Origin of the sequence: uncultured Tateyamaria sp., assembly GCF_947496075.1 — a bacterium.
In the GTDB taxonomy this organism is placed as follows: Bacteria; Pseudomonadota; Alphaproteobacteria; order Rhodobacterales; family Rhodobacteraceae; genus Tateyamaria.
On sequence record NZ_CANMBJ010000004.1, the window covers coordinates 501,526 to 616,868 of the forward strand.

101 protein-coding genes (2 of these 101 only partly in view) are annotated in these 115,343 nt (G+C 58.7%); 44 read left to right on the plus strand and 57 right to left on the minus strand.

Annotation, left to right across the window (positions count from 1 at the left end):
* A protein-coding gene (locus Q1A51_RS14900) for a response regulator (RefSeq protein ID WP_299600146.1) crosses the window boundary here: on the plus strand, positions 1-1,052 show its final stretch. Its footprint begins 1,129 nt before the window's first position; 1,052 of the gene's 2,181 nt are visible here — the last part of the coding sequence; the start codon falls outside the window, past its left edge; its stop codon occupies positions 1,050-1,052.
* Here the strand turns inward: Q1A51_RS14900 and yaaA are convergent.
* The 3 genes from yaaA to Q1A51_RS14915 form a co-directional block, all read right to left on the minus strand.
* Entirely contained in the window at positions 1,049-1,822 is a 774-nt protein-coding gene (yaaA, locus tag Q1A51_RS14905; protein WP_299600149.1) for a peroxide stress protein YaaA, read from the minus strand. The two genes, Q1A51_RS14900 and yaaA, sit on opposite strands and share 4 nt — an antisense overlap.
* A 30-nt stretch (positions 1,823-1,852) precedes the next feature.
* Positions 1,853-3,895, minus strand: a complete 2,043-nt coding sequence (recQ, locus tag Q1A51_RS14910) for a DNA helicase RecQ (protein WP_299600152.1) — start codon at positions 3,893-3,895, stop codon at positions 1,853-1,855.
* A gap of 79 nt (positions 3,896-3,974) precedes the next feature.
* The gene (locus Q1A51_RS14915) at positions 3,975-4,256 is read right to left on the minus strand and encodes a YggT family protein (protein ID WP_299600155.1); all 282 of its coding nucleotides are present in this window, start codon (positions 4,254-4,256) and stop codon (positions 3,975-3,977) included.
* 125 nt (positions 4,257-4,381) lie between these two features.
* Between Q1A51_RS14915 and Q1A51_RS14920 the strand changes: the two genes are divergently transcribed.
* From Q1A51_RS14920 to Q1A51_RS14970, 11 genes are all read left to right on the plus strand, one after another.
* On the plus strand, positions 4,382-4,948 hold the full coding sequence (locus tag Q1A51_RS14920; RefSeq protein ID WP_299600157.1) for an acyl-CoA thioesterase: 567 nt from the start codon (positions 4,382-4,384) through the stop codon (positions 4,946-4,948).
* Positions 4,949-5,016: 68 nt separating this feature from the next.
* Complete coding sequence (locus Q1A51_RS14925; protein ID WP_299600159.1) at positions 5,017-6,414, plus strand: MFS transporter; 1,398 nt, start codon at positions 5,017-5,019, stop codon at positions 6,412-6,414.
* On the plus strand, positions 6,384-7,304 hold the full coding sequence (gene mepA, locus Q1A51_RS14930) for a penicillin-insensitive murein endopeptidase (RefSeq protein WP_299600162.1): 921 nt from the start codon (positions 6,384-6,386) through the stop codon (positions 7,302-7,304). Before Q1A51_RS14925 ends, mepA begins: the two co-directional genes overlap by 31 nt.
* Positions 7,277-8,110: an esterase-like activity of phytase family protein gene (locus tag Q1A51_RS14935; RefSeq protein WP_299600165.1), complete on the plus strand. Its 834-nt coding sequence runs from the start codon at positions 7,277-7,279 to the stop codon at positions 8,108-8,110. The genes mepA and Q1A51_RS14935 overlap by 28 nt, the downstream gene beginning before the upstream one ends.
* Before the next feature lie 64 nt (positions 8,111-8,174).
* On the plus strand, positions 8,175-8,807 hold the full coding sequence (locus Q1A51_RS14940; RefSeq protein WP_299600167.1) for a queuosine precursor transporter: 633 nt from the start codon (positions 8,175-8,177) through the stop codon (positions 8,805-8,807).
* Between the two features lie 255 nt (positions 8,808-9,062).
* Positions 9,063-9,479, plus strand: coding sequence for an alternative ribosome rescue aminoacyl-tRNA hydrolase ArfB (arfB, locus tag Q1A51_RS14945; protein WP_299600169.1), 417 nt, complete (start codon positions 9,063-9,065; stop codon positions 9,477-9,479).
* A 48-nt stretch (positions 9,480-9,527) separates the two neighbouring features.
* Positions 9,528-9,716, plus strand: a complete 189-nt coding sequence (locus tag Q1A51_RS14950) for a hypothetical protein (RefSeq protein ID WP_299600172.1) — start codon at positions 9,528-9,530, stop codon at positions 9,714-9,716.
* Between the two features lie 350 nt (positions 9,717-10,066).
* A complete protein-coding gene (locus tag Q1A51_RS14955) occupies positions 10,067-11,035 on the plus strand; it encodes a helix-turn-helix domain-containing protein (RefSeq protein WP_299600175.1) in 969 nt (322 codons plus the stop codon).
* Between the two features lie 446 nt (positions 11,036-11,481).
* Positions 11,482-11,820 carry an aminoacyl-tRNA hydrolase gene (pth2, locus tag Q1A51_RS14960; RefSeq protein WP_299600178.1) on the plus strand — a complete coding sequence of 113 codons (339 nt, stop codon included), beginning with the start codon at positions 11,482-11,484 and terminating at the stop codon, positions 11,818-11,820.
* Positions 11,821-12,214: 394 nt separating this feature from the next.
* Positions 12,215-13,114 (plus strand): LysR family transcriptional regulator, encoded by a 900-nt coding sequence (locus Q1A51_RS14965; protein ID WP_299600183.1) that lies wholly within the window; start codon positions 12,215-12,217, stop codon positions 13,112-13,114.
* Positions 13,111-13,854, plus strand: coding sequence for a sulfite exporter TauE/SafE family protein (locus Q1A51_RS14970; protein WP_299600186.1), 744 nt, complete (start codon positions 13,111-13,113; stop codon positions 13,852-13,854). The genes Q1A51_RS14965 and Q1A51_RS14970 overlap by 4 nt, the downstream gene beginning before the upstream one ends.
* 7 nt (positions 13,855-13,861) lie before the next feature.
* Here the strand turns inward: Q1A51_RS14970 and Q1A51_RS14975 are convergent, their stop codons facing one another.
* Genes Q1A51_RS14975 through Q1A51_RS15015 form a run of 9 tightly spaced genes read right to left on the minus strand, consistent with a single transcriptional unit; the run spans position 13,862 to position 20,472 of the window.
* Positions 13,862-14,608 (minus strand): sulfite exporter TauE/SafE family protein, encoded by a 747-nt coding sequence (locus tag Q1A51_RS14975; protein WP_299600188.1) that lies wholly within the window; start codon positions 14,606-14,608, stop codon positions 13,862-13,864.
* 7 nt (positions 14,609-14,615) lie between these two features.
* The gene (locus tag Q1A51_RS14980; protein ID WP_299600191.1) at positions 14,616-15,275 is read right to left on the minus strand and encodes a fumarate hydratase C-terminal domain-containing protein; all 660 of its coding nucleotides are present in this window, start codon (positions 15,273-15,275) and stop codon (positions 14,616-14,618) included.
* A 3-nt stretch (positions 15,276-15,278) separates the two neighbouring features.
* Positions 15,279-15,878: a short chain dehydrogenase gene (locus Q1A51_RS14985; RefSeq protein WP_299600194.1), complete on the minus strand. Its 600-nt coding sequence runs from the start codon at positions 15,876-15,878 to the stop codon at positions 15,279-15,281.
* Positions 15,875-16,831 carry a fumarate hydratase gene (locus tag Q1A51_RS14990; protein WP_299600196.1) on the minus strand — a complete coding sequence of 319 codons (957 nt, stop codon included), beginning with the start codon at positions 16,829-16,831 and terminating at the stop codon, positions 15,875-15,877. Before Q1A51_RS14990 ends, Q1A51_RS14985 begins: the two co-directional genes overlap by 4 nt.
* Before the next feature lie 10 nt (positions 16,832-16,841).
* Positions 16,842-17,324 (minus strand): hypothetical protein, encoded by a 483-nt coding sequence (locus Q1A51_RS14995; protein ID WP_299600198.1) that lies wholly within the window; start codon positions 17,322-17,324, stop codon positions 16,842-16,844.
* Positions 17,321-19,078, minus strand: coding sequence for an FAD-binding protein (locus Q1A51_RS15000; RefSeq protein WP_299600200.1), 1,758 nt, complete (start codon positions 19,076-19,078; stop codon positions 17,321-17,323). Before Q1A51_RS15000 ends, Q1A51_RS14995 begins: the two co-directional genes overlap by 4 nt.
* Position 19,079: 1 nt before the next feature.
* Positions 19,080-19,430: a succinate dehydrogenase gene (locus tag Q1A51_RS15005; RefSeq protein ID WP_299600202.1), complete on the minus strand. Its 351-nt coding sequence runs from the start codon at positions 19,428-19,430 to the stop codon at positions 19,080-19,082.
* Positions 19,427-19,759 carry a succinate dehydrogenase gene (locus tag Q1A51_RS15010; RefSeq protein WP_299600204.1) on the minus strand — a complete coding sequence of 111 codons (333 nt, stop codon included), beginning with the start codon at positions 19,757-19,759 and terminating at the stop codon, positions 19,427-19,429. Before Q1A51_RS15010 ends, Q1A51_RS15005 begins: the two co-directional genes overlap by 4 nt.
* Positions 19,759-20,472, minus strand: a complete 714-nt coding sequence (locus Q1A51_RS15015) for a 2Fe-2S iron-sulfur cluster-binding protein (protein ID WP_299600206.1) — start codon at positions 20,470-20,472, stop codon at positions 19,759-19,761. The genes Q1A51_RS15010 and Q1A51_RS15015 overlap by 1 nt, the downstream gene beginning before the upstream one ends.
* A gap of 129 nt (positions 20,473-20,601) precedes the next feature.
* Here Q1A51_RS15015 and Q1A51_RS15020 point away from each other — a divergent pair, with 129 nt between their 5' ends.
* Positions 20,602-21,438 (plus strand): nitroreductase family protein, encoded by an 837-nt coding sequence (locus tag Q1A51_RS15020; protein WP_299600209.1) that lies wholly within the window; start codon positions 20,602-20,604, stop codon positions 21,436-21,438.
* A 4-nt stretch (positions 21,439-21,442) separates the two neighbouring features.
* Here Q1A51_RS15020 and Q1A51_RS15025 read toward each other — a convergent pair whose 3' ends face one another.
* The 9 genes from Q1A51_RS15025 to Q1A51_RS15065 all read right to left on the minus strand — a co-directional run bounded on the left by Q1A51_RS15025 (position 21,443) and on the right by Q1A51_RS15065 (position 33,124).
* Positions 21,443-22,477, minus strand: coding sequence for a zinc-binding dehydrogenase (locus Q1A51_RS15025; RefSeq protein WP_299600211.1), 1,035 nt, complete (start codon positions 22,475-22,477; stop codon positions 21,443-21,445).
* A gap of 75 nt (positions 22,478-22,552) precedes the next feature.
* Positions 22,553-23,647, minus strand: coding sequence for a glycine oxidase maturase GoxB (gene goxB / locus Q1A51_RS15030; protein ID WP_299600214.1), 1,095 nt, complete (start codon positions 23,645-23,647; stop codon positions 22,553-22,555).
* Complete coding sequence (goxA, locus tag Q1A51_RS15035) at positions 23,644-25,671, minus strand: CTQ-dependent glycine oxidase GoxA (protein WP_299600217.1); 2,028 nt, start codon at positions 25,669-25,671, stop codon at positions 23,644-23,646. Before goxA ends, goxB begins: the two co-directional genes overlap by 4 nt.
* Before the next feature lie 146 nt (positions 25,672-25,817).
* The gene (locus tag Q1A51_RS15040; protein ID WP_299600220.1) at positions 25,818-28,847 is read right to left on the minus strand and encodes a hypothetical protein; all 3,030 of its coding nucleotides are present in this window, start codon (positions 28,845-28,847) and stop codon (positions 25,818-25,820) included.
* A gap of 277 nt (positions 28,848-29,124) precedes the next feature.
* A complete protein-coding gene (locus Q1A51_RS15045) occupies positions 29,125-29,445 on the minus strand; it encodes a cupin domain-containing protein (protein WP_299600222.1) in 321 nt (106 codons plus the stop codon).
* On the minus strand, positions 29,442-30,185 hold the full coding sequence (locus Q1A51_RS15050) for a 3-oxoacyl-ACP reductase family protein (RefSeq protein ID WP_299600224.1): 744 nt from the start codon (positions 30,183-30,185) through the stop codon (positions 29,442-29,444). The genes Q1A51_RS15045 and Q1A51_RS15050 overlap by 4 nt, the downstream gene beginning before the upstream one ends.
* A gap of 67 nt (positions 30,186-30,252) precedes the next feature.
* The gene (locus Q1A51_RS15055) at positions 30,253-31,563 is read right to left on the minus strand and encodes a TRAP transporter large permease (RefSeq protein ID WP_299600226.1); all 1,311 of its coding nucleotides are present in this window, start codon (positions 31,561-31,563) and stop codon (positions 30,253-30,255) included.
* Positions 31,560-32,054, minus strand: a complete 495-nt coding sequence (locus Q1A51_RS15060; RefSeq protein WP_299600229.1) for a TRAP transporter small permease subunit — start codon at positions 32,052-32,054, stop codon at positions 31,560-31,562. Before Q1A51_RS15060 ends, Q1A51_RS15055 begins: the two co-directional genes overlap by 4 nt.
* A gap of 86 nt (positions 32,055-32,140) precedes the next feature.
* Entirely contained in the window at positions 32,141-33,124 is a 984-nt protein-coding gene (locus tag Q1A51_RS15065) for a TRAP transporter substrate-binding protein (protein ID WP_299600231.1), read from the minus strand.
* A gap of 378 nt (positions 33,125-33,502) precedes the next feature.
* On the opposite strand from Q1A51_RS15065, the gene Q1A51_RS15070 reads away from it, so the two are divergent.
* Positions 33,503-34,183, plus strand: a complete 681-nt coding sequence (locus Q1A51_RS15070) for a GntR family transcriptional regulator (protein WP_299211633.1) — start codon at positions 33,503-33,505, stop codon at positions 34,181-34,183.
* Positions 34,184-34,765: 582 nt separating this feature from the next.
* On the opposite strand, the gene Q1A51_RS15075 is transcribed toward Q1A51_RS15070, so the two are convergent.
* Both Q1A51_RS15075 and Q1A51_RS15080 read right to left on the minus strand, forming a co-directional pair.
* The gene (locus tag Q1A51_RS15075; RefSeq protein ID WP_299600235.1) at positions 34,766-36,199 is read right to left on the minus strand and encodes a c-type cytochrome; all 1,434 of its coding nucleotides are present in this window, start codon (positions 36,197-36,199) and stop codon (positions 34,766-34,768) included.
* Positions 36,200-36,347: 148 nt separating this feature from the next.
* The gene (locus Q1A51_RS15080) at positions 36,348-37,244 is read right to left on the minus strand and encodes a LysR family transcriptional regulator (RefSeq protein ID WP_299600237.1); all 897 of its coding nucleotides are present in this window, start codon (positions 37,242-37,244) and stop codon (positions 36,348-36,350) included.
* Between the two features lie 123 nt (positions 37,245-37,367).
* On the opposite strand from Q1A51_RS15080, the gene Q1A51_RS15085 reads away from it, so the two are divergent.
* Together Q1A51_RS15085 and Q1A51_RS15090 are read left to right on the plus strand one after the other, a co-directional pair.
* Positions 37,368-38,108, plus strand: coding sequence for an SDR family oxidoreductase (locus tag Q1A51_RS15085; RefSeq protein ID WP_299203673.1), 741 nt, complete (start codon positions 37,368-37,370; stop codon positions 38,106-38,108).
* A 40-nt stretch (positions 38,109-38,148) separates the two neighbouring features.
* Entirely contained in the window at positions 38,149-39,069 is a 921-nt protein-coding gene (locus Q1A51_RS15090; RefSeq protein WP_299600239.1) for an SDR family oxidoreductase, read from the plus strand.
* A 79-nt stretch (positions 39,070-39,148) separates the two neighbouring features.
* Here the strand turns inward: Q1A51_RS15090 and map are convergent, their stop codons facing one another.
* The 4 genes from map to Q1A51_RS15110 all read right to left on the minus strand — a co-directional run bounded on the left by map (position 39,149) and on the right by Q1A51_RS15110 (position 41,567).
* Positions 39,149-39,928, minus strand: coding sequence for a type I methionyl aminopeptidase (map, locus tag Q1A51_RS15095; RefSeq protein WP_299203678.1), 780 nt, complete (start codon positions 39,926-39,928; stop codon positions 39,149-39,151).
* Between the two features lies 1 nt (position 39,929).
* The gene (locus tag Q1A51_RS15100) at positions 39,930-40,136 is read right to left on the minus strand and encodes a ParD-like family protein (protein WP_299600243.1); all 207 of its coding nucleotides are present in this window, start codon (positions 40,134-40,136) and stop codon (positions 39,930-39,932) included.
* A gap of 140 nt (positions 40,137-40,276) precedes the next feature.
* On the minus strand, positions 40,277-41,119 hold the full coding sequence (locus tag Q1A51_RS15105; protein ID WP_299600246.1) for an ergot alkaloid biosynthesis protein: 843 nt from the start codon (positions 41,117-41,119) through the stop codon (positions 40,277-40,279).
* Positions 41,112-41,567, minus strand: coding sequence for a nuclear transport factor 2 family protein (locus Q1A51_RS15110; RefSeq protein ID WP_299600249.1), 456 nt, complete (start codon positions 41,565-41,567; stop codon positions 41,112-41,114). Before Q1A51_RS15110 ends, Q1A51_RS15105 begins: the two co-directional genes overlap by 8 nt.
* Positions 41,568-41,586: 19 nt before the next feature.
* Here Q1A51_RS15110 and Q1A51_RS15115 point away from each other — a divergent pair, with 19 nt between their 5' ends.
* Positions 41,587-42,255: a TetR/AcrR family transcriptional regulator gene (locus Q1A51_RS15115; RefSeq protein WP_299600252.1), complete on the plus strand. Its 669-nt coding sequence runs from the start codon at positions 41,587-41,589 to the stop codon at positions 42,253-42,255.
* Here the strand turns inward: Q1A51_RS15115 and Q1A51_RS15120 are convergent.
* On the minus strand, positions 42,249-43,208 hold the full coding sequence (locus Q1A51_RS15120; protein ID WP_299600255.1) for an AraC family transcriptional regulator: 960 nt from the start codon (positions 43,206-43,208) through the stop codon (positions 42,249-42,251). The two genes, Q1A51_RS15115 and Q1A51_RS15120, sit on opposite strands and share 7 nt — an antisense overlap.
* Positions 43,209-43,274: 66 nt before the next feature.
* On the opposite strand from Q1A51_RS15120, the gene Q1A51_RS15125 reads away from it, so the two are divergent.
* Together Q1A51_RS15125 and Q1A51_RS15130 are read left to right on the plus strand one after the other, a co-directional pair.
* On the plus strand, positions 43,275-44,048 hold the full coding sequence (locus Q1A51_RS15125) for an SDR family oxidoreductase (protein WP_299600258.1): 774 nt from the start codon (positions 43,275-43,277) through the stop codon (positions 44,046-44,048).
* A 16-nt stretch (positions 44,049-44,064) separates the two neighbouring features.
* Positions 44,065-44,913 (plus strand): NAD(P)H-binding protein, encoded by an 849-nt coding sequence (locus Q1A51_RS15130; RefSeq protein WP_299600260.1) that lies wholly within the window; start codon positions 44,065-44,067, stop codon positions 44,911-44,913.
* Between the two features lie 390 nt (positions 44,914-45,303).
* Here Q1A51_RS15130 and Q1A51_RS15135 read toward each other — a convergent pair whose 3' ends face one another.
* Positions 45,304-46,272 (minus strand): alpha/beta fold hydrolase, encoded by a 969-nt coding sequence (locus Q1A51_RS15135; RefSeq protein ID WP_299600262.1) that lies wholly within the window; start codon positions 46,270-46,272, stop codon positions 45,304-45,306.
* Between the two features lie 184 nt (positions 46,273-46,456).
* On the opposite strand from Q1A51_RS15135, the gene Q1A51_RS15140 reads away from it, so the two are divergent.
* Positions 46,457-47,236, plus strand: coding sequence for a helix-turn-helix domain-containing protein (locus tag Q1A51_RS15140; protein WP_299600264.1), 780 nt, complete (start codon positions 46,457-46,459; stop codon positions 47,234-47,236).
* Positions 47,237-47,431: 195 nt separating this feature from the next.
* On the opposite strand, the gene Q1A51_RS15145 is transcribed toward Q1A51_RS15140, so the two are convergent.
* Positions 47,432-47,686 carry a hypothetical protein gene (locus Q1A51_RS15145; RefSeq protein WP_299600267.1) on the minus strand — a complete coding sequence of 85 codons (255 nt, stop codon included), beginning with the start codon at positions 47,684-47,686 and terminating at the stop codon, positions 47,432-47,434.
* 34 nt (positions 47,687-47,720) lie between these two features.
* Here Q1A51_RS15145 and Q1A51_RS15150 point away from each other — a divergent pair, with 34 nt between their 5' ends.
* A complete protein-coding gene (locus Q1A51_RS15150; protein WP_299600270.1) occupies positions 47,721-47,927 on the plus strand; it encodes a hypothetical protein in 207 nt (68 codons plus the stop codon).
* A gap of 24 nt (positions 47,928-47,951) precedes the next feature.
* On the opposite strand, the gene Q1A51_RS15155 is transcribed toward Q1A51_RS15150, so the two are convergent.
* Positions 47,952-48,923: a GlxA family transcriptional regulator gene (locus Q1A51_RS15155; protein WP_299600273.1), complete on the minus strand. Its 972-nt coding sequence runs from the start codon at positions 48,921-48,923 to the stop codon at positions 47,952-47,954.
* Positions 48,924-49,173: 250 nt separating this feature from the next.
* On the opposite strand from Q1A51_RS15155, the gene Q1A51_RS15160 reads away from it, so the two are divergent.
* On the plus strand, positions 49,174-50,004 hold the full coding sequence (locus Q1A51_RS15160; protein WP_366141803.1) for an alpha/beta hydrolase: 831 nt from the start codon (positions 49,174-49,176) through the stop codon (positions 50,002-50,004).
* A 326-nt stretch (positions 50,005-50,330) separates the two neighbouring features.
* On the opposite strand, the gene Q1A51_RS15165 is transcribed toward Q1A51_RS15160, so the two are convergent.
* From Q1A51_RS15165 to Q1A51_RS15175, 3 genes are all read right to left on the minus strand, one after another.
* On the minus strand, positions 50,331-50,507 hold the full coding sequence (locus tag Q1A51_RS15165) for a hypothetical protein (RefSeq protein WP_299600278.1): 177 nt from the start codon (positions 50,505-50,507) through the stop codon (positions 50,331-50,333).
* 364 nt (positions 50,508-50,871) lie between these two features.
* Positions 50,872-51,951 carry a sn-glycerol-3-phosphate ABC transporter ATP-binding protein UgpC gene (gene ugpC, locus Q1A51_RS15170; protein WP_299600281.1) on the minus strand — a complete coding sequence of 360 codons (1,080 nt, stop codon included), beginning with the start codon at positions 51,949-51,951 and terminating at the stop codon, positions 50,872-50,874.
* Positions 51,938-52,978, minus strand: coding sequence for a substrate-binding domain-containing protein (locus tag Q1A51_RS15175; RefSeq protein WP_299600284.1), 1,041 nt, complete (start codon positions 52,976-52,978; stop codon positions 51,938-51,940). The genes ugpC and Q1A51_RS15175 overlap by 14 nt, the downstream gene beginning before the upstream one ends.
* A 142-nt stretch (positions 52,979-53,120) precedes the next feature.
* Between Q1A51_RS15175 and Q1A51_RS15180 the strand changes: the two genes are divergently transcribed.
* The 4 genes from Q1A51_RS15180 to malG all read left to right on the plus strand — a co-directional run bounded on the left by Q1A51_RS15180 (position 53,121) and on the right by malG (position 58,455).
* A complete protein-coding gene (locus Q1A51_RS15180) occupies positions 53,121-54,740 on the plus strand; it encodes an alpha-glucosidase family protein (RefSeq protein WP_299600286.1) in 1,620 nt (539 codons plus the stop codon).
* A gap of 22 nt (positions 54,741-54,762) precedes the next feature.
* The gene (gene malE, locus Q1A51_RS15185; RefSeq protein WP_299600288.1) at positions 54,763-55,920 is read left to right on the plus strand and encodes a maltose/maltodextrin ABC transporter substrate-binding protein MalE; all 1,158 of its coding nucleotides are present in this window, start codon (positions 54,763-54,765) and stop codon (positions 55,918-55,920) included.
* A 35-nt stretch (positions 55,921-55,955) separates the two neighbouring features.
* Complete coding sequence (gene malF / locus Q1A51_RS15190; RefSeq protein WP_299600290.1) at positions 55,956-57,482, plus strand: maltose ABC transporter permease MalF; 1,527 nt, start codon at positions 55,956-55,958, stop codon at positions 57,480-57,482.
* An 82-nt stretch (positions 57,483-57,564) separates the two neighbouring features.
* Positions 57,565-58,455 (plus strand): maltose ABC transporter permease MalG, encoded by an 891-nt coding sequence (gene malG / locus Q1A51_RS15195; RefSeq protein WP_299202616.1) that lies wholly within the window; start codon positions 57,565-57,567, stop codon positions 58,453-58,455.
* Between the two features lie 662 nt (positions 58,456-59,117).
* Here the strand turns inward: malG and Q1A51_RS15200 are convergent.
* From Q1A51_RS15200 to Q1A51_RS15230, 7 genes are all read right to left on the minus strand, one after another.
* The gene (locus tag Q1A51_RS15200; protein ID WP_299600292.1) at positions 59,118-60,032 is read right to left on the minus strand and encodes a metal ABC transporter permease; all 915 of its coding nucleotides are present in this window, start codon (positions 60,030-60,032) and stop codon (positions 59,118-59,120) included.
* A complete protein-coding gene (locus Q1A51_RS15205) occupies positions 60,029-61,231 on the minus strand; it encodes a metal ABC transporter permease (protein ID WP_299600295.1) in 1,203 nt (400 codons plus the stop codon). The genes Q1A51_RS15200 and Q1A51_RS15205 overlap by 4 nt, the downstream gene beginning before the upstream one ends.
* A gap of 3 nt (positions 61,232-61,234) precedes the next feature.
* Positions 61,235-62,032 (minus strand): metal ABC transporter ATP-binding protein, encoded by a 798-nt coding sequence (locus tag Q1A51_RS15210; protein WP_299600297.1) that lies wholly within the window; start codon positions 62,030-62,032, stop codon positions 61,235-61,237.
* Positions 62,029-63,003 (minus strand): zinc ABC transporter substrate-binding protein, encoded by a 975-nt coding sequence (locus Q1A51_RS15215; protein WP_299600299.1) that lies wholly within the window; start codon positions 63,001-63,003, stop codon positions 62,029-62,031. Before Q1A51_RS15215 ends, Q1A51_RS15210 begins: the two co-directional genes overlap by 4 nt.
* A gap of 82 nt (positions 63,004-63,085) precedes the next feature.
* The gene (locus Q1A51_RS15220; protein ID WP_299600302.1) at positions 63,086-64,030 is read right to left on the minus strand and encodes a HAMP domain-containing sensor histidine kinase; all 945 of its coding nucleotides are present in this window, start codon (positions 64,028-64,030) and stop codon (positions 63,086-63,088) included.
* The gene (locus Q1A51_RS15225; protein WP_299600305.1) at positions 64,015-64,701 is read right to left on the minus strand and encodes a response regulator transcription factor; all 687 of its coding nucleotides are present in this window, start codon (positions 64,699-64,701) and stop codon (positions 64,015-64,017) included. The genes Q1A51_RS15220 and Q1A51_RS15225 overlap by 16 nt, the downstream gene beginning before the upstream one ends.
* On the minus strand, positions 64,698-66,191 hold the full coding sequence (locus Q1A51_RS15230) for a DUF4173 domain-containing protein (RefSeq protein WP_299600307.1): 1,494 nt from the start codon (positions 66,189-66,191) through the stop codon (positions 64,698-64,700). The genes Q1A51_RS15225 and Q1A51_RS15230 overlap by 4 nt, the downstream gene beginning before the upstream one ends.
* A 163-nt stretch (positions 66,192-66,354) precedes the next feature.
* On the opposite strand from Q1A51_RS15230, the gene deoC reads away from it, so the two are divergent.
* Positions 66,355-67,353, plus strand: a complete 999-nt coding sequence (gene deoC / locus Q1A51_RS15235) for a deoxyribose-phosphate aldolase (RefSeq protein WP_299600310.1) — start codon at positions 66,355-66,357, stop codon at positions 67,351-67,353.
* Positions 67,354-67,425: 72 nt separating this feature from the next.
* Entirely contained in the window at positions 67,426-69,768 is a 2,343-nt protein-coding gene (locus Q1A51_RS15240) for an aldehyde dehydrogenase family protein (RefSeq protein WP_299601123.1), read from the plus strand.
* Positions 69,769-69,857: 89 nt separating this feature from the next.
* On the opposite strand, the gene Q1A51_RS15245 is transcribed toward Q1A51_RS15240, so the two are convergent.
* The 7 genes from Q1A51_RS15245 to Q1A51_RS15275 form a co-directional block, all read right to left on the minus strand.
* Entirely contained in the window at positions 69,858-71,174 is a 1,317-nt protein-coding gene (locus Q1A51_RS15245; RefSeq protein ID WP_299601126.1) for a pitrilysin family protein, read from the minus strand.
* Positions 71,174-72,523: a pitrilysin family protein gene (locus Q1A51_RS15250; RefSeq protein WP_299600313.1), complete on the minus strand. Its 1,350-nt coding sequence runs from the start codon at positions 72,521-72,523 to the stop codon at positions 71,174-71,176. Before Q1A51_RS15250 ends, Q1A51_RS15245 begins: the two co-directional genes overlap by 1 nt.
* 95 nt (positions 72,524-72,618) lie before the next feature.
* A complete protein-coding gene (locus tag Q1A51_RS15255; protein ID WP_299202647.1) occupies positions 72,619-73,140 on the minus strand; it encodes a DUF3035 domain-containing protein in 522 nt (173 codons plus the stop codon).
* Positions 73,141-73,189: 49 nt separating this feature from the next.
* The gene (lspA, locus tag Q1A51_RS15260; protein ID WP_299600317.1) at positions 73,190-73,666 is read right to left on the minus strand and encodes a signal peptidase II; all 477 of its coding nucleotides are present in this window, start codon (positions 73,664-73,666) and stop codon (positions 73,190-73,192) included.
* A gap of 7 nt (positions 73,667-73,673) precedes the next feature.
* Entirely contained in the window at positions 73,674-75,257 is a 1,584-nt protein-coding gene (gene purH, locus Q1A51_RS15265) for a bifunctional phosphoribosylaminoimidazolecarboxamide formyltransferase/IMP cyclohydrolase (protein WP_299600320.1), read from the minus strand.
* A 15-nt stretch (positions 75,258-75,272) separates the two neighbouring features.
* Positions 75,273-77,018: a heparinase II/III family protein gene (locus tag Q1A51_RS15270; RefSeq protein WP_299600322.1), complete on the minus strand. Its 1,746-nt coding sequence runs from the start codon at positions 77,016-77,018 to the stop codon at positions 75,273-75,275.
* Positions 77,019-77,091: 73 nt separating this feature from the next.
* On the minus strand, positions 77,092-78,378 hold the full coding sequence (locus Q1A51_RS15275) for an RsmB/NOP family class I SAM-dependent RNA methyltransferase (RefSeq protein WP_299600324.1): 1,287 nt from the start codon (positions 78,376-78,378) through the stop codon (positions 77,092-77,094).
* Between the two features lie 86 nt (positions 78,379-78,464).
* Between Q1A51_RS15275 and Q1A51_RS24350 the strand changes: the two genes are divergently transcribed.
* Positions 78,465-78,776, plus strand: a complete 312-nt coding sequence (locus Q1A51_RS24350; protein WP_366141816.1) for a DUF1674 domain-containing protein — start codon at positions 78,465-78,467, stop codon at positions 78,774-78,776.
* 6 nt (positions 78,777-78,782) lie between these two features.
* Here the strand turns inward: Q1A51_RS24350 and Q1A51_RS15285 are convergent, their stop codons facing one another.
* Both Q1A51_RS15285 and dapB read right to left on the minus strand, forming a co-directional pair.
* Positions 78,783-79,136 (minus strand): dihydrodipicolinate reductase, encoded by a 354-nt coding sequence (locus Q1A51_RS15285; protein ID WP_299600326.1) that lies wholly within the window; start codon positions 79,134-79,136, stop codon positions 78,783-78,785.
* Positions 79,137-79,237: 101 nt separating this feature from the next.
* Positions 79,238-80,053 carry a 4-hydroxy-tetrahydrodipicolinate reductase gene (gene dapB, locus Q1A51_RS15290; RefSeq protein ID WP_299600328.1) on the minus strand — a complete coding sequence of 272 codons (816 nt, stop codon included), beginning with the start codon at positions 80,051-80,053 and terminating at the stop codon, positions 79,238-79,240.
* Positions 80,054-80,141: 88 nt separating this feature from the next.
* Between dapB and rbfA the strand changes: the two genes are divergently transcribed.
* The 7 genes from rbfA to rpsO all read left to right on the plus strand — a co-directional run bounded on the left by rbfA (position 80,142) and on the right by rpsO (position 84,978).
* Positions 80,142-80,537, plus strand: a complete 396-nt coding sequence (gene rbfA / locus Q1A51_RS15295) for a 30S ribosome-binding factor RbfA (RefSeq protein ID WP_299202668.1) — start codon at positions 80,142-80,144, stop codon at positions 80,535-80,537.
* Positions 80,534-81,271: a phosphodiester glycosidase family protein gene (locus tag Q1A51_RS15300; RefSeq protein WP_299600330.1), complete on the plus strand. Its 738-nt coding sequence runs from the start codon at positions 80,534-80,536 to the stop codon at positions 81,269-81,271. The genes rbfA and Q1A51_RS15300 overlap by 4 nt, the downstream gene beginning before the upstream one ends.
* A gap of 54 nt (positions 81,272-81,325) precedes the next feature.
* Complete coding sequence (truB, locus tag Q1A51_RS15305; protein ID WP_299600332.1) at positions 81,326-82,231, plus strand: tRNA pseudouridine(55) synthase TruB; 906 nt, start codon at positions 81,326-81,328, stop codon at positions 82,229-82,231.
* Positions 82,232-82,404: 173 nt separating this feature from the next.
* The gene (locus tag Q1A51_RS15310; RefSeq protein WP_299600334.1) at positions 82,405-82,908 is read left to right on the plus strand and encodes a hypothetical protein; all 504 of its coding nucleotides are present in this window, start codon (positions 82,405-82,407) and stop codon (positions 82,906-82,908) included.
* Between the two features lie 54 nt (positions 82,909-82,962).
* Positions 82,963-83,487, plus strand: a complete 525-nt coding sequence (locus Q1A51_RS15315; RefSeq protein ID WP_299600336.1) for a DUF1643 domain-containing protein — start codon at positions 82,963-82,965, stop codon at positions 83,485-83,487.
* Between the two features lie 91 nt (positions 83,488-83,578).
* On the plus strand, positions 83,579-84,532 hold the full coding sequence (locus Q1A51_RS15320; RefSeq protein WP_299600338.1) for a calcium-binding protein: 954 nt from the start codon (positions 83,579-83,581) through the stop codon (positions 84,530-84,532).
* 176 nt (positions 84,533-84,708) lie between these two features.
* A complete protein-coding gene (gene rpsO / locus Q1A51_RS15325) occupies positions 84,709-84,978 on the plus strand; it encodes a 30S ribosomal protein S15 (RefSeq protein ID WP_299202688.1) in 270 nt (89 codons plus the stop codon).
* Positions 84,979-85,148: 170 nt separating this feature from the next.
* Here the strand turns inward: rpsO and Q1A51_RS15330 are convergent, their stop codons facing one another.
* Entirely contained in the window at positions 85,149-85,571 is a 423-nt protein-coding gene (locus tag Q1A51_RS15330; protein ID WP_299600340.1) for a hypothetical protein, read from the minus strand.
* A 153-nt stretch (positions 85,572-85,724) separates the two neighbouring features.
* On the opposite strand from Q1A51_RS15330, the gene Q1A51_RS15335 reads away from it, so the two are divergent.
* Positions 85,725-86,246: a hypothetical protein gene (locus Q1A51_RS15335; RefSeq protein WP_299600342.1), complete on the plus strand. Its 522-nt coding sequence runs from the start codon at positions 85,725-85,727 to the stop codon at positions 86,244-86,246.
* Between the two features lie 171 nt (positions 86,247-86,417).
* A complete protein-coding gene (pnp, locus tag Q1A51_RS15340; RefSeq protein WP_299600345.1) occupies positions 86,418-88,553 on the plus strand; it encodes a polyribonucleotide nucleotidyltransferase in 2,136 nt (711 codons plus the stop codon).
* 464 nt (positions 88,554-89,017) lie between these two features.
* Here the strand turns inward: pnp and Q1A51_RS15345 are convergent, their stop codons facing one another.
* Entirely contained in the window at positions 89,018-89,764 is a 747-nt protein-coding gene (locus Q1A51_RS15345) for an FkbM family methyltransferase (protein ID WP_299600348.1), read from the minus strand.
* Between the two features lie 131 nt (positions 89,765-89,895).
* On the opposite strand from Q1A51_RS15345, the gene Q1A51_RS15350 reads away from it, so the two are divergent.
* The 3 genes from Q1A51_RS15350 to Q1A51_RS15360 are packed head-to-tail and all read left to right on the plus strand — an operon-like array spanning position 89,896 to position 92,623.
* Entirely contained in the window at positions 89,896-91,014 is a 1,119-nt protein-coding gene (locus Q1A51_RS15350) for a rhamnan synthesis F family protein (protein ID WP_299600350.1), read from the plus strand.
* A complete protein-coding gene (locus Q1A51_RS15355; RefSeq protein ID WP_299600353.1) occupies positions 91,011-91,790 on the plus strand; it encodes a hypothetical protein in 780 nt (259 codons plus the stop codon). Before Q1A51_RS15350 ends, Q1A51_RS15355 begins: the two co-directional genes overlap by 4 nt.
* Positions 91,787-92,623 carry a glycosyltransferase family 2 protein gene (locus Q1A51_RS15360; RefSeq protein WP_299202713.1) on the plus strand — a complete coding sequence of 279 codons (837 nt, stop codon included), beginning with the start codon at positions 91,787-91,789 and terminating at the stop codon, positions 92,621-92,623. Before Q1A51_RS15355 ends, Q1A51_RS15360 begins: the two co-directional genes overlap by 4 nt.
* 21 nt (positions 92,624-92,644) lie before the next feature.
* Here Q1A51_RS15360 and Q1A51_RS15365 read toward each other — a convergent pair whose 3' ends face one another.
* Complete coding sequence (locus tag Q1A51_RS15365; protein WP_299600357.1) at positions 92,645-93,295, minus strand: peroxiredoxin; 651 nt, start codon at positions 93,293-93,295, stop codon at positions 92,645-92,647.
* A 125-nt stretch (positions 93,296-93,420) separates the two neighbouring features.
* Between Q1A51_RS15365 and Q1A51_RS15370 the strand changes: the two genes are divergently transcribed.
* A complete protein-coding gene (locus Q1A51_RS15370; RefSeq protein ID WP_299600360.1) occupies positions 93,421-94,860 on the plus strand; it encodes an aldehyde dehydrogenase family protein in 1,440 nt (479 codons plus the stop codon).
* A 26-nt stretch (positions 94,861-94,886) separates the two neighbouring features.
* Here the strand turns inward: Q1A51_RS15370 and Q1A51_RS15375 are convergent, their stop codons facing one another.
* Positions 94,887-95,246, minus strand: coding sequence for a GFA family protein (locus Q1A51_RS15375; RefSeq protein WP_299600362.1), 360 nt, complete (start codon positions 95,244-95,246; stop codon positions 94,887-94,889).
* Between the two features lie 69 nt (positions 95,247-95,315).
* On the opposite strand from Q1A51_RS15375, the gene Q1A51_RS15380 reads away from it, so the two are divergent.
* Both Q1A51_RS15380 and Q1A51_RS15385 read left to right on the plus strand, forming a co-directional pair.
* Positions 95,316-96,077 (plus strand): YafY family protein, encoded by a 762-nt coding sequence (locus Q1A51_RS15380; protein WP_299600365.1) that lies wholly within the window; start codon positions 95,316-95,318, stop codon positions 96,075-96,077.
* Between the two features lie 571 nt (positions 96,078-96,648).
* Positions 96,649-98,202, plus strand: a complete 1,554-nt coding sequence (locus Q1A51_RS15385) for a calcium-binding protein (RefSeq protein WP_299600368.1) — start codon at positions 96,649-96,651, stop codon at positions 98,200-98,202.
* 237 nt (positions 98,203-98,439) lie between these two features.
* Here the strand turns inward: Q1A51_RS15385 and Q1A51_RS15390 are convergent, their stop codons facing one another.
* The 3 genes from Q1A51_RS15390 to Q1A51_RS15400 all read right to left on the minus strand — a co-directional run.
* Positions 98,440-101,835, minus strand: a complete 3,396-nt coding sequence (locus Q1A51_RS15390; RefSeq protein ID WP_299600371.1) for a hypothetical protein — start codon at positions 101,833-101,835, stop codon at positions 98,440-98,442.
* 11 nt (positions 101,836-101,846) lie between these two features.
* Positions 101,847-114,032 (minus strand): hypothetical protein, encoded by a 12,186-nt coding sequence (locus tag Q1A51_RS15395; RefSeq protein ID WP_299600374.1) that lies wholly within the window; start codon positions 114,030-114,032, stop codon positions 101,847-101,849.
* A gap of 926 nt (positions 114,033-114,958) precedes the next feature.
* Positions 114,959-115,343 carry the 3' portion of an RluA family pseudouridine synthase gene (locus Q1A51_RS15400; RefSeq protein ID WP_299600377.1) on the minus strand. Its footprint extends 263 nt past the window's final position, so only the last 385 of its 648 coding nucleotides appear in the window; its start codon lies off the right edge, out of view — the gene reads right to left on this strand; it ends in the stop codon at positions 114,959-114,961.

Genomic DNA, 115,343 nt, shown 5'->3' on the forward strand with positions numbered 1-115,343 from the left:
GCATCGGCATTCCAGAGGACAAGATCGATCACATCTTTGGCGAGTTCAATCAAGTCGAAAACGAACGCAATCGCCAGTTCGACGGCACAGGGCTTGGCCTTGCCATATCACAGCGACTTGTGTCGCTGATGGAGGGCGAGGTTTGGGTTAGTAGCGAGGAAGGGATCGGATCGGTCTTTGGTTTCCGCATTCCACTCAAGCTGAGCGAGGCAAAACTGCCAGAACATCCCCCGGTTCCGGAAGGGCTGCGGCGTGTGATGGTCGTTGACGACATTGAGGCCAACCGAACAATCCTTCAACGTCAGCTGGAGCAACTGGGTCTGGGCGTTGTGTGTTGCGCCTCAGGTGAAGAGGCGCTTGAGCAGTTGACCGACATCGACCTGATCCTGACGGACCACAACATGCCTGACATGGACGGGCTTGAGCTGGCCGAGGCCGTGCGTGTGACGGGCGCGAACACGCCAATCCTGTTGCTGAGTTCAAACCCGAGCTTTGCCACCAACGACCCCGGTGCCGAGCATCTGCATGCCATCATGCAGAAACCAGTGCCCCGCGCTGACCTGTTTGCACGGCTTGAAAGCGTTGGCCCCGTAATTGGTGCGAATGGCACCTCTCCCAAGCCGGTCGAAACGCGACGGATGATTGTGTTGGCAGCCGAGGACAACAAGACCAATCAGCTCGTCTTTGGCAAAATGGTCAAGGATGCGGATATCGATCTGCATTTTGCGAACAATGGGATCGAAGCAGTCGAGATGTTCGAAAAGATTTCACCAGACCTGATCTTCATGGACATCTCGATGCCCAAGATGGACGGCAAGGAAGCAACCGAAACGATCCGCGCGAAGGAGAAGGAGATCGGGGGCCACGTGCCCATCGTTGCGCTCACCGCGCATGCCATGGATGGTGACGACAAGGGGATTCTGGAGGCCGGTCTGGATCATTACCTGACCAAGCCCCTTCGCAAACCCGAAATCCACGGCATGTTGCACGACATGTGCCCCGACGGCGTCACCCCGCCCTTTGGCGAAGTGCCTAAAGAAGGTGCCGCTTAGTTTTTGGGATAGGGTCGGACAAACACCGGTTTGGCATCCGTAGACAGGTCCGGTTTGTATTCGTAGCCATCCGTATTGAAACTGCGCATCCCGTCCAGATCCGTGATTCTGTTCTGGATAATGTGCCGTGCCATGGCGCCCCGCGCGCGCTTGGCAAAGAAGCTGACGATCTTTGGTCCTTGCCCCTTGTCCTCCATGAACGCGGGCGTGATCAGCTGCAGCTTCAGCGCCTTTTCGGGCACGGCGCCAAAATACTCCTGGCTTGCGCAGTTCACGAGCATATCAGCGCCCGTCTGTTCGGCCTGCGAGTTCAGCGCCTTTGCCAGATCGGTCCGCCAGTAGTCGTATAGCGAGGCACCCCGGCGAGTCTTTAGCCGGCTGCCCATCTCCAAGCGGTAAGGCTGGATCGCATCCAATGGACGCAATAATCCATAAAGCCCCGAAAGAATGCGCAGATGGTCTTGGGCATAGGTCGTGTCATCCGCTGACAGTGACGCCGCATCCAGCCCCTGATACGTGTCCCCAGCAAAGGCGAGCATTGCGGGGCGGGTCGTTTCAGCACCCGGATCGTCGGCAAAGGCTTGAAACCGGTCGCGGTTCAAGCGGGCCAGATCATCACTCAGGTCCATCAGAGACTTGAGTTTGCCCAATGTCAGATTGCGTGCCGTCCGCGCCAAACGCACCGCGTCGTCCTGCATGGCTGGGGCCGTCGTCTGCACGTCCCGCTCTGCCCAATCCAGCCGTTTGGCCGGAGAAATCACCACCAGCATCTCTGCCCCCTCATCTTTATTCTCGCTGATCTAGCCCGCGGCCCGCAGCACGTCCAGAAACGCGGGACCAAAACGTTCCGCCTTGCGATCACCCAGCAAGCGCTCCAACCCGGCATCATCATCTGGACGCAGCTGCGCCACCTTGGCCAACTGAGAGGCCGAACAGCTCAGCGGTTTGTCCGTGCCATCCCTGCCACGCGCCAATTCCGCCTGCACCGCCAGCAATTGGTCATAGATCGTGCCGGCGGTATGCCCCGCCAGTTTGCGGCGCGACGGGTGCACGGCCTCGGCCCCTCCATTGATCACTTCAAGGAAGGCAGATCCAAACTTCTCCAGCTTCTTGGCCCCGACCCCGTTGACCTGCGCCATCTTGTCCAGGTCCGCGGGACGCCGTTCGGCCATTTCAATCAAGGTACGGTCGGGAAAGATAACGTAGGCGGGCACTTTGGCCGCCTCAGCGAGTGCGCGGCGCTTGGCCTTGAGCGCTGACAAGAGCGGCACGTCTTCCTCGGACACCATCGATTTTACCGCTGGCCGGCGGGCAGCAGCCGCCTTGATCGTGTCCTTGCGCAGGGTGATCTGCGCCTCATTCCGCAGGATTGGCAGGGCCGCATCCGTCATACGCAATGCACCATACCGATCCGGGTCGGGCCGCACCAGATCATGGCCCATCATCTGCCGGAACACCGCCTGCCATTGCGGTTTCGAGTATTCCTTGCCCACGCCATAGGTGGGCAGACTGTCATGGCCGCGCTGCCGGATCTTGTCGGTCTCAATCCCCAACAGGATGTCGATCAGATGCCCAGCGCCAAACCATTCCTCGGTGCGCAACATGGCCGACAATGCCTTGCGCACCGCTATGGTGCCATCGAACACTTCAGCCGGCTGATCGCACAGATCGCATTTGCCACAGGTGACCTCAGCCTCACCAAAATATCCCAAAAGCGTCTTGCGCCGACATTCCAGCGCTTCGGCCAGTCCAAGCAGCGCATTCAGGCGGGCATGGTCCGCCATACGGCGTTCGGGTGGTGCCAGCCCTTCATCGATCTGGCTCCGGCGCAGCTTGATGTCGTCGGGACCAAACAGGGTCAGCGTCTCGGCAGGTGCACCGTCACGGCCTGCGCGCCCGATTTCCTGATAGTACGACTCGATAGATTTCGGCAGATCCGCATGAGCCACCCAACGGATATCGGGCTTGTCCACGCCCATGCCAAAAGCCACGGTGGCCGCAACGATCAATCCATCCTCTTGCTGGAAGCGGCGTTCGGCGATGCGCCGATCTTCCGCCTCCATCCCGCCGTGATAATGGATTGCAGCGTGACCCGCCTCGCGCAGCGCTTGGGCCAGCGTTTCGGTCTTGGCCCGCGTGCCGCAATAAACGATGCCAGACTGCCCTTTGCGGGCGGCGGCGAAATTCAGGATCTGCGCGCGCGGGCCATTCTTGGCCGCAAATGCTAGATGGATGTTGGGCCGGTCAAAGCCGCGCAAGAAGGTACGCGGTTGCACGCCGTCAAACAGCTTCTCAATGATTTCGACCTGCGTTTCGGCGTCCGCCGTTGCGGTGAACGCAGCCAGCGGTACGTCCAAGGCCCGCCGCAATTCGCCAATACGGAGGTAGTCGGGGCGGAAATCGTGCCCCCACTGGCTGACGCAATGGGCCTCGTCCACGGCAATCAGGTTGACGCCGATGCGGCGCAGCATCCCGATGGACGACCCTGCAGCCAGCCGTTCGGGCGCAATATAGAGCAGTTTCAACTCGCGCCGTTCCAGCGCCTCCCACACGGCGTCCGTCTCTTCCGGCGTGTTGCCCGAGGTCAGGGCCCCCGCCTGCACGCCTGCTTCCTGCAATGCGCGCACTTGGTCGCGCATCAGGGCAATGAGAGGTGAGATAACAACCGTTACGCCATCACGGATCAGCGCAGGCAATTGGAAACAAAGAGATTTGCCGCCGCCAGTCGGCATGATGGCCAAAGCGTTTTCGCCCATCGCTACGGCATCGACTATCTCTTCCTGCCCGGGGCGGAAGCCGTCGAACCCAAACACATCCCCTAGCAGCGTGGCAGCGCTGGCCATGTCCGAAACCCTGTCAAATTTTATGTAGTCTGCTCTTTGGATACAGACTCACATTTTAACGGGCCGTGAACAAGGGGGATCAGAAGAAGATGGCCGGCAGGATGATGCTGCGCAGGGCGATCACGATGACAAAGGCCACAAGCGGCGCCAGGTCTAGCGGATGCGTGTCTGGCATGAACCTCCGGATTGGCTGGTAGATCGGCTCAAGCAGCCTGTTCAGCCCCGTCCAGATCTGCCCCACGATGGGCTGGTGCATGTTCAGCACCTGGAAATTGATCAGCCAGCTCATGATGATGTGGACGATCATGATCACATAAATGACGCTTAGAACCAGATCGAGCAGTTGATAGATCACCAGCATGGGCGGTTTCCTTCGTTATTCCAGCCACAGACCTAGGCCGTACGCCCATGTGGCGCAAGGTCACGTGGAACACCCATTGAACTTTCGCTGCAACGCCGCAACTAGGTGGGCAAGGAGTTAAGCTCATGTTTCCATTCGTTCGCCTTGCCAAAGAGATGGTCAAAGCCCGCCGCCAACTGCCGCTGGGATTGACCGACCTGCATGTGACACAGCACCGGGTGTGGCCCTGGGACCTTGATGGCTTCATGGAGCTGAACAATGGCCGTGCCCTGACGCTGTACGATCTGGGCCGCCTTGGCCTTGGCCAGCGTGCAGGCCTGATTGATGTGCTCAGGGCCAATCGCTGGGGACTGACCATGGCCGGGTCATCTGTGCGCTATCGCCGCCGCCTGCATGCCTTCCAGAAATTCGAGGTGCGCAGCCGCGCCGTGTGCTGGGACGACAAGTTCACCTACCTAGAACAATCCATGTGGAAACCGGATGGTGAATGCGCCAGCCATGTCCTGTACCGATCGGCCGTAACGGATAAGAATGGGATCGTACCGCCGCACAAGGTGCTGGAAGCGATGAACCAGGACCCAACCTCTCCCCCCATTCCCGGCTGGATCGCGGCCTGGATCAAGGCCGAGGCACAGCGCCCATGGCCGCCAATGCAGGAAACTGACATCCCAAGCCTGAAGTCTGTCGCCTAAACCTTTTCTTGCCACATGCCCCTTGGCCTGCTTTGGTCGCCGCAACAAAAAGACGAGGGACTTGGGGCATGGCGGAGATTGGGCTGAGAAAGCGCATTTGGGGCTGGATGGCGTTCGATTGGGCGACGCAGCCGTTTTACACGCTTGGGCTGACCTTCGTTTTCGGCCCCTATTTCGCAGCCGTATCTTTCACGTATTTTGAAGCGCAAACCACGGATATTGAGGCCGCCAAGGCTTCAAGCCAAGCACTTTGGTTCTGGGGTCAGACCATTGCCGGCCTGTTCATCGCCTTCACCGCACCCCTGATCGGGGCCTATGCAGACAGCACCGGGCGACGGATGCCGTGGATCTGGATGTTCAGCGCGATTTACGTCGCCATGACAGCGGCGCTCTGGTTCACCTTTCCAGACGCATCCACCCTGTTCCTGATCCTGATCGCTTTCAACATCGCTCTGATCGCGGCCGAATTCATGCTGATCTTCGTCAACGCAATCCTGCCGTCACTTGGGACCAAGGACGAGATCGGGCGCATCTCCGGCAACGGGGCTGCCATCGGTTATTGGGGCGGCGTGCTGTCGCTGTTCATCATGCTGCTGCTTTTGGCCGAGAATGACAGCGGCAAGACACTGATCGGGCGCGATCCGCTGTTTGGTCTTGACCCCGACACCCGCGAGGGCACGCGGTCGGTCGGCCCCTTCATCGCCGCATGGTTCGCTGTTTTCATGATCCCGTTTTTCGGATGGGTGCGCGAGCCACGCCAAGCCAACCGGACAGGCGGCGTGAAAGAGGCCATGGCCGATCTCAAGCAATCGCTGGTCGGTGCCGTCAAACGGCGATCGCTTTTGAACTTCCTTATCTCGTCGATGTTCTACCGCGATGCTTTGAACGCGCTGTATTCGGCGGGCGGCGTCTATGCCACGCTGGTCCTTGGATGGAGCATCATTCAGATCGGCATCTTTGGGATCGTCGGGGCAATCACCGCGGCTGTGGCAACACAAATCGGTGGAATCTTTGATGGCCGGTTCGGCCCCAAACCGGTGATCAAGGCCTGCTGTTTCATCCTGATTGGCGTCACCATCGTCATCGTTGGCATGAACCGGACCAGCCTTTTCGGCATCATTCCGCTGTCCGACGGATCAGCTCTGCCGGACATGGTGTTCTATTTCTGCGGCGCTGCCATCGGCGGTGCAGGCGGCGCAATATATGCCGCATCCCGGTCGATGATGGTGCGGCACACACACCCCGAACGTCCAACCGAAGCCTTTGGCCTGTTTGCTCTGTCGGGCAAGGCCACTGCATTTCTGGCGCCATTCCTGATCGGTCTGTTTTCGACGCTGACAGGCAATGCACAACTGGGTTATGTTCCGGTCATATTGCTGTTTATCCTTGGCCTGTACCTGTTGCGCTACGTGCACCCCGAAGGAGACCACGCCCAATGGTCAAAATCCGACGTTCCCTTACCCTGATCACCGCCTTCCTGCTCTGCGCCTGCACAAGCGGCGCGGGGACTGACATTGACGGCACGCCCACACCGGATGTGGACCCTGCCACGCTGCAAAACATCGCCAAGGGACAGTTTGGTGGCAAGCGTCGCGCCTCGGCGCAGATGGCTGCGCCTTTTGGCGGGTATTCCAGGGGATGTCTGGCAGGTGGCGTGCAACTGGCCGAAACCGGCCCGACATGGCAAGCCATGCGCCTGTCGCGCAACCGGAACTGGGGGCATCCCGAACTGGTGGACTATGTGCAGGACCTAAGCCGCAAGGCCGCTGCTCAACCGGGCTGGTCCGGCCTGTATGTCGGTGACATGAGCCAGCCACGGGGCGGCCCAATGCTGACAGGGCACCGCAGTCACCAGATCGGCCTTGATGCTGACATCTGGATGTTACCAGCTCGGAACCTGACACTGTCCGCTGCCGAGCGTGAAAACATCAGCTCCATCTCGACCCGTCGCGCGTCCGGTGCCTATACGAATTCCAGCTGGACCCGCGCCCATCACGAGATCATCAAGGCCGCCGCCAGCGACGGCCGCACGGCGCGTATCTTTGTCTTCCCCGGCGCCAAGGTGCAGATGTGCAAGGATGAAAAAGGCGATCGGAGCTGGTTGCGCAAGGTCCGTCCCTGGTGGGGACACCACTATCACTTCCATGTCCGCCTCAACTGTCCCGCGGGCACACGTGGCTGCGTAGATCAGGCCGCCCCGCCCCCCGGTGATGGATGTGCTGATGCGCAGCAGTGGGTGAACAATATCTTGAATCCGCCCCCACCCGACCCGAACGCCCCCAAACCCAGACCGCGCCGCGAACTGCGTGTAGGAGACTTGCCGCAACAATGCTCTGGCGTTCTGGCATCGCGCTGATCCTGTCGGCAACAGCTGCGCTTGCCGAACCGCTCACCTTCATCCAACGCTGGCCGCTTGCATCGGACCGGAAGGATTTTGGTGGTCTGTCCGCTATTGAGATGTCAGAATCGAATTCGGCAATCGTTCTATCGGATCGGGGCACGGCCTTTGCGCTGACCCTGGATCGCTCGACCCGCAGCATCACAATTGAACCGGCCAGTCAGCCCTATCCCAACAGCGACAGCGAAGGGTTGGCGCGCGCCGGGGATACGCTGTATTTCAGCTATGAAGGGCCAGCGGCCATTGCTGCACAGGATGGCACGCGGGTCCCCCCTCACCCGGATTTCGCAACATACCATCCGAATGGGTCGCTAGAGGCACTGGCCGCGGATGACGACGGCACGCTCTATACGCTGCCGGAACGGTCGGGTGGCCTGGCGCGCCCGTTCCCGATCTATCGCTTTCGAAACGGCACTTGGGACATCATTGCAACCTTGCCGCGCACGGGGCCATTCCTGCCTGCAGGCGCGGATATCGGACCGGACGGGCGGCTCTATATCCTGGAACGTACGTTTACGCCGCTCGGCTTTCGTAACCGGGTTCGACGCATGGACCCCAACCAACCGGGCATGCCTGCAGAAACGTTGCTGACCACCGGCGCCGGCCGGCATGACAATCTTGAAGGCTTGTCGATCTGGCAGTCAGACAGCGGCGCAACCTGCCTGACCATGGTGTCAGATGACAACTTCATATCGGTTCAGCGCACGGAACTGGTCGAATACGCCCTGACGGAAACCCTTGCGGGCGGCGCCACCTGCGACTAAGAGGCGCCCGTCCGGCATGTTGCCGGGCCAAGTCGCCGCTACCTTGCAAAAACGGGCACCAGATATGACACGCGCACACCTTCCCGGCATCATTGCCATGGCCATGATCGTCGTGGCCTCGAACATCCTTGTTCAATTCCTGTTTGGAAATTGGCTGACCTGGGGAGCATTCACCTACCCGCTGGCCTTCCTTGTGACGGACATCATGAACCGGGTCTATGGCGCGGGCCCGGCCCGCACGGTCGTCTTTGTCGGCTTCATCGTTGGCGTGTTCTGCTCGCTCATCGGCACCCAGATCATGTTGCAGGGTGACGGGTTCACCTACCCCGCCGTGACCTTCCGCATCGCTATTGGCTCTGGCCTCGCCTTCCTGACGGCCCAGTTGCTGGACGTCGGCATCTTTTCCGCCCTGCGCAATGGCACATGGTGGAAAGCGCCGCTGGCCTCGACCATCATCGGCAGTTCGGTCGACACGGCCATTTTCTTTACCCTCGCATTCTCAGCCAGCCTGACATGGCTTGAGCCCGGCAACGATGTATCCTGGGCGGGCGAGGTTCTGCCGCTGCTTGGCGTCGGCCCCGAGGTCCCGCTTTGGGTGTCCCTGGCCGTTGCCGACTGGATGGTGAAGCTGACGCTGGCGCTTATTGCATTGGCACCCTTCCGCTGGGTGACCGCACGCGCCGGCACCGCGACCTAAACCTGTTGACTTTTGCAGGGGCTGTGCCACCATCACTTTGAGTTCAACATTTGAAAGGAGGTGATCCAGTGTCGAGAAAGGTATTGGAGAGAGGTGTCGGAACAGCTTGGGAGGTCTCCTGCTAAGGCAGTCCTTCGCGGTGCAGACCGCCAAGTTGGTCGGTTGATCTAACCGGCACAACCTCCGAAACATTTCGAGAAGGGCCGCCCACCGGGTGGCCCTTTTTCGTGCGCGCCACTCGGTGTATCCAAGGCCATGCTGCGGATTAACGACGACATCGCCATTGAGGATTGGGAACTGAGCGAGCAGTTTGTGCGCGCATCGGGTCCCGGTGGGCAGAATGTGAACAAGGTGGCGACGGCGGTTGAGTTGCGGTTTGAGGCGGCAAGGTCACCTTCCCTTCCCGGCCCGGTCAAGACGCGGCTGCGGCGGCTGGCGGGGCGGCGCTGGACGACCGAGGGGGCGCTGATCATTCAATGTGATGAGACGCGCAGCCAGGCCAGAAATCGGGACATTGCCCGGCAGAGGCTGGTGGATCTGATCCGGAAGGCGCTGGTGGCGCCGAAAAAAAGGATCGCGACGAAGCCGACTTTGGGATCAAAAAAACGCCGGTTGAAGGCCAAGAAAATGCGGGGGGACGTGAAGGCCCTGAGGGGTCGGATCGAGGAGTGATGGGCCCCGGAGAAATCAGGTGTCACATGGTGGGACGGATTTCGGATCATGGAATTTCAATGGGTTATGGAGACGGTTTTACCGTTTGTTAGGGTTTGGAGACAGGATACTCTTCGTTCTGGGAGACTTCTGACCTTCGGCTCAACAACAGAAATGCGCAAAGCGCAGGAAGTGGACTTTGCAAAGTTTGGTCGAATGACCGCTATGAGCCCAGACCTGCCGATTGCTGCCGAATGATCGGCGAACTGCACCTAAGCCAAGATTCACTCACTTGAACTTGCTCCTCAGTTTGACTTGCTTCATGGTGCACTCGAGTAACGGGAGCAATTCGCGATTGCATCGTTCGAACCCGCACCTGAGATGCCTGCATGGTCGGGTAGTCCAACCAGAATTGCACAAGTGCTAGATGTGTTTTGGTCGATTGCAAGAGGCCAAGTAGTCCAAGTAGGTCGGTGAGCGCGCGTTCAATTTGGAGCGCTTGGATTGATCCCCGGAGTCAGCAAATGAGTTTGCCATACTACAGGATTAAGCCCACTGAACACTCTTTCATAGCCGCAATTGAGCAATGGCGCGCATCGCGACGTGATATGTACGACATTGCCGCTCTCAACGGCGATTTTGGCCGGAGTTTTTTCCAGACCACCGCTTTTAGATCCGACAACATCGTTTTCTCCAAAACACGTTCTCGCAACCTTTTTCTGAGCCGACATCGGCGCCAATTGGACAGCGATGTGTCCGGGTTTGTCCGAATAAAATTTACGACGGGCAACCAGCTCTTAAACAGCAATTCCGGGGAGTTTGAAAACTCAGCTCGAAGAGCACTTACGGTTGTTGACTACTCTCGGCCCATCGACATGTTCATTAGAGACGTACAGGAACTTGGCGTGTACTTGCCCCACTCAGCCATTGATTTTCAGCCGGGTCAAATGAACGCTCAGACTAACTTCTGTTTGGATAGCGCTGCAGGGCGCATCTTGAGTTCCACAATGGCGACGACCTACTCTCAGCTTCACCAAGCTACCATCGAAGACGCCAGCAGTATCGCTTCAGGTTTTGCCGGATTGGTGCGCGGCCTGCTGGAAGGTGGGGCGATGTCACAAAACGAAAGCAAGATGCAGCAGGCCAGAGCTCGATCTATGCGTGATTTCTTGGAGCGAAATCTGCGCGACCCTGATCTCAGCGCCGCCACTCTACAGAAAGCTTTTGGTGCGTCTCGCGCGACTGTCTTTAGGGATTTTTCCGGGTATGGCGGTATCGCCCGCTACATTCTAAACAGACGACTAGAGCGTGCGCTCAGCGATCTCGCCGAGGCAGCTCCGAAGCGCGGAGAAGTAACACGGACTGCGGAACACTGGGGATTTCTTTGCGCCAGTCAGTTTAGTCGCGCATTCCGCAGTCGTTTTGGGTTTGCACCAGGCACTGCCATAGGAACCCTGTTCAATCCTCCCTATGCTGGACAGACCTCAATCGGCGGAGACAAGAGTCAAATGGCTCTCGGGATCCAAGGTGATCCAGGCCGCCTTGAGAAATGGCTCTCGCAATATGGATCTCGGTAGTTTTGTTAGTTTACCGATTTCATTGCCTGGGAAGCGGTGCGCCGGCTACACGGTTTTAGGTTGATTCCAGGGCGGCAACTCGTTGATGTTAGTTTGTTTGTGTCCGTCAGAAATGGCTTTCAGAACACCAGACAGATAGTCATGCGGTTCGACGGCTACCAGTATTGCAACCACCACCCTGAGCAACCGATGGATTTTCGGTCGAGAAAGTTCTCGTAGCGAATCCGGGATAAGCAGGAATTCTGACCGCAAGTGATGAAGCGGAACTCCACGGAAATACCGCGAAGGTCAATTTCGTCCGCACAACCGTCATCGAGGCTGAGAAAGGGCTACCTCCGCAAGTTCGGTTTGAGCCCTCAGTGGAATTGAAAGTCTAATAATGAACTATCAACTCCAAAGCGGTCAATCGAGTTGTCGCGCCTCTGGAATGCGGGCACTGTGTTTCAATGAAACAGGTTATTGTCGTGAACGATGCGCTGAGACTGCCTAAAGGCAAGCTCGCGGTACAGGTTGCGCATGAATCAGTATCGGCTTTTCTTGCTGCAGCAGAAAGTATGCGGGAAGATTGGCTTGAATGCGGAATGCCAAAAATTGTGCTTAAATGCGCTTCGAAACTGGAGTTGGAGAAATTGCATTCCGAAGCGCAAACCAAGTCATTGCCTGCCTGCCTCATTCGAGATGTTGGTAAGACGCTTCTTGCACAGGGTACAATCACTTGCTTGGGTATTGGCCCGGCGACGGATGCTGAAATTGACACTCTGACTGGTGACATGGCCCTTCTTTGATCCTGTCAAACCTTCGTCGGAAAGACAGGTTGTAAGGCACTTGCATGTGTCCGCTTTGTCCCGCACTGCGGACCTTGAGCCTGACCAACGCAAGCCCGTGGGGTGGTGTCGCACCGCTCATTTGGTAGCGCTTTTGGGTCGCCAAGCACATTCCACAGAAATTCTGTTCGGGGCAGCAGCCGAAACACCAGCCCGCCGGGACGGGCTTGTGTTGGACCGGCGCCTTCGGCTTGATTCCGGTCTGGTCTGTGATCTGAATGCACGGGCTTTCGTCCCGCAGATCTAACGTATGGGCCATTCCAGCGGTGTCCGCTTCGGGCTGCAGTTTGATCTTTCGGCTTTGCGACGCTAGCCATGGAGTTTGAAAGACTGACTTTCAGGCGGTGCGGGTGACATGACCATTCGATTGCTGCGCACCCTTGTTGCGGTCGCGGACAACAAGACGTTTAGCGCTGCGGCAGACGCCGTTCACGTCACCCATGCCGCTGTCAGTCAGCAAATGCGCGCGTTGGAGGCCGAGCTGGGCCTTGCCCTGTTCAACCGTTCAACGCGGACACCCGAGCTGACCCCCGTTGCGCATGAAGTTGTGGCAAAGGCGCGCAAGCTGATTTCTGATTATGACACCCTTGTTCCGTCCGTGCTGGCCGATGGTGGGTTGAGCGGTGTGCTGAAACTGGGCGCCCTTGGCACGACGCTGACAGGGCTGACGCCGCAGGCCATGGCCATATTCAAAGGCCGGTTTCCACGGGTGGGCCTGCACATCCGCCCCGGGCTGACGGGTACATTGCTGGCCGATATTGAACGCGGCCATCTGGATGCCGCGATCATCACCAAACCTCACCTCATGCCCGTGGGCATCGTGTTTCGCCCGTTGACTGAAGAGCCGATGCAATTGATCGCTGCCATGGAAGAGCAGGAAGATGACCCCATGCGGTTGCTTGCGACCAAACCATACATCCGCTTCAACCGGAATGCGGTGCTGGGGGTCTTGATTGACAATTGGATCAGGTCGAAGCGTATCCGCGTGACCGAGGCAATGGAATTGGATACGCCCGAAGCCATTGTCAGCATGGTGCATGCCAACCTGGGTGTGTCGATTGTGCCCGATCTTGCCGTGAAACCGTTGGAGAATGTACCCGTGAAGCGATTGAGCCTTGGTGCCGACGCACCGACCCGGGTGCTTGGGTTGGCCTTCCCGGAAGATCAGATCAAGATGCGGGCCGTTGATGAGATTTTCGATGCCCTGGCCGGGGCTATCGCGGCTGTGCGACCGCAGGGCACAGATACCGTATGACCGCGGACATGATCCTGTTTCTTGCGCTGGGGGCTGCGGCGGGTGGTTTCATCAACGGCTTGTCCGGCACTGGCACCGCATTGTTTGCACTGGGTTTTTACCTGGTTGTTTTGCCACCCACGACGTCTGTTGCCATCGTGGCGTTGATGTCCGTGCTGGTGGGTCTTCAAGGTCTGTGGATTGTGCGTGCGTCCATCTTTGCCCGTCCGGACCGTTTGGCCCGTTTCATCCTGCCCGGGCTTGCGGGTGTGCCGCTTGGCCTGCTGTTGTTGGATGTCATTGACACCGGGACGCTGCGCATCGGGATTGCCGTGTTTCTGATTGTCTACGGCGGATATTTTGGTTTTCGCGCGGCGCTGCCGTCATTTTCACGCAGGACCCCCATCATTGACGTGATTGTTGGTTTTCTGGGCGGTGTCCTTGGCGGTACGGCTGGTGTGTCGGGTGCTTTGCCTGCCATGTGGCTGTCTGTGCGCCCGTGGACCAAATCCGAGACGCGCGCTGTCATGCAGCCGTTGAACATGGTCATTCTGAGCACGACGGTCACGTTGCTTTTCTTCAAGGGGGCGTATGATCAGGCTGCGGTGAATGCGCTGATGATCACAATTCCCTGCGGGTTGGTCGCTGCACAGGTTGGGATCATGGTGTTTCGCCGGCTGAGCGATATCGGCTTTCGTCGCTTGCTGATCCTGTTGACCCTTGCGATGGGGGCAGGTCTGCTTTTGAGCGAATTGACGTAGGCGTGTGTCAGCCCAAGAGCGCGCCCAAAACCAGATTTGCACCCAACACCGAAAACGCTGCCAGGAAGAGTGTCCTGAATTGTTCCGGGTTCGTCCGGTGCCTCAAGCGCTCGCCTGCTGAAAAACCGATAAGCGCCGGGATCAGCAAGAAAGTGGAGACTGCCAGATCCGGGGCCGAACTGTGTCCTACGGCAACAAACATGATAAAGATCGAGACGCTGCCTGCCGAGATCAGAAAGCCAAGTGCCTGTACAAAGGCGTCGCGGTCGAGCCGGAGGCCGGTCAGATACATGACCAAGGGCGGGGCCCAGGCGGCCGTCAAGCCTCCGATCAAACCGGCGATTACGGCGCTTAACCCTTCGAACAAGCGCACCCGGTGCGCCGGGATGGGAGGCACCATGTTGCGCCAGCTGAGAAAGCAGAACGCGAGAACGAAAACACCCAAGGTCGCACGCAGAAATATGTCGGGTGCGGATTGGCTGAACCAGACGGTTGCGGCCACAAACAGGGTCAGAATGGCCGCATAGCGCCAATGCTGTTTGACACACCCGAGCCTGTCCGGACCACGCGAGAACTGCCAAACATTGCTGAGCAGCATGGGGACGACGACCAACGACACGGCAGACCTGGTATCAAGCTGAAATGTGAGCAGGGTCAGGGCCACTGTCGGCATCCCCAACCCGATAAAACCCTTCACCGTGCCTGCCAGCAGTAAAACGGCGCTTGCAAACGCAATCAGCAACAGGTCGGGCATGGATGCTTCAGATCACCTCGTCCGTGCGGTCGTCACTTTCGCCGTAGCGTTTGAGGACAGCCGGTTTGGTGCCTTCGTACACCCGGGCCACGTTTTCGGCAATCTTGGCGTTTTCGCGCTCAAACAGGCAGTCGCCGTTCAGGTCTGATGCCACAATGAAGGGTCCCATGCGGTTGCATTTGATGACCCACATGGCTTGGGCCAGGCCCAGTTCCTCGTTCCAATGCACCGCTTCGACGTTTTCCACGCCGCGACCCAGCAAGGCACCGGTGCCATAGCCCACCGTGGACAGGTAGACGGCTCCGTTTGGGACGAAGTATTCTTTGTAGTCTTTGGACGTCATGCCGCCCTTGCCCACGATCAGCTTGGCCCCGGTCTTGGCCATCCATTCCGGCAGCCATTTGGCAAAGCGGAAGGAGGCGGTGGCGGTGACGGCCCCCATATCGAAGCTGCCATCGGGGTTGATGCGGGCGGCAGGCGAGCAGTGGAAATTCGCCGCCGATTGGCTGGGCAATTCCATCGGGATGTTCGCCTTGTCCTCGAGCGCGCGCATGTAGACACCCTCGCGCGCTGTGTACATCAGGCCATCGAGGTAGACGACATCACCGAGGCGCAGGTCGGCAATGGCCTCACCGGTTGGGGTGGTCGATAGAACGATTTCGCGCATGTTTCACTCCACGATCAGAACTTGGCCCGTCACGGCACCTTCGACGGATTTCACATATGCCGCTCCGACCTTTTGCGACGACACCGGGATATGCCCTCTGAACCAGTTGCCATAGCGGGGCATGGAGGCTTCGAGCACTTCAGGGCTGACCACATTGATGCGCAAACCGCGTGGCATCTCAAGCGCGGCGGCCTTCACAAAGCCACCCAAGGCCCCATTGGCAGCGGCGGCGTTTGTGGCCATCGGGATCGGATCTCGATCCAATACACCGCTTGTTAAAGTGAATGAACCGCCGTCGTTCAGATGATCCAAGCCTTGCAGAACCAGATTGACCTGACCCATCACTTTTTGGGTGAGACCGATCATGAAGGTTTCTTTGGTCTGATCCACAAGTGCCGCAAAATGCGCATCGCCTGCTGTAGAAACAAGCGCATCCAATGGGCCGACCTTTTTGTACATCTCGGCTACGGAAGTGGGATCGGAGATATCGACTTGAACATCGCCCGAAGACCGCCCGGCCCGGATGATCTCGTTGCGTTCAGACAAGGCGTCGCAGGCAGCTTGACCGATGTCCCCATTTGCACCAACTACGAGGACCTTCATTCCGCGGCCTCTCGCTGTGGTTCCCATTCAACGGTTTCGCGGCGCTGGTAGTCAGTGAACCAGTCGGGATCGGTGCGATGTTCCACCCGGCCATCAGCATGAATGCGCGCGACGGCGCGGCGGGATGAGAGGCAGAAGGCGTGCACCGACATAGGCATCCCGCCCGTGTGGCAGTACCCGACCTCGATATTGCAATCGATCACCATGTTCTTGCCAACAAAGCCCATGGCGCCCATGCCGATGGAGTTGCCGAGGTCCTTGAACTCATCCTCCATCTCGGCGATCCGCGGGTCGGAATTGCGGCTGCCCACGATGCGTAGGGTCGAAGCGCGTTTGCCCAATGTCATGCAGATATCCTTGGACCCGCCCAGGCCGATCCCGATGATGGCCGGTTGGCAGGCGAGGCCGCGTTTGCCGAACGCCATGAGGCTGTCGAGGTAGAACCGCTTGATCCCCTGAATGCCGTCGCTGGGGAACAGCATCCGGTAGTCGGTGCCGAATAGCCCGCCCTTGTGCACGGTGATCAGGTCGATCCATTCGCCTTCCGGCTCGAACCCGTATTCGATTTCGGGCGCGCCAATGCCGACATTGTTGTCGTGATCCGTCCGCCACAGCGGGTGCACGCGGTTGGGGCGCAGGGGCACGCCGTTGGTGGCGTTGGCCGTGGCGCGGCGCAGAGCAGCTTCAAGCGCGACCATGCCGCCCTCGACCCGGGCGTCGTTCCCCATCTTCACGAACCAGCGCGGCACGCCGGTGTCGCCACACATGGCGCGGCGGTCTTCCTTGGCCGCTTCGTAGTTGTCGAGCATGGCCTTGAGGACGAAGGAGGACAGGTCGCCATCCTCGGTCTTGGCCGCGTGTTGCAGTCCATCGAGGTAGTCTTGCGGGATTTCGATGGCCGCCTTGTCCATGAGGACCTCGGCGGTGGATTGGATGAGGGAGATGGGGATCATGACGTGAGACCTAAGTTAGCGTTTCTGCTGAATCGAAGATTACACTGCTGAGTTCGCGTTCCGTTTCTGGAGTCCATTGAGCATCCTCGTATCTGACCCAAAACCGAGTTGCTCTCAGTTCTATCTTGAGATCATAGAGAAAAGATAGAACACCGGTTACATCGCTGACATCCTCTGGAAAGAAAGTGAATTCCACATCCGCACTGCCGTCATCCATCCATTCGACGTAACACTGCGCTTGCCCAAAAACTGCTCTTCCCGATTGGAGTAAAATGAGTAACGCGCTAGAGGTGGAACAGGCAGGTTCTGAAAGCTGATCGAAAGCAACGTCTTTACCGTCTTGGTCAAACACTTTGATGGTTTTGAAATGCTCGTCAAAGTACTTGTAGACTTCGTTGATACAGACGTGTTCCACACCCACAAAGTTGACGTCTCTGCAAGATCCGTCGGCATCTAGGACAGCAGCTCGAATTTGATCAGTTAGTTGGTTCATTGCGCCGCCACCAACGTTTCTGGTTCACCCTCTGGCAAGATCGTTTCGCCGGGACATACGATTGTGAATTGAACGGGTTCGCGGGTGACGTTGACCTCTTCGCTTTCGAGGGTCGCGACTGTGAAATCGCTGTTCTCCAACCCGCCGTCTTCGGGGAAGTCCTCGCGATAATGCGCCCCACGGGAGTTTTCGCGAGCGATTCCGGCCTTGGTGATGACTTCTGAGATATCACAAAGTGACCGCAAATTCAGCCAGTCATGCCAGGTGAGGTTGAAGGCCAGATTGCTGGCATCCACGCCTACATTCATCAGCGCGTCCGACACCTGCGCAATGCCATCGAGCCCGCGCTTCATCCCCGCCTCGGTCCGCATCACGCCGACCTCTTCCCACATGCACTCCTGAAGCTGTTTGCGCAGGGGCAGGATCAGGTCGGGTTTCCGGGTCAGTGGATAGGTGGCGCGTTCGAATTCGGCGGCCAGCACGTCCTCGTCCGGGTCGCGCAGCGTCATCGCACCCACGTCATGGCCCATCGTGTCACCCGCGATGCCGCCGTAGACGGTGGAGTTGGCGACCCCGTTGCCACCCAGCCGGTTTGATCCGTGCGCGCCGCCTGCGTCCTCGCCTGCGACGTATAGCCCCTCCATCGCGGTGCGCGTGTCCACATCGACCACGACACCGCCCATGAAGTAGTGGGCCGTCGGCACCACCTCGACCTTGCCCGCGGCGAGATCAAAGCCGCTGTCGGCGCAGCGTTTGACCATGCCTTTGAATTTCTGAGCCACCCAGTTCGGGCCAAGGTGGGACATGGAGATGAATACACCCTCCTGATCCGGATTGTTGTTCTTGCGCATCTCGGCATAGATGCCGCGACTGACGACATCGCGGGTGGCACGCTCGCCCTTGCCGTCGTAGTCGAACATGAAGCGCTGGCCGGAGTGGTTGATCAACTGCCCGCCTGCCCCGCGCAACCCTTCCTCAAGCACCGTTCCAGTCATGCGCGTATGGTCACCAGCGAGGAGGCCCGTGGGATGAAACTGCACCATCTCCATATCACGCAGCGGCAAGCCTGCGCGCAGGGCCATGGCGAGGCCGTCCATCGTCTTATCCCCCGAGGGGGTGTGATACTTGTACATGGTTGGGCCACCGCCCGTGGCCATCAGCACCGTTTTGGCGCGGACCAAACGAAAGCGTCCGGTGCGCATGTCGATCATCAGGACGCCCGCCAGCGCGGAGCAATCTTTCGTTGGAATGAGGCCCACCGCCCGGTGTTCTTGCATCTTCTCGACGCCACTCGCCAGCACCTTTTCCATCAGGCGGTTGATGATCTCGATTCCCGTCAGGTCGCCCTTGTGCACGGTCCGGTCAGCGGTCTGGCCCGCGAATGCCTTTTGGTGAAGCGACCCGTCGGGATTGCGATCAAAGAAGCATCCGACCTCGTTCTCCAGCTCGCGGATGCGCACCACGGCCTGTTCGCACAGGCGCCACGCCATGTCCTGATTGGGCAGCCACTTGCCGCCCTGGATCGTGTCCATGAAGTGCCGCTCGACCGTGTCGCCGCCGCCCAGCGCAACGTTGTAGCCGCCCTGCACCATGCGGGTGCAGCCGCATTTGCCGATCAGCCCCTTGACGGCGATGCTGATCTTGGTGCCTTCGGGGGCGGTCTGTTGTGCGTGCAGCGCCGCGAAGAGGCCCGCGCCCCCGGTGCCGAGGATCAGGATGTCTGTGTCGTGGCGTTCGATATCGCTCAGTTTCATGTCACACCGCCTGCATCAGAAAGAGCGTGGCAATCAGGAAGGACAGGGCCGTCGCACCTGCGGCGAGCGTCTTTTGCGGAGGCGTCCACGGAAGCCATTCCATCGCCATGAGGCGCAGGCCGCCGAACATGTGGACGGCCAGCAGAAAGACCAGTCCGACCTCTGCCAGTTTGACCGCTCCGATGTCTGTCAGCGCCAGAAAACCATCCAGCCGCGCGGGGTTCGTCAGGGCCAGCGACAGGATCCAGAAGTGGAAGGGTAGGAACAGGGCGAGGCCGAGCCCCGACAGCCGGTGCAGGATATAGGCGAGCCACAGGGGATGCACCCGCGATGTTATGCCTGCGGCCCTCATGCGAATGTCACGGCCCAGACGGCCCGTGCCCCCAGTGCGAAGAGGGCAAAGCCCACCACCCACATGAATACCTCGAGCGCTGTGTCTTTCAAACCGCCCCACTCATGCACAACCGTGCGCAGGCCGATGGCGCCGTGGATCGACACGGCGGCAACGAACAGGCCGTAGAACAGAAACCAGGCGATGGACCCTTGGGTTCGACCCAGGATTTCGGCGGCGCTTAGCCCCCCTTGGATTGCATAGATCATCACGGCGAGGTGGCCGAGCACCAGCGGTGCCATCAGGAGGGCCGTGATCCGTTGCAGCATGTAAAGGCGCAAGCTCAGCATTAGCGGCCCCTCCGGAAAAACGACTTGGCCGTTTCGCGTTTCAGACCGGCGATGGCGGACATCGGGTCGAGATCGTTTGGGCAGTAGGTGGTGCAGGAGCCCATCGAGTGGCAGTTATGACAACCGCCACTGCCCGAAACAGCGTCGAGGATGGCCACGCGCCCTTCGTCCTTTGCGTCATTGAGCAAGGTCCATGCGCGTTGCAGCGCAGCCGGGCCAAGATAGTCGGGGTTGCCCGCAACGGTGTCACAGGCCGCATAGCAAACCGAACAATTGATGCATTCGATCCCGGCATTTGCCTCGACCCGTGCTTCGCTGGTTTCGTCTACCGGGGCGATTGGGTCGTCGCGGGTCAGGGTGCCATGATGCACACCTTCGGCCCCGACCCACTTGTCAAAGAACGGGTCCATATCGACGACCAGATCCTTGACCACCGGCAGATTGCGCAGAGGGCCAATAGTAACCGCGTTGTCCTTGAGGACCTTGGACATGTGCGTGCGACAGGTCCACCGGGGCACCCCGTTTACCATCATTGCGCAACTGCCGCACATCCCCACACGGCACGCAAACCGGTAGCTGAGCGTTGGGTCGGCATTCTGCTGCACCCAAGACACAACGTCGAGCACGGTTTGGCTTTCGTATGCGGGCACGTCGAACACATCCCACGTGTCCGGGCCACGTTCGATGGTTACCTTGAGCGAATGTGCTGTCATGGTTGGCTGGGACTTTCCCGGGCTGCATGTTTCGTGTCAGAGTATAGCTTACAGAATTGCTTAATGAGTGCGATAATTTCTGAAGCTTCTTGTTAGAAAAGCTTACAATTATTCGATCCGGATGGCTGGATGACACAAAGTTCCGAACCAGACCTGAACACTGCATTGGCCGAACGCTATTCGGACGCGCCCGATACGGGGATGTCAGAGGAGCCGCTGCTGCAATCGATGGCGGCCCGCGGGTCGTGCCGCGCCTTTGAAGCGGCACCGGTTCCGGACGATCTGTTGCAAACGCTCTGCGCCATTGCGCTGGCGTCGCCCACCAAAAGTGACCTGCAGCAGCGCGACATCGTTGTGTTGAAATCACCCGAAGCGCGCGCACAGCTTGCAAAGCTTGTGTCCGGCCAAGCGTGGGTCGCGCAGGCGCCTGTGCTGTTGGTGTTTTGCGGGAACAACCGGCGTCAGCGGTTGTTGCACACCTGGCATGACGTGCCGTTTGCCAATGATCATATGGATGCGGTCATCAATGCGACGGCAGATGCGGCCATCGCCCTTGGTGCATTCGTTACAGCGGCTGAAGCGGTGGGCTTGGGATGCTGCCCAATCAGCGCCGTGCGGAACGACGCGCAAGCCGTATCTGAGTTGCTCGGGCTGCCGGATCACGTGTTTCCCTTCGCCGGTCTGGCGCTGGGGTATCCGAGCGAGGCGCCCGAGATTGCAAAGCGACTGCCGTTGAGCGTCACGTGCCATGCGGATCGGTATCAGGAGGATGGTCTGCGCGACGCGGTTCACGCCTATGACGCAGATCGTGCCGAAGCGCAGCCATATGCAAAGCAGCGTTTTGTCGAAGCGTTCGAAGAAGCGGAGCACTACACTTGGTCAGACGACAAGGTGCGCCAATACAGCCGGCCGGAACGTGCAGGTTTTGGCGCGTATCTGCGCAGGCGGGGCTTTTGCGTCGACTAGGACGCTAGGCTTGGAAATTGGTGATGACAGCGGTGCCCGGCGGGGTGGGGCCATGCATGGCCCGCAATTCGGCGCTGGCACCGGACAAGGGAACCTCGCGCGCCACCATGGGTCTCAGGTCAACATCGCCCCGCTCGATCATCGACAGGAGCGACGGGTACTTCCACGCAGGCATGCCGCGTGTGCCGAAGAACGACAACTGCTTGGTATAGATCGCCCGCATGTTCACCTGCATCATGCCGGAACCCGCTGGCATACCCACATGCACGTGGCGGCCCAAGGTGCGCAGGCAATCCACCGACGCGTTGGTGGTTGCTTCGATCCCAAGGGCTTCGACCGACACATGGGCGCCGCCGCCGGTGATGTCCCGGATCGCAGCGGCCGCGTCGGTATCGGCTGCGTTTACTGCTGCATCCGCGCCAAGGGACTTGGCATGGGTCAGCTTTTCCTCGACCACGTCCACAACAACCACCTGTGCCCCAAGCATCTTGGCCAAGAGCAGCGTGGCAAGGCCAATGCCCCCGGTGCCATGTACGGCCACCCATTCACCTGCCCGCGCATTGGCCCGATCGGTCAGCGCATGCCACGCGGTGGTCACCCGGCATCCCAGACCGGCGGCCAGCGCGGGTGTCATCGTATCGGGCAGATGCACGAGATTGTGGTCAAATGGCACGGCCACGTATTCCGCATAGGCGCCCGGCACCCCGAAGCCCGGCACCACCTGGTTTTCGCAGGTATTGGACACACCGGTGTGGCAGGCTGGGCAGTCGCCGCAAGACAGGATGAAAGGTGCGATCAACCGGTCGCCCAGCGCGTGTTTCGCATGTGGTCCCGCATCGACCACCGTGCCGCAGTATTCGTGGCCGAGGATCGATCCGTCTTGGACGCGAGGATGTTCACCCGTCCATCCGTGATAGTCGGATCGGCAAACGCCGCAGGCCGCGACCTCGAGAACGACGCCGTTGTCGGGGCAAACCGGGTCGGCCACCGTTTCGATCGACAAGTCTTGGCTGAATGTGCGGACGACGGCTGCGCGCATGGAGACACCCGGAAGCTGTTTCGAATGTGGCAGATGATCTGCCCTTGGACCCGTTTACCCGCCAAGCAAAAGAAATCAAAAAGTATTCTCAGCCTTCGGCACCTTGCCTGTTTTGGCATATGTGCCGGCCCTGCGTGCCCAGAACGGGCGATCCACCCATCGTTGTTCGGTGCTGTAGACCTGATGCAATGCCGTCAGATACTGTTCGACCCCCTTGGCAACACTTTCGGCGTAGGCGTGCATCTTGCCCCGATCCTGCGCGACAAACGCATCCGCAGCTTGTATGGCGGACCAAAGTGCAGTTGTCATGCCGTGCGACGAAAGAGGGTCAAACGCTGCGGACGCGTCTCCTATCGCGACCCACCCAGCGCCGATGGCGGGGGCGATCCAGCTGCTGTTTGTCGTGATCCGCTTGGCATCGCCGCTTATCCGGTAACCGTAGTCCGAGAGATAGGCTGATATGGCCTTGGTACGGTGCGCATTTTCCTCGAGCTGCGCGTTGTCAAACCCGGGCAAGTCCGCGTCTGAATAGAAGTTCACAATGACGCGTTGGTCAGCCAAGACGGACATGTACCACCATCCGCGCGCTTCGGCCTCGATCAGTGTGACGGGCCTTGGGTCTTCCAGCGCCGAGCTGGTGAACAAAGCGTATTGGCAGCTCAGTTTGTCGGCTTGAAACCGGGTTGCAAACTTTGATGCGACAATTGCCTTCCGTCCGGTGGCATCGAACACGAAACCCACCTTGATCTGATTGTCACCGGCATCCAGGTGCCAAAGCCCGTCGGCAACGCGCAGGTTGCCAACGTCCTGTTCAATCCGTTGGGCACCCGCAGCGACCGCCTGTGCCGTCAGGGCATCCTCGAACGCGCCGCGATCCAGGACGATAGGTGGGCCTTCGAGATGAACGATTGCATTGCGTTCGACCAGCATGTCGCTGCCCCAAGCCGAATAGGTGCTGTGGGCATGCCGGTGGACTTCGGACCGCAGCATCGCGTCTGATCCGAGTGTTTTCAGCAGCGGAATGGCGGCGGCGCTGAGGTGTTCGCCCGGTTTGAAGGTATCCTGCCGGTTCTGCGCGATCCAAACGGGGTGTAGGCCGCCCTGCGCCAAACGCAACGCAGCCGCGGCCCCCGCGATCCCGCCCCCGAGGACGGCAACCTGATGGATCAATTGGGCAACATCCCCTGGCTCGGGTTCCAATCGAACCGGGTTTCCATGTTGTCGGCGTGCTGCATCTCGACAAACACATCACCTTGGGGTGACGGCATCCTGACGACAAACCCCATCCGTTCCCACACAGTGATCATGTTGGTGATCCCATCCCAGTAGCTGGAATTGGCGTGGTACCCGATGCCTGCGACGCCACGCGACCAGTTGACCCGGCTTGTAAGGAACTTGTCCCGCTCGGCTTCGGTCAGGGTCTCATCAAGGCTGGCGGCGTAGTAGGGTTCGGGCAACACATCGATGGGCAGCAAGGCTGGCCACCACACGGCGGTGGGATAGTTCTGCTGCAGCAGCACCTGTTGGCAACTGAACGCATCGCATTGCCATGGCAGGCCCATCCACCGGGTCAGGTCGCCTGCCATCTGTGGTCCGATTGCGGGCGGCGTATCTTCAAATCCTCCGAATGCAATCTCGGGCGTCAACAAACGGCCAAGGTTCTGGTTCAGGCTTGGTCGATCCCCATGCGCGATGCGGAATGGTTCAGCTGTTTCATCGTAGTTGCGCGCATACATCTCTTTGAGCCGCAGGTAGTAGGTCAGTTCCACCCCGGGATGGAACGCCCCTCCGGAACAGGGTTCGAGCGCGGCTTGGGTCAGCGCCCCCGGCTGCAATTCGAGCGGGATGTCATCGAAGCTTTGGTAGTCTGCTATCGGATCCTCGGGGAATTGTCCGTCATAATCGTCGACAAAGTCACCCGCCGCCCAAGCAACTAGATAGTCATATTGCAATTTGGGGAACTGGAACCACTGCAGGGGACTGCCGTCATAATTCACGCCGTCGCCCAGCATATAGGGGATCTTCAGTCGTTCTTCGATGTAGGACGTGTCAGTCAGGTTGTAAGGGTTGCGGAACAGATCGAAAATGGATTGTCTGAACGCGGCATTCTCTGGCGACGGGTCAGCAAGTTGCGCCACGTAGGCAGGGTCGCTCAGGTCTCCAATCGCCATCCAGCCCTGACGCAAGTTAGCGGCTTGTGTCACCCACTCCATCAACGCAACCCGCCTGAAGGTTGGGTAGATGTATGTCATGAATGAGATCGGAAGCGCTGGCGCGTCTGACCAACCTTCCTGCACGTTCAGGTCGGCGACCAAGTCATAGAGCGTGGTAATGGGGGGAATTTCCGGCGCGAAGTTTGGACCGACACAGGCCACCCATGACGGTTCAGCCTCAAGCATCTGATCGCCAATTTGCACCAGCGCGGTGACCGGTCCATCGCACCAATCGTCATGCCAAGCGTTGTTGTCTGCAAAGCTTGTGATTGCGGCATTGCTGGGTGAATTGGACACGCCGTCCGGTGGGACCACCAGCAAGCGCCCGGCATCATCGGTGCGAAGTTGACCCAAACCGACCGAGATTGCGTCAGCCTGCCCACCCCAGAACGTCCCTTCGAATTGGTAGTTGGAATCGTTGCCAGCCTGATTGGTGCCAAGTCCCGAAATTTCGCGCGCGCCACCGTCGATGATCAGGTTTTCTTCGCGGTCCGCATTCGTGACAAAGTATTGATTGCGCTTTTGCGAAGGCAGGCCGGGGGCCAGATCACCATTGTCGAGAGGATTGTTGAACCCGTACCAGTTCGCCTTTGTGTTGGCCAAATGGACGCCCCACGTGATGTCCTCGCCCGTGACTTCGCCAATGATCCTGTCCTCTGCGTCAAAGGCATAGACGCGAAAGCGCTGGACCTGCTTTTTGACCTTCTCAAGCCCGTCCTTGAAATTTCCATCCTCGGGCTGCGGTGGCAGACCCGGCACTTCGGGCGCATAAAACCATTTTGGTGATCCCCCCACGCGGCAAATGCCCAGCGCGGGGTAAATCCGCACTTTGGCAACAGCAGCGTCGGATGCTGCCAGTTCGTAGACATTTTGTGTATTTATGTTCGCCCGCGCGGGCCAAGGTGCCCCTGCGATCAATGCTGCGCTTGACGCCATGCCAAGAAACTGGCGACGGGATTTGAAATCTGAACGATCTGACACAATACACCTCTTTAAAAAATTCCTTCGAGACAAGCGTCTACGCAAAGGCTCAAAAAATCAACCATAAGGTGTGTCGTTCGGCTGGATAAAATGCAATTGCGGGTTTGACCAAGCAAAGCGTTTACAAACGCAAGCGCATGGGGGTTTTAGCGCAGTTGAGCACTGTCCCCTTGTATCTTCAGCTTCCAATCTTCGATCAATGTACCTTTGGTTTTTAGGCGGCTGGCCAGATAGTACAGGCGCTGTGTTGCCGGACCATTTGGTGCCGTTTCAAAGCGCTGTTTGAGGTAGTAGGGCGGAATGGCCTGAGAATAGAGTGTGGCCGCGACGGTCACATCCTTGGCGTCGACACCGGATGGCAGCGCGATCTTGTAGGTCAGTTCATCTTTTCCCGCTTTCACGCCCTCATCATGCTCTGCCCGGCCTTCTGGCATTGTTGCCTTCATGAAGGCGGCTGTGACCTCTGACGTGCCAAACCGTTTCACGAACGCTTCCGTGCCGGGTTCGGCTGCCCCCCATGGCAGTAACCGGTTGTCCTTCGGGTGATAGACCCGATGGACGAAGCTGGTCGTGAATTCCCTTTTGGCGTTCTGCGTCAGCTCTTCGTAGATTTGGACCTGTGTCTCATCATCAATCAGATTGTAATGTGGCTGATACAGTGCCTCGGTCGCGCCTTCGGGTACAAAGTCCAGGAACTCGGTTTTCAAGGGCTGTTTGTCTGGTCCGATGATGACCCCGGCGCCGTTTGTGCAACCGGAACACCAAAGCTGCGTGCCACTGCCATCGGTCACTCGAACTTCGAGAAATGCGCGGCGGAAGCCGACGCCGGATGGCAGACGGTGACCGGTCTTGTTATCGACGCTGACCACGGCTTCGAGCGTGCCGTTGCTTTCCGTCAGGCTTTCGATTGCAACATCTGCCGTTTCATCCCGCGCCTGCAGCGCCATCGTGTCGAGTGCCAGTTGCGCGCCGTTTGTCGCGTAAGTCATTGGATCCTTGGGACCCAATCCCATCTCTTCGTCGAATTGCGACAACATCTTCACCATGAAGGCGTTGAGACCGACAAAGTTGTGACGTTTGTAGGTGTCGCGGAACGGCACATCGATCTCTTCATGCGGTAGCGCGTTGGGCACTTCGGGCAGGTTGGTGTCCTGGATTGATGCGATTTGCGTGGTCAGGCTTTCGATATTCACCGTCCCATCCAGAGTTTCGAAGTTGCTTTTCATGTGGCAGTCCTGACAGGACTGCGCCGTGCCCGCATCGGCGAATTCACTGTTCTGCCATTCAATGAATGTCGCCTGTTCAACCGAGTGCTGAAACTGCACCAGCGGCTCGCGATAGGTGACGCCAAACTCATCCTTCAGGAACGCAACCGCATTCTTTGCGGAGTCGTTGAGGATGGCCTGTTCGGCAGGTGTGAACCCGGGCAGCGGCTGATCTGTTGCGGCATCCACATTGGGCAGGTTGATCGTATGGCAGGCGCCACACATCTCGCTGTCCTTGATGTAATCATTGTGCAGCGGCGTGATGCCCATCGCATTCTGCATCGGCTTTTGTCGGACGTCAGAATAGGGGCCGATCAATTCATCCGCAGCGTTCATGCGGAACACCCCGGTTGTGCCGTTCATCAGATAGGTATCGAGTTTGTTGTAATCCGGTTGTCCATCCGCCCGCTCTGGCGGCGCGATGTGGTGGCACACGGCGCACGAGATGCCCTCGCGCGCGAGGTTTCCATATTCGTGATAGGGGTAAGTGCCGTCCGCGATTTGCTGGTCTTTTTCTTCAAGCGTCAGCGGGTCATGCAACAGGACGTATTCGGGTTTGAAGTTATTGCCGTCCAGTCCGAGATCGGGATTGGCATGTGCGTCAATCTCAAGCTGGCGCTGTCCCATGGCACCGTGACAGGACAGGCATGTCGTGCCCAGGTTGCCGGACAAGTCGCCGACACCGGCTTGGTCCAGCAGCGCAAACTCTGATTCCAGTTGCGCATAGAAAATCGGGTCGCGCCCGGCCAGACCCATGGGGGACCAGCGCCATTCGCCGTATTCCGAGATGTTGTAGCCATCGCCATAGTCCGGGCCGTTCTTGATGAACATGGTCACGCCTGATGGCGCGCCGCCCAGGCCGCCATGGCATCCAAGACAGTTGTCGGAGGTCAGGAAATGCTGGGTGTCATTGGGGCGGGCGGGCACATGGTCCAGCCATTCGCTTGGCAGGGTCTGCAAGTTGGCACGCGTAATATCGACCCCGCCCGTGCCGGGGAACATGGCGGTGAACTCGGGGTTCTGATCGACGGGAGACGCGGTTGCGGCCGCCACATGTGCGGCGCGCATGGCAGCCGGATCGTGGGGATCGTTCAAATAGGCTTTGATCAACGTCGTCAGATCCACACCGAATGCAGGTTTTTGCTGTTTTGGCAGGTCTCGCCAGCTTTCATCGACGCGGAAGATCAACGGTTCGCCCGGATATCCTTCGATGTTCTCAAGTGCGGAAAAGATCAGCTCTTCGGCCGCAGACGCATGGCAGCGCATACACATCCCGTCGCCGCCCGCTCCGAGCGGTGGGCTGTAGGGCGGCTGGAAATTGTCGATGACCGGCTTGCGCGCTTTCATGTCATCCTTGCCGGCGAAATAGACCGAGGCAAAGAACCATCCGCCATGCGACAGCTGGCTGTCCTTGACCATGACCGTCCAATTCAGCCCGCCGGTGTCATAGGCATAGTCGGCCATTTCCTTGGCGACTTTTTCGGGGTCATCCTTGTATTTTTCGACAAGCGCCGCGTGATGTTCGTTGTATTTGGCAGACGGTGGATTCACCATTTCCTTGATGACGATTGCGCCATCTGCAATCGCGCCTTCGCGGCCGTTTTCCAGCCAGGACATGATTTCGGGGGAATAGTACATGCGCACTGCGGGATGAATCCCAAAGCTCATATTGAATACGAACGGGCCGGTATCTCTCCAGCTTTTGTCACGGTTCCAACCGAGGCCGACATATTCGCGTTTGGCGATCCAGGGGAACAGCACCCTCTCGTAGTCAATAAGCGGCAGGCTGGACGGTAGAGGAAGATCGGCGGGCTGGGATTGGGTCGGTTCACCTGCTGCGAATGTTGCGGTCGCGCTGACCGTTGGCAGCAGTAAAAGCAATGCAAAAACGAAAATACGTGCCCGGAACATCAGCAATCCCCCAGATTGTCTATGCGAAACAGTATTCCCGCAAAACGTGTTCTGACAAACTGTTTTGGTGTCAAGAATTGTTACAGTGGGGTTCTGTGCCCGGCCTGATGGTGTTGAGCAAGGTCGTCTGCAGTTGTCTTACAGGGCATATCAACGACTCACGATTTCATCGTCACTCGTGTGATCGGTCGGAGCTTTTGGCTCAAACGGCTCAGGTTTGATGTGATGCCACCGCACCGTTTGAGCCAAAGGGCGACGCCCCGTGCGGGGCGTAACCCTACAGGAAGTCGTCGCGCCGGGGCGTGAAGCTGTCGATCAGCGTCCCGGGCGCGAGGCAGACGCAGCCATGTGTCTGCCCCGATGGAATGACAAAACTGTCCCCCGGACCAACAACGCGCTTTTTATCCCCCAACGTGAATTCGAAGCGCCCGCTTTCCACATAGGTGGATTGAACGTGGGGATGATCATGCAACGCGCCGATGGCGCCTTCCGCTGAGAAGCGGAAGGCCACCACCATCATCTCGGGGTGGTCAGCCAGCACTTGCCGTGTGACGCCCTCGCCCGTCTGAACGACCGGGTGGTTCGGAGTGCCGGTCATGAAAACAGCATGCCGCCGTTGATGTCGATGTTTGTTCCGGTCAGGAAGGCGCTGTCATCACAGGCGAGGAACAGCACGAGGTTCGCGGCATCTTCGACATGGCCCTGCCGCTTGAGCGGGGCGTTCGCTTCGAACCCGCGGCGGCCTGCGTCGGGTGTGTGGATGTTGTGGAAATCGGTGTCGATCATACCGGGGCAAAGCGCGTTGACGCGGATATCCGGGCCCAGTTCCTTGGCCAGCCCACGTGTCATGGTCATGACGGCCCCCTTGGATGTGGCATAGGCCACCGCACCTGGCCCACCCCCGTCACGTCCGGCCTGGCTGGCAAGATTGACAATGGCCCCTTGCGACATGTGAGCAAGGCAGGCCTTTGTCATCAGGAAAGTGCTTGTCAGGTTCAGGGACATGACAGCATTCCAATGATCCACGTCCATCTCGGCGATGGTCTTGCGTGCGATCAGGCCCCCGGCATTGTTCACGAGGATGTCTATGCCACCGAAGGTCTCGACCGTCTTGGTCACCAGTGCATCAACATCGGTCGCCTCGTTCAGATCACCTTGGATCGCGATGGCCTTGCCGCCGACCGCCTCGACCTGCGCCACCGTCTCCTCTGCGCCCTTTGAGCTAGCGAAGTAGTTGATGGCGACATTGGCCCCTTCGGAGGCCAGTTTCACGGCAACGGCACGTCCAATATCGCGGCCACCTCCGGTCACGATCGCGGTTTTGCCTGCAAGTTTCATAAAGCTCTCTCCTGTCAGGGCGGGCGCTATGCGGCCCGGGGGTTCGGGATGAATGAGGTTCACGGGATCAGGGGAATGCCCCGGGCATGAGGGTTCTGGGAAGCCACAATATGATGTCGGGAACCGCCGCGAGGAGGATCAGGATCGCCAGCATTGGGGCCAGTATGATTGCCACTTCGCGCAGCACCTGCACCACGTTGAGGCCGCCGATAGCTGATGAGATCAGCAAGCATAACCCGTAGGGCGGTGTCACCAATCCGAACGCCAGCGACACGATCCCGATGATCGCGAACGCGATGGGGTCGACCCCGCCGGCCTGCGCCACCGGCATCAGAACTGTGCCAAGGATAATGATTGTCGGGATTGCATCGATGAACAGCCCGAAGATCAGGAACAGTGCAGCGATGACCAAGGCGGTGCCAAACGGGCCGAAGTCCCACGCGGTCAGGATACCGACGATCAGGCGCGGCGCATTGTAAAAGGACAAGAGCCAGCCAAAGGCCGTTGCAGTGCCGATGGCGAACAGGGAAATCGCAGCGAACCGCGCTGTGTCGTACAGGATGAAGCCAAGATCGCGTGGCTTGACGGTTCGGTAGACGAACATGCCCAGGATCAGGGCATAGCCCGCTGCGATAATGGCGCTTTCTGTTGGCGTAACGATGCCCCCCACGATGCCACCAATCACGAAGATCGGCGTAAGCAGCGCGAGAGCGGCCCCTTTCCAGGCTGCGAGGAATTCACGCCAGTCCGGCCGCGCCGTCACGGGATAACCGCGTACCTTTGCAAAGCCATAGACCGTCGCCATCAGCGCCAGTCCGATCATCACCCCGGGTATGGCGCCCCCCAGAAACAGCGCCCCGACCGAGACTTGCATCACACCGCCCCAGACGATCATCAGGATGGACGGCGGAATGATCACCCCCATCACGGACGAACAGGCGGTGATCGCGACGGCAAAGCGTGTGTCATACCCTTCCCTCTGCATGGCGGGGATCAGGATCTTGCCAATCCCGGCAGCATCCGCCGTGGATGAACCGGAGATACCGGCAAACAACATGGAAACGGCCACATTCACATGCCCAAGTCCGCCGGGCAGCCAGCCCGTGAGCACGCGGGCCAGTTCGATCAACCGATCCGTGACTTTGCCACTGTTCATCAGATTTGCCGCAAGCAGGAAAAACGGCACGGCCAGAAGGATGAACGAGTTGTATGACTGGAACATCCGGTCCAGCACGATGAACGGCGTCAGGCGCAATTCGATCAGGACAACTGGCACCGTGGACAGGCCAAGCGCAAAGGCCACAGGAATCCGGATCAGGATGAGAATGAGGAAGCCCGCAATGAGCATGAGGCTCGCTGTGGCAGTGTCGAGGATCATTGGGTCGCTCCGGCGGGTTGGCGGAATGCCAGGAATTCCTGCGCAAGTCGGTAGCTGGCAAAAATGGACCAGATCACGCCGACAACGGGCAGGGAAATGTGGGTGATCAGAAGGTTGGCGCGCATCATCACTGAACGCTGGTTGCTGCCAAACTCGGCGTATTCGATCCCGTAGATTGCAAACATCAGCCCGAATATGAGGATCGCCAGATGAACAATGCCGTTCTGGATCAGACGCAGCACGGGGCGCTGTGCATCCGGGATCACACGCACATCGAAGTGTGTGCCATCCCAGACAGCCACCATTGATCCGATCATGACGATCCATATGAAGATGAATGTCGCCAGTTCCTCGGTCCACAGATACGTAGGGATCAGGCCGGTGTACCGAGATATTACCTGCATCGCGACCGGGATGGCCAGAACGCCCATCAGCACGCCGAGCAAGATACGAAGACCGATGCAAAATCGGTCTAGAAGTCGTCCAACCATGTTCTGTCCTATGCGGGAGTGTCCCGAAACCGGGTCAAAGAGCCGACGGACGGCACCCCCGAAAGGTGCCGTCCGTCATCATGAAATTACATCCCGCGGATGCGCTCAAGCAGTTCGGTTGCACCCAGCTCTGCAGCATAAGCGTCCTGGACCGGCTGCACGAGTTCGAGCATCTCTTCACGTCCGGCGAAGTCGTGAACCTTGATCTGGCCGGCGTCCGCCATCGCCTGTAGCTTTTCACCGTCCTGCCCGCTTTCAAGGGCACGACCAAATGCACCGGCCTCGGCCCCTGCATCCATGATGGCAGCCTGCAGATCGGCGGGCAAACCGTCAAAGATCTTGGCCGACATCACGATGGGACGCACTGTGATGGTGTGCTGTGTCAACGAGATATGCGGAGCAACCTCGTAGAACTTCAGGTTCTGGATTGACGCCGCTTCGTTTTCGAAGCCTGCGATCACACCGGTCTGGATGGCGTTGTAGACCTCGTTATACGCGATGGCCGACGGCGCGGCACCCACGGCTGAGAATGTCTGTGCCTGGATTGGAGCACCCATCACCCGCATCCGGTGACCGGCGAGTTCTTCCATATTGGTGATTGGTTCGGCCGAGGCGAGGTTGCGCACACCGCCGCCGTGATAGCCAACAATGACAATTCCAGCAGCTTCGCGCAGATCAGCCTCAAGCGGTTGCAGCGCGTCCGATGACAGAACCGCGTTCCAATGGTCGAGATCCCGGAACAGGAAAGGCATGTCCATCAATGGAATCGATTCCGAAAAGACGGCCATGTTGGACGGTGCGAGGATCGTATAGTCGACCGCCACGCCCTGATTGAGATACGTCACATAGTCGGATTCAACGCCCAGTTCCCCGTTCAGACGCAGATCGAATGCGACCTCACCGTCATATTTATCGGCAACCAGCCGTTCGAATTCGCGCAGGGTCTGAGTGAACGCATGTTCTTCGTCGAACATGCTTGCGCCCCGCAAGGTTACGTCGGCTTGCGCGATGGAAACGCCGCCGATCAGGACAGCAGCAGCGGTCGCTGCCTTCAGTGAAAAGTTAAACATGTGAGCCTCCCATTCATGTTCTGGTCTTCCTGTGCGGTTGCCGTCCTCCTCAGACGGAAACCATAGTGGAAGGCGTAGGCTTGCGGGTCTTAAGCTGAATCATGTGGAGCCGAGTGAGCCGTTGATTGCTGGCCACTGCAAATCCCACGAGACTTCACTCCTATCGACCCGGTTGTCCCGTCCCTTCCTGAAGTGAAGATAGGCAACACGAAAACTTGCATACTAGTCAACAAGAAAGTTTACATTTTACGGTATCTGTTTATTTTCAACGTTGCGGAGCGCTGTTTCAGATGTTGTCTGGTATACAGAAATGGGGGCTTCCCAAGCCTTGTATCTTTGGCAAAATGCGCCAATCGAATATCGGAAAGACGAACACCAATGGCATCCACAGAGACCGTCGATCGCATCACCAGCACGGACCGCATCTTCGACGAATTGTTTGCTCGAATCGTCGGGCTTGATCTGCTTCCCGGTACAAAGATTTCTGAGACGGATGTTGCGAAGTCTTTCGGATATTCACGCCAGCCGGTGCGCGAGGCGTTTACGCGGCTTGCCAATCTCAACCTACTGCTGATCAGGCCCCAACGGGCCACGATTGTTCGCCCATTCTCGCGCGATTTGATTGCAAATGCACGGTTCGTGCGCGCCGCCATTGAACTTGAGGTGGTACGCACTGCCGCCCAGTCACGGAACGTGGCATTCGATGCCGATCTCAAGGCGAGTCTGCGCGGTCAGCGGGATGCAATTGCGGCGGAGGACACGAAGGCGTTTCATGATCTGGATTACGACTTTCACCGCTTGCTTTGTCTGTCGGCCGGCCGCCCCTTTGCATTCGAGATGATCGCTGCAAACAAGGCACAGGTCGACCGGTTGTGCATGTTGTCACTCACCAGCACTGAGGCCATGCAAACGCTGTACGAAGATCACGATGGGCTGGTGCAGGCGCTGTTTGGACAGGATGCGGAGGCCGCTGATCGCATTCTGCGCCAACACCTTAACCGTCTCGACCCGATCATCGACGCGATCTATACGACGCATAAGGGCTATTTCGAAGAATAGACACACGATGCGGATCGAGGATGAGGGGATTTTTGGCGCCCAGAAAAGGCATCATAGTCCCTTTCATGCACCTTCTTGAGATTCCCTGCGCCAAGTTTCCCGTGGAAAAATTCATTTATTTCAATGCCTTTGGCTTCAAGGGCTTCGCTTTCCTTCATGTTGTTCCTTAAAAAACCGGCGGATACTTCAGAATGGCAAAGAACAAGCTGCACGTAACGACCATCAAAAGCGCGGGGCCCGGCCTGCTCGGCGACGGCGGCGGGCTCTATATCAAAAAAACAGGGCGTGAGCGTCGGGAAGTGGCACTACCCGTACTCGTTTGCGGGCGCCCGCGTTGAAATGAAGCTTGACGGCTGGCCTGCTATCAGTTGGAGCGAAGCGCGCGAACTGCGCAATAGATATTGAACGTTTCTCAAGACAACTCGCAAGGACCCGCGCGGAGCGTGACCAGCACCATTCAACCGAGCAATACCGTTAGATGGCGGCTTTGAGCCCGTTCCGACCAAAATGCTGCATGGCGGCGAATGTCTGCTCCCAGTTCCGCCCAACGGGCTTCGATAAGCTATCGGTGCGACTGTCCCGTCAGTCTTCTCTTGATCTCAAATAGGCAATCAAGGCTGCTCTGTCTTGCTCCGCGTCAAACCCGTCAAAACCCATAGACGTACCTGGCACGAGTGCTTTTGGTGACTTCAAGAAACTATCTAGGAGCGCCTCGTTCCAAGCACCCTGCGCGTGTCCAAATGCAGATAGCGCAGGAGAATAGCCTTCGAACGAAGGGTCAGCGGCGATCCGTTTTCCCACAATTCTGGTCAGGTCGGGTCCGACCGCCAACTCGCCCGTTGCGCTGTGGCACAAGACGCATTGGGCGAATAGCTGACGCCCGCGTTCAATAGGATCATCTGGAAGCGTGTCCAATATAGTGCCCGTATATTTGGCGCGCATGGCCAACAGATCAGCCGACTGAGCATCTGACAGACTGTTTCTTACGTTCAGCATGGCCAACGCCTGCGCCCAGGTCATGCTGGCTTCGATCTCTCCCACGGATGCGCCAATCTGCGCGACCTGAGAAGCATCAATTGTGGCACCGGACAAAGCACCTTCAAGCGTCCGCATCAGTTGCGCCCGCACTGCGAGAAAATCCTCAAATACCTCAGCATTCTGGATGGCAGCTGCGTCGAGCATCTGTTGCTGATCTGGCCTCAACAACGCCAACACTTCATTCGCAACAGAGCCACGCTGCACACCGTGGTTCGATTCTATGCGCAAGCTGACAAATCCAAAATGCTGACTGGGCTTTCCGACGACTTCGAAGTCATTGAACTCCTGCGAGCCTGTGGTCCAGCTCAGCAGGCGGGCGGCAAGGTTCACAAGCTCTTGCTTGTCTTCTTGCGACAGACGCAACCGTGCAGGTTGCCGGGTGATTTGGTCACCCTGACCCGAGATGTACGCGGTTCTAATGTCGTGCAGAGCCATCTGCTGATCAGGGGTTAATGTCTGGGCGACATCGCCCAGCCGCTGTCCGATGACCCGCCCAAGCTCGGCCTCGGCTGCGCCGTAGACACGACCAAGTTCTAGAAAGGCCTCTTCAGAAATGACTTCTCCAACCAGCATATCCTCAAGCGCGCGATTCATCTGATGGCGCGCGTTCAGGGTCCGCTCGTGCGCTGGCTTCTGATCCTCTAGCAGTGCAACAAGCCCGCGACGCTGGTCGTCGGTCAGGACAGCCAGCGTGTCTTGCGCAACCGCACTGCGGGTCAAACTTTGTCCGCTGGAAACACGCAGAGCCACGAAACCAAAGAAATTGGCCGTACGACCAACTGAGATGTAGTCGTTGTTGGATGAACTGCCCGTCAGCCAGGTGAGTGTTCTGGAAGAGACAGCTTCGCGCAACCGCCGCTCATCAACTTGTTGATTGGTGATGTCGCGGAGGGCTACTGCTCTATCCTGCGCAAAAGCCGAAAAGGAAAGAAGTGGGACGGCGATTAAAGCCAAAAGCACGCGGGATCGAAAACTCATGGACATGGCGACCTCACCTGTTTGTTCTACTTCTAATACGGGGAGGTTGGGGGTTTCCGTCGAAAACATGCCCTTCGTTTTTGGTCAATGCGCCCCGGAGACCGGCATGGTTCTCTCATTGCAGGGGGCTCAGCCGGTTAGAGACGCCCTACATGAACCTGTCATCCTGAAACGACTTCACTGCCCAGTCGATAAACACACGCACACGCGCTGAAAGCTGGCGACTTCGCGGATACAGCAACGAGACAGGTACAGAGGGAACGTCATACTTTGCCAGAACTTGAATAAGACGCCCAAGCCGGAGATCGTCGTCGATGTGAAAGAGCGGCATCTGCGCCAGGCCAAAACCAAGCAAGGTGGACAAACGATAACTCTCCGGACCATTGACCGAAACCTGTGTCGGCGGCCTCAAACTCTTGATTTGGTCTTTTACAATGAAGTCGAGCGGAACGACCGCGCCTGTCGTCATAGGCCAAATACCAACCATTTTGTGGGTTTCCAGATCGCTTAGCGAGATTGGTTCGCCGAACTTCTCCAGGTAGTCACGTGAAGCACAGGTAATCCTTTTTGCCATACCCAGTGGTCGCACGATCAGATCGCTGTCTGGCAGCTCACCCCACCGCAAAGCACAATCGACACCTTCCTCGACCAGATCGACCCACCGGTCTCTTTCGCTGATGGATATTTCGATCTCGGGGTATCGGGCTAGGAAGTCCGGCAGACCCGGCATCAGAAAGTGTCTGGCCAACGTGCCCTGGACCTCAATCCGCAGGTGGCCTTTCGGTGGCGCGCCGACAAAGGCACTGTCGGCCTCTTCAACGTCGTTAAGTATCGAAAGGCATCGCTGATAGTAGGCTTGCCCATCAAGAGTTGGGCGCACGACACGCGTCGTACGATGGAGCAATTGCACACCAAGCCGTTGCTCCATCTGCTGGATCACTTCCGTGACGGTGGATCTTGGTGTCCCGGTATCGTGGGCGGCGTCGGTAAAGCTGCGGCGTTCGACGATCCGCACAAAAAGCTGCATTGCCTCAAACCGGTCCATTGCACCCTCATTGTTCGCTTGGGGCGAATAGTGATGTCAAAATATACCCCGTTATCCCGCTCCATCACCAGCATATCTTCCGGCCATCGTCAGCATGGTGCTGGCGCACGGAAAGGAGACATCATGACCAATACAAAATCTAGAACAGCAATTGTCACCGGCGCTTCCCGTGGAATTGGTGCAGCCGTTGCCGAACGTTTGGCATCCGATGGCCTTAATGTCATCGTGAACTACTCTGGCAGCGAAGAAGCGGCCGCGGCCGTCGTCAACAAGATTGAGGCCGCAGGTGGCAAGGCCATTGCTGCCAAAGCAGACGTATCCGATGCTGAGGCTGTGCGACGGATGTTCGACGCAGCTGAGACCGCCTTCGGAGGTGTTGCTGTGCTCGTGAATAACGCAGGCATTATGAAGCTGGCCAAGATCGCTGACAGCGACGACGACCTGTTCGACGCGCATATTGCCGTCAATCTCAAGGGCACGTTCAATACCATGCGCGAGGCCGCGGACCGGCTGCAAAGCGGTGGTGCAATCGTCAACTTCTCGACCAGTGTCGTGGGCACAAAGCTTGAGACTTATGGGGTGTACACGGCGACCAAGGCGGCCATCGAAACGCTGACAGGCATCCTCTCAAAGGAGCTGCGCGGGCGCAACATCACCGTCAACGCCGTGGCACCTGGGCCGACTGCCACCGACCTATTCCTCGACGGCAAACCGCCAGAGTTGATTGAGCGTTTCGCAAAGATGGTCCCGCTCGAACGGCTCGGGGAACCCCGCGACATTGCCAATGTCGTATCATTTCTGGCCGGAGAGGACGGTGCTTGGGTCAACGGGCAGACAATACGTGCAAACGGTGGATTGGTCTGAACGGACCAACCCACCAGCCGAAAACCAAGGAGCAATCAAAATGACAAAAGGATCAGAAAAACAGATTGTCGTCGTTACCGGCGCATCAAGCGGTTTTGGCGAGATGACGGCGTACGCCTTGGCCGATGCAGGTCACACTGTCTACGCGTCCATGCGCGGCACGAGCGGCCACAACGCAGATAAGGTCAGTGCCGCAAAGGACTATGCCATCAAGAACAAGGTCGATCTGCGCGTAATCGAGATTGATGTGGTCGACGAGGCATCCGTTGCTGCCGGGATTGATCAGGTTTTTGATGAGGCGGGCCGCCTTGACGTCATTGTCCATAACGCGGGCCATATGTCATTCGGTCCGGCGGAGGCGTTCACGCCCGAACAGATGGCGCAGCTCTACAACATCAATGTGTTGTCGACACAGCGCGTGATGCGCTCGGCACTGCCGAGAATGCGTACACAAGGCCGCGGGCTTGTTGTCTGGGTATCCTCATCAAGCGCCCGAGGCGGCACGCCGCCGTTTCTGTCGCCCTATTTTGCTGCCAAGGCGGGTATGGATTCGCTCGCTGTATCTTACGCATCTGAGCTGGCCCGCTGGGGGATCGAAACCTCGATCATGGTGCCAGGCGCCTTCACTACCGGTACCAATCACTTCGCGCATGCCGGGCAACCTGACGACCAGGCTGTTACCGACGCCTATCTGTCTGGCCTCTATGAAGACGTGCCTGCAAGGGCACTCGATGGGCTGCGGTCGCTCGAGCCCGCCGACGCAGACCCGTCCGCCGTGGCACAAGGCATCGTCGAGATTGTGAACGCGCCATTCGGAAAGCGACCGTTCCGGGTTCATGTTGATCCGTCACATGACGGATCAGAAGTTGTCAGCGGGGTGGCTGATCGGGTGCGAGCAGAGATGTTCCGGCGGATCGGTCTGGAAGACTTGTTATCTCCGATTGAACAGGCATCAAGCTGATCCATGAGTTAAAGCTGTGGCATTGCCGAACGAGTCTTCGGCAGTACCACATCGAGCGTCGCACACCGTACCTGCCAGATTATTGCACCCGCTCTATCATGGGCGTCTCGTTACCGCGCAGGGTCAAAACCTCAACGCCACTACCGGTGACCGCAACTGTATGTTCGAACTGAGCCGAGAGCTTTCTGTCTTTGGTTATGACTGTCCATCCGTCGCTCTCGGTTGTGACCATGCGACTGCCCCTATTGACCATCGGCTCGACGGTGAAAACCATGCCTTCGCGCAGCTTCAAGCCCGTTCCCGGTCGTCCGAAGTTCAGCACCTGCGGTTCCTCGTGCATCTCGCGACCGATGCCATGTCCGCAATATTCCCTTACAACAGAGCAACCGTTCTTTTTGGCGTATCTCGCGATGGCGAAGCCGATATCTCCCAAGTGTGCTCCTGGCCGCACCTGTCTTATGCCTTGCCACATTGCCTCTTGGGCGATCCGTACCAACCGTTTCGCAGCAGGTGGGGCATTGCCGACCAGATACGTCTTGCTTGAATCCGCTATGTAACCGTTCTTTTCGAGCGTGATATCGAAATTAACGATATCGCCGTCACGGATGATTTCATTCGGGTTTGGTACGCCGTGACAAACAACGTGATTGATCGAACAATTCAGGACATATTCGAAACCATATTGGCCCTTACTCGCCGGACGGGCGTCGAGGTCGACGGTGATGAAACGGTCGACCAGATCGTTGACTTGCAATGTCGACATGCCTTCAAGCTTCTGTCTGTCCAGCATCTCGAATACCGACGCTAGCAATCTGCCGGACAGGCGCATCAGATCCAGTTCGTCGGGGGTTTTTACCATGTTACGCTGCCGCGACGTCCGCGACACGTACCTGCGCCGCTTCCAGCTGCATCTTCACGATGTCGTTGAAGGACAGGGTCGGGTTGGCTTCGGCCAACATGCCGATCTTCATCCAGAACTCTGCCTGCGCATTGATGGACCGGCACAGCACACTGCTGGCCCGACGGACCTCTTCATGTAGGTCGTCGTTGATTTTCACGATGCCCATCTGCGTCTCCTCGAGCTCAAAATGTACGAATCGTATATGTTTCATATCATCATTGGTCGATCTGATGAAAAAAAACATAGTAGCTTGCGTTCACGAAAAGTATTGAGTCGGTTGGTTCCCACGATGGGCGATGCCGTACATCACCTCTTGCTCCAAACATCCGCATTGGCGGCGATGAACTCCTCCAGCGCGTGCGCTGGTCGTCCGGCCATGCGCGGCACGGCGTCAGTGATACGATCTTCTGAACCCGCAGCGATGTCAGCATCCATCTGTGCAAGTGTTTGGGCATAGGCTTCTGGCAGGCCGGATTGATCCCTATGTCGCGCGGCAAGCTCATCCACGCTCAGGTGATGGTGCATGACCGGGCGCTTCAACACATCGCTGAGCGTCGCCGCCACATCATCATAACTGAGTGCCGCAGGTCCGGTCAGGATCATGTCGCCTGACACACATTCTGGCTGGGTCAATGCTTCGACTGCGACGGCTGCAATATCCTTTGCATCGATGAACCCGATCCGCCCTTGATCTGCCGCGGTGTAGATCGCGCCCTGATCGCGGATGGTCGCAAGGTGCTGGCCATCAGAGAAATTCTGCATGAACCATGTCGGACGCAGAACCACCCATTCCGGCGCGTGATCGCGCAGCCAGGCATGTACCGCGCCCATCATCGGCCCACCCGGTTCCAACGAGGATGCGCTGAGCAGGACGAAGCGTCTGACGCCATTGCGGATCGCGAGTTCCATGAACGGGATCATCACGGGCAACGGTTCAGCGATGCCACTTGGCGCGACGAGATAAATGCTTTTGACGTCTTCCAGCGCTGCCGCCCAGGTGGTCTCAATCATCCAATCGAAGCGGATGTGGTCTTTGGCGCCGGGATTGCGTGTTGCGACGCGATGCCGAAGGCCGCGGGCGGAAAGCCGAGCGGATACACGGCGTCCGGTCGTGCCGGTCCCGCCCGTGACAAGGATTGTATCAGGCACGGGTAAAACCCTCCCCCTCAGGCTGGGGAACAGCGTCTCCGGTTGCAGCAAGCGTGATCCGTGGATCCCAATAGTCGGCGTAATAGACAATTTTGCCGTCGCGCGTTTCGATCACCGATATCCATTTCTGATCGTAAGATGCACCGGTTCGGCCTTCGCCGCTGCCGCGAAACTCCAGCACGACTTTGTTGGGGTCCGCCATTTCGCTGACCCGCAGGTCAAAGAAATCGTCGATGCGAATCAGGTCGGGCAAAACCATCAGGTAACGCTCCAACGCATCTCGACCGTCGATTCGGACAATGAATCCCGGCGGTGCATAGGGAGCCTCAAACACACAGTCCTCGGCGATCATGTCGAGGAACCCTTCCGCGCCCGGGGCAAGCCGGGCACCGAGCCCTTCACGCAATATGCCGGCGAGTCCTTCAAAACGGGTTTGCTGAGTGGTCATTGACAAATCTCCTTTTTGGATGGAACGCTATCGTATCGACCATATAGGAGATCAGCGGATGGAACGCAACCGTTCCGACGAAAGTTTGGCAGCAAATGCATCTACGCGTGCGCCCAGCGGAGCGGCCGTGATGCGCTCGTCCGTGACCGATGCACTGACCCGCGCGTTTTTTGAGGAATGGGCGCAGACAGGTCTTGGTGCGCTTAGCCTGGAACGCGTCGCCAAGCGGGCCGGTGTTGGAAAGGCAGCGCTCTATCGCCGTTGGTCGTCAAAACAGGACATGGCGATCGAACTGATCAAGACGGTTGGCCTGAACCTCACACCCATCCCCGACAGCGGGTCGTTATTGGGGGACCTGCGGCTGATCCTGTTGTCGCTGCGCCAGACGCTTCGCCACCCGCTAGTCCGGCGCATTCTGCCCGACCTGCATGCCGAGATGGCCAGAACCAGCGCATTGAGCGCCGAGATAAGGAACACTCTGCAATATGAGCGCCGCGAACGCGGTAAGGTGATCGTCGATCGAGCCATCACACGTGGTGAACTAACCGCAAGTGCGGACCGCGACCTTGCCAACGATGCGCTGGCAAGCATCCTTTATTGGCGAGTCGTCGTGACCGGAGGTCGCGTCAGCAGGGTGGAAATAGACAAAATCGCACAGTTCATCGCTGCAGGTCTTGGCCGTCAGTGAAGCAGGTCTGCATGCTCTTTGATCTCTCGCGCGTATTCTGTAGGTGGGCGTCCGACGATGCGGGTAAACGCCACGCTGAACGCGCTTGGAGAGCCATAGCCGACGCTGTAGGCGATCTCTGAAATAGAGCTGTTGCCGGCGCATAGCTTGTCCTTGGCCAACGACATCCGCCAGTTTTGCAGATATTCGATCGGCGCCATGCCAACCACGCGATTGAATTTCGCGAAGAAGGCCGACCGCGAAAGTGCGGCTTCGCGTGACAATTCATCGACAGTCCAGCCATGTATGGGGTCTTCGTGAATGAGGCGGATTGCCTGCGCGATCTGATCGTCAGCGAGCCCGCGCACAAGCCCCGAAAAGCCGCCTTCGTCTGGAAGGGCGCGAAAGGCTTCGATGCACAGGACTTCGAGCAGCCGATCAAGGATCACATCGCGCGCATTGCGCCGGTTTCGATACTCGTCGTCTACCAAACGCGCGAGCGCGGCCAAGCGATCATTTTTCCGGATAATGACAATCTGCGGCAAGAGCGAGACCAGCAAGGACGCGTCAGGCGAGCCGAAGAGGCAGTACCCGATCATCATCCTGACATTGATCGGCGCATCCGGGTCGCCCACGCGATATTCTCCGCCAGACAGATCAACGGGAAGCGCCAAAAGGGCATCGCCGGTGACTTCGATCTTGCTCGATACCGTGAAATCGGCGGCCGAGGGGACCAACAGGAAGTCGCCAGCCTCGATGACGACTTCCGCCTGTCCATCCGGCTGGAATCGAAACCCTCCATCCAGCGCCAGTCCATAGAAGACCCGGTCCGTGACTTCACGGCGTACACGCCAAGCGCCGCCACCATACACCAGCTTCATCGCGGCAGGCTGTGGCTGCAGCAGGGAAATCACATCGGTCAGTGGATCGGTCAAGACAAGACTTTCGCGAATGAATGCCGGATTTTGAGCCATCGTTAGTACACACTCCGGCTGCTATTTTGTCAACAGAGGAGAACCAAACAGAAATAGGAGGTCTGAATGAAAACCGTACTCATTACAGGGTGCTCCTCCGGATTCGGACTGGAGACAGCATTGTTCTTCCTTAGCAAAGAGTGGTCCGTCATCGCGACGATGCGCACCCCACGCGAGGATCTGTTCCCGCCGAGCGACCGCCTACGGGTGCTACCACTGGACACGACCGATCCGGATAGCATCGCGGTCGCCATTGACGCTGCCGGTCCCATTGACGTGCTGGTCAACAACGCGGGCATCGGAATGCTGAGCGCTGTCGAGGGCCCCGACATGGCACACGTTCGCGCCATTTTTGAAACCAACACCCTTGGCACAATCGCCATGACCAAGGCGATCCTGCCTACGTTTCGGGAACGCGGCACAGGCGTGATTGTGAACGTCAATTCCAGCACAACGATGAAGCCGTTTCCGCTGTTTTCGTTCTACTCCGCCAGCAAGGCGGCGATCATCGCGTTCAGCGATTGCCTTGCGCTTGAAATAAAAGAGTTCGGCGTGAGGGTAAAAGTTGTCATTCCCGGGCAGGCCGAAACGCGCTTTGCCGAAAATGCGCAGTCGCGCGCATCGGACGGCATTCCCGCAGCCTATGCGGACTTCGCCAAAAAGACGTTTGCCGGTCTGGCTGCTCCCTCGGCCACAACGAAGATCGAAGACGTAACCGAAGCGATCTGGCGGGCTGCAACCGATCCGGACTGCCCTGACCACCTTCCTGCGGGTGCGGATGCCTGGGCCCTCGCCAACACGGCATCTCAAACCTCATCACCTCAAACCCAAACCAACTGATCGAAAGGAAAATCTCATGTATCTTGTATTTGGAGCAACAGGAAATGTCGGTGGCGAAGTCGCGACACAGCTCCTGCAAAAAGGCCATGGAGTGCGTGCCTTTGTCCGCGACGAAGCCCGTGCCAGGAAGCAACTGCCAGAGGGTATCGAATTTGCTGTCGGCGAACTTGATGACGCCAAAAGCATCGCAGAAGCGACACAGGGCGTGGAGGGCGTATTCTTCATGCAGGTCGGCCCATCCGTCGAGCAGGCGCAAAGTATGGTCGACGCGGCACATGCCGCCAACGTGAAACGGATCGCCCTGCTCTCATCGCTTGGGACCAGCCTGCAACCCTATCCAATGATCGGTGCCATGATTGCCGCGCGCGACGAAGTCTTCCACAAATCGGATCTGGATGTGACCTATCTACGGGCCAACGGGCTTATGTCAAACGCCCTGTGGTGGCTTGACGCGATCAGAAAAGAGGGCCGCGTGGTGGACGCGACCGATCCCGGCACCCTCGCAATCGTCGATCCCTATGACGTGGCGCGTATCGCCGTGCTGGCACTGACCGAGCAGGGCCATGCTGGCAAGGGATACATCCTGAACGGCCCCGAGGCCCTGAGCGCCCGCGAACAGGTCGCAATCCTCTCTGACGTGATCGACCGACCCATCGAGTTCAAATCAGTTACGCCTGAGGAGCTTGAGCATCGACACATCGCGGACGGCATGCCAGAGCCAAATGCCAATGCCCTGCGCAACCTCAACGAGGTGTTCCGTGCGGGACGTGCTGGCTTTCTCGCCGATGACATCGCGAACCTATCCGGTACCGCGCCGCGCAGGTTCCGCAAATGGTGCGAAAAGCACGCGGACGAGTTTGCGTGACTTTGTAGCTGACTCGGCCCGACGTAGGGGTCCTGTCGATCCCTGCGTTAAAGTCGTTCCGGTGTTAGAGTATTAAAGCACGCCGATCCGGATGACGTGTGGGAAGCAGGTAAGCGGCTGGTTTTAGTACCATCGTGTTGTGAACACTGCAGATAGGCGGCTCGCCAACGGCGTCCAGCGCATGGAAGACATGACGCAGTTTAGCCGGTAGAAGGCCGTGGATGAGCTTTTAGTGAAGAATTTCTGCAACGCAGCCAATGTCAGCTTCGCTGATCGGACCGAAGAACTTTCAGATCATTCCTCTATATTGTCTCTCAGAAATAGAGGCTGATCGGGCGGTGTGTATTTTGTGTTCAAAGCGGGCCGTCAAGTCAGAGACTTTTGTCGACTCTACTTGAAATCGACGTAGCCGTGGGAACTGGCGTGGCTCTGCAATTCGCTGCAAGCCACCGACCAAGCCTGATCGCCCTCGCACAACGCTGAACGCAAATAGGCCCATGTCATGCGCTGGACGACCGCCAGGCGATCTGGATCCTCATCACTTGTTTCCTTGGCGTCGTAACCTGAAACGCCTCCCAACCCGTGTTTTCCCCCGATCAGGGTCAACATGCTGTCTGCACCCGGTCCGTTACGGAATGGATCCCTGTACCAATCCGCCCCGCGAACGGTAAGATGCGCGGCCAGGTCGGCGTCACCAGCAACCACCAGCGTTTTTGTCGTCATATATGAGAAATCCGGATTCAGGGCCGAATAGTTCTCTCGCGCATTGTCGCTAAGGCTGTCGCCGCCGTTACCTGGGGCGGCCAGAAGTACGCCAACCTTGATGCGCGGCTCGATCATATTGACGTCCACCGCATCCGGATCCTTTGGATCGGTCAACCGGGCACCAAGCAGCATGCCAACGGTCTGTCCGCCAAGGGAATGCCCGACCGCTGCGACTTTGTGGTGATCAAGGCGTCCGGCAATGGCCGGGATCGAAGCCTCAATATCTTCCAGATGATCAAGGATCATAGACATATCCTGAACGCGCGACCGCCAGAACAAGGGGCCGCGGGGTGCATCGGCCGGAAGGCCCGCAACCTTTGAATTTACGTGGGTCGGTTGAATTACGACAAAGCCGTGCGCGGCGTAGAAATTTGCAAGCGGAGCATAGCCGTCCTTGGAGGGGATGTAGAGAGAAGGTCCGTGGCCGTGCGACAGCAGAATAATCGGCAGGTCGTAGCCGGTTACAGGCGCGGTGATGCGCATTTCCAACGGCACGCCCCGATCTGGGGCCTCCAACGTCACCGGGTTGATGGAAATCGTTTGAGTGGGTTCATTGACGGGAATGTGACGAGCGTCGGTTATGAGGCTATTCATTGCTCCACTCTCCTTTGCTGTAATTGGGATTGCCCTGAAGAGGGTCACGATGTCCGGGACAACCAAAACTGCCGCAACATCCCGTTATCTATGTCTGCTGGATACGGCCCGGCGGGTTCTGCCGCCTTTGTGGCTTGGGGGCTAGTGAATTGCGAATGGCAGTCATGGGGCATTCTCCTTTCATGTGAAATTTCTGGTCAGGAGGAACGAACCTCACTATAAAAACGGAACGTTGCTCCGAATTCATATACGGAACACCGTTCCGTATGTCAATATTAAGCGGATCATCATTCCGTTTTCTGTTTTGGAGACTGAATTGAACCCGTCAAAAACAGACAATAAGAACGGCGCCAAGCCGATTAAACCAAGGGAAAAACGCGTCCGCGCAGACGCGCAGCGCAGCACCGATGCGCTGCTGGAAGCCGCCAAGTCGGTCTTTGCAACATCGGGCGTCGACGCCCCGGTTCGCGAAGTCGCGGAAAAGGCGAGCGTGGGAATCGGTACCGTCTACCGGAACTTCCCGCAGCGGTCGGACCTGATCGCTGGCGTATTCCGGCGGGAGGTGGACGCGTGCGTGGCCGAGGCGGAAAAGCTGTCAGGTGCGCACTTTCCGCTGGATGCGCTGTCGCGCTGGCTGCATCGCTACACCCTGTTCATCACGACCAAGAAGGGGCTGGCGTCCGCGCTGCATTCCGGCGATCCCGCCTTTGCTACCTTACCTGAATATTTCCGGAAAAACTTTGAACCAGCGCTCACCGCTTTGCTGGAGCGGGCGACAGACGCAGGAGACATCAATGGCGACGTCGAACCCTACGACTTGTTGCGGGCAATCGGGAACCTTTCGGTGGCATCCGGTGAGGATGGTGCGGATCATATCCGTCGCATGGTGGATCTCATGATCAGGGGGCTGCGATTTGGTGCGGCCGGTCCCGGCGGTCTTGATGCCCAACAGAACGATGTTTAGCCAAAATGTAGCGTCCTGATGTATTCGCCCAGCATACCGATAAAGCGACGGACCCGCACGTCCAACAGACGCCGGTGTGGATAGAGGGCAACGATGGGAACCATACCGAAACTCACCTGCGGCAGAACATGTTTGACGCGGCCCTGGGCATGGTACGTGGTCCCGTCCTCTTCGTGCAAAATCCAGCCTTGCCGCTCAGAGCAGCGCCTCACTTCGCAGCAAGGTCCGAACGACAAAGCCCTGATCGGGGGAGGTCACGGCAATGCGGACCGACAGATCAAAGCCCGCCTCGATGACATTGTCGACCCGGTCCGAAAAGCTCATCTCGATCTGTGTCTCCGGCCAATGCTCAAGATGACGATAGACCCAGCAGGCGGCGCCCAAGACCGTCAGGTGCAATGATCCGCAGCGTTCCGCGTGGTATGCTGGAAGCGCCCGCAACACTGTCATCGGCGGCCTCAATAGCCACGCGGATAGCTTGCCAGTGTTCTTAAAGGCTACGACCGACAATATCGTTCAGATGCGCATCTACGTGACGGACCTGCGCGCTGAGAAGCAGGAAATCGCTATTATCGAAGTTATCCGGTTTCTGAATGGTGCCCGGCCAAGCCTGACCGGCATTCGCGTTCAGGCCCTTGCAGGCCCAGACCTTCAGATCGAGGCCGAGATGGTGGTGCAGGTCAAAAGCTAATGCAAACCAGCGCCCAGTGATATTCTAGCCCGCGACCGCAAAACGCATCCGGTAGGTGTTCGGCGATACGCCTGTCAGCTTTTTGAATACTTTTCGAAAGGCGGCAGGGTCTTCATAGCCGATGCTCCACGCGATCTGATCGACGGTTTGCTGCGTCAGTTCGAGGCTCTCACGCGCCTTGGCGATGCGGACATTCTGGACATATTGGGTGGGCTTCAACCCGGTTGCCGAAGAAAACCGGCGCAGAAATGTACGTTCGCCCAAGCCTGCAATTGCAGACAGTTCGGCCAAACTATGGGCCGTGGCCGGTTGTGCATGCACATGTTGTTGGGCCTGCAGAACAGGGCCGTCTCTGTGATCGAAGCGGGGCAGAAATTGCGCAAATGGCCGCTGAGAGCTGCGAGGTGGATCGACAAGCAGAAATCGCGCGGTCGCCAGCATGATGCTTGGCCCCATCAGGCGTTCGACAAGCGTCAGACCAAGGTCGGTCCACGCAAGAATCCCACCCGCCGTGATGATGTCGCCATCGTCCAGAACCATGTGTCGCTCGGCCACGTCGATTTTGGGAAAGCGGCGCGACAGCTGGTCGGCAAATGCCCAGTGGGTCGTGATCTTGCGTCCATCCAGCAGTCCGGTGTCGGCCAGGACAAACGCGCCGGCACATACCGAACAGATCCGCGTACCAGCGCCGTGCCAGCTATTCAGCCAGGCAGCCTCTTCAGGCATGTCAGACATCTGATCGGGCATAACGATGCTCGGTGGCAGGATGATGTAGTCAAGCCTGTGACCCTGCCCGGGATGGCTGTCCCAGCTGCAGGCCGGTGGGGCATCCGGGTTGCTGACATTTCGGGTCCAGTGGGTGACGCGAATGTATGACCGCTCCGCCTCGGCCGTCCAATCCGTAGCGATCCGGAACAGATCCGTCATGCCGTACACGGATGACAATTGGCAGCCCGGATAAGCGAGCAGGCCGATTTCGGCGACGCATCTCATCATCTGATTGTCAGTTTTGCCTTGGTATTTGTCAATATCGCCAATCCTGAACGCCATTTGAACCGCCTAAATCTCATCCTGTCGAAACAACGACATCAACTTTGGAGCTGTACCGATGACTGAACAGACCAACACCAAATTCACACCCAACCGGCGCGATGTGCTGCTGATGGGTACGGCCGCTTCGGTCGCCTTGGCCTTGCCATCCATCGCACTGGCGCAATCACAAATCGATCTGAAAGGAACTGATCCAATGTCTACTTTCACCACAACCGACGGAACCGAAATCTTCTACAAGGACTGGGGCCCGAGAGATGGCCAACCCATCTTTTTCCACCATGGCTGGCCGCTTTCCAGCGATGACTGGGACAATCAGATGCTGTTCTTCGCGTCAAAAGGTTACCGCGTCATCGCTCATGACCGCCGTGGGCATGGCCGCTCGGCCCAGACTGATGTCGGTCACGACATGGATACCTATGCCGCTGATGTGGCGGCATTGGTCAAAGAGTTAGACCTGCAAAATGCAGTTCATATCGGCCACTCGACCGGCGGTGGGGAGGCAGCACGATATGTCGCGCGTGCCGAACCCGGGCGCGTCGCCAAGGCCGCTTTGCTTGGGGCGATCCCTCCGCTGATGTTGCAGACCGATGCGAACCCCGATGGCATTCCCAAGGAGGTCTTTGACGGGTTTCGGTCCGCCTTGGCTGCAAATCGTGCACAGTTTTATCTTGATGTGCCATCGGGTCCGTTCTTCGGTTTCAACCGCGAAGGGGCCGAGGTGAGCCAGGGCCAGATCCAGAACTGGTGGCGCCAGGGCATGATGGGCAGCGCATCCGCGCACTACCAGTGCATAGAAGTCTTTTCTGAAACTGACCAGACCGAGGACCTCAAGGCAATCGATGTGCCGGTGCTTGTTATGCACGGCTCTGACGACCAGGTGGTGCCGATATCGAATTCGGCAGAGAAGGCCGTGAAGCTTTTGAAGAACGGGACTTTGAAGGTTTATGACGGGCTGTCACACGGGTTCTTCGCCACGCATCCAGACGTCGTCAACACAGATCTGTTGGGGTTCATCGAAGCCTGATCACAAATGGCTGCGGAGGAGGCATGTCCTCCGCAGCTTTAGACGAAGCGGCCATTGGCGCCGTTGCAGCGAAAGGTCGCTTCGTCCCGCAGCGTGCAAGCCCGCTGGCCGTCTGACTTTGCGGTTGCGGCGAAGGTCCGGTCTGGTGAAACTGCGCCGCAGCGCTTGACGATGAAGCGAATGGCTGGTTTGGGCCGCTTCTACTTGAGGAGATAGACGCAACGTTCGCAATGACGGCCAAACCATTGCGCAAAAACAATACAATTTGTGTGGCCTTGATGAACCCGAGATTGCCCTCATGCACGGCAGCATTTGAGTCAGGTAGCTCACTGCTTAAGAACGACACCCGCTTCTGTCATTTCAAATACCTCCAGATGAATACCGGACGCCGAAGCCCCCTGTCGGACCGCTGCCTTTACCTGCTCCAGATGGGTCGGATCCGACATGGCAGCATCTAGCGCGACGCTGACCAAGATGGTCTGCTGATAGTGCGCCTTGGCCATCTCCTGTTGGGTTGCATTGTCTGATGAAAGCAGTGCAGGAAATGTGGCAATCGCAGGGTTTTCAGCTATCTCCCGTCACACGCGCTGAAGGTGAATTTAGCACGTAGGTTAATGCTATCGGAACACTTGAAAAGGTCCAACAACTTGCCGTCTGCATTGTCTGGCAGAGGGGAAGTAGCTAAGCGAACCCTAGATGGAAGCCGACAATCAGTTCAGTTGCTGTTTCGGTCGAAAGGACCAATGCAAATAACATGTTCGAAACAGAAGAAAGACCTGCGCGCGCAGGGCACGGCACTCCAAGCCGGGAACGAAACACATCCGATGGCCCCGAAAAGCGCAAGAATGTCGCTACATCGTTTCAGAGTCAGAGACCGGTGGCCAATCGAACTTGTGTGTCCGCGTCAAAAACGGTTGCGCAGCCGCGGTCGAACGAAAGCGGAACCCGGTTCGAGCCCGGCGCAAATCGTGCTGGCATACGTGCCAAAACGTCGACACCGGCCCATTCGAATGTCAGAAACGTGTCTGACCCGGTGTCTTCCATCATGCTTGGGTTGGCCTCAACGAGCGCACTTTCTTCGGCAACGCTGAAATGCTCCGGTCGGACACCGACAAGCACGTCCTGTGGCACGTTGGAGAGTGAGGTTGCGATCCGGCTATCGCCTATCTGCAAGTGCCCATCTGCAAAGGTTGCCGGGATCAAGTTCATCGGCGGCGACCCCATAAAGTCTGCCACAAAGGTATTGGCGGGCATGTCATAGATCTCGGTCGGTGTCCCGATCTGCTGCACATGGCCACCCTTCAGAACGACGATCCGGCTTGCGAGTGTCATGGCTTCGACCTGATCATGGGTGACGTAGACGATGCTTGCGCCTGTCTGCATGTACAACCTTTTGATCTCCGCGCGCATCTCGACACGTAGCTTCGCGTCCAGGTTCGAAAGCGGCTCATCGAACAGGAACAGCCTTGGGTCCCGTACCAACGCGCGCCCCATCGCAACGCGCTGGCGTTGCCCGCCGGACAGCTGGCTCGGTTTCCGCTCCAGTAGATGGTCAATTTGCAGCAACTCGGCCACAGAAATGATTTTCTGCTGCATCTTGGCCTTCGGCATACCGCGGATCTTCATCCCGAAACCGATATTCTCACCCACGCTCATGGTCGGATAAAGAGCGTAGGATTGGAACACCATCGCGATGTCGCGGTCCTTGGGTGGTTCTTGCGTCACGTCGCGCCCACCGATGAAGAGTTGGCCCGAACTGATCTCTTCCAGCCCCGCGATGCAATTCAGCAGCGTAGACTTGCCGCACCCCGAGGGACCGACAAGCACAAGGAATTCACCCTCGGCCATATCGATATCAAGATCGTGCAAAACCTCGACTGCGCCGTAGGTTTTGCGCAAACCACGCACCGATAGGGCAAGGGGGGTATCAGTGTCATCGAGGGCCATCGGATATCTCCGGTTTTGGGGCGGGCCCGGTAGAGCCGCGAATGATCAGATCGGCCTTCAGCGTCACCTGAAGCTCATGTGCCGGGGTGCCGTTCAAGTGATCGACCAACATATGCGCCAGCGGTGCGCAGGCATCACGCATCGGCGCGCGCGTGACCGTCAGCGCCGGTTCGAAATTGATTGCGCGGGTTTGCGGCAGCGCGTCATCGTGGGCCATGACCGATACATCGCCGGGCACACTCAGCCCGCGATCGCGAATGGCACGCATGGCGCCCGCCGCAATAACGGTCGATGCACAGATAATGGCGGTCGGCGGGGTGGCCGCTGACAGAAGATCAAGCGCCTGAGAATAGCCGTGGCTTTCCAGGCTCGCGCCTGTCCTTATCAGGTCTTTGTTCAATCCGAAATCTTCCATCGCGGCCTCGAACGCGGCGAGGCGATCATGCGCAAACGCGGCCGACACTTCGCCGTTGATCAGTGCAATTCGCCGATGGCCCAACTGCGCCAGAAGCCGAACGGAATCAGTCGAGACCGAAAAATTATCTATCCCGAAAGTCGGGTAGTTCGGGCACGCCCGATCCTGACCGTGTAGCACAAATGGGATGCCACGCTCTTGCAGAAAAGAGACCCTGGGGTCGTCAGGGACCGGCGCATTTAAAATGAAGCCATCGAGGACATCGCGTTCCAGCATCCGCTGATAGGGCAGCACTGGATCCTCTGCCTGATCGACGGCCAGTACCAGATCGGTTTCCCGCTCAGACAGCGCGGCCGTTAGCCCTGTTAACATCTCAAAGAAAGTCTGGTCGGCACTCATGTCCGGCTTGATCTTTACGATCATGCCGACCATTCCGGAACGCCCGGTCACAAGCCGTTGCGCCACTCGGTTCGGGCGGTAGCCGAGCCGATCTGCAGCCTCCCGCACCCTATTGCGGGTTGTTTCTTTGACCTCGGGAAACCCATTCAAAGCACGACTGACGGTTGCCACCGACAGCCCAAGCTCTTCCCCGATTTTCTTCAGCGTTGCCAAGGGTTGGCCTCAAAGCGTTTTAAAAAACTGCGCGCGTTGTGCAAAAACAGTGCCAGCATACATCAAAGAAGGCAAATTTAAAACGTTTTGAATAGTGTTGGATTTCTTGATACATTCTCCGCAGAATCGTCCGGAGGTTTTCATGTCAGACTGGTGGCGCAACGCCGTGATCTATCAAGTTTACCCGCGGTCCTTTCACGACTCAGACGGCGACGGCGTTGGGGACCTGAAGGGCATCACTCGTCGCCTGCCGCACATCGCCTCTCTTGGTGTCGACTGCATCTGGTTAAGCCCTGTCTTCACGTCGCCGCAAAAGGACATGGGCTACGATGTGTCTGACTATTGCGATGTTGATCCGCTCTTCGGCACGTTGGCGGATTTCGACGCGCTCATCGCCGAGGCGCATAGCCTGGGCCTGAAAGTCATCACTGATCAAGTCCTGTCCCACACCTCTGACCAGCACCCATGGTTTCGCGAAGCGCGCGTCAGCCGCGACAACCCAAAGGCTGACTGGTATGTCTGGGCCGACCCGCAGCCCGACGGATCACCTCCGACGAACTGGCACAGCCATTTTGGCGGGGCGGCATGGGAATTCGATCCGCAGCGCGGACAGTACTACCTGCACAACTTCCTCGCCGCGCAGCCCGATCTGAATTTTCATAATCCAGACGTACAGGACGCGATCCTGGATACATGCCGCTTCTGGCTCGAGCGTGGGCTTGATGGCTTCCGTCTCGATACCGTGAACTACTACGTTCACGACCAGCAGCTACGATCGAACCCGCCGGCGCAGGTCGCGCCGCAGGTGATGGCGACTGACCTCTTCGGGATGCAGGACAACATCTACAATAAGAACAGACCCGAAAATCTGGCCTTTCTGGAACGGTTGCGTGCACTGACCGATGAATACGCTGATATCATGATGGTCGGGGAAGTGGGCGACATTGGCACCCGCTCCATCCGCATCATGGGTGAGTACACCGAAGGCAGCGCGCGCCTGCACATGGCCTACAGTTTCGCCATGCTCAGCCCGGAATTCAGTGCCGATCACTTCCGCACCTGCATCGAAGGTTTCCAGCAGGGGGCACCGGGTGGGCACCCCAAATGGTCCTTTTCGAACCACGATGTAGAACGCCATGTCAGCCGCTGGTCGCAACACGCAACCTCCGAAGATGATATTGCGCGGCTGGCCTGCGCGATGCTGATGTCCTTTGAGGGCGCGATTGGCATCTACCAAGGCGAGGAATTGGGCCAGACCGAGACCGAATTGGTTTACGAAGAGCTGACCGATCCGCCTGCGTTGCGATTCTGGCCCGGCATCAAGGGCCGCGACGGCTGCAGGACGCCCATGGTTTGGGAGGCCGAGGCGCCGAACGCGGGCTTCACCTCTGGCAATCCCTGGCTGCCCGTTAAAGCTCCGCAAGCGGCCCGTGCCGTCGATCTTCAGGAGGTGGCCAACGACTCGGTCCTGCATTTCTATCGCAACGCCATCGCCTTCCGCAAAGCCAACCCTGCGCTGCAATCGGGCCGCACCGCGTTCCTGACGGCCCCAAAGGCGGTTCTCGCTTTCCGGCGTGAGACCGCCGAACAGACGCTCACTTGCGCCTTTAACTTGTCGAAAGAGCCGCTGACGCTGACCCTCTCGGAAGCCGCCAACCTGACGGGTCCGTACAATGCGGCGCTTGAAAACCAAACCCTCACGCTGCCCGGCAACGGGTTCGCCTACCTCAGCCATGACGGGCACCTGTCCTTGTCCGCCTGAAACGCATCTCTGGGAGGATACCATGAGAACGACCACCATCCTGACCACCGCAGCGTGTCTGCTTACCACCGCGATCCCTGCCGCCGCCTTCGACGACGACAGCCTTACGATCTGGACCGGCAGCAACCGGGACCGCGATCAGCTTATGGCCGCCACCTCCGCCTTCACCGAAGACCTCGGGATCGAGGTAATCGTCGAGGTTGTCGATCCCGACCTGCCACAGAACTATCAGCAGGCAGCCGCCACCGGAGATGGCCCTGACATCTTGATGTGGGCCCACGACCGCTTTGGCGAATGGGCCAGCGGCGGCCTGATCCAGCCGGTTTCCCCCGCAGCCGGATGGGTCGAAGGTGTCCTTCCTTCCGCGATGGACGCGGTGCAGTTTGACGGGAAGACGTGGGGTTATCCCGTCGCGGTTGAGGCCGTCACGCTGGTCTACAATGCCGATGTGATCGATACCCCTCCTGCCTCGTTTGAAGAGATCATTGCAACCGGCGAAGCCAACATCCTCTGGGACTACAACAACACCTATTTCACGATGCCGATGCTGATGGCAGGTGGCGGCTATGCCTTCCAGAAGGTCGATGGAAGCTATGATGGCAGCCAAACCGGTGTCGCCACTGACGGCGCAATCGCAGGTGCCGAGGTTCTGGCGGCGCTGTTCGAGAACGACATCATGCCCGAGGGCGTCGACTATGGTGTGATGGATAGTGCAATGGCCAGCGGCGATGTCGCCATGGTCCTCAATGGACCGTGGAGTTGGGACGGCTATGCCGATGCTGGTATCAATGTTGCTGTGGCTCCAATCCCGTCTGTAAACGGTAACACCGCGCCACCCTTTCTGGGCGTCCTATCGCTTGGCATCAACGCGGCTACACCCAACGCCGATCTCGCGGTGGAACTGATCGAAAACTACCTGCTGACCGATGAGGGGCTGGCCACTTGGAACGCCAACGGAGCCCTGGGCGCAGTGGCCGACATCTCTGCCGCCGAAGCGCAAGGCGATCCGCTCGTCTCCGGAATGCTTGAGGTTGCGGCCAACGGTGTTCCGATGCCCTCGAACCCCGAAATGGGGGCCTTCTGGGCGGCCATGGGGCCCGCGCTGACGAACATCACATCGGGCACATCCGCGCCGGTCGATGCGCTGAACGACGCCGCCACGCGGATCATGGAAGAATAAGGTCCACGGGGTGGCCTTGTGCCTCCCCAATCGCCATGACCACCCGCACCGATATTCACGCACAGCCAGCCTCGGCCTTGCCTCGCGTCATGCTTGTCGCTGCGGTTTTTGCTGTGTTGTGCGCGGTGGCCTTCTATCTCTACCAGATCGCGCAACCGCTCTTCGGGGCGATCGTTCTTGCTCTGGCGACAGGCTTCGCCGTCGTCTTCGGGGCCAGCCGCTTCTACGGCGCGCGGTTCATCTTTCCCGGCATCGCAGCGGTCCTGATCTTCATCGCCTTTCCGGTGATTTACACAATTTACATCGGGTTCACGAATTACAGCAGCTCCAACCTGCTGACTTACGACCGCACGGTCGAGGTCCTGACCTCACGCGCGTCGGTCGATCCGGCGACCGAGCAGCCTTTCGCCGTGGCACAGGATGATCGCGGCTACCGCATCTGGTTGCCCGAAAGCGCCCTTTTGTCCGAACCTGTCACCCTCACCGGCGAGGAAACCGCCACGCTTTCCGCGGCCCAGGCACCCGACACCCTGCTTGAAAGGCGCGCGGCTGTACGCCTGCGCTCGGGCCTCCAAACCCTGACCCTGACGCTGCCCGATGGCACGAAGCTCCAAAACTCGGGCCTGCGGACATTCGGCACCGTCACGGCTGACTACACCCGCACCGACCGGGATGAGTTGACACGCTTCGATGGCATGGTCTTGCGCGCTGACCATTCCACAGGCTTTTTCACCGACACTGCGGGTGAGCGGGTGCCGCCCGGTTGGCGGGTGCCGATTGGCTGGGACAACTTCGAACGCATTTTTCGGTCCGAAGGCATTCGTGGCCCGATGCTTCGCGTCTTCGTCTGGACGTTCTTCTTCGCCTTCGCCTCGGTCCTATTGACGTTCACTCTAGGCCTGACGCTTGCCGTCATCCTCCAATGGCCGCATCTGCGTTTCAAGGCGGTCTATCGGATTTTGCTGATCCTGCCCTATGCGGTGCCCGCCTTCATCTCGATCCTCGTATTTCGTGGGCTGTTCAACCAGAACTTTGGCGAGATCAATTTGATCCTTGAGGCGATCTTCGGCATCCGCCCGAATTGGTTCACCGACGGCACATTGGCGCGGACTATGGTTTTGGTGGTGAACACCTGGCTTGGCTACCCCTACATGATGCTGCTGGCGATGGGGTTTCTTCAAAACGTGCCCGAAGATCACAAGAAATCCGCAGCACTCGAAGGGGCATCCTCTGTCCGCATCTTCTTTTCCATTACGCTGCCGCAGATCATCCCGCCGTTCCTGCCGCTTCTGATCGCCAGCTTCGCGTTCAACTTCAACAATCTCGTCCTGATCTTCCTGCTGACCCGCGGCTTGCCCGACATTCCCGGCACCGTAATCCCAGCCGGCGAGACAGACATTCTGGCAAGCTTCACCTACCGCCTTGCCTTCGACAATGCCGGTCAGCAGTTCGGGTTGGCCGGGGCGATTACGCTGCTGATCTTCCTCGTCGTGGCTGCGATTTCCTATGCCAATTTCGTGGCGATGCGCCGCGCCGCTGAAAAACGGTCGGGGAGGGCGTGATGTATCGCGGCAAAGTATCTAGGATGTCGTCTGGATACACCGGTTTCGTATCCGGTAATCTCGGCATGCCGGGGCGCGTCTCATGATCGTCGAACGCCCTCGCGACCTTCTGATCAAGAAGGTCCTTGCCCACGGCTTCCTGCTGGTCTTCCTCGGGCTGATCCTCTTTCCCTTCATCGTTGTCCTGTCGATTTCTTTCCGTGAAGGCAATTTCGCCGTAGGCAGTATCATCCCGGAAAACCCCACATTGGAACATTGGGTCTTGGCGTTCGGGTTCGACTATACCCGAGCCGACGGCACAGTGGTTGAACCGCCCTATCCGGTTCTGCGTTGGATGTGGAATTCGATCAAGATCGGCTTGATCGCCAGCACCGGTGTTCTGGCTGTGGCCACAATCTCTGCATATGCATTCAGTCGGATACGCATTCGCGGCAAGGGAGCGATGCTGGATGGTCTGTTCCTGATCCAGATGTTCCCAACGACGCTGGCACTGGTTGCGATCTATGCCATTTTCGACACTTTGGGTGAGGTCTCACCCATCCTCGGCCTCGACAGCCACCTCGCGCTGATCCTGATCTATATGGCCGGAGTGACGCTCCATATCTGGACGATCAAGGGCTACTTTGACAGCATCGACACCGCACTCGACAAGGCCGCCGCCATAGATGGCGCGACGCCTTGGCAGACATTTCGCTTCATCTTCCTGCCACTCGCCGTTCCGATAATGTCTGTCGTTTTTGTCCTCGCCTTCATCGGTTTCGTCAATGACTATCCGATCGCTTCCGTCCTCATCCGGTCCGAGGACCAGATGACGCTGGCTGTCGGCAGCCGCCTCTACCTGAATGAATTCAGGTACTTGTGGGGGGATTTTGCTGCTGCCGCCATCCTCTCGGGCTTACCGATCACCGTTGTTTTTCTCATTGCTCAACGCTATCTCGTATCGGGTCTCAGCGAAGGTGCCGTCAAAGGCTAGGCACCTGTTGCGACGGAGAGTTTCTTCAACGAGCCATTCTCTATCCGCCGCAATGCGATCCGCATCATGCGTGGACACGAAAGCCCCGAACCTTTGGCAGCGCCTTGGCAGTCTTCAGCTATGCCGCAATCAGTCTGACCATTTTTTCCGGGGCAGCGAACGTCGGCACCCCGCCGAAAGTGGTTTTCGCAGTTCTCGCAATGTGCGCAAACTGTGAGCTTGAACAGGCCATGATTGTGTTCTTGCAGCGAATGTCGGAAATGCGGGCTGCACACGCAGCATCGGTACCAAGCGCTGAAAGCGCAGGTATGGGCCGTCTCTGCCGACGCCAATGTTGGCTGTCTGCGCTTCGCTGATGTTAGCACAGGCTGCAGCATCCGACACTTCGGGCTGTAAACTGCACCTTCTCCACTTTCGCTGACAAAGCATCGAATTGACGGATGAGCCACCTCGTTGCGGGTCATTGCTATCCGCCAGATGACATGTTCATTCATTGTTAACTTTTGACACCGCACGCGCCGTTAACCACGGCAAATCACTACATACGTCTCCGAATGGGTGCACAGGGGGTGTACGGATGCTGCACGGGGGGTGGCAGCGGCTTTTTCCAACAGAATAAGGCGTTAACGCGTGTTTGGTCGACGTAGCGTCCGTTTCCGCCGTTAACCGTTGCGCGTACGGTGCGGCCCGGCGACGGCCGCAACCCCCAGAATGATGCCCGAGAGGGTCGCAATCATCCCGGCCGCGCTGACTGATGCATCGGCCCCGATCCACAGCGGCCCATACCCCGCCAGCACATATCCCAGCACGGCAGCCAGCGCCGCAAACACCACCGACCACGCCACCTGATGGCCCAACCGGTTGGTCATCATGCGCGCCGCGGCGGGTGGGCAGATGAACATGGCAATCACGATGATCGACCCCACCGCATCAAAGGCTGCAACGGCGGCGATAGCCGACATGATCACCAGCGCCAAGCCCAGCGGTGCCGTGCGAATGCCAAGGCCTCGGGCAAACCCTTCATCAAAGGTAGACAAGGCCAGAGGGCGCCAGAAAAGCCATAAAAACAGAGCAATAACCACTAACGCCAGCGCCATGCGGGGCAACTCCACCGGCAGCCCCGCAAGTGCTGCAGGGTCCAAAAGCGAGGCCCATCCCGTCGCATCCAACCAGATCAGGCTCTCCAGATTTCCGTACAAGGCATGCTCGACATCCAAGTGGACTGAGGAGGTATCCGACTGCTCCAAGAGCAGCACCCCCCCCGCAAACATGGCCGTGAAGATGACCCCCATCGCCGCCCCCGCCTCGATCCGACCCAGACGACGCACGGCTTCGATTGCAATCACAGCAATGACCGCAGCCGCAGCCGCCCCCAGCAGCATCGGGCCCGTGGCAATCAGCCCTGTGACCAAAAACGCCACCACGATCCCCGGCAGCACCACATGGCTGATCGCATCACCAATCAACGCTTGCCGTCGCAACAGCAGAAAGTTCCCCGGCAATGCACAAGCCACGGCCACCAACACTCCGATCAGGATCGGCGGCAGGGACAGGGCAACAAACTCCGCCCCCATCACGCTACCACCTGCGGTGCGTCGATTTTCCCATCAACTTCAGTGAGTTGGTCAGGAGTCAAAACATCCTCAATCGGCGTCAAACCATCATATCGCGTGGCCGCCAAGGCATAGGCTTGGTCCCCTCGAACAATGGCCCACCGCGTCTCATCCAGCAGCGCTTTCGAAGCCGCCGCCTGTCCCGCCGGTGTCGGCACACCGTCGGGCAGGACCAAGCCTGCACGCTCCAGCAGTCGGCGCGTCAGAACCTCATAGATCGGCTGCCCCTGCGCCAATGCCAAAAGCCCCTGCCGCACATGTACCCGGCGTTGATAGCGCAGATGGGTCAGAAGCGAGGCCAACACCCCACGACGAGGAGAGAATAGCAAAGAAAACAAGAAGATGGCAAACCCTACCAACACGACAATCGGCCCGGTGGGTAGGGCAGGCGCCGTCGCCGAACTGGCCGCGCCGACATAGCCCGACACGCCCCCCACGACACCTGCAATGATCACCACATGGTCCGAACGTTCCGTCCAGGATCGGGCCGTCACCGGCGGCACGATCAACAGCGCCACAATCAGGATCAGACCCACAACCTTGAGGCCTACGACCGTCACCACCAGAACAATGCCCATCATCGCCAGATCGATGCGCGGCAACGACCATCCTGTCGCCTCCGCATAGCCGGGATCGAAGGCCGCCAAGCCCAACGGCCTGCGCAAGATAACAACCAGCGCCAGCACCAATGCTGCAGACACGGCCAACAGGATTGCGTCGCTGCGCAACATGCCAGCGGTTGAGCCCAGCAGGAACCCTTCAAGCCCTGCTTGCCGCCCTGCATTCATGGTTTGGATGACAGTCAGAATGACGATACCAAAGCCGAAAAACACTGACAAAACAGCACCAATAGCCGCGTCCTCGCCCAATCGGGTCCGGTCCGTCAACCATTGCACGCACAGTAACCCGAACGCTGCCGACAACCCGGCCCCTAGCAGCAAACCAAACAGCGACCGCCCTTCACCACCCATCGCCACCATGACGACAAAGGCCAGCCCGACCCCGGGCAAAGTGGCATGGGAAATCGCGTCGCTGACCAACGCGCGTTTGCGCAGAAACAGAAAAGTGCCAGCCACGCCAGACGCGATACCCAAGAGGGCCGCCCCAATGGTGACAAGCGTGGCGTTGTAGCCCAGCTGCAAAAGCAGCGCGTCGGCCAACATGACTTAGCCCGCCACGCTTTCAGGATCCGCGCGTGCCGTGGTTAAACGGCCACCATAAGCGGCCTGCAAGTTGTCTTCGGTGAACGCCTCGGCCACCGGCCCGGCAGCCACCACTTGGGTGTTCAGCAAAAGCACATCGTCGAAGTAATCCGGCACGGTGGCCAGGTCGTGATGCACGGCCAGAACGGTCTTGCCGGCATCTCTAAGCCCTTGCAGAACCGCGATAATAGCCTTTTCCGTGGCGGCATCCACACCGGCAAAGGGTTCATCCAGAACGTAGATATCCGCCTCTTGCGCCAGCGCCCGCGCCAAGAAGACACGCTGCTGTTGACCGCCAGAGAGCTGTCCAATCTGGCGGTGCGCAAAGTCTGCCATGCCAACGCGACCCAGACACTCCTGCGCCAGTGCCTTATGCTGGCCCCGAATGCGGCCCAGCAGGCCAAGCTTGCGGTACATCCCCATCATCACGACATCGATGACACGCACCGGAAAATCCCAGTCCACACTTGCCCGTTGCGGGACATAGGCAATCCGATCGCGCATGTCCGCCATTGGTTCGCCAAAGACCGTCACCGATCCAGCAAGGGGCGCGATCACACCCAAAGCCGCCTTGAGCAGGGTCGACTTACCTGCGCCGTTCGGCCCAACGATGGCCGTCATCGCACCCGCACGCACCGTCATGTCGACCGAGAAGATGGCGGGTGTCTGACCATAGGACACCGTCATGCCGCGCACCGCCAGCGGGCTCGCTGCGCGCGTGGCCAGGTCGGTATCCTGCGATGTCACAAGGGAAATGTTCATGCAGCAGCCTTCAATTTGCCCAGCCGTCCACCGGCGGGCGCGTCTATGCCCAAAGCACGGGCAATGGTTGTCACGTTGTGATCAATCATGCCCAGCCAAGTGCCTTCATAGGTGCCATCGGGACCCATGGCGTCACTGAACAGCGATCCGCCAATGATCACATCATGGCCCTGCGCCGCGGCCCCTTCGATCAGCGCTCGGACGTTGCGATCAGACACGGATGTTTCCACGAACACGGCGGGCAACTGGCGTTCAACGAGCAGATCAACCAGCTCTCCGATACGGTTAAGACCAGCTTCGCTTTCGGTTGAGATGCCTTGAATGCCCATCACTTCGAAATCATAGGCTGTTCCGAAATATCCAAACGCATCATGGGCCGTCAGCAGCACGCGTCGCTCTGCGGGAACACTCGCCAACAGGTCGCGCGCATAGACTGACATCGCTTCCGCCTCGGAAACGAAAGCGGCAGCGTTTGCCTCGAACATGCTACGCGCATCGGGGCGCAGGTCAGACAGTGCATCGACGACGGCAGGCACACACTGCACCCACAGATCCGGGTCCATCCAAACGTGCGGATCAAAGCGACCCTCGTAGTCCTCATGCGCGAACAGCAAAGAAGGGTCCAACGTTTCAGCAATCGCGTGCACCTCTTTCTTGCGGCTCAAATCGAAGAAGAAATCCTCCATTTGCGCTTCAAGATACAGACCGTGCCAAAGCACCGCATCTGCACGGGTCATGGCAGCAATGTCGCTGCGCGTCTGACGATAGGCGTGCGGATCAACGCCAGCGCCCATCAGCCCTTTGACCGTGACCTGATCACTACCGACGGACCGCGCCATGTCCGCGATCATGCCCGTGGTGGCAACGATGTTGAGGGGAGAGGATGCGGCATAAGTAGGGGCAGCGGCCAATGCACCAAGGCCAGCCAACAAAGCACGACGGGAGAGCGGAAAGGGGGTTTTCTGTCTCATACGGATGAATATGAGAATCATTCGCAAGAAGTCAATAAGAATGCGAATGACTCGCAATAACATGCCTAGATGTTGAAGACACTCACTCGAAAGTGATTAAGAAACGCGCGCCCTCGCCCTCTTCTTGCAGCGCAATCTGCCCACCACGCGCCTGCACTAGGCTGCGAACAATATTCAGCCCCATGCCGGTGCCACCCCGTTCCCGGCGCGTGGTAAAGAATGGGTCAAAGATGCGATCACGGTTGCCCGGACTGATCCCGGGACCATCATCCCAAACATCCAGCCCGGCCACAGACACACGCAGCGACAGTTTGTTCGCTCCATGAGCTGCAGCATTTCCAGCAAGCTGTGTCAGGATGGTTTTGAGGTCTTCCGCACTGATCGGCAGCATACCATCGGTTTCGACGTTCAGCGCCACATCCGTTTTCAGACTCTCTACCGCATCCGACAAACGTACGGTCCCCGGCCCCGCGGACGTAGCGGCATGCGCATGTCGCGCAAGATCATCGAGCAGGTTCTGCATACGGGCCGAAGCATCCGTGATCGTATTGCTCAATACCTTGGCATCCGCACCGCTGGCACCGGCCTGCAACAGCTCTGCCGCTCCCCTGATCGCAGTTAAAGGTGACTTCAACTCATGCGTTACATGATCCGCATAGGCCTGCAGACCGTCGGCACGGCTTTGCAGGCTATCCCCCATGCCCATGACGCTGGAGGCAAGGCCCATGAACTCAGGCGTGCCTAGATGCGTAGGCGCATCTGGCCGCGCACCCTTGCGCACCTCCTGTGCATATCGATCCAGTGACCAGACCGGGCGCAGCACAAGCCGCCAGAGCAAGAAGCCAAGCACCGCAGTCGCAACAACGGCGATCCAGGCGATCAGCCATGCCGCTTCGCCCCACCCCATCACGTTGCCCCACAGGCGCAGGTTGACGATCCCAAGGATCGGCAAGGTCAAAACGGCCGCCAGTGTGCCCCCAAGGACAAAGACAAGGGGCGGGCGCCATTTCTTTATGATCCTACGCATGGCCCCATCCGAATGCCGATGCCATGCACCGTTTCAATGGCGTCAGAGCACCCTGCCGCCGCCAGCTTGGACCGAAGGTTGCGCAAATGGCTATCCAGCGTGCGGTCGCTGACCTGCCCACCCGCGCCATATAGGGCATCCACCAAAGCCGGTCGGGCTGACACGCGGTCGGGATGGGCCATCAGATGGGCCAGAATCTCCATTTCGCGCGCGGTGAGGGTCAGCGGCGTGCTGTTGACCACACAAAGATGCCGTGCTGGATCAACGCGCAGCAAGCCGCGCGTCCAGGTCGGTGCCGCAACAGGCCGCGCGCGCTTCAGGATCGCACCGATCCGCGCCACCAGCTCCCGCGGGGAAAAGGGTTTGGTAACATAGTCGTCACCACCCAGTTCAAACCCCAAAACGCGGTCAATCTCGTCCTCGCGCGCGGTCAGGAACAGGACCGGCGTCTGGTCCGTTTCCCGCAAGCTGCGGCAGACAGCCAGCCCATCCATTTCCGGCAAGCCAATATCCAGGACAATCAGGTCATAGCGCCCGGACCGCGCTTTGGTCAGGCCCTCGATCCCGTCACCCGCTTCGTCCACTGCGTGACCGGCCTGCTGCAAGGCAATGCGCAGAACAGACCGGATATGCGGGTCGTCGTCGACCACCAACAGATGGGTCTTGGTCATGGCATGGCGGGATCAGTCAACATGGACGTAAGGCTATTGCGCGTCCGCCAGTTGCGAAAGCCCCATTCGCGCCAATTGTCCGGCTGGAAGAGATGCGGTTGGGTGTATTCTGACGCACAGGCCGCGCTCCAGTTGTGCCCAAAGGTCGATGCCATTGCGGGGATCACATCTTCGGACAACTGGCAAAGCATGAACATATCTTCGTGCACCGGTTGGCTCAGGTTGTGCCGTGCGACTGCGGCATCGAAACTGACGAAGGCACAAAGGTACAGAACCCCAGCCCCCATCACACCGCTGCGCAGCATCATCCAGGCGGCAGGCTTGTCCCGCCAGATCTGCCAGACAACAAGACCCAGCCCAGCTGCAACCAAAACCATCCAAATATACGCGGCCAGCCGGAGGCGTGTCAGACCAAAGGCATCGACATAAACATCCAAGCGCCAGACAGATGCGACAACCAATGCCATGGTCTGAGCCAACCAGATCAGCATCAACCACCGCAGCACAGAACGTCCGGCCAAAAAGGGGCGGGCCATGACAGCAAACAGCCCGGCCAGTAGCGCGGTCACCAGCAGCGGATAAGCGCCACGATGAGCGTATGCCGCCGGACTGATCCCATCGGGCAGGCCTGCATCGCCATAAAGAAACAGCACATCCATCCCGGTTTGCACCGCAAACAGCGCGTTGAACGCAATCAGCGACCGCGCAACAGAGCCTGCATTGATCACACCCTCGCGCCGCACTGTCGCATGCTGTGGCTTGCGTGCGCGCAGACGTTCCCGCATCCGCCAAGTGACCAGCGTGGGCCAGATGGTCGCCGCCAGAAACAGCCAGAACCACACACGCCACCAGTTGGGCACCGGCAATTCCACCGCCGTGATGCCACTCACCCAACGATCCAGAACCGGGTTTGCGGCAATGATCAACAGGGCAAAAATCAAGCTTGTCCCCGCGGGGACACCCCAGGTCATCACCAGGCTGCGCAGGTCCATCCGGGCCAAATTGAGATCGCTCAATTGACGCGCCCCTTGCGCCCCATCCTGAAAGGTCTGCGCCGGGGCAACCCACCACAACCGCGCCGCGCCCCGCAGCAGATCAAGTCGGGAGACCCCTGCAATGGCAGCGGTACAAAGGGAAAGCCCGACAAGCGCAATCAGCAGGGACAAAGGCTGCACCAGCTCGATCAGCGGCAACAGGCTGAGGACCGCGCCCGTCGCGATCCCGACCCGCGTGCGCACGGTCAGCCGCGGCCACGCCAAACCAAGACCCGCAAACAGCACAGCCCCGAAAAAGATCGCGATGTTCAGCCCCGCCACCGTGTCCCATACCAGCACATCACCCAAGGCAATCAAAGCAAGCAGCAGCAGCGCCTTGCCCCCATCCAACCGCCGCACCTTGCGTCGTTGTTCCGTCTTGTCTGCTGGTGCATCCAGCCACCAGCCATCCTGCTCCATCGCCAATGGCACACCGGGTATCGTCAAAGCTTTCACTGTCCTGCCTCTCTTCGTCACTTGCTTTGCGGGCAAGCTGACAGACGTTGGTGCAGATCAACCGCGCCCATTTGTGCAGAGCTTGTGCAGAGGGGTGGTGGTTGCCAAAACCGCCCGGTCATGCCACTTCGGGACTCTGTCGCCGTCCGGAAGGATCACGAAGATGCAGACCACCACGACCACAGACACCACCGCCACGACCCACCTGCCGCAGGTCACCGAACCGCGCAATCCCGGCATGAAGCTGGATCTGGATTGGGTCGCGCGCGTGCAGGCCAACACCTCGGCCATCGAAAGGCGCTGCGCGACGCTGCCCGGACGCCGGTCGATCAAGAAGGACCATCAGGCCGCGTGGCTCCTCAAGGCGGTCAGCTGTATCGACCTGACCACGCTGTCCGGCGACGACACGGAACGGCGTGTGCACCGGCTCTGCGCCAAGGCGCGCCAGCCTGTCAGGGCCGAGATGCTGGAGGCCCTTGGGATGCCCGGTCTGACCACCGGGGCAGTTTGCGTTTATCACGAGATGATTACGGCGGCTGTGACCGCCCTGAAAGGATCGGGAATACCGGTTGCCGCCGTCTCCACAGGTTTTCCAGCGGGCCTGTCCCCCTTCCACCTGCGCATTCAGGAAATCCGCGAAAGCGTTGCAGCCAGGGCGGAAGAGATCGACATCGTCATCTCGCGCCGCCACGTGCTGGAAGGCAATTGGCAGGCTCTCTATGACGAAATGGCGGAGATGCGGGAGGCCTGCGGTGACGCCCATGTCAAAGCGATCCTCGCCACCGGAGAATTGGGCAGCCTGCGCAACGTGGCCCGCGCATCGCTGGTCTGCATGATGGCTGGGGCCGATTTCATCAAGACCTCGACAGGCAAGGAAAGCGTGAACGCCACGTTGCCTGTCACTCTGGTGATGATCCGGGCCATTCGTGACTATTACGAACACACCGGCTACCGTGTGGGGTACAAACCGGCGGGCGGGATTTCCAAGGCCAAGGACGCCCTCGTTTACCTGTCGCTGATCAAGGAAGAGTTGGGCGACCGCTGGCTGCAACCGGACCTGTTCCGGTTTGGCGCATCCTCGCTGCTGGGCGACATCGAACGCCAGTTGGAACACCACCTGACCGGTTCCTATTCCGCTGGTTACCGCCACGCGATCGGGTAGCCCGAATTTTCAGAATGCCGGATCGTTGTCTATCAGAACAACAGCAACCGGATCGAGACGAAGGACGACATGATGACCGTCAAAGAGATTTTCGAGAGCATGGATTACGGCACCGCACCGGAAGCAGCCGGAGATGCCCTCGCCTGGATCGTTGATCAAGGCGCACGGTTCGGCCATTTCATCAACGGCCAGTTCACCGATCCTTCGGACGGCTTTGAAAGCAAGAACCCTGCCACGGGCGAGGTACTCGCTACCCTGTCACAAGCCACGCAAACCGATGTAGACGCAGCCGTCAAAGCGGCCCGCGCGGCCCAGCCCAAGTGGGTCAAGTCGGGCGGCCATGCGCGTGCCCGCATCCTCTATGCCATTGCGCGGCTCTTGCAAAAACACAGCCGTCTCTTTGCTGTCCTCGAAACACTGGATAACGGCAAACCCATCCGGGAAAGCCGCGACATCGATATCCCATTGGCCCAGCGCCATTTCTACTACCACGCAGGCATGGCGCAATTGATGGAAGCGGAACTGCCCGACCGCGATGCACTGGGCGTCTGCGGCCAGATCATCCCATGGAACTTCCCTCTGTTGATGTTGGCATGGAAAATCGCGCCTGCCCTCGCCATGGGGAACACGGTTGTTCTGAAACCCGCTGAATACACATCGCTGACTGCTCTGCTGTTTGCAGACATTTGCCGCCAGGCCGGTGTCCCGAAGGGCGTGGTCAACATCGTCACCGGCGACGGCGCGGTGGGCGAGATGATCGTGAATGCTGACGTGGACAAGGTCGCCTTCACAGGCTCCACCGCCGTGGGCCGCCGCATCCGCGAAGCGACGGCTGGCACGGGCAAGGAACTGACGCTCGAACTGGGGGGCAAATCCCCCTACATCGTCTTTGACGATGCCGATCTGGACTCAGCCGTCGAAGGGTTGGTCGACGCCATCTGGTTCAACCAAGGACAGGTCTGCTGCGCTGGCTCACGCCTGCTGGTGCACGAACCCGTGGCCGAGGCGTTCTATGCCAAGCTGCGGGCCCGGATGGACAAGCTGCGCATTGGCGATCCACTCGACAAATCCATCGACGTGGGCGCGGTCGTTGACCCGGTTCAACTGGATACGATCAGCAAGATGGTCAGCAGCAACACTGCTGGACAGGTCTATCAGCCGTCATCGTCCCTACCCGCAACTGGCTGCTACTACCCACCGACCCTGATCACCGGCCTGAACACCGCTGACCCGCTGATGCAGGAAGAAATCTTCGGCCCCGTCCTCGTCTCAACCACCTTTCGCACCCCGGCTGAGGCTGTCGAGCTGGCCAACAACACCCGCTATGGGCTGGCCGCAACGCTTTGGACCGAAAACGTCAACCTCGCGCTCGACGTGGCGCCAAAACTGGCGGCTGGAGTTGTCTGGGTGAATGCCACGAACCTCTTTGACGCGGCCGCAGGCTTTGGCGGTGTGCGCGAAAGTGGTTTTGGACGTGAAGGCGGCTGGGAGGGGCTACAAGCCTATACCAAGCCCAAGGGATCACCCAAGGCGCTGAAGTCGATTACGGCCTTCACGGGCGAGGACACCCCAAGCGACCCGCTGGACCGGACCGCCAAACTGTACATCGGGGGCAAACAGGCCCGTCCTGACGGCGGGTACTCCCGCAATGTCTACGGCAAGAACGGCGCGTTGCTCGGCCAGTCCAGCCTTGCCAACCGCAAGGACGTACGCAACGCAGTCGAAGCGGCGTCAGCCGCCAAAGGATGGGCCAAGACCACCGGCCACCTGCGCGCGCAAATCCTGTACTACATCGCCGAAAATCTCGCTGCACGAGGAGACGAATTCGCAAACCGCCTGAACGCCCTGCAAGGCCACCGCTCGGGCGACAAGGAGGTCGAGGCAAGCATTCGACGCCTGTTCACCTACGCGGCCTGGGCAGACAAATATGACGGCGCAGCCAAGGGTGTGCCGATCCGCGGCGTCGCCCTCGCGATGAATGAACCGGCGGGCATCATCGGAACCCTGTGCCCAGACGAAGCACCGCTTCTGGGCCTCGTCTCTCTAATGGCCCCCGCCATTGCCATGGGCAACCGTGTGGTGCTGGCCGCGTCACAGCCCTTCCCGCTGGCAGCAACCGATTTCTATCAGGTGCTCGAAACGTCGGACGTCCCTGCGGGAGTGGTGAACATCCTGACCGGCAAGCATGAGGAGCTTGCACCGCATATGGCGAAACATCTGAATGTCGATGCCGTCTGGTCCTTCTCGGGCAGTGACCTGTCCGCGACCATCGAACGGGAAGCCGCTGGCAACCTGAAACGCACGTGGGTGAACCACGGCAAGGCCCGCGACTGGATGGGATCTGACGGTGAAGGCAAGGCGTTCCTGCTGGCCGCCACAGAGGTCAAAACCATCTGGGTGCCCTACGGCGAATAAGACTTCTTCTGACTGGAAGTACGATCAGGGGAGTTCGAGGGAGCAGACAGCCCCCTCGTCAGCAGGAATAGGTCGCGCGTGCGCAGCACTCAATTGGCGACGGTTGTTTCCAGACCTTCCGGCTGACCCACCACGACGAAATGCAGGCTATCGGGGTCGAGCAACTCGCCCGCCACACGCTTCACATCCTCCAAAGTCACCGCCTCGACCTTGTCGTTGCGGGTCGCGATATAGTCGATGGGAAGGCCAAGCATCTGCATGCCAACCATGATTCGCGCAATAGGTCCATTGCCGTCAAATCGCAAAGGATAGGCGCCTGTCACATAGAGTTTGGCGGCCTCCAACTCGTCCTCAGTGACACCTTCGGCAGCGGCGCGGGCCCACTCGTCACGTATGACTGACACAGCTTCGGCGATCCGATCATTCGCGGATGCGACTTGTCCCTGGTACGTCGCAGCGTGATCCTGCGGCACGAGGAAGGAATAGACGCCATAGGTCAGTCCGCGCTTCTCACGCACCTCGGTCATCAGGCGGCTCTCGAAGCCACCAGCTCCAATCACTTGGTTCAAAACGCGCGCGGCAAAGAAATCAGGATCGTCCTGTTCGATTCCAGCCTGCCCAAAGAGGGCAACAGATTGCGGCGTGTCGAAGGGCACCACGGTTGTTCCACCCTCGATCAGGATATCTGCGGGGCCAGGTTGCGGCGCGCCCTCGTCTGGCAGTGCGCCGAGCAATTCGTCCAGGAGCGGACCCAGTTCTTCGGGCGTGATGTCTCCAACAGCGCCGACGTAGAGCCTGTCCTTAGCAAAAACGGCGCGGTGCGCATCGATCATGTCCTCGCGCGTCAGCGCAGTCACGCTGTCAGTTGTACCGCGATAGTTGGAGCCATAGGGATGGTCGCCATAGGCCATCTTGTTGAAGGCGGCGCGGGCAATCTCGTTCGGATCCTGGGCATCGGATCGCAGGCCCGTCAGGACCTGTTCCCGGACGCGATCCAGCGCCTCTTGCTCGAATGTGGGTTCAATGATCGATTTACGTAGCAGTTCGACCGCCTCGTCACGGTTTTCCGTCAGAAAGCGGGCCGAGACCGCCAGACTGTCATCACTCACGTCATAATCAAAGGACGCGGCCAGAGCTTCCAACTCGCGCGCAAAGGCCCGGGCATCCAGATCAGCGGCACCCTCTTCCAGAAGGCCGGTCATCAGGTTAACGGCCCCGCGTTTGTCCGGCGCATCCAACGATGCGCCGCCACGGAACCGCACCTCAAGCGCCATGAACGGGATCGACGGCTCTTGCACCAACCACGCGGTGATGCCGCCAGGACTGACAACTTCGGTGATATCCACCTCGGCCCGGGCAGGCAGAGTGGCAAACAGGGCAATGGTCAGGGCTGCGAAAATGCGGATCACTGTGTCACCTCCTCGGAGAGCGGACGGGTCAGCCAACCGGTCACGGATGCATTGCGGTTCAGAACCATGCGGGCGGCTTCCATGATATCTTCCTCTGTCACGGCTTGAAGGATGTCAGGCCACGCCTGCACATCTTCGACGGTCAGCCCAACGGACAGGGCCGCCCCGTATCTGCGGGCGATGCCGTCGACATTGTCACGCTCGTAGATCTGGCTGGCGCGCAACTGGTACTTGATACGTTCCAGCAGCGCGCTGTCCACGCCATCGTCAAGGAACTGGGCAAGCGTTTCGTCCATGGCGGCCTCCGCCTCCTCGAGGGAAAGGCCCGGCACAGGCACGATCACCACGTCAAAGGTCGTGTCGTCGAGGGAGGTCCCGCGATAGAATGCACCAGAGAACACAGCCTTTTGCTGCTCGAATTGCAGCTTTTCGGTCATGTAGCTTGTCTGCCCACCTCCTAGCACCTCGGCCAGCAGTGTAAGCGCAGCTGCCGCTTCCTGATCTCCGGGATCGCGTTCGGGCGCGAGATACGAACGGCTCACATATTCCTGCCCCACGCGCGCATCGCGGTAGATCAAGCGTCGCTCCGCCGTCTGCGGGGGTTCTTGTGATCGCACACGTTCCGGCAGATCGGGATTTGCCGGGATCACACCGTAGTACTTGTCCGCCAGTTCACGCACCTCTTCCGGTGTTACATCGCCAGACACCACAAGGATCGCGTTGTTGGGGTAGTAGTACGTGTCGTAGAAGCCCAGCGCGTCGTCCATATCCAATGCTTCCATCTCGTGCCGCCAGCCAATGATCGGCACGCCGTAGCGATGATTGAGATATTGCGCGGCATTGATCTGTTCCGAGTACAGAGCGCGTGGATTGCTGTCAGTCCGCTGGTTACGCTCTTCCAGGATCACATCGCGTTCGGTCGCGACATTCTGGGGCGTGAAGTTGATGTTGCGCATGCGATCAGCTTCCATCCGCATCATCAATTCCAGACGATCCGCCGCCACGCGTTGGAAATACGCGGTGTAGTCATAGCTTGTGAACGCATTGTCAGTCCCGCCATTGGCCGCAACTGTGGCCGACAGTTCGCCATCGGCAAGCGTGTCGGTCGCCTTGAACAGCAGGTGTTCAAGGAAGTGCGCGACACCAGATGACCCGACGGGTTCGTCTGCAGAGCCCGCCTTGTACCAGACCATATGCTGCAACACCGGTGCCCGGTGGTCTTCCACCACCACCACCTGCATCCCGTTATCAAGGGTAAAGGTTGTAACCGCTTCCTGTGCTGCGTGCACGGCAAAGGACGAAACAGTCAGGGCAAGGCCGGCAAGTGCGGCGCGCAATCGGAGCATGTCGGGAACAACCTCGGCAGTTTACATTGATCAACACATACGGCCACACCGCCGCGGATCAAGCGTTACTGGCAGGTTTGTGAGCGAAGGGACGCTTAGCGACGCCGCCGACGCGTTGCCAGTGCCGGTGCCGTTGGGGTGGGAACGCCCGCATTCTGGAACGTGCGTGCCGTTTTGGCTGCGTCAAGGGCCTCGCGACGGTAAGCTTGGTTGTAGACATCCTCACGCACGATACGGATCTGCGTCAAACGGGATTGACGCTTGCGAAACTCTGCATCAGCGGCAGCGAGTGTCGCGCGAATGTTGGCATCCCGGCCGAAACGACTGGCATGGTTGACCAAAGCGCCATCTGCCCCGGGAATCGGAGCATTTGGAGAGGACCGTTGCCCCCCCAGTGCCGCCGCGCTGTCTTCCAGTGGGCGCTGATCTGTCCGATTGAACCCGCCGGGTGTAGGTTGCGGCAAGGCCGAGAAGCTTTCTGGCTGTTCCAGCGGCTTTGACGGTACGACAATGAATTCATCCGGACCGTCACCACGCGATGTTACCTGGCGCAGGCCCTTGTTCTCGCAAGCAGCGAGGAAGGTCACGGCTATCATGGCACATGCGATCAGTCGCATCGAAAGTCTCCCTTTGTCAGCGAGCTTTATCGCAGCTTCGCCCACCTTGTCACGCGCCCTTTTTCCGTGCTGCGCCTTCGCTGCCGAAGAAGACAAGGCCGATGGCACCCGCAAAAATAAAGATGTCGGCGACATTGAACACAAATGGATTGTTGATACCGCAGCACGACATGTTCAGGAAATCCAGAACAAAGCCATAAAGCAACCTGTCCAGCACATTGGCGAGTGCCCCGCCGATCAGCAAACCTGCACTCGCGTAGGCCAGTCGCCCTTGCGGATGTTTCCAAACCCACCACAAAACGCCTACGCAAATCATGATCGCGACGGCGATCAGAGCCCACACGCTGGTGCCGTCTCCAAACAGACCAAAGTTGATCCCCCGGTTTTCGCCGTACCGGAAGTTCAGCAGCGGCGGCAGCACATCAATGGGCTTGAATTGCGACACGCCCAACACGTGGATTACCCAGTATTTCGACGCTTGGTCGAGCAGAAAGGCGATCGCCGCAGAGATCCAGAGCAGTTTCATTCAGCCCTCAATGCCGGAAATGCCGCATGCCCGTAAAGACCATCGCCAGCCCGGCCTCGTCCGCGACGGCAATCACCTCATCGTCACGCATTGATCCACCGGGCTGGATCAGGGCGGTAGCGCCGGCCTCTGCCGCTGTGATCAAACCATCGGCGAAGGGAAAGAATGCATCCGACGCGACAACCGATCCTTGGGTCAGCGGTGCAGACAGGCCCATCACCTCGGCCATGTCCTGCGCCTTGCGTGCTGCGATCCGCGTGCTGTCTACCCGGCTCATCTGGCCTGCTCCGACACCCACGGTTGCACCATCCTTGACGTAAATGATCGCGTTGGATTTCAAGTGCTTGGCCACGATCCAGGCAAAGAGCAGATCACTCAGCTCCTGATCGGAGGGCTGGCGCTTGGTCACAACTTTTAGGTCGCCGCGGCTGATACGGCCCACATCCTTATCCTGCACCAGAAAGCCACCCGACACTTGCTTGACGGCAAGCGCCGCGGAAGAGGCATCAGCCAGCCCGTTTGTCGTCAGCAAGCGCAGGTTTTTCTTGGCGGCGAACACCTCGCGCGCTTCGGTGCTTGCACCTGGCGCGATTACCACTTCGGTGAAGATACCGGTGATCTCCTTGGCGGTTTCCGCGTCCAGTTCATGGTTCAGCGCGATAATCCCACCAAAGGCTGACGTGCGGTCGCAATCAAAGGCGCGGCTATAGGCCTCTTTCAACGTCTCACCAGTCGCAACCCCACAAGGGTTGGCATGCTTGATGATCGCGCAGGCGGGGCCTTGGCCCGCAAACTCGCTGACCAGCTCAAACGCAGCATCCGTGTCATTGATGTTGTTATAGGACAGTTCTTTGCCCTGATGCTGGGTGGCTGTCGCAACACCTGGGCGGGCGGAGCCATCGGTATAGAACGCTGCCGCTTGATGCGGGTTCTCGCCATAGCGCAGGGTCTGGGCCAACTGCCCGCCAAAAGTGCGACGGCGCGGGATCTCATCTACTTGAGCCGCCATCCACGTACTGACCGCCGTGTCATAGGCCGCCGTCCGGGCATAGGCGGTCTGTGCCAACCGCTGGCGCAGGGTATAGGTTGTCTGACCGTCATGCGCTGCCAATTCGGTCAGCACGACATCGTAGTCCTCGACATCCACAACGATGTTCACAAAGCCATGGTTCTTGGCCGCCGAGCGGATCATAGCCGGGCCACCAATGTCGATATTCTCGATCACCTCGGCGTATTCCGCGCCCTTGGCGACGGTTTCTTCAAACGGGTACAGGTTCACGACAACCAGATCGATGGCACCGATCCCGTGTTCGGTCATCGAGGCGACATGATCATCATTGTCGCGCAAGGCCAGCAGACCGCCATGCACAACCGGGTGCAGCGTTTTGACGCGACCGTCCATCATCTCGGGAAAGCCAGTGACCTCGCTCACATCCTTGACCGCAAGCCCGGCCTCGCGCAGCGTGCGGGCAGTCCCGCCTGTGCTTAACAGCTCAACCCCATGACCGGCCAGTGCGGTAGCAAAGTCGACCAGTCCGGTCTTGTCGGACACGGAGATCAAAGCACGGCGGACGAGGGTCAGGTCGATCATGTTGGCAGCATTCCTTTAGTCATATACCTCGCCGGGTTCATCCCGGCTTAGGTCGCGGATGCCCATGGCAGTTTCCTGCGCTTTGGACAAGGACCAGCGCACACGGGTGGCAAATGTCATCGCACGCCCCGACAGCACGATCTGCTGCGTGGCACGAGGCTTGAGCCGCCCCTTCTCAAGATACACGCTCGGCTCCAGCGACAGGTCACGGGTGCCGTCGTGGCGGAACACCCATAGCTCTCCGCTCTTCAGCGCCATGGACACCGCAGACCCACCCATATCCAGTTCGGCATGCACTTCCGGATGCAGGTGAAAGCGGATATCGAACGGGACACCCGCCAGTTTCTTGGTGTCCATCACCTTGTCAAATAACCGTTTTTCGCCATCTTCCATGGCCAGCAACATGTCTTCGCCGGCGATGCCCCGCCCATCAAATGTCAATTCAAGCTGACGTGCGTGAGTCAGACCATGGGTCCGGACATAGCCGTCATGTCCACCCTGAAAGCGCAATCCATCAGGGGCCTGATTGATTTCGATAGGAACATGGATCGGCGCATCGATCAGCGTCTCACGAGCCGTAGCCCGTTCCGCATCGCCCAGACGCGCGCTGGAATACCCGTCCAACGACAACGCCGAATGCGACGGTGTGGCGCGGCCTGCTCGGCGCCAATCGGCACCGAAACTCGCACCGGATCCGCAATTCACGATCATCGGACGTCGGCCAGACGTCACTTCAAAGGCGAGGGTGGAGGCATGTGCATTGTGCCCGGCCTCGGGCTTGGGAGGGGCCGAGGCATCAATGATCACACTTGTCCGCCCCGAGCTCAGCCGCGCATATCCCATGGACAATCCATCCGGCTGCCGCGTCTTGACGCCGGATGCCGCCAGCGCGTGATCCAGCCACCCTTCCTGTCCACGCCCGCCACCGTGGAAGCGGGCCAAGCCACCATCGGAATGGCGCAAGGTGCGCAAAGTCGGGGCGATCCGTTCGATGGCGGCGGTGCACGTGTCTGGCACGGGTTTCGCGGCTTCCTCCAACGCGGCTACGGCCCATGTCAGCAGGGTAAAAACCTCAAGCAGTTCTTCGGGATTGCGGGTCGGCAAACCGCCTTGTTCGTCAATCTGGTCGTTGCATTCCTTTGCCAGGGCCGCGACAGCGGGCGGGGTCAGATCCTCCATCCCCTCCAGTGCCAGACCTGCATAGATTAGCCCGGTCAGCGCTTCGAAGCGCGGCAGGCCGGGCGCCGCAGCTTGCCAACGCTTCGCCAGAAAGCGGGTCTGCTGCGCGAGGCTAAGATAAAACGCATCGGTGGCCGGCACTTCGTGACCGCGCAGCAAAAACAGGGCGTGGTTGATCCAGCGGATCAGGCGGCGGCCCGTCAGGTCAGGGGTCCAGCCCGGTCCACGCCCACGGCCAAACCGTTCGATCCACCCCCACAACCACCTCTGACCCAATTCGCGGGTCGATGCATCCCCCACAGCAGCGAGGTCATCCAACCAGGCAAAGCCATGAATTTCGTCAAGATAGGCGCGGTCCGGGGCGTTGATCTCCCAGATCATCATGCCTTTCGCTTCGATCAATGCGCCCGCGAACAGGTAGTTCCCCGCCACAAGCTGCCGCCCCTTGGCAAAGCTGCCGATGGTGCGCGGCTCCGGGGACGACACGAAAGCCGTCACCGCCTTGGCCTGGGTTGCACGGCGTGCGTGCCAACGGTTCAGGAACCGTGTTTTTCGTGCGGTCAGCCCGCTCAGGGTGGACATGCTCTCTGCCTCTACGCGTCTACGGCGTTTTGAGCAGCACTTTAGCGGGTGTCTACGCGCAAGTCACGCGATGTCAGTCGGTCTTGCGCAAGCATGCGACATAGAAGCCATCCATGCCGCCCTGATCCGCCCAATGGTCAGGGCGCAGGCGCAATCCGCCTTCTTCCGTGATCCATGCCGGGTCGATGCCCGGACGGTCCAAGGCGTCCCGATCGACGGTCAGAGATGGATGTCGGCCCAGGGCCTCTTCCACCTGAACCTCGCCTTCATCGGGAAGCAGCGAGCATGTGCAGAAGACCATACGTCCCCCAGGCTTGAGCAGGGTGACAGCGTGATCCAGCATACGCGCCTGCAGATCGATCAACGCGCCAAATTCTGACCCATCTTTGGCAAAGGGCAGATCAGGGTGGCGACGGATCGTACCTGTGGCCGAACAAGGCGCGTCGAGCAAAATGGCATCGTATTGCCCCGTCACCTCAAACGCATCCGCCACCTGCGTCTTGGCCGTCAGCTTGGTGCGCACAAGGTTTTGCTTCACCCGCTCCATCCGCCCTTCGGAAATATCGACCGCAGTAGCATCAGCACCCGTCGCGGCCAGCTGCAACGTCTTGCCACCGGGGGCCGCGCACAGGTCCAGCACCGCCTCGCCCTTCTGCGCATCCAGAACGCGGGCCGGGATAGCAGCGGCAGCATCCTGCACCCACCATTGACCTTCCGTGAACCCCGGCAGGGCGGAGACCTGGCCCGCATCCATCAGCCGCACTGATCCGGTGGGCAGCACCTTGCCACCAACGGCCTTGGCCACATCCGCTGCGTTGCCGTTCACACTCAAGTCTAGCGGCGCGCCTTCGAACTGCACGCTTTCCATGGCCAACACAGCCTCACCACCCCAAGCCTCGACCAGCGGGCCGCGCAGCCATTTGGGCAGGCGCGGGGTGCGCAGGGCGGGCCATTGCTCTGGCCCCTTGTCCGCCACCTTGCGCAGGACTGCATTCACGAGACCCTTGAGATGCCCATAGCGCTTGTGGCGCGAAACGACATTCACCATCGAGTTGACGACCCCATGCGCGGCCTCGCCCGCGCACAGCTCAATTGTCCCGACGCGCAGTGCATTGCGAACGGTCAGCGGTGGGTATTTCTGAAGATGTTTTTGCAGGAGTCGGTCGGCGCGTTCCATCCCACGTAAGGTTTCGGTGGCAAGCCTTTGCGCCCGGGCACGGTCCGCTGGGTCGAGGCGATCCAATGCGCCCGCCCCGATGAGCTCCGGCAACAGCTTGCCCTCGCCAATGATCTGATCCAGCAGGTAAATCGCGCTGCGGCGCGCGGGCAGGCCACCATCTTTTGCCGGTTTGTCGCTCATCTCTGTTCCCGATCCTTGCTGTCGCACCCGCTTGCGGCGCCGAAGGTTGGGCGTATATCAAGGGCATGATCCAAGAGGAACCCACGATGTCAGACGACCCAAATCGCCCCGACGCACCGCCGGGTATCCCATCGACGCCAGACCCCATACCGGCCCCCGCACCGACCGAAGCGCCGCAACCGGACCCGCCCGCACCTACGCCGGAAACGCCAGTGGAAGTGCCCCCGCAAACAGATACCGATTTGCCCCCCGCCGCCCAGCGCGCGCTGGCCGAGGCAGAGAAGCGGCGCAAGGCTGCCAAGAACATGGATCTGCCAACCGAGTTGGGAGGCCGAGACGGGCCGGAGCCCGTCCGCTATGGGGATTGGGAGAAAAAAGGGATTGCGGTCGACTTCTGATCGCGCTCAGCGCAGCCGGAACATCGCGCTGTCACCGGCACCCCGGTCAGACGTGAACTTGATACGTCCGTCAGCCGTCGCCTGTACTTCCTGACAATTGTAGCCCAAGGCATCGCCACCCCAGAACAGGTCTCGACAGAAGTATCCGTCTTTCCACGACCACGTGCCCTCGACATCCCAGCGCGCACCGCGCCCTTCGATTTTACCATCCGGTTTCACGTTCAACTTCACAAACGGACGCGTCAGCGTCTTGCCATTCACCAGTTGCACGAATCTCTGCTGATCATCGACCTTCACAAGGTCAGCCAGAGCAGGCCCGGTAGCAAGCGCGGCAGCCGCCGCAAGCATCATCATACGCATATCACAAGCACCTTCACGCGATGGCGTCCTTTGCCAACGTTTACGCATGATCAGGTGAATTGGTTCACTCAGGCGGTGAAAATACGGCTGCCCGGGGGCGTTTATCCGCGCATTCCAAGTACATCGAGCATATCGTACTGCCCCGGCGCCTTGTCTTGGGCCCACAAGGCCGCACGCAAAGCGCCCTTGGCGAACAGGGCCCGGTCGGTGGCCATATGCTTGAGCACAATCCGTTCGCCTGCTCCGGCGAACAACACCTCATGTTCACCCACGATATCGCCGCCGCGGATAACGGAAAAACCAATATCGCCCCGCTTGCGCGCGCCGGTGATCCCGTCACGGGCCGCATCGCGCACCTGCGCCAGATCAACACCACGACCCTCGGCAGCGGCCTCTCCCAGCATCAGTGCCGTGCCAGAGGGCGCATCGACCTTGTGATGGTGATGTCCTTCGATCACTTCGATATCGAAATCTTCATCCAGCGCTGCAGCGACCTGCTTGGTCAACTGCACCAACAGGTTCACACCAAGGCTCATGTTGCCCGCCCGGACAATCGGCGAATGCCGCGCCGCAGGTTCCAGTTGGGCGATCTGCTCATCGCTCATGCCGGTGGTGCCAATGATGTGCGCCGCGCGGGCCTGTGCCGCGATCTTGGACAAGGCAATCGTCGCCTCCGGTGCGGTAAAGTCGATCACGGCCTGCGCTTTGGCCATCGGTTCCAGCGGATCGTCATACACCATGACGCCCAAAGGCTGACCGCCCATTACCTCTCCCACATCGCGCCCGACCCAGTCGTGGCTGGGGCGCTCGAGCGCGCCAACAAGGTGCATCCGGTCATCCTTCAGCACAGATTCAATCAGCATCTGGCCCATACGGCCAGACGCACCCGCAATCACGACACCTGGCAAATCTGACATGTCCCTCACCCCTTCTTGGCGGTTTCCCGCTTCACTAGCTTGCCCTGCCGCGCTTGGCAAAGGTCAGCGCCTGTCTTAGATGGGGAAGATGGCAAAGAACAAGTTTCATGACGGTCCCGGCCCTTCGCAACGGCAACTGCGCGTGGGTGAACTGATCCGCCGCACTCTGTCCGAGGTGCTGGCGCGCGGTGACGTGCATGACCCCGACCTCAATCGCATGTCCATTACGGTGGGCGAAGTGCGCACCTCTCCGGATCTCAAGATCGCGACAGCCTATGTGCTGCCTTTGGGAGGTCAGGGGCAAGAGGACGTCCTGAAGCTGCTGGCGCGCAACAAGGGCGAGCTGCGGCGCGCGGTGTCCAAGAAACTGGCCCTGAAATTTGCACCTGACCTGCGGTTCCAACTGGACGAGACGTTTGACCGGATGGACGACACGCGGCGCATGCTGAACCAGGATGCGGTGCGGCGGGATACCGAAGCATGATGCTAAGGGCAGCCGCACTTGTGCTGCTGTCATGGGCGCTGCCCGCATGGGCCGTGACCTGCGAAGACATCCGGTATCAGGACAACAGCTACACCATCTGCACGGTCGATGCGGCCAAAGAAGAGCTGCGGTTGTTCCTGTATAATGACGGAGGCGCGCCATACGGCCACTTCAACGCAGTGGACCGCGCCCTGCAATCAGATGGCGAAACACTCAGCTTCGGCATGAACGCGGGCATGTATCACGAGGATCGCGCGCCGGTGGGGCACTATGTCGAGAATGGGAAAGAGGTCATGCGTGTGATCGCCAACCCCGGCCCCGGCAATTTCGGATTGCTGCCCAACGGCATCCTGTGCCTGCGACCCGGGCGGGCTGACGTGTTCGAAACACTGGACTATGTGGATCAGTCGCCCGACTGCACCTTTGCCACGCAATCCGGGCCGATGCTGGTGATCGATGGCAACTTGCATCCGCGCTTTCTGCCTGACAGCACTTCGCGCTTTATCCGCAACGGGGTGGGCACCACGGCGGACGGGTCCAAGGCGATCTTTGCCATCTCGAACAACTCCGTCACTTTTTACGAATTCGGCAGCCTGTACCGGGATCACCTGAAACTGCCCAACGCGCTCTTCTTTGATGGCAACATCTCGCGCCTCTACGCACCCGACCTGAACCGGGACGATTTCGGCTTTGCCGTCGGCCCCATCATCGGCACGGTCGAGACCGGCAATTGACAAGAGCCACGGCCCTGCGATAGGCGGCAGCCCTCACGCAAAAACGAGGGTGACATGGGCCGTTCACGCAAAGGGCGCGACATTTCCGGTTGGTTGGTGGTGGACAAGCCTGCGGGCCTGACCTCGACTGCGGTCGTGAACAAAGTGCGATGGGCGCTGCAAGCCAAAAAGGCCGGGCACGCGGGCACCCTCGATCCCGAAGCCACCGGCGTTCTGGCCGTCGCCTTGGGCGAAGCGACCAAGACGGTCCCCTACATTACCGACGCACTCAAGGCGTACCGCTTTACCGTCAGGCTGGGACAGGCCACCAATACTGACGATGCCGAAGGAGAGGTGATCGCGCAATCCGACACCCGCCCATCAGATGACGAGGTCAAAGATGCGCTTGGTCCATTTGTCGGGGACATCATGCAGGTTCCGCCCAAGTTCTCCGCCGTGAAGATCGACGGCCAGCGCGCCTACAAACTCGCCCGTGATGGTGAGGATGTCGAGATTGAGGCCCGCCCCCTATGGGTCGAGGAACTTGTACTGACCGACCGACCCGATCCCGATCATGTCGAGCTGGAGATGGTATGCGGCAAAGGTGGCTATGTTCGCTCAATCGCGCGCGATTTGGGGGAAGCGCTGGGATGTTACGGTCACGTGCGTGAATTGCGACGTATCTGGTCCGGCCCGTTCGAAGCCGCCGATGGCCTGACCTTCGACCAAATCGAAGAGATGGCGCAGACACCCGCATTGGACGAGCACCTGCGCCCCATTTCCGAAGGGCTGGCTGATCTGCCCGAACTGCGGGCCACAGCCGAAGGGGTCGCGCGGCTGCGCAACGGCAACCCCGGCATGGTCCTGGCGGCGGACGTCGAATACGGAGAAGAGTGCTGGGCGTCCTTTGAAGGCAAACCGGTTGCTGTCGGGCGCTACAAGGCAGGCGAATTGCACCCCGCACGGGTCTTCAACCTGTAACACTCGGTCCGCCACCGGCACTTTCTGGTCAGGAATTCCACCAGTTGTCCCGCAGAATTGTTACAATTTACGGACCCCAGGTAAGCCATGCGTGAGTGCTCTATGAATTAGGAACTATTCAGTCCACATTTACCTCATCAAGTTTGAAACGCCCAAAACCGATGAGAGATGATATGACCCAAATTACCCTCCGCACCGTTGGCACCGTTCTGACCGCTGGCGCATTCGCCACCATCGCATTCGACGCATTCGGCCAGGCGCTGAGCCCGCTCTTCGGCTATGCAAAACTGGCCCCAGTCGGACTGGCAGGCGCATCGCTCAAGGCGATCTTTGGCGCAAACCCCTCGGGCGCGGCACACCTGCTGCACGCCCTGACCGGCCTGATCTTCTATGCCGTTGGTTACTTCGCCATTGCCCGTCCCATCCAGCTGGCCGTCATGCCCCGCCTGCATTGGTCGATCACGGCCGTGGTCTACGGCATCGCGCTTTGGGTGTTTGCGCTCTACGTCATGGCGCACCTGGTGACCGGCAACAAACCGTTCCTCGGCTTCACCGGCATCACCTGGGTCGCTCTGTGGGGCCATATCGTCTACGCTCTGGTTGCCGCGAGCATCATGGAGGCCAAGGGTGCTGTCCTGGACCTGCGCCCCAAACCCGTGGCCGTACCCGCTCAATAAGAACACCTGAACAAACCGATTGATGGGGCGGTCTGCGACTGGCAGAACCGCCCCATGATCGTTCGAACCCACACCAAGGGCGATGCGCCCTCGACCGCCGTCTACTCCGATTGCGAGCGGTATCGCTACAGCCTGACACGCATCTGGGATGACACGGGACGCCGCGTGAACTTCGTCATGCTGAACCCATCCACGGCGACCGAGGTGCAAAACGACCCAACCGTCGAACGCTGCGAACGACGGGCGCGGACCCTCGGCTATGGCAGCTTTGCTGTCACCAACATCTTCGCATGGCGCGACACCGATCCACGCGCGATGCGGACTGCCACCGATCCGGTCGGGCCTGAAAACGACGAAAGCATTCTGGAACGGGCGACATGGACACACGACGTGGTGGCAGCCTGGGGAACACATGGCGCGCACCTGGATCGCGGAACACATGTGGCAACGCTGTTACGCAATGTCGATCGTCCGCTCTATCACCTGGGCCTGTCCAAGGCCGGACACCCCAAACACCCGTTGTACCTACCATACGCACAACAGCCGGAACCTTGGGAAAACGGATCTGACGTTACCTGACGTTAACCAATTTGCGGGATAGGCTTTGTTCCAATCCGTGGATTGCGGTAATTTACCCTTGGGCAAATGCGCCCGTTGCTTGGAATACGTTATGTTGTGGCTTGCTGGATTGATGGGACTTGTGGCGGTCGGCGCTGTCGGCGTGATCGACATGGTGCCGGTGGAGGAAGGCGAGGAAACGGCGGATGACACATCAGTCACTGGCGGGGAAACTACCCGAACCAGCGACGATGACACGGCGATCACCGACGAAAGCATAGGTGATGACACGCTCACGCTTGGAACCGATGGCGATGACGATCTGACCGGCACAGACGGCGATGATACCTTGCGTGGCGAGGAAGGGGACGACACCCTCGACGGCGGGATGGGAGATGACACGCTCCACGGCGATGATGGTGCGGATGTGATTCATGGCAGCGGTGGCGAAGACGAAATTTACGGCCACGACGACGACGACACGATCAATGGCGGCGCAGGTGACGACTCGATGCACGGTTCCATGGGCGCTGACAGTCTTTCTGGCGGCGAGGGCAATGATGCAGTGCATGGCGGCCTCGACAACGACACACTGGATGGCGGAGAGGGCGAAGACACGCTGTTTGGCGGTTGGGGCGACGACGTGCTGAACGGCGTCGAAGGCGCACTTGGTTCTGCAGCGTCAGCCGATTTGGATGGCTCGGGCAACAATGACTATCTGAACGGCGGCGGCGGCGACGACCTCATCATCGCAGGGCAAGAGGACGTGGTCACAGCAGGCGACGGCGCTGACACAATTGTTGCAGGTGACTGGATCGCCGAAGGTCACGCTGCGACGATCATGGATTTCGATGCGGAAGAGGACAACATTCTGCTGATCCACGACGACGCTGAGGAAGAGCCCCACATCTCTTTGCAACTGGACCCCGACGACCCAAGCATCACACAAGTAATGATGAATGGAGTGCCGGTGGCGCACGTGCTGAACGGGGCCGAGATTTCGATCGACGATATCGCCTTGATGCCACTCAGCCTTGCGCAAAGCGCGGGAATGGCTTCGTTCTGACCTGCAGCAGCGCAGGCGCATTGGCCACGCTGTTCACCAACCGCGCGATCCAAGTTGCCAACGCTGCGAATCTCTCCTATACGCGCTCATCCTCGGCAATTGCCCGGGTACTTGGCCCCGTGCTGGACGACATCCCGGCCGGCGGCGTCTCACTCTAGCCTGAAAAGGAGATTCCGATGTCGATCACTGCTGAAGAAAAAGCACGCGTGATGAAAGAATATGGCACCAAGGAAGGCGACACCGGCTCGCCCGAAGTTCAAGTTGCCATCCTCAGCTCGCGCATCGCCACGCTGACCGAGCACTTCAAGACACATAAGAAAGACAACCACGGCCGCCGCGGCCTTCTGAAAATGGTTGCCCAGCGTCGCAAGCTGCTCGACTACCTCAAAGGCAAGGAAGAGGCGCGGTACACCGACCTCATCAAACGCCTGGGCCTGCGCCGCTAATTAGCTGCCTTCACCAAAGTCAGAAAGCCGCGCTAGAAGCGCGGCTTTCTTGCGTTTTAGCAGCAGTCTAACCAGTGAAGCGAAGCCAGACATCGGAAACGGCCTACAGCCGCGCCAAACCCCTTGCCAATTGCGTGTCCAAGGATCACCGGATCATGCAAATTTCTCCCTTAGCGCGTACACTCCGCAGTGACGTCATAAATGGGAAAATAGGTTCTACCCCAGCTAGCCACCTGCACTCTGAAATCGCCTTTGTGCTCAGTACCGGTCACACGAAAGGCTGAATAGCCATCCCTCTCGCACCATTGCTGAAACAGCCGGGTCGGAATGCTCTCGGATGTTAGCCTAGGCAGCTTTGACACGGGCATGTTGCGCGCACTCTCATCGGTCACAGCGCCGAAAAAGCTTTCCGGCTTGACGTGCTCCTTCGTAGCCACCCCCCGCAGGTATCGTGGATTTCCAGACGCACTTGTCCCTGCAAAGTGCTTTTTCTGGAACTCTGCATTCTTGCGTTCCAATTCTTCGGGCGAGTTGCATGCAGCCAATACAACTCCACACACAAATAGTACTATATAGGCGAGTTTGATCTTCATTATACTTGTCCAGTTCTTGTTTCACCCATCAATAAACGTGACCTTGCGGCCTGCAAGCCCAAGTTGAACTGCGGCCCTTTGTTTTCATCGTAGTTGGCAAAACTGTCGCGAAGGAATTGGACACGAAAACACAGGCAGCTAAACTCACACCACATGACCAACCTACCCCGCATCGCCCTCTCGGTCCGCCAGCCCTCGGCTTGGGCTATCATCGCGGGTCACAAACCGATCGAAAACCGCACGCTCGGCTCCATCCATGCCGGGCGCATGACACCTGGACGCATAGCACTCCACGCCGCCGCTGGACTGAAGGAAGAAGAATTTCGCTACCTTCACTGGCGACTCGAAAAGCACGGGGTCAAATGCCCTCGCCCGCTCGACCTGCCACGCGGAGCCATCATCGGCTCGGTCGAGGTCACAGGCATAATCACTGAATCCGGCAGCGAATGGTTCGGCGGCAAAGCCGGATTGACGCTGAAAGACCCCGAACCCTGCGATCCCATCCCTGCCCCCGGCGCGCTTGGGTACTTCGAATGGTCTCCGGGCGGCGCTCTCGCCCCGCCCACGCGCTGGATGCAGAAATGGGGCACAGCGGCACCCGACAGTCAGATTGATGACCTGTTCCCCGACGCACCCATAGCCTTTGCCAAACCGCCACAAAAACCGTGGACCTGAGCGCGAATGCGCCGCAACCCCAACGCTTTCATTTCCGGCAAAAGTGCTGTATGCGCGCAAAATCTGAAAGCCTGGCGCCCGGACCTCAGCGCCCGACAAAAGAAGATACCGGGGTCAGGGGGAATACGCCCCCTACGCAAATGGCCATCCGGCCAATTTAGGAAACACTTGATGTTTAACGAGACGAAAAAATCGATGCAGTGGGGCGAAGAGACGCTCACACTGGAAACCGGCAAGGTTGCCCGTCAGGCAGACGGCTCCGTCATTGCCACGCTGGGCGAAACCAGCGTCATGGCAAACGTGACGTTTGCCAAGTCACCCAAACCAGGCCAGGACTTCTTTCCCCTGACCGTCCACTACCAAGAAAAATACTACGCCGCGGGCAAGATCCCCGGCGGTTTCTTCAAGCGTGAGGCGCGGCCCACCGAGAAAGAAACACTGACCGCCCGCCTGATCGACCGTCCGATCCGGCCACTGTTCGTTTCCGGCTTCAAACACGAAGTGCTGGTGATGTGCACCGTGCTGTCGCACGATCTGGTCAACGACCCCGACATCGTTGCAATGATCGCGGCAAGCGCCGCCCTGACCATCTCTGGCGCGCCGTTCATGGGTCCCATCGCCGGTGCGCGCGTGGGTTACGAGGATGGCGAATACATCCTGAACCCCACCGTCGACGACATGCAGGACCTGCGCCTGAACCCCGACCAGCGCCTTGACCTGGTTGTGGCCGGCACCAAAGACGCCGTGATGATGGTGGAATCCGAAGCCTACGAACTCAGCGAAGCTGAGATGCTGGGCGCGGTAAACTTCGCACACGAGCAAATCCAGCCCGTGATCGACCTGATCATCGCGCTGGCCGAAGACGCTGCGAAAGAGCCGTTCGACTTCCAGGCACCCGACTACTCGGACCTCTATGAAGCGGTCAAAGCGGCTGGTGAAACTCAGATGCGCGAAGCCTTCGCGATCAGCGACAAGCAAGAGCGCACAAGTGCTGTTGCCGCCGCCCGCACCGCCATCATCGAAGCGTTGACCGAAGAGCAGCAAGAAGATGCCAACCTCGGTTCCGCCCTGAAAAAGCTCGAAGCGTCCATCCTGCGCGGTGACGTCGTCAAAACCGGCACGCGCATCGATGGTCGTAAGACAGACGAGATCCGGGACATCGTGTGCCAGACCGGCCTCCTGCCCCGGACACACGGCTCCGCGCTTTTCACCCGTGGTGAGACGCAGGGATTGGTCGTGACCACGCTGGGCACCGGCGACGATGAGCAATTCATCGACGCGCTGCATGGCAACTTCAAATCCAACTTCCTGCTGCACTACAACTTCCCGCCCTACTCGGTCGGTGAAGCGGGTCGCGTGGGTCCTCCTGGACGCCGCGAAATTGGCCACGGAAAACTGGCATGGCGCGCGCTGCAAGCCGTGCTGCCTGCCTCGACCGACTTCCCCTACACCGTGCGTCTGGTGTCGGAAATCACCGAATCCAACGGCTCGTCCTCCATGGCTTCCGTCTGCGGCGGCTCGCTGTCGATGATGGATGCAGGCGTTCCACTGAAGAACGCGGTGGCCGGTGTGGCTATGGGCCTGATCCTCGAAGAGGACGGCAGCTACGCCATCCTGTCCGACATCCTGGGTGACGAAGACCACCTTGGTGACATGGACTTCAAAGTGGCGGGCACCGAAAACGGCATCACCTCGCTACAGATGGACATCAAGATCGCAGGCATCACGCCCGAGATCATGGAGAAAGCCCTCGCACAGGCCAAGGACGGTCGGATGCACATCCTGGGCGAAATGGGCAAAGCCATCACCGGCGCGCAGGAATTCTCGGTCCACGCACCGCGCATTGAAACCATGCAGGTTCCCACGGACAAAATCCGTGAGGTCATCGGCTCGGGCGGTAAAGTGATCCGCGAAATCGTCGAAGTGTCGGGCGCCAAGGTCGACATCAACGATGACGGCATCATCAAGATCGCATCACCCAACGGCGACTCGATCAAGAAAGCCTACGACATGATCCACTCGATCGTGGCCGAACCCGAAGAAGGCATGGTCTACACCGGCACAGTTGTGAAGATCGTAGACTTCGGCGCCTTCGTGAACTTCTTTGGCAAGCGCGACGGCCTGGTGCACGTGTCCCAGATCGAAAACCGCCGCCTCAACCATCCTTCGGACGTCCTGAAGGAAGGTCAAGAGGTCAAGGTCAAGCTGCTGGGCTTTGACGATCGCGGCAAAGTCCGCCTGTCGATGAAAGTCGTCGACCAGGAAACCGGCGAAGAGATCAAGAAAGAAGAGCCCGCGGTCGAGTAATCTCGTACGCGCGTGCGCCCGGCCGCGATCGGGCGCACGCAAGTCCGTTGACAGTGGGCCCACAGGCGGCGGCCTGAACACCATGTATGGTGATCGGACTTCAGAGGCCTATGCTGCCGGAGCAAACCACCTCAAAAGCCGCGACGCCAACATCATGGTGCACCCCGAAATGGAACAGGTCAGAATGATCCATTAGAAATTAGCAGGGCTCGTCGCGCCGCGGACCCAGTGGTTTCTTTCTGAAACATATTCCCGGTTACTATCTTCAATGTCGACCCGGGCATCCCTCGTTCTGTCTGGAATGCGGCAGGATCGAAATATTACACAAGATCAGTGCACATCCAACAAGCATCAACCTTTTTAGGCACCGGCTAATGCACCATCCAGCGGAAAATGCGCCTCAAAGGAACCGACGAAGTTGATACCGATCCCGGCTTGATCGCAAGTTAATCGGGACCACTGTGTTATTCCACTCGCTCGAAAGCGATCACCTGTTGGGATGAGTGCTCGATACACGGATAGAGACCGTGCTTCGCGCAGCTGTCAAAGATCGACTTAACTGCCGTCCGAGACAATAGCTTCGGATGGAACTCCAGGACGAGGGCACGCACGTTCTCCAAATCTGCTTGCGGAATAACGAGTTCCTCCGCACCTTCAACATCACACATCACGATCGTAGGGTCGAATTTTTTGATCACCGTGTTCAAGTCTTCCACCGGAACTTCAATTGCCTTGAGGCTCTGAGCCGTTTGTTTGATCGAGCCTTCGGTAAAGTACGAATGGATGTGAAACGGACGGCTTTCAACTTGCGGGTTCGGCTCAAGCAGGCGGTTATGAACAGCCACGTTGGTGATCCCGTTTGCTTGATGTAGCGCGTGAATATGCGGGATCAAAACCGGGTTTGCCTCATAGCTGACAATCTGACAATCAGGAAACTGCTTTCCAAGAACACTTGAAACAATACCCAACCCGGTGCCGAGCTCCAACATCCGATCGCCCGGCTGCATGAGCGCGGACGCAGCCTCCAGTTCGGGCTCCTCGTAGCTGTCCAGATCCAGCGCCACCAGCACCGGAATAGGCATGACATCGGCAGACACGGGCACTCGAATTCCCCGATAGAAGATTGGCTCGCCTGCTGCCAGCGCAAGCCGGTACTTCTCTTCTGGATCGCGTTTGCGCTTTTTCCTAAATAGACGCAATCGATCCTCCATCCTTAACAACGGCGTTTAGCACATAGAGGAATAGCTTAAACGATGGACTGCAGACGATCAACTGCTGTTGCGCATTGTGTTCCGAACGTACATTTTCTATAAATGCGCATGAAATAGCACGGATGTAGAACGTGGTGCCTTTGTGGAAAATTAAGCGCGAGAGCATTCGCATTGGGCGGCAGGCTAGTAGCTTTATCATACCTATATTTGGGTATTTTAGAAAGCTTCTTTATGATTTTCGTCGAAAGTCTCGCGTCAAAGTATATCAGGGCATCTCAGATCTTCGTGACGAGGTGTCAATATTATTAATTTTTCAGCCATCAGGGCTGCTTGAATCCACAATCACTCAGATCAAATGGCTCTCTGACGCTGGTATGTCTGTGGTGGTCGTTTCAAACTCGAATCTAGCATTCAAAGACCGCGAAGCACTGAAAAAATTATGTTATTTGATCGTCGAGCGACCGAATATCGGCTACGATTTTGGGGGTTATCGTGAGGGTATTCTACAACTTTATGACCGAAGGATAACTCCAAAATTTCTTTATGTCATGAATGATAGCATATGGTTACCACTATCGAGCACGACAGATCTAATTTACCAGAGTCGTGCCGCGAAGGAAGATGTTTGGGGTATTTTCTTAAGCCTCGACGCAAAGCCTCGAGAGAAAGGGCTACTGGACGACGAGCATATCCAGTCTTTCTTTTTTCGCTTTTCTTTTTCTATAATGCAAGATCGGAGATTTTGGAGATATTGGAAAAGAATGCCACTTATCAATTCGAAGAGAATGGTTATCAAGCTTCGAGAATTAAAAATGGGGAATTACTTCAAGAAATTGGGCTATGAAATCGGCGCCATGTACAACTGGAAGCAGGTGCGCGACTACATTTTGAATGCCAGCGACGAAAACGAAATGTATGCGATAATAAAGCACCAGTGCAAGTTGCGAGACGGGGGTGCGAAATCCATCCTGCCTTCGATGGATAGCGGGCGCCTATCTGCTTTGAACGCCCGAGATCGTTTAAGAGAGCGGATAGAGAAGAATCAAGCGTTGTTCTACAGCTTTGCAATGCATCCTTATATTATGGTAAAATTTGGCTTCCCATTTTTAAAAAAAGCGTACAGTGACGAAATGATTGCGATGCGACGGGAACTAGTCCGCCTTGGCTTACACAACGATTTTCTGCCTGAAGTACGCGAAGAAGTCGCGAAGTGGGATAGCGCGTCCACCGATCATCCAACGGTCCGATGACAGTCCCCGTCCTGATCCTGACAATGAAATGGGGCACGCTCTATGGCCCCGAATACGTCAACCGGCTTGCGCTTGGGGTGGCAAGACACCTTTCCCACCCCCATCGCTTCATCTGTTTCACGGACGATACGACTGGCCTGGCGGATGGGATCGAGGCGCTGCCACTTCCCGACATGTGCCTGCCTGGCGGGCACGAAGACACACGATGGCGCAAACTGGGCCTGTTCTCTCCAAATCTCTTTGGCCTCTCAGGCACCGCGCTTTTCCTCGACCTTGATCTGATCGTGGTCGGATCGCTCGATCCGTTCTTCGAAGATGACGCACCATTCCGTATCATTCGGGACGATTCGCTATTCCGACCCAAGCCATTGCGCCGGATCAATCCAACGCGGGACCGCTTCCTTGCCTCCGTCGGCAATTCATCCGTTTTTCGGTACGAAATCGGCGCGCACAGCTACGTCCTTGATGCCTATCTCGCTGATCCCGCGGCCGCGACCACGCAATTCGAAATCTCTCAACAGTTCCAATCCGCACAGCTGGCCAAAAATGGGCATCTCGCGTATTGGCCCGAAGATTGGTGCGTCAGCTTTAAGAACCACTGCGTCCCGCGCGGACTGCGCAGTTACCTTTCCGACCCGAGCCTGCCCGAGGGTGCCCGCATCGTCGTGTTCGCGGGCGAACCCAAGATGCACGACGCTCTGTCCGGCAAGGGCAGCAAATGGTACCGCCGCATCGGCGACGTAAACTGGCTCAAGGACGCTTGGGAAACCCCATGAACTTTATTCGTGAGTGGAACCGCGCGCGCAAGTATCGCAAGCGCATCCGCAGATGTCGTTCGGAAATCGCGACACGTTCCGTGATTGGTGACCCGCACCAGCTCACAACGCCTCTGGTTGTATCGCTCACAAGCTACCCTCCGCGCTACCCGGAACTGGCGCTGACCCTCCGGTGCCTTCTACAGCAAACAGTCAAGGCCGACCGCACCGTCCTTTGGATCGCCGAAAAGGATATTGCTGCGCTACCGGCTGAAGTGCGCGCCCTCGAAAAGGACGGGCTTGAAATTGCGACCTGCCCCGACATGCGTTCTTACAAGAAACTGATGCCACTCCTGACCGAGATGCCAGAAGCAACCATCGTCACCGCGGATGACGACGTGCATTACGGGCCAGACTGGCTGGCATCGATATTGGATGTTCATATGGATCTGGGCCTCAAGGTTGTCTGCGGCCGTGGACACCGCATGGCGCTCACTCCGGAGGGGTTCCCGGATACCTACGACAAATGGGACCAGAACGCCCCCGGTGGACGGGAACCGAGTGGGCTCATCTTCCCGACCGGCGTTGGGGGCATTCTATATGCACCGGGGGCGCTTGCGCCCATCGCAACCAATTGGGAACTGGCGCAACAACTCTGCCCAACTGCGGACGATGTCTGGTTCTACTGGATGCACAGGTTGACCGGCGGACGGGCAGCCATGACAGGCGAACGTCGGCGTGTCCTCGAATGGGTGAAAGACCCTACGGGTGGATTGCTCACCGTTAACAGCGCAGGTGGCAATGACAACCAAATCGCGGCTATGATCGATCATTTCGGATGGCCCGGCCCCTGAACAAGGCCGGACCAAGACATGTTACTCTGGCGCTTTGGTCTTGCGCAGATACGGCAGGACAGTCTCGAACTCGCCGAACTTGGCCTTCGCGTCCTCGTTTGACACGGTTGGCGGGATGATTACATCCTCGCCAGGCACCCAGTTTGCCGGTGTCGCAACACCTTTGGCCGACATCTGCAAGCCATCGAGCGCCCGCACCACCTCGGCAAAGTTGCGGCCAACAGTCATCGGATAGGTCATCGACAGCTTTAGCTGCTTATCTGGGCCAATGATGAAAACCGACCGCACGGTCGCACTGTCAGCAGGTGTGCGGCCATCGGGCAGATAGGCTTCGGCAGGCAGCATGTCGAAGGCCTTCGACACCTCCAGCCCGTCATCGGCGATGATCGGGAAAGTTGCCTTGGCACCTCCCACCTTCTCGATATCGCCCTTCCATTTCTTGTGATCCTCGACTCCGTCCACAGACACGCCAATCACCTTGGTGCCGCGCTTGGCCCACTCGTCGGCCAACTGAGCCACGGCGCCGAACTCGGTCGTGCACACGGGTGTGAAATCCTTGGGGTGCGAAAACAGGATGGCCCAGCTATCGCCAATCCAGTCGTGCAGCGAAATCGTGCCGTGGTCTGTTTCAACCGTCAAGTCGGGGATGGTGTCGTTAATGCGCAAACCCATGGTGTCCTCCGTCGGGATAGTAGTGACAGACGCAACCTAAGGCATTGCGCACGCCTTTTCATCCCCCCGTCTTGCCGACGGTACATGCCGGTGCCACATTCCATTCAAACTAAGGGAGAGACCGAATGCTTGAAAAACGCGATTTCTATATCAACGGCCAGTGGGTCGCCCCGCAAAACGGCACTGACCACCATGTCATTGATCCCTCAACCGAAGAGCCGACGGCCGTTATCTCGCTGGGCGGTAGGGAAGATGCCGAAGCTGCTATTGCCGCGGCCAAGACCGCCTTTCCCGGCTGGATGACCACGCCCGTCGCCGACCGCATCGCGCTGGTCGAAAAGCTGATCGAGGTTTATGAAACACGGGGCGAGGACCTCGCGCAAGCCATGTCATCCGAAATGGGTGCCCCGCTCGACATGTCGCGCAACCAGCAGGTTGGCGCAGGTACTTGGCACCTGAAAAATTTCATTCGCGCGGCCAAGGCGTTCGAATTCAACCGCCCGCTCAACGACCGCGCGCCGAACGACCGGATCATCTACGAAGCGGTCGGAGTCGCGGCCCTGATCACCCCGTGGAACTGGCCGATGAATCAGGTCACGCTCAAGGTGGGTGCGGCCGCCATCGCAGGCTGCACCATGGTCCTCAAACCGTCCGAGGAGTCCCCTCTCAACGCCATGATCTTTGCAGAGATGATGGACGAGGCAGGCTTCCCTCCGGGCGTCTTTAACCTCGTGAACGGCGATGGTCCCGGCGTAGGCACGGTGCTGTCGGGCCATCCTGACGTCGACATGGTCAGTTTTACCGGCTCCTCCCGCGCAGGTCGCCTGATCTCGAAGAACGCTGCCGACACACTCAAACGCGTGCACCTCGAACTGGGCGGCAAAGGGGCCAATGTCATCTTTGACGACGCCGACGAAAAGGCCGTGAAACGCGGCGTGCTGCACATGATGAACAACACCGGCCAGTCCTGTAACGCCCCCAGCCGCATGCTGGTGCAACGTAGTAAATACGATGACGCGGTCGAAGAAGCCGCAGCCGTCGCAAACAAGGTCACTGTCGGCCCGGCCTCGGAAGAAGGCCGCCATATCGGCCCCGTTGTGAACGAGGTGCAGTGGACCAAGATCCAGGACCTCATCCAGAAGGGCATCGACGAAGGGGCCAAGCTGGTCGCCGGTGGCACTGGCCGCCCCGAAGGATTCAACAAAGGGTATTACGTGCGTCCCACCATCTTTGCCGACGTGAACAACAACATGACCATCGCGCGCGAGGAAATCTTTGGCCCGGTCCTGTCCATCATCCCCTTCGACAGCGAAGAGGAGGCGGTCGAGATCGCTAACGACACGCCCTACGGCCTCACCAACTATGTTCAGACGCAGGATGATGCGCGGCTCAATCGCATGGCCCAAGCACTGCGGTCTGGCATGGTCGAAATGAACGGCACCTCTCGCGCGGCAGGCTCACCCTTTGGCGGCATGAAACAGTCTGGCAACGGGCGCGAAGGCGGCATCTGGGGGATCGAAGATTTCCTCGAAGTCAAAGCCGTCTCCGGCTGGGCCGCCGAGTAATTCCGTAAGGCGGGGTTCGCCCCGCCTTACGTCTCTTCCCACGCGGGCCGATCCTCTTCGTGTTCGTGAAATGTAATCCGCACCCCCGGATCATCATCCAGACAGTGCGCATTGATGGGAAAGGATGGATCCGGCGACAGTGGCTCACCCAAAGATGTGCCGCACCTCCGACAAAATGAACGATGATAGATGAAGGGCGGCGCAGGCTGAACTGTCTCGATGTACGACTCGCCTGCGGTCAGCGTGAACTGCTCACGCTCCAAAAAAACAATTGTTGACGCGCCCAGCTTGCGACATCGCGAACAATGGCAGGTGCCCATCATCTTGGGCCGCCCCGCAATGGCAAAGCGAACTGATCCACACACGCAACTTCCCTTGATCTCCATCTGTGTTCTCCGAGTCTTCGTGATTGCGCCATTGGTCTAACGACACCATGCTGACAGCATGGTGTCAGCATGGGTGGGGCACGCTGCCGCCAACCGATGGAGGCACAAGTGCGACGCGGCGACCGATTGTTTGAAATCATCGAAATTCTGCGCCGGACGGGCGGCCCGATCTCGGCCTCAGCCATTGGCGCCGAGCTAGAGGTGACCAAGCGCACCGTCTACCGTGACATCGCTGCCTTGATGGCACAGCGCGTTCCGATCAGAGGCGAGGCAGGCGTCGGCTATGTTCTTGAGCAGGGGTTTCATATGCCTCCGCTCATGCTTACTGCGGACGAGATTGAAGCGGCCGTGCTCGGTGCCCAATGGGTGCAAACGCGGGGCGAGCCAGAACTCGCCCGCGCAGCCGAAAACCTGATCTCCAAGATCGCCGCAGTCGCACCAGACAACACCCAAAGCTTTTTTGTCGAACCGACCACCGGCGTGAGCCCCGCGACACCACCCCCAGAGGTGCTCAGCGCCTCTGACGTCCGCTTTGCCATCCGCCAGCGACATAAGATCGCCCTGACATATGCGGATGGTGCCGGGGCCATGACCAACCGCGTGATCTGGCCCTTCCTGATCGGCTACCGCGATGCCGGCCGGATCGTGGCGGCATGGTGTGAACTCCGACAAGCGTTTCGGTATTTTAGCAGTGAACGCATCGTCGCGGCGGAGGTGCTGATTGACAAAATCCCCCGCCGCATGGACGTCCTGAGAACCGAATGGCGCGCTGCCATGAACGCTGAACGTGTACAGTTCAATGCACGATCAGACACAGAGGCACCCAACTGATCTTGTAGTGGGCTTCAATCACCTCGCAGGTCATGCAGCGGTTTGCATCAAGCCCATGGTCGCAGCCGCGCTTGGCCCGGCACGACAGTCATCAGCGCACCCCAAGACGCACCTCCAACATGCCCCCGCGTCATCCGCGGGACGCTGCCTAAATATCAGCAACATATCGCTTATCCATTGTTAAGAAAGCAAAAAAGCAACGTTTCAACCCTGAGTTATGATTGCTACTGATCTGCCACTAGCGGCGGCTAGAAGACCACAGAAACGAAATATCATTTCAAAATCTCACCCTACAGACCGGCGGGTGTATTCACGGACAAAAATCCAGTGGGCATCCGCACTACCGTCGACCGAGTCGTACTGACGGATTTGCACAAAAGTATCACTCGACTGCACGGCAGCAGTTCAAAGGCCAAACACTCGACCCGTATTGCGCGGGTTTCTGAGGCATGCGGGCGACGTGGGTTCTGATCTTGTTGCCGCTTTAAGTTCGCCCAATCAGCCCTGCGGCTGAGGTTTTTTTGACCATATCCGGTTCATCACGCGACCGGGCTCAGATTAGGAGCACTACATGAGCACTGAATTTTTAGAATCGACCAACAAAGGAATTCTTCTTGAGTTTGATGCCGGACCCTTTGTCGTCGATCAGGACGCAACTATCACAAATACAAACAGCGTTCTTTCTGCGGCCATAGAAATCGACTTCATCTCCGGAGCAAGTCTCACGAACTTCGGCACAATCGAAGGAGAGTTCAAAGGCATTTATGGCGAGATATCGGAAAGCATTATCCACAACCAACGCGGCACGATCAGCGGATTGGAAACCGGTCTTCAGCTGTTTGGCAGTGGAAATACAATCGTAAACGCCACTTTCTCTGAAATCAGTGGCGAAACGGCAATCAGGAACACAGGATTCGGCAGCGCGATCTTAAACTCAGGGGAAATTGTAGGAGACATCAATGGAGTTGGTATCGTTGATGACGGCGAAGACAACTACATCCTAAACCGAGGTACGATTTTCGGAGGAACCGCCATTGTGGTTGAATCCGAGGATGTCGAGATCGTGAATTGGCAAAGCATTACTGGCCGAGGTGTTGGCATCAACTTCCATGTCGATTCAGTTGGCGGTGTCGTTCAGAACAACGGTTTCCTGAGTGGTGGGGGTGATGTCAGATCGATTGCCGTAATGGGGAACGACACAGCGCAGAAGGTGGTTAACAATGCAACCATCGAAGGCAAAGTCCTTCTGGAAGGCGGTGACGATCTGTTTGACGGGCGCAATGGGGACGCGGCCGACGTGCGAGGCGGCGAGGGGAATGACACCTTGCTGGGCGGCGACAGCTTTGATCGGCTTTTTGGCAACGCGGGCGACGACAGCATATCGGGAGGTGGACGGGAGGACCTCCTGTCTGGCGGCGACGGGAATGATACGCTGGACGGCGGCGAAGGTGACGACCGTCTGTTCGGTCTGAACGACGATGATCTGATGTTTGGCGGCGCGGGCAACGACGAGATGGTCGGTGGTCAGGGTAACGATACAATGTCCGGCCAGTCGGGACAGGACACCTTGTTTGGGCGCAAAGGAAACGACAGCCTAAGCGGAGGTCAGGCTAACGACACCCTCTTTGGAGATACTGGAAACGATACCCTGAGAGGCGACGAAGGCTACGACAGTGTGGTCGGCGGTAGCGGGCAAGATCTGATACTTGGGGGCGCTGGTGCTGATATCCTTCAAGGTGAGAGCGGCAACGATACGCTCGATGGCGGCTCAGGCAACGACCTTATTGATGGTGGCACCGGGCGCGACGTGATGCGTGGTGGCGAAGGTAGCGATGTTTTTAACTTCAACACGTTACGGGACAGCGCCGTTGCGCTTTCAAGAACCGATGTAATTCTCGATTTCGAACGCGGACAAGACAAACTGGATATCGGCGATCTGAACGACGCTGGGATGTTCACATTGGTCGACGGCTTTACAGGATCAGGAAGTGCCGAGTTTCGGATTGCGATCGACGCAACACGAGGGTCGCACGTTCTCATTGACGCAGACGGCGATGGACGGGCAGATACAGCCTTTTTGGTGGAAGACGTGTTCAATCTAAGCACCGGCGATTTTGTCCTTTAACCTAACAGACAAAAGCCCTGGCGCCGTTCGGTGCCGGGGCATTCCAAGTCAGACCACCCTCCTGATCCTTAGTGGAGCCGGTGTTGCAAGTCCGAAGCAAAACGCGGTTCGCTCTCTCTACAAACCACTACCCAGTCCAGCGGTTCAGTGTCGCCTCCCTGACCCAACGCCCATCACCTGTAAAAAACTCCTGCACTAGGCGGCACAAACTGCGCCATCCAGACCGAAGTACCCAGCTCAGAACTTGGCAACGATGTTAATGAAAGCACCCCTGTCATCAAAGGTCAGGTCGGTGAGGTCATCGCTGAAGTTGGTGAAGTTATAGCCAACGCCAAGTTTCACGTTCTTGCCCAAATGGCGGTAGATCGCGGCGAGCCCACCCACTTCGGACACTCCAGCGTCCCGCAGATCAAGCGCGCGCAGTTCAAACAGGGCGTCCCATTTGTTGACCACGTGCCAGCGCGTATTGAGAATGGCGAGAACCGCATCGTTCGACGTGTATTCGTCATCGACACTGTCCGCGCTGTCGGTAAAGCGCGCGCCAAACTTTCCGCCGATGCTCCAGAACTTGTTGATGTCATATTCCGCATCCACGCTGAAAACATGTGATTGCTGGACGGGTCCAGGGGTGTCACTCCCATCAACCTGCTGCCCGAAACTGTCATCCAGATACCGGTAGCGCAGCAGTACATTCAGACGTTCGTTGTAAATCGGACGGTAGGCATACCCAAACGACAGATCGGTGAAGTCGCTGTCAGGCGCGATGCCGCTGTTGCCGTCGGTATCAGACACCTTGGCGTAAAAGACCAATCGCTGGCTTTCATCCAACTTGTAGCTGCCAGATCCGGTAAACAGCCATGTATCGCTGTCTCGGTCTGAATTGCTGCGGGTGCCATCCTCGTTCCGGAACTCAAGCCGCGCCTTTCCTTCAAATTGTTCGCTCTGGTACTGCGCGCCAAGGGACAGCGCATAGCGGTCGAAGTCGCCATTTACGCTGTCGCGCACTCGGCCAGTCTCGAACGCTGTCACAAAAGAAAGACGCTCGGTTGGTTCATAGGTGACACCATACGCTGACGTCAGGCTTTCGTAGCGACCAAAGCGATCAAAAGCATTCTCTCCAAACATGGTAACGGTACCGCTGACCCGACGTTCTCCGCCAGTGATGAAGCGCCCGCGTGAGCGGCCTGTCTCGGAGCGGGTCAGACCAGAGATTTCACGACTGGGGTCAAGCTCGTAACCGAAATAGGTGTTCCCTTCTTCTCCGCGATCATTCCTCAGCAGAATGCGGCCCCCTGTGCCACCATCCCCTTCGGAAAGTTCGCCCTCGATTTCCCATGTCTCGGCCCATCTATAGCTGCCCCCGACACCTATCCGGTCGTTTTCCTCAAGGGTGCCCGAAAGGCTCAGCGTCTCTTGCCCGTAGACGTACCACGTCAGATTGTCGTTGGGCTTGTACGTCAAACGGACGACAGCGTCAGTCCTCTGCCCGTCACCCGAACCGGAAACGCCCTGCCGGTCCAAGTTCTCAAGCCCAAATCCAAGGGTCACACGATCCGTTAGAAGGTACTCGGCTTCGATCCCACCCTCGCGGTCCGTTTTGCCCCCATCTTGTTTGAAGCTGTCAAAATAAAGAGCGATGCTCAGCCGCTCGGACACCTCGGCATCCAACGCAAGACCCCACAAGGTCTCATCCACAGTGGTTGAATAGTCGAGGGTCGTGAAGCCCTCGGACCTTTCTTCGAAATAGGCACTGATCGAACCCTCGGCAGCCAACCCCAGATCACCAAGGGCCGCGCGGCCCTCGATCTTGTAGGCGTCGCCTCGACCACCGCTGGCTGGCGTTTCATCAAACACAAGTCCGCCGTCGGTTGATGTATCGAACCCAAAGCCGGGTCCATCCGACCAGGCGTATTCCGCGCTCAGATAGGTGTCTTCGTTCAACTGGTACCGCAGATCGAGACCGTAGGAATCCTGTGTGCCAAGCCCGGTTTCTTCGCTCTGCACGGTTGCACCCAGACGGAAACGATCCGCCGCCCAGACCTCCCCGCGCAGACCGTAGGAAAACGCATCAATGTCACCAGCATCCGGGGTGAATTCATACTGTGCGACCAGATTGACATCGGCCGCGCCGCCGACATCCGTCACAACCAGACCGTTGGACCCCGTGCCGGATTGCAGCGGCGCGCTCAGGGTGATGATGCCCTGAATGTAGTTGATCGAGTAGTCGCGCCCCGCCACCAGGGACTGCGTTGAGATCACGCGCCCAGTGGTTGCGTCGCGCACCTGCACCAACAGTGTTTCTGATCCGATGGTCAGATCCTGACGGCTCAGGAAGTAAACTGACCCACCGGTACCACGGAACACATCGCGTTGCGGAAGCGTGTCCTGCTGCGCGGCATAGGCGTCCAACTGCCAGACAGGCTCGCCCAGCGACGTCGTGTTAGCAGATTCCAGATGCCCTCGCGCACCATAAAGCGTGCGATCATTGCGCAGATACGTCGTGTTGGCAATGTCAGCCCGCCAATCACCCCAGACAGCGTAGTTGTTGTCTTTCTCAACCCGCAGATAGAACTTGCCAGATGTCGGCGTGTCGTCAACCAACGTACTGTCGTCGCCATAGGTCGGATACAGATCGTCCGGATCAAGCCGCAAGAAGGTGGAACGGGGATCCCGTTCTCCCAAGGTCGAGAAGATCTCGTCCAGATCTCCTTCGCCAGTATCGACTTGCGCCGTCAGCTCAACCCCATTGGCATACCGACCATTGAAGTAACCTGCGATGCGCCCCCGCTCGTAAGAGGTGCTCCCGTCAAGGTCACCATCATTGTAGCCAAGCGTTAGATCAATCTGTGCCGTGTAGAAGGACTCGGATCGCGGAACTTCGACCTCGCGCACCACATCGACTGGCACAGCCCCGGTGCCTTGCACCTGCACTCCGATTGCGTAGTCACCCGGTGGCAAAATGCGCTGAATGACGAACGCCCCGGACGGGTCGGGGCGCACGACTTCCCCTAGCGTGGTGACCTGCGCACCAGGTGCAACGCTGCTTCCCGATACGGTTACGGCGCCGCCATGTACCGGAATACGACGGCGCGCCGTGGCATCATTGCCGTCCTCTACCCCATCTTCGAGCGCGCGATCGTCGCCGTGGCTCAAGGGTAACGGCGCGGTTTCATCGTATCTACCATTGACATCATAAACACGGTGAACAGCGACGATGTTGTCGCCCTCGGGAACAGTAATGGTCACTTGTCCGTTCGGCGCAATGTCGTTGCGCCCAAGGGTTTTTGGGCCACCGCGTGCATTCTGATCCACGACCAGAACTTCGCCGCGCGTCACGAACCCGGGGTAGTTTAATACGGATTGCAGCGTGACGCTGTCGCCTGCACGCCGCTGACCGTCCGCCCCCTCAATTTCCAGGTCAAGGCGCGGCGTCACGTCCAGACCATCGTACTGGACCCGGACATCTGCCTGTTCAAGTGCCTCGTCCACCCGTTTGACCTGGCGTTCGAGCGCGGTATCGTCGCCCGCCACCTTGTCCCCGTTCAGGGTGATGACAAACCCACCATCCTGCGCAAGTGCGGGAAGCGCTGAGCTGCTAAGAAGAAGGGCTGATGTTGCGATAAACCGTTTCATGTCCGTACCCCTCACTGCAACCGCCGGACGGACCGGTCGACATCAAGCCGATAGGTTCCCCTGCCCCGCCACGCCTGTCGCAAGGCATCTTCTGTTGCTTTGAGACGGGTACGCGCCGTCTCAACACTTTCATCACTGCGGTAGTATCGAAGCTGGATGGCTGAGGGTTCGCGCCGGATCTGTTCGACCAACCCCTGAAGACCGTTGATCAAGGCCGCATTCGGTCCGTCCCCCGAGAAAGCCGCAGCGGTCAGATCAATCTCGACCAGATTGCCCAGCCGCGCACCAAAGTTCAGCTCTGCCAGTTTGCCTGCCGTCACGCGGATCACGCGCGGGTTTTCCGTGGTGACACGGTAGCCGGTGGGCAATGTCCGGTCGTCCAGTTTGAGTTGGAAATTCGACCCAATCGAGCCATCCGGCAGCAGGGCACAGGGAACATTGAAGCGCCCGTACTTGTCGGTCGTGATAATATCGCCGCGCGGCGACACCAGTTTCACGCCGGGCAGCCCTGGCTCACCACCGTCCGCCTTGATCTCGGCAGGTGTCAGTTTCTCAAGCGCAAGCTGCACCGCATAGGAATTGGCCAGACGTTTCAGCGTCTCGGGTGGGTCCTGATACCCGTCGCCATTTACGTCATCAAAGACCTTGCCGATGATGTCGCCGCAATCAAAGACCGCCTCGGGTGTGACCCGTATCGCCGCAGTTGCGGTGTTCGATACGCGCGCGCCTGTCGGCCCAAGGGCGAATGCGCTGTTGATGTATTCGCCCGCCCCACCCGTCAGTCGTGCGCTCAGGCGGATCGTCGCCACCTCTGCCGGAGCAAGCGTCTGGTCCGGCCACGTGACAGAACGACCATTCATCACCGGTTCAGGCGTCGATGCACCGTTGAACGTCGCAGATCCCGGAAGGAACAGAAGACCCGGCGGCAATTGGTCCACGAATGTTAGCCCGCTTTCTGCAGTAGTGTTCCGGTTTTCGAACGTCAGCTCGAACGTCACAACCGAGCCGCGCTGCAAAACACCGCTGTTGGTCGCACGCTTTGTTGCCACGATGTCCGATGTCGGCTCACTGCTGGCGACGGCTGCGGATGCGGTCACAGCAGCTGTGAGCCGGTCGGATGTCAGTGACGCCGTGTTGGTCCCTGACGGTGATCCGGCTGCTGTGTCATATTGCACCGCAATCGTGACAGTAGCTGTTTCACCGGGGGCCAGTGACGTCCCAGCGCTCAGCGTATTAGTGTCAGTCTGTCCATCAAACGCGCCATTGGCGCCGCCGGTGGTAAAGCCGGAGGCAACCGGCGCCCCCACGGTGACCAGCGTCGATGGCGCGACGAAAGCCGTCATGTCGTCGGTTAAAACCAGATCGGCTTGCGTCACGTTACCGGTGTTTTCGACCGTGATGGTAAAGAGAACTTCAAAGACCGATCCCGAAACGCGCGTCGGCACATTCGCCGTCTTGGTCAGAACGACGGTCGGAAGCGCCGTGATCGGAACCAACGTCGGATCATCCAGCACGTTCCCATCGGTGTCGTCCCCATCGTCCGAACTGTCCGTCACCGGCAAACCCAGCGGATCATCACCGGTCGCCGCAAAGATGTTCTGGATGCCGCCCGCGTCGAAATCCTCTTGCGTCAAAGTATAAGCCACGCCGACAGTTGTGGTTTCACCTGCACCCAGTTCAGCAAATCCCGCAACCGGCGGCGCATCGGGGCTCAGAACCGTCCCGTCCAACCGCGTCAGGGTGTCGGTGAACACCAGATCGCGCAGGGTCACGTTGCCTAGGTTTTCGATCAGGATATCAAAGGTGACGGTTTCGCCCGGCGCGGCGGGTTCAACCGTCTGGTTGCCGGAGGTTTTGGTCACCACCAGCTCTGGCATCGGCTGAATTGCCAGAACTGTAGGATCATCGGTGGTGTTGCCGTCGGTATCGTCGCCGTTGTCGCCGGTATCACTGACAGGGACATTGCCCGGCCCAGGGCCGTTGCCCGACACAACAACCACATTCGACAACCCGCCCGCGTCCACATCTTCGGTCGTCAGGGTGTACGAAACACGCCAGACAGCCAAACTGCCAGGGGCCAGCGGATCGGCAATGACCCCAACCGGAGTCGCGGGCTGCGTGCCGATCACTTCACCATTGGCACGGCTCAACGTGTCAGCAACCGCAAGGCCCGAGATATCCACGTTTCCGGTATTGGCTGCCCGTATTTCGAAGACGACTGTGTCGCCCGCCTCACTGCCGGTCGTCACAACTGTCTTGGTCACGTCCAGTCGCGGATTCGAGGTGATGTCGACAATTGTTGGATCATCGGTCGTATTGCCATCACCGTCGTTGCCATTGTCTGACGTATCGGTGACCGATCCCGTACCTGCTGGCCCGTCGGCGGTGACAGTCGCAGTATTGCTGACCCCACCGGCATTGATATCCGACTGAGAGAGCACGTAGGTCGCGGCGTACTCCCAGACCTCGTCCACATCGAGGAAGCCATCGTTGTTGGCATCCCCCGTCACCAAGGTGAACGGCGTGGTCAGGAATGTGGGTGCACCGGTGTTGATCCGCGTCATCGTGTCGGTGATGCCGCTGACCTCAACGGTCACGTTGCCCACGTTCTCGACCCTCAGTGTATATGTGATGGTTGACCCCGGGGTCACGCTTGGCACATCCGCCGTCTTGGTAACCTCCAGCGCCGGTGTACGTGCAGGCCCTGCCGTGGTCAGCGTATCTTCGACCGTAACGGTGCGGGTGTTGAGCAGATCGCGCGCGGTGACTTGGGCCGTGTTTTCGATGCTTCCGCGGTCCACGTCTTCTTGGGTCACTGTGTAGAGAGCGGCACAGCTGGTCGCATCGACGGCGCTGGGATCAAGCGTGTCAATCACGCAGCTGAAGCCGGGGATCAGCGGGTCCGTGACCGTTACGTCAGCCAGAGTGAAGCGTGACGTGTTTTCAACCTCGAACCCGTAGGACACCGTGCTGCCCACAGCACCAAACGGCGTCGGGGTAGCGGTTTTGGACAATGCAAGGCCAAGTGGTTCGGTCAGCGGTCCGGGAACGGTGACCCCGCTGGTGTCTGGTGCGACTGCCGTACCGGTGGGATCAATCGCCTCTGCAGTAGCCGTGTTGCTGAGGGTACCATTGTCAACATCCTCCTGCGTCACCACGTAGTCGCCAGAACAGGTCAGATCGCCGCCTGGTGCCAACGTGTCAGCTTCGCAAACAAGCGCAGGGATCAGCGGGTCCGTGACGCTCACATCTGTCAGCGTCTGGTTGCCCGTGTTGCTCAGCACAAAGTCAAAGGTGATCGTCTCGCCCACACTGGCAAAGGACGTTGCAGCGGTGGACTTCACCAACTCAATCATTGGATCGCTTGCCGCAGGCGTGGTCACGCTTGAGACGTCCGAGATCACCGGCGCAGTCAAGCCCGACGCACTGGTTTCTGCGATAGCTTCGTTAAAGACTTCGCCCGCGTCCAGATCCTCTTGGGTGACCTCATATGATTGCAAAAGGTTGGTTTCACAGGTCACCGTTTCGCCGGGGCGGAAATCGGGATCGGCGCCCGAGCTGGAAAAACAGACCAGCGGCGCCGCGAGAAGCGCGTCGTTCACCACAACGTCATTTACAAAGGCCAAACCGCCCGAGTTGGTGACAGTGAAACGATAGAACAGGCGATCACCAACCGTTTCGAACCCGCCCGTCCGCACGTTTGCACCGGTCGCGTCTGTGACCTGAACCAGTTCCTTGGTCACATCCAATGCCGGCGTGGCGGCATTGGGAATAGTTTCTGTAACTTGCGGGGATGTCGTGGTGCCGTCCGTTGCAGACGCAAGGTTCGTGACCGACGTAAGATCAATATCACCGACGGTTACGGTGTAGCTACCTGTGCAGACATATGTACCGCCGGGCGCGATACCATCCGTCGGGAAGGTCGGGCAAACGATGTCACTTGCTGGGATCAGATTGTCGGTGATCGTGATCGGGGTCGTCAGCGTCACGTTGCCCGTATTGGTGACCGTGTAGGTGTAATCAACCACCGCACCGACGAAGAATTCTGTGGCCGGATCAATGCTTTCCGCTTCTTTCAACAGCTCCATCGCGGGTGATTGGCTGGCTGGTACAGTTACACTGTCGGTCTGACCCGGCGCAGGACCTACCGCCGCGCTCGCGGTGTTCTCGACTTCACCGCGGTCCAGGTCTTCTTGCGTGATGGTATAGCTTGCGGTGCAGGTCCGCGTATCATCAGGCGCCCACGGCACCGTGGCGGAGACGGGATCACAGATAGCTGGGGTAGCGAGCAACGGATCGGTGATCACGATCGGATCGGTCAGGGTCACGTTGCCGGTGTTGACCAATGTGAATGTGTAGTCGAGCACGTCGTCTACAGCATCGAAACTTGCGTCTGCACCCGTGTATTCCTTGACGAAGCTAAAGGACGGGGCAGCGGCGATGTCCAGGCTTGTCGGTGTATCGTCACCGTCGCCCGGAACACCGTTGTCGGTGATATCCGTTGTTGGCGGCCCAGTGGGCGGGGTGCCACTCACGATCGCGGAGTTTCGAATACCACCGGCATCGAGGTCTTCCTGAACCAGCACGTAAGTGGCCGTGTAAGTGGCTGTCTCACCCACCTGCAATGTCCCTGCAGGCGATCCATCATCGTTCGAACTGAATGTTGGCCCTGTTGCGAGGGTAAGGGATGTCCCGTCCTGCCGCTCCAAGGTGTCCGATGTGACGTCAACACTTGTTAGCGTCACGTTGCCCGTGTTTTCGATCTCGATGAGGAAGCTGACGGTGTCGCCCAAGGCCGTTCCGGTTGACGTGATGGTCTTGATCCCCGTCACTCCGGGTGCGGGCGGCACGGCAAAGGTGGTTGGGTTGTCGCTCCCATCGCCGGGAATACCATTGTCCGACAGATCGCTCACAGGCGTGTCGCTTGGGTCTTGCGCCTGGACGAGAACCGAGTTGCTCAGCCCTCCGCTATCGATGTCCGATTGAGTCAGTACATGGGTGACTTGGTAGGTCCACGTCTCATCCACGTCCAGCGTCACACCGTCTCCAGCAATCAACGTCGGCACCGGCGCGGGCAGGATTGTCTGCCCGTTTCCATCCCGCAGCGTGTCGGACAACGTCACCGTATCCAGCGTCACATTGCCAGTGTTAGAGACAGTGATGTCAAAGGTGACACTGTCGCCAACGTCGGTTCCGGTGCTGGCGCTCACGGTTTTCAGGGCGGTGACTTCCGGGCTTGGGCCTTCGACACCGACACTCTGCGTGTCATCGGCAGTGGGCGGCGTCAGACCGCCGGGCGGGGTCGCCGTCCCGGTGACAACATTGGTCAGATCCGCACCGGCATCCACATCCGCCTGTGTGACCGTGTATGTCGCCGTCAGAGTGACGCTGTCACCCGGGTCCAGCGATCCAATCACACCGCCGCTGCTGAGTGTCAGGGGAGACGTGCCAGCCGCGCTGGTGTGACTGTCGGTCAGCGTCACATCGGTCAGGGTCACGTTGCCGGTGTTGGTCACAAGATAGCTGTAGGTCAGCTCTTGATCCGCCTGCACATCGGTCGCATCATCAACCGTCTTGTCGATGGTAAAGGCCGGGCCCCGCGTCGCCGGAACTGTCTCGGTCGCTTCGGCCCGGTTGGGATCAAGCGGATCAAACGGGACTTCGCTGCTTGCCACTGTGGCAATGTTTGTGACCTCGCCCGCATCCACGTCATCCTGTGTTGTTTCATAGGTCGCAGTACAAACAATGCTGTCGAGCGGTGCCAGACCACCCGTTGGGAAGGCAGGGCAGCTCACACTGGCAATGCGATCATCGCTTACGGTTGGTGCCGCGGTCAGAGTCACATTGCCCGTATTGGAGACTGTGTAGCTGTAGGTGATGGTTACGCCGGGAGCCGCGAAGCTGGCGATATCGGCATCCTTGACCAAGCTAAAGGACGGCTCGGCATCCGGACCATCCACGAGGAGTGATCCGTCATCAATGATCGGATTGGCCGGGTCACTGATCGGAACCGAAGAGGCGCGCGCTACATTGGTGAAGTCACCTTGGTCAACGTCGGCCTGAGTAACAGTATACAGGAATGTGCAACTCTGATCCTCTTCACCCGGCGCAAGGCTGGGCACGGAACATGTTTCCCCCGGCACCAGATCATCCGTAACCGTCGTCGATGTCAGGGTCACATTACCGGTGTTGCGCACCGTCACGGTGAACTCAATCTCTTGCCCGACCACGCTAAAGCTGCTGTCGGGCTCGCTTGCGCTCAGGGCCTTGGTGACCTCGACCGCAGGCGCATCATCTTCGAGCGGCGCAGTGACCGACCCGGTGGCGACCACGGGATCACCCGCAGGCGTCACGCCCTGCGCAGTCGCCGTATTCACAAGGTTCTGATCATCCACATCGTCCTGCGTGATAGTATAGTCACCCTCACACAGAAGCTGCGCGCCCGGAGCCAGCGTGACGGGCAAAGTCACCGCAGGATCAGTGCTCGACGCACCATCAAAGCAGTTCAGACTTGCAAGCAAGGGGTCCGAAACGTCCAAACCGGAAACGGTCGTATCCCCACTGTTGGTGGTCAGGATCGCGAAGGTGATCGTATCCCCTTCTCCGGCTGGGTCAGGACCGCCTGATACGGATTTGACCACGGACAGCGCGGGATCGTTCACGGCGGGCACGGTTACAGTTGCAGCAGGGGATTGAACAGGCTGCCCGGCAAACACGGTGTTGGCAGTGGCCACGTTGGTCACGAACCCACCGGGCTGGCCAGCGGCCACTGCGTCCAGGTCTTCCTGCGTAACCGTGTACTCCGCCTCACAGGTGATGGACTGCCCCACCAACAACTGCCCACCGGGGACGGCCGGACAGGTTACCGTTGTCTTGTCGTCATCAACAGTGATTGCATTGGCAAAGGCGGGCGCGGGTGTGCCCTGCGACGTGTTCTCGACCACGTATTCGTAGTTGATCACATCACTCACCGCAGTGAAGTTTGCCTCGATGGCGGTCTTTGTAATGCTAAGCGCCGGGTTTGCCCCGGTCGGAATGGTTTCTGTCGCAGGGTTCGAGGTCACGCCGCCCGATGTTGCGGTCGCGTTATTGGTGACACTGCCAAGCTGGATATCGGCGAGCGTCAGCTCGTAAACCCCGGTGTAGGTTACACTGTCACCAGGTGCGAGACCTGCAGCAGGAAACGGCGCGTCGATCGAGATAAAGGCGGGCAGGATCAGGTTGTCCGTCACCACCGGCTCAGTCGTGACAGTTGTGTTGCCTGAATTTGTGACCGTGTAGCGATAGATCACGTCATTGCCCGCCGCAAAATCCCCTGCAACCGGGGGCGGGTTTGCGTTCAGGATCGAAACGAATTCTTTCAACATGGTGAGTGCAGGGGCCTGTACTGCGGGGACTGTCAGCGTGTCAGACGTTGCCGGGACCGGAACACCACCGAAAGTCGACTGCGGCGACGCAACATTGGTAATGCTTCCGGCATCAATCGCGGGCTGGTCTGCGGTCCAGACCAGTTCACATGTCAGGTTGGCGCCCGGAGCCAGATCATCTTCAGAACACAGTTGCGGCGCACCGCCCGCAATCTGGTTGTCCGTCACATTTATTGTGTCCGTGATCGTAACGTTGCCGGTGTTAGTAACCGTGTAAGCGTAGGTCAGCGTGTCACCAGGATTGGTGAAGCTGCTGGCCGAGCTCGCGGCAAGCGCCTTCGAAACTGACAGCGCCGGAGATTGGGCGGCAGTCACAGTCTCGGTCTGCTCGGGCGAAGAGGTGGTGATTTCGGTCGGGCCACCGGGCGTATCTGGCACCACGGTTTGCGTGATGGTCGCGGTCGCACGGTTGAGCACGCTACCCGCATCCAGATCGTCCTGGGTGATCTCGTACGTTGCTGTGCAGGTGAGTGTTGAACCGGGGGCGAGGCCACCGAGTGGCAGTGCAGGGCAGCTTACTGTCGTGCGGTCGTCCGCGACGGTGACATCCGCCGTAAGTGTAATGTTCCCCGTGTTCGAGACAACGTAGTCATAGCTGACCACGTCGCCCACTGCGGTGAAGTTATCACCGGCTGTAGCCGTCTTGGTCATATCAATGGCGGGCGCCTGTGTCGGGCCAGCCAAAGTGACCGTGTCGGTATCGGTGATGGATGCACCACCCGGTGCAGTGCCCGTCACCTCAACTTCATTGGTCAGGAACCGCGCATCCACATCCCCTTGCGTGATGGTGTAGCTGTCGGCGAGCGGTGTCGTATCGGCACAGGTGGTGGTCGAAGTGCCCGGCAAAAGGTCTGCCAACGTACAGGTGAACCCTGTCAGGTCGTCGCTCAAACTCAGGTTGCTGAGCGTCACATTCCCATCGTTGAAGACTTCAAACGTATAAGCCTCGGCACTCGTGACAGCGCCAAAAGTCCCTGATCCATCCACCTCGGTCTTGACGACACGCAGCGCCGGATTGGGGGTTGCGACCGTCACAGTTTCGGTGTCGCTGTCCGTCGGTGGTGTAAGGCCGGTAGGTGGAACCCCAGTTCCGCTGACGATGTTGGTCAGGTTCGCACCTGCATCGATGTCGTCTTGGGTCACGGTGTAGGTCGCTGTCAGGGTTACATCAGCCCCTGGCGCAATGCTGCCCGTATTGCCGCCCCCCGAAATGGTCAGTGTCTGAGTACCAGAAGAACTGGTATGACTGTCCGTCAACGCCACATTGGTCAGCGTGACGTTTCCGGTGTTCCTGACAACATAGGAATAGGTAATCACCTGGCCTGCGACGACGCTCACCGCATCATCAGCCTGTTTCTCAACGGTGAAGTCCGCGTCGCGGTTAACGGCGGGCACGGTCAGCGAGCTGCTGTCGCCCGATGTGCCAGGCGCTGCCACACTCGCGATATTGTCGACTTGTCCATTGTCCAGATCGGTCTGGGTTACGGTGTAGACGGCTTGACATGTCGTTGTGTCAGTGGTGCTGGGGGCGAGCGTCGGAATAGTGCAAGTCAGGCTGACCAGCGGGTCAGTGACCACAATGTCGGTCAAGGTCTGCGTACCGGTGTTTGCTACGGCAAAGCTGTAACGGATTTCGTCGCCAACCGAGTCAAACTCTGTCACGTTCGCAGTTTTCGACACGTTGACCGCGCGCGTGGCTGCGGCAGGATCAACGGGCGTAACCTCGGTGTCGGAGGACGGATCAATGGTGTCGCCCGTACTCGACATACCGTTCGCGGTCGCGGTGTTGGTAATCGTTTCCCGGTCCAGATCAGCTTGGGTCACCGTGTACTCGCCGGTACATTCCCCGGCGAGAAGAGGCCCGATATCGGTCAGATCGCAAACCAGACCCGGGATCAGAGGGTCCGTGACGGTGGCCGACGCAATCGTCTGTTCGGTGTTGTTGGTCACCCGGAATGTGTAGGTAAGGACTTCGCCAACGCTGGTGAACTGCGACGGTCCCACCTTGTCCAGCGTGAAGGACGGCGTGATGTCGACGGGCACGGTCGCCTCTGCCGACGGAGACACAACATCAAACGGGTTGCCGCCATTGACGCGGTTGAATTGTGCCGTGGCAGTATTGACCACCTCGCCTGCGTCTATCTCGGCCTGGGTCGGTGTGGTGCTGCCGGTGCATGTGACCGAATTCGGCGTGCCTTGCCCCACCGGGAAAATCCGCCCTGTTTGCACACATGTCACGGAGTCCAAGCGTGGGTCGTTGATCGAGATGGTCCTGTTTACCCCAATGGACCGGTCGCCAACATTTGTCACTGTAAAGGTGTAGGTGATGACGTCTGAGGTACGGGACACGCTGGTCACATCCGCGGTCTTGGTCAGCTCAATCGCATCTGTACCTGCCTGCGGGACAGTCTCAGTATCCGAGTTTGACGTTGTTGTGCCATCCGTTGCCGTGGCAGTGTTGGACACGAATCCCAGGGATTCATCCGCCGCGGTTATCGTGTAGACAGCCTGACACGTGCGCGTGTCACCAATCAGAAGATCGCCGGTGCCGCAATCAATTGGATCGGTGAACCGGTCATCGTTCACGGTCAGTGGCGCCGTGATGGTGGTATTCCCGGTATTTTCAATTTCGTAAGTGTAGGTGACCGTCTGCCCCTCAAAGAAGTCGACGGCTGGGATCACCGGCGCCAGCTTGTCCAATGTCAGTTCGGGCATCTGGTCGGCATCGACCGTCACTTGCGCCGGATCGGACGACACTTCCGCTGCATCCGGGTCGTCGGCGGCAGCGGTTGCGATGTTGGTGACCGAGCCTGCATCCACATCTTCCTGAAGCGTGAGGTAGTCATCCGAGGTACAGGTCACACTGGTGCCGGGCAGGATCTCGGTCGCGGTGCAGGTGGCGGATACCTTGTCATCCGTTATCCGCGGTGTGGTCAGGGTGACATTGCCGGTATTGGTCAGCACGTAGTCATAGACCAGGGTCACACCGGGCGCATCGAAACTTGTCGCGCTGGCCGCGTTAAGCTGTTTGACCAGCGTCAAACCGGTCGTTTGGACAGCAGGGACCGTTACTGAGGCCGAACCGTTCGCTGTGACACCCCCAACCGTGATTGATGCTGTCGCTTCATTCAGCACTTCACCCGCATTCAGGTTCGCCTGCGTCACCGCATAGTCCGCAGTACAGATCACCGCACCATTTGGCGGAACAGCACCTGCGGGACAACTGACCGCCCCGCCGGCATCCGTCACCAAGGCATCGGTGATAGCTGGCGGACCAGGCCAGGTGACATTGCCCGTATTTGTCACTTCGATGCGGAATTGCAGAACATCTTCATCACTGTCGAAATTCTGTTGCAGCGCTGTCTTGGACACCACCAACGCCGGGGCTGCCGCCGGCCCATCCACGGTCTCATCAACGGTGCGGGTCAGCGTGGACTGCCCGCGGTCCTGCGCATTGGCCGTCGCGGTGTTGGTCAGTGGCGTACCGTTTTGGGCAAAATCATCCAGATCTGCCTGTGTAACGGTATAGGTGCCGGTACATGTCAGTGTATCGGTCGGCAACAATGTCGCCTGCGCACAGGACAATGACGGGATAAGGTTGTCCGCCACACTCAGGTTGGTCAGAGTCGTGTTGCCGGTGTTTTCCAAAGTATAATCATAGGTGATCACCTCACCCACGGCGCTAAAAGTCGTTTGCCGCGCCACTTTCGCGATGGTCATATCAGCGTCAGCTGTGGGACCGGGCAAGGTCACAGTATCCTGCACTTCACCCAATTGGCCGAACTCCGGATCACCATTCGCACGCGCGATATTGGTCAGGCTCCCGCTATCGATGTCGTCCTGCGTGACTGTGTAAGTGGCGGTACAGGTGGCGACCTCAGGTGTGCCACCGCCCGTCGTCTCGTTGATGGTCGTACGATCACAGGACACGGTTCCGCCCTGCTCATCGACCTTGTCATCGAACACCGTCAGGTTGTTGATGTTGACCGACCCGATATTTGTCACCGTGTAAGTATATGTGATGACATCACCAACGGCTGTGTAGTCTGTCGCGGTGGTTGTCTTTTCAAACTCGTAACCCGGCGCGATCGTACGCAACGCCTCGTCGCTCAGGCTCTCGCCGCGACGGAAATCCCAAAAGTTGTCGTTGGGATCATCATCCAACACTTGGGTCGTTGTCTGACCCGTCGCCAACAGACTGTTCAGCAGCGTCGGGTTGGACGAAGTAAACCAGCCGGTATTGAAGCTGTTATTGCCGAACCCGGTTTGAAAGCCCTGACTCACCGTACCTGAGTTGTTGGTACGTTCGGTCGTTAGTCCCGACCAGCTGCCCACATTTACCCCGTTCAGGATCAGGCTGATATCGTTCTGGTCAAACCCACCCGGTTGCGTATCCCCGTCATAGGCAGAGAAACGGACGTGAACCCGGGCGATGGCACCACCGAAATAGTCCGTACAGCTCCGAATTCCGCAGTCCAGTGGAATGGGGTCATTTACAGTGAACGGATTGCCTCGGAATCGCGTTGGCTGGCCGTTCGAGTTGAAGCCGCGAAAAGCGCCGTTCGGATCACTGAACTGGTAATAGATCTGGCCGTTGACACCTTCCATGACAATGACGACGCCACCCGCTTCGGGATATGCACTAGGAAGCGCAATGCTCGTCCCGGGAACATTTGTCGTAAAGGGTGTGGCATGCGCCAGGTCAGCCGCAAAAAAAGATACACTGGCGGCTGCCAGCGCACCCTGAAAGGCACCACTCAATCTAAACATTACCGTCCCTCGTTGTTCGCGTCTGTTGGCAGATTTTCTGCTCGTTACGCGCGCGATATTTATGCTTGGTAATAGATCTTATCGACCCTGACACTAAAGTGGCACTGCAACCAATAAGTCATCAACGGTTTTTTTGTCAGAGATTTCCCCCTCGAAATTCTTCCGGAAATTGTCACACAGATGCCACAACTATTGAGTGTTGTCAGCGGACGCCAGCCCAAGGAAAGCACCATATACAGCAGCCAGAGTCACCTTAGTAACCACATATAGGGGAGTGGTGGCTATAATCGTGCGATATCCATGCGCTCAATTCACACGCTGAACCATCGCCACAAGGCAGAAACCATTCAACGACCCGACGGCACCGATTTGACAAACTCAATTGCTCAACTTTGACCGCGACTGCTGAATAACAGGCATTTGCAATGCTTGTGGAAGAACTGAAAGTCGGAACACACAATTCTCAAAATGACTTTAACTTCTCTATGCTGTAATTTTTTTACTAACTGTTTCAAATGGAAACGACATCAACGAACCGCCCTATAAAAATGAAATGACTGCGTTGACACTTCGAATGAAAACACATCAGAGGCACAAATGCAGCAGAAACCCCCTGACCTATTGTGGTTGAGAACAACAGATTTTGCCGACGCAACCGCGAGGCCGCTCATCTGTCAGCAAGCAAACGGCAGCCCGTCTAAGACGCTCCGTTGCGCGTGGATAGCCGCGTTTTATGCAAAATATCCTCCAAGTTTGACATTGGGATTCAAGTAGACACACACGTACAGCCCTCAAAACGGATACGAATATTTGTCTGCTCGGGCAAAACGGGCCACCAATACGGCAGAACAGATGCCAATGCGCAGCGTCCGGCGTCAACACCGTGCGCCGGACGCTGCGCATTGCTCAGGGCAGATCGCTACACCTCAGAATGGCGCTGAAGCTCGAAACCGCATCATCTTTCCACTGTCCGGGTGCTTGATCCGCAGTTCTTCCGAGTGAAGCATGAGCCGATCAAACTCACGCGCGGGCCCTTCCGCATAGAATGGGTCGCCCAAGATAGGATGCCCCAAAGCAAGCATATGCACACGCAACTGATGGCTCCGCCCTGTCTGCGGAAACAACCGCACCCGGCTCTCAGTCTCTGTGTCGCGCAGCACCCGCCAATCGGTGACAGCAGGCTTGCCGTTCTCGTGGTCGACATGTTGCCTCGGTCGGTTCGGCCAATCCACGATCAGGGGCAGATCAACCCGCCCCGTCTTGGGTGTCATCCGCCCCCACACCCTTGCCACATAGGTCTTTTTCGCGGAA

Bases quoted from the DNA above. Each gene is read 5' to 3' on its own strand.
- yaaA (WP_299600149.1), bottom strand. From the start codon at position 1,822: ATGCTGGTGGTGATTTCTCCGGCCAAACGGCTGGATTGGGCAGAGCGG.
- recQ (WP_299600152.1), bottom strand. From the start codon at position 3,895: ATGGCCAGCGCTGCCACGCTGCTAGGGGATGTGTTTGGGTTCGACGGC.
- Q1A51_RS14915 (WP_299600155.1), bottom strand. From the start codon at position 4,256: ATGCTGGTGATCTATCAACTGCTCGATCTGGTTCTAAGCGTCATTTAT.
- Q1A51_RS14920 (WP_299600157.1), top strand. From the start codon at position 4,382: ATGTTTCCATTCGTTCGCCTTGCCAAAGAGATGGTCAAAGCCCGCCGC.
- Q1A51_RS14925 (WP_299600159.1), top strand. From the start codon at position 5,017: ATGGCGGAGATTGGGCTGAGAAAGCGCATTTGGGGCTGGATGGCGTTC.
- mepA (WP_299600162.1), top strand. From the start codon at position 6,384: ATGGTCAAAATCCGACGTTCCCTTACCCTGATCACCGCCTTCCTGCTC.
- Q1A51_RS14935 (WP_299600165.1), top strand. From the start codon at position 7,277: ATGCTCTGGCGTTCTGGCATCGCGCTGATCCTGTCGGCAACAGCTGCG.
- Q1A51_RS14940 (WP_299600167.1), top strand. From the start codon at position 8,175: ATGACACGCGCACACCTTCCCGGCATCATTGCCATGGCCATGATCGTC.
- arfB (WP_299600169.1), top strand. From the start codon at position 9,063: ATGCTGCGGATTAACGACGACATCGCCATTGAGGATTGGGAACTGAGC.
- Q1A51_RS14950 (WP_299600172.1), top strand. From the start codon at position 9,528: ATGGAATTTCAATGGGTTATGGAGACGGTTTTACCGTTTGTTAGGGTT.
- Q1A51_RS14955 (WP_299600175.1), top strand. From the start codon at position 10,067: ATGTACGACATTGCCGCTCTCAACGGCGATTTTGGCCGGAGTTTTTTC.
- pth2 (WP_299600178.1), top strand. From the start codon at position 11,482: ATGAAACAGGTTATTGTCGTGAACGATGCGCTGAGACTGCCTAAAGGC.
- Q1A51_RS14965 (WP_299600183.1), top strand. From the start codon at position 12,215: ATGACCATTCGATTGCTGCGCACCCTTGTTGCGGTCGCGGACAACAAG.
- Q1A51_RS14970 (WP_299600186.1), top strand. From the start codon at position 13,111: ATGACCGCGGACATGATCCTGTTTCTTGCGCTGGGGGCTGCGGCGGGT.
- Q1A51_RS14975 (WP_299600188.1), bottom strand. From the start codon at position 14,608: ATGCCCGACCTGTTGCTGATTGCGTTTGCAAGCGCCGTTTTACTGCTG.
- Q1A51_RS14980 (WP_299600191.1), bottom strand. From the start codon at position 15,275: ATGCGCGAAATCGTTCTATCGACCACCCCAACCGGTGAGGCCATTGCC.
- Q1A51_RS14985 (WP_299600194.1), bottom strand. From the start codon at position 15,878: ATGAAGGTCCTCGTAGTTGGTGCAAATGGGGACATCGGTCAAGCTGCC.
- Q1A51_RS14990 (WP_299600196.1), bottom strand. From the start codon at position 16,831: ATGATCCCCATCTCCCTCATCCAATCCACCGCCGAGGTCCTCATGGAC.
- Q1A51_RS14995 (WP_299600198.1), bottom strand. From the start codon at position 17,324: ATGAACCAACTAACTGATCAAATTCGAGCTGCTGTCCTAGATGCCGAC.
- Q1A51_RS15000 (WP_299600200.1), bottom strand. From the start codon at position 19,078: ATGAAACTGAGCGATATCGAACGCCACGACACAGACATCCTGATCCTC.
- Q1A51_RS15005 (WP_299600202.1), bottom strand. From the start codon at position 19,430: ATGAGGGCCGCAGGCATAACATCGCGGGTGCATCCCCTGTGGCTCGCC.
- Q1A51_RS15010 (WP_299600204.1), bottom strand. From the start codon at position 19,759: ATGCTGAGCTTGCGCCTTTACATGCTGCAACGGATCACGGCCCTCCTG.
- Q1A51_RS15015 (WP_299600206.1), bottom strand. From the start codon at position 20,472: ATGACAGCACATTCGCTCAAGGTAACCATCGAACGTGGCCCGGACACG.
- Q1A51_RS15020 (WP_299600209.1), top strand. From the start codon at position 20,602: ATGACACAAAGTTCCGAACCAGACCTGAACACTGCATTGGCCGAACGC.
- Q1A51_RS15025 (WP_299600211.1), bottom strand. From the start codon at position 22,477: ATGCGCGCAGCCGTCGTCCGCACATTCAGCCAAGACTTGTCGATCGAA.
- Q1A51_RS15040 (WP_299600220.1), bottom strand. From the start codon at position 28,847: ATGTTCCGGGCACGTATTTTCGTTTTTGCATTGCTTTTACTGCTGCCA.
- Q1A51_RS15045 (WP_299600222.1), bottom strand. From the start codon at position 29,445: ATGACCGGCACTCCGAACCACCCGGTCGTTCAGACGGGCGAGGGCGTC.
- Q1A51_RS15050 (WP_299600224.1), bottom strand. From the start codon at position 30,185: ATGAAACTTGCAGGCAAAACCGCGATCGTGACCGGAGGTGGCCGCGAT.
- Q1A51_RS15055 (WP_299600226.1), bottom strand. From the start codon at position 31,563: ATGATCCTCGACACTGCCACAGCGAGCCTCATGCTCATTGCGGGCTTC.
- Q1A51_RS15060 (WP_299600229.1), bottom strand. From the start codon at position 32,054: ATGGTTGGACGACTTCTAGACCGATTTTGCATCGGTCTTCGTATCTTG.
- Q1A51_RS15065 (WP_299600231.1), bottom strand. From the start codon at position 33,124: ATGTTTAACTTTTCACTGAAGGCAGCGACCGCTGCTGCTGTCCTGATC.
- Q1A51_RS15070 (WP_299211633.1), top strand. From the start codon at position 33,503: ATGGCATCCACAGAGACCGTCGATCGCATCACCAGCACGGACCGCATC.
- Q1A51_RS15075 (WP_299600235.1), bottom strand. From the start codon at position 36,199: ATGAGTTTTCGATCCCGCGTGCTTTTGGCTTTAATCGCCGTCCCACTT.
- Q1A51_RS15080 (WP_299600237.1), bottom strand. From the start codon at position 37,244: ATGGACCGGTTTGAGGCAATGCAGCTTTTTGTGCGGATCGTCGAACGC.
- Q1A51_RS15085 (WP_299203673.1), top strand. From the start codon at position 37,368: ATGACCAATACAAAATCTAGAACAGCAATTGTCACCGGCGCTTCCCGT.
- Q1A51_RS15090 (WP_299600239.1), top strand. From the start codon at position 38,149: ATGACAAAAGGATCAGAAAAACAGATTGTCGTCGTTACCGGCGCATCA.
- map (WP_299203678.1), bottom strand. From the start codon at position 39,928: ATGGTAAAAACCCCCGACGAACTGGATCTGATGCGCCTGTCCGGCAGA.
- Q1A51_RS15100 (WP_299600243.1), bottom strand. From the start codon at position 40,136: ATGGGCATCGTGAAAATCAACGACGACCTACATGAAGAGGTCCGTCGG.
- Q1A51_RS15110 (WP_299600249.1), bottom strand. From the start codon at position 41,567: ATGACCACTCAGCAAACCCGTTTTGAAGGACTCGCCGGCATATTGCGT.
- Q1A51_RS15115 (WP_299600252.1), top strand. From the start codon at position 41,587: ATGGAACGCTATCGTATCGACCATATAGGAGATCAGCGGATGGAACGC.
- Q1A51_RS15120 (WP_299600255.1), bottom strand. From the start codon at position 43,208: ATGGCTCAAAATCCGGCATTCATTCGCGAAAGTCTTGTCTTGACCGAT.
- Q1A51_RS15125 (WP_299600258.1), top strand. From the start codon at position 43,275: ATGAAAACCGTACTCATTACAGGGTGCTCCTCCGGATTCGGACTGGAG.
- Q1A51_RS15130 (WP_299600260.1), top strand. From the start codon at position 44,065: ATGTATCTTGTATTTGGAGCAACAGGAAATGTCGGTGGCGAAGTCGCG.
- Q1A51_RS15135 (WP_299600262.1), bottom strand. From the start codon at position 46,272: ATGAATAGCCTCATAACCGACGCTCGTCACATTCCCGTCAATGAACCC.
- Q1A51_RS15145 (WP_299600267.1), bottom strand. From the start codon at position 47,686: ATGACAGTGTTGCGGGCGCTTCCAGCATACCACGCGGAACGCTGCGGA.
- Q1A51_RS15155 (WP_299600273.1), bottom strand. From the start codon at position 48,923: ATGATGAGATGCGTCGCCGAAATCGGCCTGCTCGCTTATCCGGGCTGC.
- Q1A51_RS15160 (WP_366141803.1), top strand. From the start codon at position 49,174: ATGTCTACTTTCACCACAACCGACGGAACCGAAATCTTCTACAAGGAC.
- Q1A51_RS15165 (WP_299600278.1), bottom strand. From the start codon at position 50,507: ATGGCCAAGGCGCACTATCAGCAGACCATCTTGGTCAGCGTCGCGCTA.
- ugpC (WP_299600281.1), bottom strand. From the start codon at position 51,951: ATGGCCCTCGATGACACTGATACCCCCCTTGCCCTATCGGTGCGTGGT.
- Q1A51_RS15180 (WP_299600286.1), top strand. From the start codon at position 53,121: ATGTCAGACTGGTGGCGCAACGCCGTGATCTATCAAGTTTACCCGCGG.
- malE (WP_299600288.1), top strand. From the start codon at position 54,763: ATGAGAACGACCACCATCCTGACCACCGCAGCGTGTCTGCTTACCACC.
- malF (WP_299600290.1), top strand. From the start codon at position 55,956: ATGACCACCCGCACCGATATTCACGCACAGCCAGCCTCGGCCTTGCCT.
- malG (WP_299202616.1), top strand. From the start codon at position 57,565: ATGATCGTCGAACGCCCTCGCGACCTTCTGATCAAGAAGGTCCTTGCC.
- Q1A51_RS15205 (WP_299600295.1), bottom strand. From the start codon at position 61,231: ATGTTGGCCGACGCGCTGCTTTTGCAGCTGGGCTACAACGCCACGCTT.
- Q1A51_RS15210 (WP_299600297.1), bottom strand. From the start codon at position 62,032: ATGAACATTTCCCTTGTGACATCGCAGGATACCGACCTGGCCACGCGC.
- Q1A51_RS15215 (WP_299600299.1), bottom strand. From the start codon at position 63,003: ATGAGACAGAAAACCCCCTTTCCGCTCTCCCGTCGTGCTTTGTTGGCT.
- Q1A51_RS15220 (WP_299600302.1), bottom strand. From the start codon at position 64,030: ATGCGTAGGATCATAAAGAAATGGCGCCCGCCCCTTGTCTTTGTCCTT.
- Q1A51_RS15225 (WP_299600305.1), bottom strand. From the start codon at position 64,701: ATGACCAAGACCCATCTGTTGGTGGTCGACGACGACCCGCATATCCGG.
- deoC (WP_299600310.1), top strand. From the start codon at position 66,355: ATGCAGACCACCACGACCACAGACACCACCGCCACGACCCACCTGCCG.
- Q1A51_RS15240 (WP_299601123.1), top strand. From the start codon at position 67,426: ATGACCGTCAAAGAGATTTTCGAGAGCATGGATTACGGCACCGCACCG.
- Q1A51_RS15250 (WP_299600313.1), bottom strand. From the start codon at position 72,523: ATGCTCCGATTGCGCGCCGCACTTGCCGGCCTTGCCCTGACTGTTTCG.
- Q1A51_RS15255 (WP_299202647.1), bottom strand. From the start codon at position 73,140: ATGCGACTGATCGCATGTGCCATGATAGCCGTGACCTTCCTCGCTGCT.
- lspA (WP_299600317.1), bottom strand. From the start codon at position 73,666: ATGAAACTGCTCTGGATCTCTGCGGCGATCGCCTTTCTGCTCGACCAA.
- purH (WP_299600320.1), bottom strand. From the start codon at position 75,257: ATGATCGACCTGACCCTCGTCCGCCGTGCTTTGATCTCCGTGTCCGAC.
- Q1A51_RS15270 (WP_299600322.1), bottom strand. From the start codon at position 77,018: ATGTCCACCCTGAGCGGGCTGACCGCACGAAAAACACGGTTCCTGAAC.
- Q1A51_RS15275 (WP_299600324.1), bottom strand. From the start codon at position 78,378: ATGAGCGACAAACCGGCAAAAGATGGTGGCCTGCCCGCGCGCCGCAGC.
- Q1A51_RS24350 (WP_366141816.1), top strand. From the start codon at position 78,465: ATGTCAGACGACCCAAATCGCCCCGACGCACCGCCGGGTATCCCATCG.
- Q1A51_RS15285 (WP_299600326.1), bottom strand. From the start codon at position 79,136: ATGCGTATGATGATGCTTGCGGCGGCTGCCGCGCTTGCTACCGGGCCT.
- dapB (WP_299600328.1), bottom strand. From the start codon at position 80,053: ATGTCAGATTTGCCAGGTGTCGTGATTGCGGGTGCGTCTGGCCGTATG.
- rbfA (WP_299202668.1), top strand. From the start codon at position 80,142: ATGGCAAAGAACAAGTTTCATGACGGTCCCGGCCCTTCGCAACGGCAA.
- Q1A51_RS15300 (WP_299600330.1), top strand. From the start codon at position 80,534: ATGATGCTAAGGGCAGCCGCACTTGTGCTGCTGTCATGGGCGCTGCCC.
- truB (WP_299600332.1), top strand. From the start codon at position 81,326: ATGGGCCGTTCACGCAAAGGGCGCGACATTTCCGGTTGGTTGGTGGTG.
- Q1A51_RS15310 (WP_299600334.1), top strand. From the start codon at position 82,405: ATGACCCAAATTACCCTCCGCACCGTTGGCACCGTTCTGACCGCTGGC.
- Q1A51_RS15315 (WP_299600336.1), top strand. From the start codon at position 82,963: ATGATCGTTCGAACCCACACCAAGGGCGATGCGCCCTCGACCGCCGTC.
- Q1A51_RS15320 (WP_299600338.1), top strand. From the start codon at position 83,579: ATGTTGTGGCTTGCTGGATTGATGGGACTTGTGGCGGTCGGCGCTGTC.
- rpsO (WP_299202688.1), top strand. From the start codon at position 84,709: ATGTCGATCACTGCTGAAGAAAAAGCACGCGTGATGAAAGAATATGGC.
- Q1A51_RS15330 (WP_299600340.1), bottom strand. From the start codon at position 85,571: ATGAAGATCAAACTCGCCTATATAGTACTATTTGTGTGTGGAGTTGTA.
- Q1A51_RS15335 (WP_299600342.1), top strand. From the start codon at position 85,725: ATGACCAACCTACCCCGCATCGCCCTCTCGGTCCGCCAGCCCTCGGCT.
- pnp (WP_299600345.1), top strand. From the start codon at position 86,418: ATGTTTAACGAGACGAAAAAATCGATGCAGTGGGGCGAAGAGACGCTC.
- Q1A51_RS15345 (WP_299600348.1), bottom strand. From the start codon at position 89,764: ATGGAGGATCGATTGCGTCTATTTAGGAAAAAGCGCAAACGCGATCCA.
- Q1A51_RS15355 (WP_299600353.1), top strand. From the start codon at position 91,011: ATGACAGTCCCCGTCCTGATCCTGACAATGAAATGGGGCACGCTCTAT.
- Q1A51_RS15360 (WP_299202713.1), top strand. From the start codon at position 91,787: ATGAACTTTATTCGTGAGTGGAACCGCGCGCGCAAGTATCGCAAGCGC.
- Q1A51_RS15365 (WP_299600357.1), bottom strand. From the start codon at position 93,295: ATGGGTTTGCGCATTAACGACACCATCCCCGACTTGACGGTTGAAACA.
- Q1A51_RS15370 (WP_299600360.1), top strand. From the start codon at position 93,421: ATGCTTGAAAAACGCGATTTCTATATCAACGGCCAGTGGGTCGCCCCG.
- Q1A51_RS15375 (WP_299600362.1), bottom strand. From the start codon at position 95,246: ATGGAGATCAAGGGAAGTTGCGTGTGTGGATCAGTTCGCTTTGCCATT.
- Q1A51_RS15380 (WP_299600365.1), top strand. From the start codon at position 95,316: ATGGGTGGGGCACGCTGCCGCCAACCGATGGAGGCACAAGTGCGACGC.
- Q1A51_RS15385 (WP_299600368.1), top strand. From the start codon at position 96,649: ATGAGCACTGAATTTTTAGAATCGACCAACAAAGGAATTCTTCTTGAG.
- Q1A51_RS15390 (WP_299600371.1), bottom strand. From the start codon at position 101,835: ATGAAACGGTTTATCGCAACATCAGCCCTTCTTCTTAGCAGCTCAGCG.
- Q1A51_RS15395 (WP_299600374.1), bottom strand. From the start codon at position 114,032: ATGTTTAGATTGAGTGGTGCCTTTCAGGGTGCGCTGGCAGCCGCCAGT.